This is a genomic window from Bacteroides sp. FSHCM14E1 (assembly GCF_019633785.1).
In the GTDB taxonomy this organism is placed as follows: Bacteria; Bacteroidota; Bacteroidia; order Bacteroidales; family Bacteroidaceae; genus Bacteroides; species Bacteroides hominis.
Window position 1 is genome coordinate 1 of sequence record NZ_JADKYL010000010.1, and the last position, 115,343, is coordinate 115,343.

Genomic DNA, 115,343 nt, shown 5'->3' on the forward strand with positions numbered 1-115,343 from the left:
GGGAAGGAGGAAGAAAGGAAGGAGGATTCCGCTTCTCTTCCGATACCGGGATACGCCTTCAATACGATGACACACAATTATCCGGGACTGATGGACACGCTGAAGAGATTGAGCATTACCGACACCGAGGAAGTAAACTCCATACTCAGGCTGTCGGACTATGGAAGGAAGGGAACGACGGTGTGGCGGCTGATTGCCAACACTTGCTGGAGTGACATAGGGGCTAAAGGAAGATATCTGATAGCGGCGCTAAATAAGGCAAAAAGGAAATAAACGGATAGTGCAAATCCCCCGTGTATAGTTGACAAAAAAGCAAGTATATCGGTTTTAGTCTACAGAGATCTTCAGTGAGCCTAAGAAGTAAAGATCAAACTAAATAAGCTGAAATACAAACTATTAAAAGTTCAAAACATCTGTCAGTAAAAGCTTTGTTTTAACACAAAGTTAAAGTTTATTCTTTGGATGCAAATAACAAGTGTTTTAAATGCAAAAGACTTGTTATTTGCACACAAGAATAAAAATGGCCGAGAAAGGGTGTTAACAATGTTAATAATAAGGATAACAAACTGTATTTACGTACTACTATATAAGAATACTTTCTTGTATCAGAGAGACCACTCTATTTTAACGAAATCTTCCAATCTATATAGTAAAGCGCATAAAGGTTTATTCCATGGTTCAACACAAGTAGAGAATCTAGCCTGAAATCATTAAAAGCTAAAACGGATACTGGAATTCCAAACCCATTCCCAACGCTTATAAACAACGTTGTACTGATACTCTACCCCTGTTTTTAACTGTAATTTCTTATTAAGGCTATAAGAAAAACCTGTGCCCACATAATATGGAGTAGCTGTAGTTGGCAATATTACTGTTCGGTTCTTATCAATAGTATAGCCACCATAAACACGATACGCCAAATGGTCTGTAAACTTGAACTGTATATCAGTTTTCCTCTTTATCAATACTCGGGGATCCCCTGTGTCTAACTGGGATTTTATAAATAACTGTTTATTGCCCAACATGTAGACCTTCATGAAGAGTGAATCTTGCCAGATATTCAACTCATTAACTTTAAAAGTGGATATATGGTATTTACTAAAGACGTTAGGTCTGTAGAATAGGAAATCTTTGATTGGTAAAATGGCAGAACGAGATTGAAATTTAAATAAGCGTCGTGGAGAAGAAAAAACTCTGTCAAGTTCTCTTAATACCTTCTGGTTAATTCGGATTTCAGCTTGTCCTGCCAATACTTTCTTTAACTTCAAAGAGTCATTTTGTGTCCACACATTTTGTTCTTGTCCTTGCATGACCAAAGGCAAACATAAAGAAAATATGATAAATAAAATGAATCTCATCAACACTTTGCCATTAATTAAGAATAATCAATAATGTATTGCATTTCCTTACTTTCATACAATGGATAAACAAGTAACCATATATTATAATTAAGAACGTGAAACTTCGATTTGCCCCTACGCACCCCCATAATATTTAATATCATTAAGCATTACTTCACAAGTGTATGGAATACAGAATTAAAAGCAACCATTTTTAGTCTTGACTATCATTTTCACATATAATAATGCAGAATCACTGCATAGCCTATAAGTGCATATTTCCAAATTACATCCTAAATCATCTATAAATTAACATTATAGCTTTTATAAGCTATTGTTCTTGACAGCGACAGATAAAATTATTATTTTTGCACTTGAAACAAAAAGCAAAAAATATGTATGCAACCATTTCTGCAGATATAGTGTCTTCCACTTCATTATCAGCATCTAAAGCCATTGAACTGAAGCAAAGAAACTATGCCACTTGCTTCAAAATAAATTCCAAAAAATACAAACAATTGGTTATTACTAAGGATACCGCTAAAACCGAATATGTTCTTGCAGGGACCTTCTTAAATTTTGGAATAGCACTGCTTTACGAATTATTGGCTGCAAAATGAGATGGAAAATCTTCAGGAGAAATACGATGCTCTAATTAAAGAGGTATAATACCCTATTGGATGAAAACGAAGAGTTGAAATCAATTCTTCTACAACACGGCATTGTATATCCTGCCAAGAATATTACGAACGAGTCGACATTCTCTTCCATCACGTTCCCTCCCATCAAGCTCTCTCTCGATGAAAAAGTTGCCTTGTTTCGCAGTTTCTTCAAAGGTCGTGAAGATGTCTTTGCACGAAGATGGTTTAGCAAGGCCGCTGAAAAAGGTGGCTATCAACCGGTCTGTATCAACGAATGGTACAGAGGTGTCTGTGACAAAAAACGAAACAAGTGCACAGAATGCCGGAACCGAAACTTTGCTCCTTTGGCAAACCAAGACATCTATCGCCATTTGGAGGGAAAAGATGAAAATGGATGTGACGTAATTGGGCTATATGCTATCACCCTCGACAATAAATGCTCTTTTCTATGTGCCGATTTTGACGACAAGAATTGCACTCACGGATACAAAGAGGATGTATTGGCTTTCATTGCAGTTTGCAGGAGCCGGGAAATTCCATACAGCATAGAACGCTCACGCTCCGGTAACGGGGCGCACGTATGGACTTTCTTTAAAGAACCTATACCTTCCTACAAAGCAAGGAAATTAGGTAACACCATCCTGACAGAAGCCATGAAACTAAACGGGCGTATTACATTTGATTCATACGACCGCTTCTTCCCCAATCAAGACAGGCTACCAGAAGGTGGTTTCGGAAATCTGATAGCCTTGCCATTGCAAGGCAGAGCAAGAAAAGCAGGCAACAGTGTTTTTGTAGATGAAGAATTTCTACCTTTCAAAGACCAATGGGCTTATTTATACGGTATAAAGAAGATAGATGAAAGTGTTGTGGATGGATTACTGGCTCAATACCGGCAGGAAGATTTTGGAGCATTGGCAACATCTTCAGAGACAAAACCGTGGGAGTCCCCTATTATTCAGAATATTACACGGAATGATTTCGATGGGAGGCTGAAAATCAACAAGTCGGATAAGATATACATTCCGCTGCACTCCATTTCCGATACGGTAGTCAATCATCTTAAACGTATCGCAGCATTCAAGAATCCTGAGTTCTACAGTAAACAGGCTATGCGAATCTCCACTTACAATGTTCCTCGCATTATTTGTCGTGCCGATTTCACAGATGAATATATTGTAATGCCTCGTGGTTGCGAAGACGCAATAACAGCAATGCTATCATCTCTTGGCGTCACTTATGAAATAGTAGATAGAACTAATCAAGGCAAACATATTGCCGTAGCATTTAAAGGCAAGGAACGTGAAGAGCAATTAAATGCCATCAATACCCTCATGGCTCACACCAATGGGGTACTATCAGCAACAACCGCTTTTGGAAAAACCGTAACGGCAGCAGCATTGATTGCCCGAAAAAAGGTAAACACGCTCATACTGATTCACTCAAAAGCATTGCTTTTGCAATGGCACGAACGCCTTTCCGAATTTCTTGACATTGATTTCACAGAACCAGATATTCCCAAGAAGCGTGGTAGAAAGAATGCTTTCTCGCCCATCGGCTGTTTAGATTCAACCTCAAACACACTACATGGAGTTATCGATATTGCACTTATGCAATCATGCTTTGAAAATGGTGAAGTCAAGCCTTTCGTTCAAGAATACGGAATGGTCATTGTGGATGAATGTCATCACGTGTCTTCCGTAACATTCGAAAATGTACTTAAAAACATCACATCGCATTTTGTTTACGGGCTTACGGCTACGCCAATCCGTAAGGATGGTTTGCAACCCATCATCTTTATGCAATGCGGACCGATTCGATACTCGTCTGATGCTAAAGCGCAAATAGAAAAACAATCGTTTCGGCGTTATCTTGTGCCCAGATTCACATCTTATCGTCCAATAACTGATGACAAACAGTCGTTTACGGCATTATCGCAATCGCTTTCTGAGTCTGAAATCCGAAACACACTTATTGTAGAAGACGTGCTGCATAATGTAGCGGAAAGTCGCACTCCTATTATATTGACAAACAGAACATCTCATGTGAAATTGCTTGCCGAGATGCTGGAACCACATATCGCCAATGTAATCCAACTGACAGGAGAAGGGTCAACCAGGAACAAGCGAGAAGCCTTTCAAAGACTGTATGACATACCGCAAGATGCCCCTCTTGTGATAGTAGCTACAGGAAAATACATTGGCGAAGGATTTGATTATCCACGATTGGATACGCTATTTCTTGCTCTTCCTATATCATGGAAAGGGCTGGTTGCCCAATATGCAGGTCGTTTACACCGGGAGAGAGAAGGTAAAACAGATGTGCGTGTCTATGATTATGTTGATATACACGAACCTGTTTGTGAAAATATGTACCGAAAACGGCTCAAGGGATATGCTGCTATTGGTTATAGTGTATTGTCCAAAGACAACCCTACCTTGTTTAACAATATCGATAGTTTACAATCATCTTCGTATGAAGGACAGATTTTCAATGGAAGCACATTCCGTCAGTCATTTACAAAAGCATTGAAAAGTTCAAAACAATCCATTGTAGTATCTTCTCCAAAACTCTATCACACAGAACGAAATGCATTTGTCAAAATCCTAAAAGAACTTCAAACAAACGGCATTGAAGTAGCGATTATTACATCCGCTTCAAACGAACAAACAGAGTATCTAAAAAATCAAGGATTATTCGTAAGGGTTGTACCCAATTTGTCATTATGTTCATGTGTCATAGATAAATCTATAATTTGGTATGGTAGCATTAATCTCCTTGGTTATCCGACAGAAGAAGATAGTATCATAAAATGTCCAGGTTTCAAACTTGCAACCGAACTTTTGGATATCATTTTCTGTAGCGACAAACAACACGACATCACGACACAATGATTAAAATGTAATGACAATGGGACGAACAAGTAAAGGCAAAAAAGAAAATAAAGGAAAAATAGATTACCTGTTCCAGTTTCTCAAACTCAGTATCTAAAGAACTATCATTGTGTAGTTTATATCCAACAAGATCATAATCTTAACTAAGGCATCATCAGATAAAACAATCGACATAGAAAACACAAACTTTCTTAAAGTTACAATTGGTCTGATTTCAGTAACTGTAATGGTTTTCTTCCATTTATTCCACCGATAACTCCACTCGTTCTTCTTCCTTTGAACAACGGGAACATTTTTTACTCCTGAATGCCTTGTTTATTATTATCCAATTAAGAAACGGTACAAAAAAAGCCCCATACCGGGAAGCTGTCTTTTATATTAATTTATTTTATTTCTTTGGGAAAATGTTTCTTTATATGGAACCATTTGCTTATTTTTGCATCAAAATAAAAGTAATGGAAGTAAAAGCTAAATTCAAGGTTGTATATTCAAAGGAGGCAGACGATTTTCTGAATCACTTACCCTCAAAGATCAAAGACAAGATCATCTACAACATTGCCAAAGCGAAGTTTGTGATTGACCCCGAACTCTTTAAAAAATTAGATGATACGGACATTTGGAAGTTCAGGATATTCTATAAGAAAGTAAAATACAGGCTGCTGGCCTTTTGGGACAAAGATAGCGGCGCAGACACGTTGGTGATTGCCACGCATGGATTTATCAAGAAGACTCAAAAGACACCGCCCAAAGAAACAGCCAAAGCCGAAGAGATCAGAAAAGCATATTTTAACTCAAAAAAATAAAGCGTATGGAAACAATGAAGTTTTATACAGAAGAAGAAATATTAGATAGGCACATAGGAGAAAAAGACACTCCCAAGAGAGATAAGTTTGAAGCGGACCTGCATTCGTTTCTGATTGGCGAAGCGATCAAACAAGCCCGGCAATCAAAGAATCTGACCCAAGAAGAATTAGGTAACTTGATCGGGGTGCAAAGAGCGCAGATCTCCCGGATCGAGAACGGGAAGAACCTGACTTTTTCTACTATTTCCAGAGTTTTCAAGGCTATGGGAATAAGCGCTAAACTTGAAATTGGCAATTTAGGAAAAGTCGCTTTGTGGTAACCCGGATATAAAAAAGAATAGTCTATATAAACCGTATAGGCTATTTTTGTATAATCAGTTCCTTCTTGCTTGCTTCTAACACCTCTTCTCTTTCCGGTCTCTCGCCATCAAATGATACCATTTCTCTAAATCCGAAACTCCTGCAGTTCCTAATGAAACGCACCACGGAAACAGGTGTGTAATTTATCTGGAAACAGGTAAATTTACCGCTGAATATTACCGGGAAACAGGCTTTTTATTAAAATCGAGGTAATGTTGCCTCAATTTACCCTCCACTTGCGGGCCACTCCTCAGGCAATCACTATTGCCATAAATTACAGGCACTAAATCCCACATACTTGATATGTTGTATGAAATTGTATACCAAGTGCCAACTTACGAATTCATCAACTAAAAATCCCTCAATAAGCCCCTATTCCGGGCTGCGAGGTGATAAATTACAATAAACTGGCAATAAATTCTTATCTTTATCACAGCATAAAGAGAGATTTTGAACTATCTTTGTGGTAGAATAGATTAGCAAACAAGCAGATCTATATAGTAAATCATATATTAACTACTTAAAAATCAAAAGAGAATATGTCAATGCATACTTGGTTTGAGTGTAAGATCCGTTACGAGAAATTGATGGAAAACGGAATGAACAAGAAAGTTACTGAACCTTATCTCGTGGATGCACTCAGCTTTACAGAAGCAGAAGCACGCATTATTGAGGAGATGACTCCGTTCATTACAGGAGAATTTACCGTATCGGATATCAAACGAGCCAACTATAGTGAACTTTTCCCCAGCGAAGAAGAGGCTGCTGACCGCTGGTTTAAGTGTAAACTGATTTTTATCACACTGGACGAAAAAAGCGGTGCCGAAAAGAAAACATCGACTCAAGTTTTGGTACAGGCCGCCGATCTGCGCGATGCTGTAAAGAAGCTGGATGAAGGCATGAAAGGTACAATGGCTGATTATCAGATCGGTTCTGTTGCTGAAACAGCAATTATGGATGTATATCCGTATAGTTCTGAGCCTAATGATAAACCGGAAGTATAATATTCGATCAGAAATGAATACGATTCACCACAGAGTACACGGAGGACACAGAGTTTTAATCTCTTGTTTATTAAGATGTTTAAGAGAAAGATATTCTCTGTGTTCTCTGTGTTCTCTGTGTCCTCTGTGGTGAATAAAACTCAAAACCAATACAAAATGAATGTTACTGATAACTTAAAGCAGGTCCTGGCCGAATTGCCATCCGGCGTTCGACTGGTTGCGGTTTCGAAATTCCACCCGAACGAAGCTATTGAAGAAGCTTATCGTGCAGGACAAAGAATTTTCGGAGAAAGCAAAGTGCAGGAGATGACAGGCAAGTATGAAAGCCTGCCCAAGGACATTGAGTGGCATTTTATCGGGCACTTGCAGACAAACAAAATCAAATATATGGCTCCGTATGTGTCCATGATTCATGGAATCGACTCGTACAAGTTGTTAGCGGAAGTAAATAAACAAGCTATCAAAGCAGGAAGAGTCATTCGCTGTTTGCTGCAAATACATATTGCCCAGGAAGAAACCAAATTTGGTTTCAGTTTTGACGAATGCAAGGAGATGTTGAATGCCGACGAATGGAAAGCACTGGCAAACATACAGATATGCGGACTGATGGGAATGGCTACCAACACAGATTCGAAAGAACAAATCGAACGGGAATTCCGTTCTTTAAATTGTTTTTTCCACGAAGTGAAAAAACAATATTTTGCTGACGAACCGACTTTTTGCGAACTCTCAATGGGTATGTCCCACGATTATCGCCTCGCCATTGCAGAAGGCAGCACGCTGGTAAGAGTAGGAAGTAAAATTTTCGGGGAAAGAGTTTATTAATAATTGAAACAATGAAGCAGAAAATTCATTGAAAAACCATTAACAATAATTACCATGGCCGACTTAAAAACAACCTTTGCGGGATTGACTTTAAAAAATCCTGTTATCATCAGTAGTTCGGGACTCACTAACAGCGCTGCTAAAAACGCTAAGCTGGAAGCAGCCGGTGCAGGAGCTCTTGTCCTGAAATCACTGTTCGAAGAGCAAATTATGCTGGAAGCTGACCGCTTGAGAAACCCGTCTTATTATCCGGAAGGAAGTGACTATCTGGCTGAATATATCCGCAATCACAAACTGGCTGAATATCTGGAACTGATTAAAGAAAGCAAAAAGGCCTGCACCATTCCCGTCATTGCAAGTATAAACTGCTATACTGACTCAGAATGGATAGACTTTGCCAAGCAAATAGAAGAAGCCGGTGCAGATGCGCTGGAAATCAACATTCTTGCTTTGCAATCGGACATCCAATATAAATATGGTTCATTTGAACAGCGTCACATCGATATCTTAAGCCATATAAAGAAAACGATTCGTATTCCGGTTATTATGAAGTTGGGCAGTAACTTTACGAATCCGGTAGCCCTGATCGATCAACTATACGCCAACGGTGCAGCGGCAGTTGTTCTCTTCAACCGTTTCTACCAACCGGATATTGATGTAGAGAAGATGGAGCATACTTCAGGAGACGTGTTCAGCAACGCGTCCGACCTTTCGGCAACCCTGCGTTGGATAGGTATTTCTTCATCATTGGTTACTAAAATAGATTATGCCGCTTCGGGAGGTATTCATAAACCGGACGCAATCGTAAAAGCCATTTTAGCCGGAGCATCTGCCATAGAGGTATGCAGTGCCATTTATCAGAACACCAACTTGTTTATAGGAGAAATGAACCGTTTTCTGGGTGCATGGATGGAAAGAAAAGGCTTCAAACACATCTCGCAATTCAAAGGTAAATTGAACGCCAAAGATGTAGAAGGTATCAATATGTTTGAACGTACCCAATTCCTGAAATATTTTTCTGAGAAATAAAGATAATAACGATGAACGGTGAACAAGCTTCACAGCTTGCTCACCGCTCTTTTTAATCCATAGTTCTTTTTAAATTCAAATTTCATTGAGACACTTCAGGTCTGTAATTGGCCTACAAAAATTTCTGGTAAGCTTTTGCTAATTTTTCATCATAACGATTCTCCTTATAAGCAGGACCATTGTAACGTCTGGCAAACTCTGCCCAGTCTTTGGCTTGCAAAGCGGGAAGCATTCCGGATTGTTTGATAAATCGGGCAGACAATATTAACTGGCTGCATTCACTCGCACACATAGCTTTTACAAAACTGTCGACACTCTTCTCTCCGCAGGCCGCATAGTTAAAACCCATAATCTGGAACATCCCCCAACTGGCAGAAGCATCCGCTGCTTCATGATTGATTTTGCGGGCTTGTTCCAAACGATCGTATTCACCCATACCGCCTTTATAATGTCCTTTCTCCCATTTGGGATAGAGAATGTTTTCATTCCCTTTCACATGCGATTCAGGATTGATATTCCGCTTTTTCAACTGATTCCAGAAAATATGACCTTCGAAAAGGATAGCGGGCTTACCGGGAGAAAAGAATCCTCCTTTTCCGCCTGTCTCCACTTGCTGTACGGCTTTTAAAGCAGCCACTTCCACATCGAGCAATCGGGCAACAAGAACAAAATCTTCTTCTGTCAAACGTTCAGTAGTGGGACGTCCTGTAAAAAACAGGGATTCCCAGGTACGGTACCCCACGATCCCATCAGCATCCAGTTGGCTTTTCCGTTGAAAATCAACAACCGATTCTTTCATTTCCTGTGTGAAAATCCGGCTTTCATTCACTGAATAGCCATTGCGTTTCAGCCCCTGACACAACAAGAGAGCTTCTTCGCCTTCATAATCCAATTTAATCGTTTTCATATTCCAATTAGTTTTTATTTATCATCTCATCTGTCCTGCCTTTTCCAGCTCGTAAAGCGACTTATAGGCACGATATATAAACTGGAAGAATTCATAACCGGTAAAATAACCGTCTGTACCAATACCGCTATTTCCTGATGAAGTACCACTAAAGAATTTTCCGTCCGGCAGAATGTCCGTCTGGACAAGTTTGGGATAATAAACTTCTTTCCATAATTTCATGTCTTCACCTGAGAATGAAGCACATCCCTTTTCTGCCGGAAATCTGTTCACGTACTTTTCCAGCATTGCCGCACACTCCATCAGGAGTTTTTTTTGTTCATTGGCGTTTGCGCCCATTTTATTTAATATAGGATTCATACTCTTTTATTTTTTAATGTTTAATTCAAATCTTATTTCACTAATCCTGGGTTTAAGACCCATATAGTCAATCTTTAAGACCGCAACTGTATTTTCCTTGTTACGACAAGTCACCTTGTTAGTAAAATACAAATTCCCACTTTCGTCCGGAAAAACAGCAGTGCAATGCAAGTGCTCTCCTGTCTGGCGATAAGTCAGCAAACGCTGATCGCACATACGCAAGAAAAACAAAAAGGCATTTACAAAACTATCGACATGGATAATCCGTATTTCGGGATGATAACTACTGAGAGGCTTACCGACCAGTTTGTTATCTTTCAACAGAAAATAGCGTGCCTGTTCCGCACATTTGTCTGCCGACATCGCAACGGAAGGTTCATTTATCGTTATTTCAGCTGCATTATCCACTTCCGGCTGAGGAACAGCTTCCGAAACTACAACAGTTTCCGTATTTTCCTTTCGGAACGGATGGCGGATCTTCTCCCCCACCCGTTTGAAAAAAGTTAATTTCATAATCCGTGCACTTAGCCGTTGAATTTGCTCTTTCTCTCCAGATTCTCTTGTGCATTCTGCACTTTCCGTAATGCGTCAAAAGCCGGTTTTGATTTCATACGGTCTATGTTCAGACGCAAGTGACAGGATGGACATTGCAAGGCATTGGATGTCAACAACTCAAAAATCGATGTTTCAATAAACGTTCCGCATTGCGGACACTTCATCCCGGCTTTCTGTTCACGGGCATGTTCTGCTACATTATTCATTTCTTTCCTCCTTCCGTTATTTCTTCAGTTTCAGTCTCTTCTACTTGCATATTGCTTGCCGTCAGATGTAGTAAGTTGGACAATCCGGCAGGCACATCTGCCTGACGCATCTTCACCTTTACTTTCATATTCGCCGACAAGCTCTGCTGCACATTTGAGGTGCTGCTGCCCTCTCCCTGTTTGGGAGCCAGCGAAGCCCGGAGTTTAAATCCTCCCCCACTTTGCGGTTCACTCACGCTTTTGCCTTCTTCCAGCGAGAATTTCTCTTCTGCTGTCTCCGATAAAGCATCCAGGATTTTAATATCAAAATCGAAATCCGCCTCCTGCACTTGTAACAGTGGCAAAGGTACCAGCGTAAGTATCGGGATACTCACACTTTGTTTTCTTCCTCCACCGGCATCCTGACTCTGATAGTTGAACGTAAGCATACGTATCTTACCGGTCCGTCCTGTTGCAGGATCATAAGATTCAAATGCTATTTTCATCAAATAATCCAGATACCTTTGCGAAGATAATGAATCTGCTTCAATTGTTGCGATCAAAGGACCGGCAATTAATTGCTGAAGTTCCATTACCTGACTACTAACGCTCCTAACTTTCTTTTTATCCATATTGTACCAATTGATTAGGATTGATTATCGCATCACAAAATCTTCCAGTAACGAATCATCGTCCGTTTGACTGACTGAATAATTGCGAGGACTGAACTTGATCTTAAAACTGTGTATCGCTTCTTCAGGCATATTCATCAGTTCATCAGCCGTGATGGCCACATCCAGTTGTGGAAATGAATGAAGACTTTTGAAGTTAGCGTCTACCGAGAGCTTTTTCACAATAGCTTCCATCGCTTTTATAATGTTCTTTTCAGCGGTATCACGAAGTTTTTCTCCATCTTCTCCGGCAAAAAGATCATCGAGGTCCGTATCATAAAGAAACTTTTTACGCACGACATCCGTCAGCCTGCTGATCACAACATCGTTGTTCACAGAACCATTGCTGCTGTCTACGGCATCATAGAGGTTATTTCGGAAAGAGTTTCTCATATTACGGCTCAGAAAAGTGCAGAATTCCTGATGAAGTTTGTTTTCTTTTTTAAGCCGTTCAAAGAAGTGTTTCTCTCCTTCATTTCTCTCTATATCCGAGGTCATCACTGTAGTGGCGGCACTGCTGATAGCTACCCTCGCAACCTGTTCGCACAGTTCCTTGAGGAATTGACGGAACTTATCATATTTGATATTAAACTGTTGCTGACTTTCCGATGCACTTTTCACACCATATTTTAAATCCAGTTCCATATCGCTGACCATGACATTAGGCAGTTGAAAATCTTTCGCCTTTCCGTCTTTCCCGTAAGAGTCGCCAAGCGACAATGAATAAAGGTTGGCCTCGTGCTGTGCCGAAACAATATCACGCAATATAGAGCCGATTACTGAACTTAACTGAGCCATATTATGAGTTCTTAAGTTTTAATTAATGTTATGCCGGTGTCCCAGTCTGAGGAGCTGCCGTATCTTTCTTCACTTCGATAATAACTTCCTTCTTGCTTCCCTCTGCTTTGACAGTGTATTTACCTTCCGGCAAATCGATAATTTTACTGTCACCACTTACCTTAAAGTCAGCAGCGTTGGCACCGGTTCCGGAAATAGTCAGTTTTTCAGGAGCCAGCAGACCATTAGGATCCTTATAGGTAGCAATCAGCTGTACTTTCTCTTTGCCATCTTCAATCAGCAGCAAGTTGCTGTTCACTTCCAATGTACCGGTTGGATCGGAAACATCCAATGAATTACCCAGCAATTCCAGGATTTTAGAAAGACCTGCCGGCATACTGTCTTGTCCGGCTTTTACAGCCACGTCCATAGTATACTCTACACTGTACTTAGAATCGGAAGTCGCTTTAGAGTCCTTTTTCGATGAATAGCTTGCATTCATATTGGCATTCATCTTGAAGCATCCCAATCCCAAACTGGCCGAAGCCTTCAGGGCCGCATCTTTGGATACTGACTCGTTTGTTTCTGCTGCCGATGAAGAAGAAGCACTGATATTAGCCTTAAAATTGATGTCCACTTCACGGATTGCAATATAAGGAATAGGAACGATAGTCAGCAACGGAATATTCAACTGAACCAGGCGTCCGCCCTGAATGAATGAGAACGAAACGTTAACCGCTGTTTTCTCACCGGTTTCCGGATTCACATTAATACCCACGTTCTGAATAAACTCCCAAGTGGTTTTAGCGGCTAAAGCCTGCGCTTCCACACATGCCTTCAACGGGCCACCAATAATAGAACCAAACGGAATCGACTGCAACGCACTGGTTGCAACTTGCGACGGTGTTTTGTCAACTGCCATAATAATTGTTTTTTAAATTTGTTACTTAATTGTTTTTTCTCTTTTGTAAGCTTACGATGCAAAGGTAGTGCACGTTCTTTGCGTAGTAAATTTTTAATTTTAGACGGAGCCGGATTTCTTCCCACTCCCTTTCGTCACTTTCCCAATGCCCGTTTTGAATAAATCTTATGGAAACAGGCTTGAAAGTCCTTTTTGTGAGATTCACTCACCGGCAACATCTTTTTCCCGATGTGTACGTAGTTACCGGCAAACCCGGTCACTTTAAAAAGATTGATAGCATACGACCGGTGGATCCTTTTAAATTTGCTACAAGGCAGATCATTGTTGAAAACACGATCCAAAGGATAGCTCACTGTTATCTCGGCACCATCCTCCATATAAATGACACAATAACTTCCGGATGCTTCCACCCATAAGATTTCATCCAGAAGCACCCTTCTGTACTCATCACTGAAGTACACAAAAATAGCATTATCAACCAATGAGTTTTCCGACTCACCACAATAACAATACGGTTTGATCAAGTTCTCTTTCATAATTATTTTATTGTTAGTTAACTGAAGTACGTCCATGCGATTATTTAGCATAATCTCCTCCGGGAGAAAAGTACAAAGTATGTTTCAGGCTGTCATAATAAAACAGAATACAACCCTCTGCCCGGATATACCCTTTTGTGGGTGAACTAAGATGAAGCGGATAGCGGACCGGACAGACTCGTCCGTCATTAATACGATGATGAACAATAGCAAAATATCCTATGCTGTCTGTCCCTAATGTTATGTCCGGACGGTCTGTGGATGATTTCCATCTTCCATACATACCGTCCGGCATTTCTACCGGACTATGTCGGCAGCTTAAAAACACAGGCATGATAAAGACAAAATACAAAAACAGCCTGTATAGACCTCTATTTTTGCTCATAACTTAACTTATTAAATTTCATTTAGTGCAAAAATAGGATTTTATTAACTTATAGAAATTTTACGTTCCGTATAGTGTGCTTTTTTTTCCGAATACCAGATTATTTTTTCCGAAAGTATTCTCTTATAAAAGACATATAAAGTTTAAAACACTCTTTTATCAATAGAAAAACAAATATAAATTCACTTTTAATACTGAAATAAAAAAATACCATTTTATATTAATATCTGTCAATGTGTTTCTCCCACAGGTTTATACAGAATGGCATTGATACGCTGTTCTTCATAAATAATTAATTGATGGGTAACCTCTGCAAGATCAGACTTCATGTGATATAGATAAGTACGCCCGGTTAATCTTTCTTCCATAATCCGTTCCAACTCCTTACCTATATTATCAGAAGGATCGATCTCCATAACACGTGGTATGACGGCTCCGGAAACAGCAGATTCTCCTTCCTGCCCCTGCAAATAATCGTATTGGGACAGCGTATAGTCCATCAACTGTTCATAGTTCAGTTTTTTCCGGGAAGCCATCGTCTCCGCCAAAGGAATATAGTAAAGAATATCTTTGATAAAAGAACTGTATTCAGTCTGTATCCGACGCACCAATTGCATATATTTTTGCTCTTCCGGCGAAAGGCGGGAGGAGGTGAAAGAAAAGGATGCAGCAACCATCTGATATTCGAGGTTTTTATTGATCTCGCTCAAGACCTCTTTGGCATATGCATAATTCTTCATGGATATGGATGAAACGATGGTATTCAACACATATAGATCAATGGATTTCAGATTTTCAGCCAATTCTTGTTTAAAACCGGTAAACCAATCTTGTTGCTGAGTATAGATGATGGTATCCAACTGCAAAAGTTTCAGGTCATGGTGGAGTACACCGGTTTGACGAAGTGTCTTGTTTAAAATCAAGATTGAAATGACTCCGCCAATGATTCCTCCGATGTAACTACCTCCGAAACCAATCCAGGTGGGCACATCGTCCGCACCCGGCATCAGGGTCAACGGATTCAGTCTGATCAATGCCCAGTTGATCGGAAAAGGAAGTACAAGAGTCAGCCCAAGCAAAATAAGAAGATCCTTCTTACCCAAAGTGAAATTGTCTGTCTGCATAGATACTTACTTAAAAAAAACAGTGATCAGTTGTTCCAGTGATTCGCCTTCCAGAAAGTGCCAATGATCTGTCGGTAATCGCAGGACAGAAGCATTCGGATAATATTTGTTCCACAATCTTTCGCAATTGTCATATTCAGTCCGGAATATACGGTAGTTTTCCTCTGTCCATGCCTCTTCGGGAGACAATCCGGCCTGTTGATGGAATAATCCGGATAACAACACAATCACCTCTCCCTGATAAATCAGGTTGGGAGTCGTACTGAAATAAATATCAATGATTTCGTTCCGTTCACGTATCATCTCGTCAGTATCTCCGGGGAATATCAGTAAAGGATAATTCCGGCACAAAGCGGGATTCTGCCAGGCCTGTCCGTCGAGTGCGAAAACCTTCGGTGTTATCCCCATAGAACGGCGTAACAACTCGGCCAGGCCGATTGCCAGTTCGGCACCCATGCAGAAACCGGTAAGCGCGTAAACAGTACGTTCCCGGATCATTGGTTGTACCGCCCGGGCATAATATTCCAGCAATCCCGTAACATCCGCGGCCACTTTCCAGAAGTGATCGTAAACAGCATCTATCACAAGAATATCATATTTTTCGTATAAGCGGTCGGCAAAGTGAAAATACCAATGATTGAAATAAGCAGACCCGCAAACCAGAATGATAACCGGCTTCTTGAGATTTTGCTGCTTATACCAATAAACGGGTTCTTGCCGGGGAACCACCAACAGCCGGCGCAGAGTATCGGTAGCATAAACGGCAGATACACTAATCGGGCATCCTCTTTTATTTGCCTCGGTAACCAGCCTCAGTATATCCAACGAAGTCATTCCGAGGTCATCAATCAAACCGGCCTCAACACTGACCCGGGGTAAATTCAGCATTTCCTTCAAAATATCACATAAAATGATTTCTCCCGGATGCACCGGAGGGACATACTCCAACTCCACCGGAGCAAAAGGCGGGAGTGAACGAGTATCGATCTTATCATTCATTGTACGCTGAAAACGATCTACCACCTGCCATAAATTAGGTATCATGTAATAAGGAAGTTCCGACCGTAAACGTTCTTTTACATCTTCCGGATGAAAACAGCCGGGCACTGATGGTTGCAAGTAAGCACCCAATAATTGCCGTCCATTTTGCTCCACTACCACTACGTGAGCTTTCTCAACCTCCGGATCCTTATTCAGGCATTCCGTTATCTCCCTCAGTTCAATACGGAATCCCCGTATCTTGACTTGTGTGTCCTTTCGTCCGATAAAACGTATAGAGCCGTCAGGCTGTTGCCGAACCAAATCGCCCGTCCTGTACAACCGTTCCCCATGATAGAAGATAAATGATTTTTCATTCAACTCTTTATTCCCGATATATCCGGGTGAAACCTGTGGACCACTCAAATAAAGCTCTCCTGTTGCTCCACCAACCACCTGTTGAAGATCTTCGGACAAGATATGGCAGGTGGTTCCTTCCAGCGGATAACCGATATTGTCGTACGAAGTCTCATCATTTACAATCCGTATGGTGCTGAGTACCGTATTCTCTGTCGGACCATAGACATTCATCAACCGGTATGGCTGTTGTTTCAACCTATTAAACAACTTTTCACTGATAGCCTCAGCACCAAACAGCAAAGTCTTCATGAACGGAAAGTCAAGATTGGCAAACATGCCCAATAATGAAGGAGCGAAAAAGGCCACATTCACTTGCTCACGCCTGATCAGTCCGTCCAGCAAAGAAATGTCCCTGCGTTCCTCCTCCCCCGCCAAAACCAAAGTCCCCCCAATCGGCACACACATCATTAATTCTAATATGGAGGCATCAAAACTGATACTGGCAAAGGCGAGATACCTGTCCGAGGGGTTGGCTAAATGATAAAGTTCCGTATTCATCAGGTTCTTTGTAAATGTCCCCAGATTGGAATAACTGATCTGTACCCCCTTGGGATTTCCTGTCGTCCCGGAAGTATATATGATGTAGGCGCAATCATCGGGGAAGACCTCGGCATATCCGTCAATGGAGGGGCCGGAGAGTGCTGACAAGTCCAGATGAAGCTGGCAGACTTCCGGAATTCCACTGACTTCATCCGGTGAATCGGTCAATAACAAAACCATACCTGCATTTTCGGCCATGTATCGTTTACGGTTATCCGGCAAAGCAGGATCTATGGGCAGATAAGTCGCCCCCAATCGAAAGATGGCCATAATAGCAGGAACCAGAGTTTTATTCCGTCCCATACAAACTCCGATACAGACATTGCGGAAGCCGGATGCATGAGTCACCGGAAAATGTTGACGGACAATTTGCGCTATTTTCCCGGAATAACGTTCCAGTTCCTGATAAGAGACAGTACCGTCTTTCGCAATGACGGCCGTTTGGTCACCCCAAGTAGAGAATGACTGAAAAAAAGTTTCTTGAATATTTGTTTTCATTATTGTTTTTTGATTTAGAAATTATACAATATACTGCCGGAAATCCACCGTCCTTTCTGCCGGATGGGAATATTTGCTCCTCCGCATTCATATCGGTTATTAAAGAGATTCTCAACTCCCAGACTGCCTTCTATCTGTTTGTACCTGCATCTGGTAGTGAAAGAGAAAACAGTATAGCCCGGCAGACGGACAGTATAATTGGTGGCATCTCCGTTGAGTCCGTTTTCCAATACGCTGACCTGTGTATAGCAACGGCTATTACAATTCATTTTTACATGGGCAGACCAGTTCCATATTTTCTTCTTTACCAGGAAATAGCCGGCTACAAGGTTCACGGAAAAATCCGGCACATTGTTAACCGACCCGTCGGTAACAAAGAAATTGGTATAACCCAATACTCTCTGATAGCACAAGTTTGCATCCAGATTTAATCGGTTTGCCCGGTAACGCGCGGTTACCTCGATACCTCCCATATCCAGCAGACCGGCATTTTCGTAAATACGGGTTTCCGGTTGGGTAAACAGAAAATGGGAAGCCCGGTTGTAGAAAAGGTTGCATTCAACATCTATATGAAAGGGGCGATAATGATAGGCACAAGTCAACTGGTACGAACTCAGATATTCAGCCTGCAGATTCTCGCCACCGGAGTAAGTATCCATATCGTTGTTTCTGTAATAATAGGGTGCATCGACAAACGACCTGGAATAACTGGCTTTCAGATTCAGTCCGTCCCGAAGATAAATAAGCGATACACGGGGAGAAAAGGCCTGCATTATCCGGTTATTTCTCCGTTTCTTATAGTCGTATCTGATTCCGGCATTTACAATCCAGTTTTTATGCAGATTATGTTTGAATTGAAGAAATACGTTTGCGTTCATTTCGTGACCAGTGTAAAGCCGCTTGTCGGTCCATGTCCTGACTATTTCTCTGAAATTCATACCTTCCAGGTATTCAGAATCATAAAGTGCATACCGATTCCACTCCACGCCGCCAAGCATATTACCTTTTCCGTATCTTCCCCAATCGTAAGTATAGCTCACACGAGTGTTAAAGCCAACATTGAAGTCCATCCAGCGGATGTATTGAAAAACTCCACGATCCGGAAAAATGAGTTTGGTGCTGTCATTGGGATTGAGGTAAATAGGGTAATCCTGCAATGTATCTCCTGCGGTTTCATAACGTACATTTTTGTTCCAGTCGGTGTAGAACGTCGTACTGAAACTCACATTTTGCCACGTACGACTGTAAACCGCCTGCTCTCTGGCCGACCATCTGGAATATCCCGGACCGGCACCATCAAAAGTGCGGAACTTCTTATAAGAGTAGGGTGAAGCAAAAAGCCACATGCTATAAGGCTGCCTTTTTTTAGCATAGTTCATACTAAAACTGAAAAGTAAGTTTCCCCGTTGCAGTTTAATGCCGCCATCCAGAGCGGGCAGTTCGGAATAACCGTCCAGATAAATAAATCCGTCTCTCGGATAAAGGGCATATTGTTTGCCGGCAGGGACAAAAACCGACTCTCCCGTTGCACGATACAAGGAAAACCATGCCATAAAATCCATGTTCATGTCGTGTTTGCCCAATAACAAGTCAGCAGCCAGCTGCCCCCGGTCTCCGGCACCGACAGATACGGCACCATTACGAATGTCCACCCCGTCCTTAGTGACAATGTTAATCACGGCTGTCAGCGCCACGCTACCGTAAAGCGAAGAAGCCGGTCCGCGAAGCACTTCTATCTGTTTGACTTTAGCCAGGCTAATACCATAATCCGGCGAAACAGCATTCGTGATGTAACTGTTCAGGCGCTGCCCATCCTGCATAACCAGTATGTTTTCCTGTCCGGACGAATAGACTCCCCTCATAGCCAGATTCATCTCTTCATTGGAAGACAAACCGGATATGCCGGGAACATAAGCAATCAATACGTCACGCAGGCATCGGGCATGAATAGCCCGAATCATCTCCTCTGTAATCAGAGTGACAGGTACAGGAGCTTCTTCCGGAGTCTCCACCTGTTGCGAAGCCGTGACCAAGGTTACTTTAGTCTCCCTGTGCTTCCTAACCATGTCCGCAAAACGTTCCGGATCCTGTAACGAGATATAATAATAGGGTTCGTCCTTCAACAACAATGAGACATATTGTTCCGCTTCTGCAAAACGGTCCAAAGCCAGAAGACATAAAGCAGTCAGGCGGCATGCCTCGGTGCGCATCGTCCCCCGAAAAGACGGCAGATTCTCCTCCAATATACGGCAGGCTTGATCAATATCTCCAGTTTTATAAAGCGCTTCTGCCCTTACAAATGAATTTCGGACACTGTCTGCCGATTGTGCTGTCAGTTGCACGGCAAAAAAACAGGAGAAGATATATAACAACAGGTAGCGTTTCATGTGACCGGGATGATAAAACGAAAACAAGTATATTCATGTTGAACCGAATCAAACAGCACCTTTCCGTGATGTTTGTTTTCTATAATATCGCGGACGATCGACATTCCGAGCCCTGTCCCCTGCCCGACCGGTTTAGTCGTAAAAAAAGAGTCGAACAATCTTTGCTTGACTTCCGGACTCATACCTTCTCCATTATCACGGATGGTAAGCACGATTCTTTTATCCAGCTTTTCCAGACTCACCGTTACCTCAGGAGAATATCCTTCGGGAGTATCCTGCCATTTTCTCCATACCGCATAGCAGGCGTTGTTCATCACATTCAGCACTGCCCTGCTGAAATCCTGCGGAATCAGCCGGACCGGAGGAATGTCTTTGGCATAGTCTTCATGAATGGCAATATTAAAATTCTTGTAGTTGGCACGCATCGCATGATAAGCCAGCCACACATATTCTTTTGTCAACTTCTGTATCTGTGAAGGCATAAACTCATCATCCTTACCCCTGGAATAGAGTAGAATGCCACGGATAATACTAATAGCCCGGTCACCATGTTCTCTGATCTTGTCCATGTTCTCACGTAATCCGGAAAGTATATCTTTAATATCTTCCAGCGATTCTTCCGAAATACGGTTCCCGGTTTCATCAACAATGGTATCCAGATCGGACAACAACTGCCCGGACAATTTACTGAAATTAATGACAAAGTTCAGTGGGTTCTGTATTTCGTGGGCTATACCGGCACTCAACAATCCCAATGACCCCAACTTTTCCTGTTCTCTGAGCCGTGCTTCCAGCTCTTCAATTCGTTTTTCTTGTGAAATGTTTCTTTCCATAATCAATCTTTTTAAGTACTATATCATTATTAGCTTGTATAATCCGACGGGATACTACGCTGTTAATCAAAACAGTGCATTTACCGACTTATTACACCGGCAGGTAAATGCTTTTACGCCGGCATGTAAATGCTTTTACGTCGGCAGGTAAATGCCTTTACGCCGGTATGTAAAAGCATTTACATATGCTTGTAAAAAGCAGGATGAACGGATGTTCCGTCCGGAAGGTACAGATCATCCTGTCCCGTCCTCCCATAGAGGCAAAGTAATGGCAAACTCCGTATATTCATCTTTCTCTGAGCGTACTGCTATCTTTCCACGATGATTGAGTATGATTTCCTTGCTCAGATACAATCCGATACCTGCCGCCTCACCGGTTGTCTTCGTCGTAAAGAACGGATCGAAGATTTTCTCAAGAATACTTTGTTCAATGCCCACCCCATTGTCGTATAAGCAGATGACTGCCTGTCCGTTTCGGCTTTCCAATGACAGACCAATCTCAGCCGGATATATATTCTTGCCATACTTCTTGATTATGGCATACATGCCGTTGTTAAGAAGACTCATAATGGTTTTCCCCAGTTGCTCGGCATTTCCGTTAATGAACAATGGTGTATCGGGAAGAGAAGTCCGGACCGAAATGTGCATTTCACTGATTTCCTTCCGGTAATAACTCTCCAGCAGTTCCATGTCTTTCCGGCACAAACCCGTCAATTCTATCTTCTCCAGTTGCTTGTTACGGTCTTTCAAAACCTCCTCCATAGCCTTCAGCACACGAGTAGTATTGCTTCCGTGTTCTTCTATTTTTGCCAGGTTATCTTTCATCATGGCTATGACATCTACCGAATCCAGATAAGTGTCTTCATCCAAAAGCTTTTGTGCACTTTCCAGGTTCTGATATAAATCCTGCAATAACCCCGAAGTCAGGTGAGAAAAATTATTAATGTAATTCAACGGATTCAGGATACGGTCGATCAGCCCTTGTGTCAGTTTACCGACAGTGGCCATTTTCTCTTGTCGCACCAGATCATCTTGTGCCTGCCTCAGCTCTTTCAATGCCTCTTCCAGCTTCAGGGACTTTTCCTCTATTTCATTTTTTTGCCGCACCAACTGTCCGGTACGTTGGCCTACAAGATTCTCTAACCTTTCCTTCTCTTTCAGCAAGTTGTGCATCCGCCATTTAAACAGCAGGAACAGTATCCCTCCCAAAGTGACAGCATACAAAACGAGACTATACCACTGTAAGTAAAAAGGAGGTGACAGCGAAAAACGGAATTGTTTTATTTCGCTTATCGTACCGTAAATATCACGTGCCTGCACGCAAAACGTATATGTACCCGAAGGAAGATTGGCATATTCCTTCTCTGTCCGGTAATCCCACGAACTCCATTCCGGATCGTAACCGACCAGACGGGATCTATATTCATTGGAACCCGTGAAACAGGCCGCATCCGTGGCAAACGAGAAACGAATGGCGCGGACATCATCTCCAAAACGGGATATATCGTCGATACGTTGGTTTGCTGCCTCCGGATTTATCGGTAAATCCCCTCCCCGGTATATGGAATCGCGGTTCAGACAAACCTCACGAAGATAAATACGAGGAACAAACGGAGTAAACGCCTGTGCTTTGCCAAGATCCATCCGGATCAAACCAAAATCACCCCCAAACCAGGCTGCATTCCTTTCTTCTATATAAATTACCCGCACAACATAGTTTCGAATTGCATGCAGGCATTGGTTTAATTTCCCGGTATTGTCCTGCGAATGCGTCACTTGCAACTCTTTACCCTTCAGATTCGTTTGCCAATTGTATCCGCGGCTGTCCGTATATCCGGTCATCACTTCTTCGTTTCCCCTTGGCTGAAGGACGAAAGAAGTTCCATCTCCTTTCTGCAGATAGATTTCTCCATACATGGTTTTTGCCCATACAGAATGATCTTTTTTCACTTCCAAATGTACCACCTTCTCAATTCCGGAAACTCTCCCGACCTTCCTTGTCCGGGTAGAATACCGATAAATCCCGTCCATAGCTCCCATTAAAATATCGGTGCCATCCGCGAATGCCAACGAATAGGCTGCAACCTCTGTAAGTTTTCTCAAACGGTCATAATCCCCGACAACATATATCCCATCACTGGTAGCCGCATATAACTCTCCTTCCGGAGAAAGCACAAGTTGCCAACAAGCTTGCGTAATCCCCCTGACAGGTACAAAGACATTGTGCCTCCATACATATAACCCCTGTAAGGTGCCGGCATACAGCATCCCCTTGTAGTGGATGACTGACACGACCTCTCCTTTCAAACCTTCATAGGAAGTAAAGCGGCTGAATAAAGAAGGAGTGAATACATGAAATACCCCATTATCAGTGGCCCCCCAAAGGTTCCCCCGCCCATCGGTAGCAACAGAAGATACGGAATTGCTGCACAGACCGTTATTCTCGGTTATAGAAAGTAGTTCTTTCCCTTCACTGTCGTTCACCGACAATCCACGGCCGATATCCTCCAATGTCGTTTGCTTCTGCCACTTCTCCTGCAACTGAACCGGAAGTATCTGTGTGGGAAACAGGAGGGTATCTTCCTGAACCGTATAACATCGGCCCGATGTCGTTTTCAGGTAAATAAGTCCGTCAACTTCCGCCATATCATCCAATTCACCGAAAGAAGAAGGGTCCAGATCGGACACAATGGTTCTCAACACGACACATCCGCGTTCATCATGCTCTATCCTTCCGAATACATTATATCCTCCTGCCCATATCCTATCCCCCGAATCGCGGAACAGACGGGTGACGCGGGAAAATCCGGGCGTATAGATTGTTTCCCAACGATTGTAATCATAATGAAGAATACCCTCGAAATTGGCAAAATAAACATTCCCGCAGCTGTCACACACAACGTCGAAATTACGATTGTGCGCCTGATACACAGAAGACGGATAGTTCACAAAGAATGGAACTCCTTCTTGTGAATCCGCACATATCGGGCAAAGGCACAACATCAATAAGAGTATCTTTTTCATGGCTGGTACGTTTTTAAATAATAAGATTCAAATGGTATTTGCTTACCGACATAGTACTCCCATTCTTCCTGTGTGAAGTCGCGTCGCAATCCCTGACGGACAACAGTAGCCATATGATCGGGCGAAACGGGTATCCGGTATAACCGGCCCTGTTCGTCTCCCATAAAAATGGATGTACCATCCGGATGAAGGCAGAAAGTGTGAATCCATCCACTGCTTGTCATAATTACAGCAGATTCCGTCTTCCCTTTATGAAGATCCCATAAACGAAGCGTACAGTCATAACTGCTTGAAAACAGTTTATTCCCTTTCCGGAAAATGGCGGTGACGGCGGCCTGGTGTCCGATCAGCTTTTGCAGGACATTCCCATCTTTGTCACATATTAAAATGGTTCCTTCCCTACACCCCACGGCATACCTTTCATCAGAAAGAGAGCAAAAAGAGGTAATCCTCCCCCCTTGCGACCACCCCTCTATAAACCGGACAAATTGACCGGCAGATGAAAGCAAGGCTACTGTTCCATTCTTTAAAAAGACATAGAGGTTATCTCCTGACTTCCCGACACAAGTGACCGGATACTCCGGCTGAAAACAAAGCTGTATCTGATGGCTGATACAGTCAAAAGCATAAATACCCGTTGCAGAAATAGCTAAAAGCCGGTCGGAAGCAGCCGGAATCAATTGCCGGTATTTACCTTCAGGCAAAAGGTAAGCAGCCATACCGGCAGAGTTCACGGAGACGAGGCATCCGTCATAGGACAGGGCATACACCAGAGAATCCGAATGGATCAGCACATCCCGAAAATCATAACGGGAATCACTCAACAGAAATCCGGATGTGTACGTTTGTCCATCTCCCGACTTCCAACATATCATTTCACCGTACTTACTGACAGTGACCAATCCCGGCAGAGAATCCCGGCAAGTCTGCGGGTTTCCAATTGTTTCGTGCAACAACCTGATGCCGGTGATAGCCCCCTTGTGTCTAAACCAAAGTTGATCTTGCCTGCAAGATAAGGACAAAGCGTTGAAGACAGCCGGATGATACACATCACCATCATAGTGTTTTGTGAACTGCCAGGAAGTATATGCCAGCAACGAGGCCAGTTCCATGTTGCCGGACCGGTATTGGGTGACAGAAAGCGTACCCAATGAACGTCCCAAGGCCAGAAAAGCCAACGTATCGGCCACTCTCTTCGATTGTTCAGCCTGTAGTTGTCGTTCCATTGCCAGATTCTTCTGTTCATCCGCCAACCGATAGGCTTTCTCAGCCTCCCATTGTGCAGTAAATGCCTTTTCACGAGCTATTTCCGCCTGCTGCTGCATTTGATTAGCTTTCCGGGTCTGCGCGACAGCTTCCTGTCTTCTCTTTTCGGAAATGTCTTTTTGCTGATAGGCAATCTCCTCCATTTGCTGACTGACACGTTGGATAAGAACCGACTGCCTTTCTTTGTCCTGAAACTCCTCCAAAGACAAAGTCAGACGGTCTCTCTCCAATTCCGAATAACGATAGGCCCGGTATAAAACCAGACAAACGGTCAACAGTACACAAGGGACTGCTATGATCCAACGGATTATATTTTGGCTTAACTTGATCATCATACAGGTTCATCTTCCGATTGCGGATACTTCTTTTTAATGGTTAACCGATTCTCTTTATTGACGTAGGCATACGCCACATCATCCATCATTTCACGTACCAGAAAAATCCCCAATCCCCCTATCTCACGCTGTTCCGGCGGTAATGAAATGTCCGGATCGGCTTTAGCCAGAGGATTGAACGGAACACCTCCATCTATGAATTCCAGGACAATCTCTCCACCTTCATCCCATAAACACAGAGTCAGGTAACCGTCCGTTTCCTGCGGATAAGCATAATTGATAATATTGACTATTATCTCCTCACTTACCAAACGGAGGGCATAAGACAGGGAGGGATGTGAAGTAACTTCACGGCTATGCATCAGCATATCGAGAATTTCATCCAACCTCCCGACGACAGGGCGAAACTGAAGTAACGTCATTGCTCAGGTATTTTTTAAGATTGTGATAATTCGTCAAGGGTCTGATAGAAACGAAAAAACTTATCGAATCCGGTCATGTGCATTACGTCCTTAATCTCTTGCGACACACCGACAAGACATACATTCCTGCCTTTAGCCTTTGCCAGTTTAAAGGCGTAGAGCATAACGCGTAATCCGGCACTGGATACGTAGGAACAATTGCTGAGGTCCAACGCCACAGAATGCCCTTGCTCAATAAGAGCTACAATTTTAGTTTGTTCGTCAGCGCTTGTATTTGAATCCAAAACGGCACCAACTGGATGAATTTCATACTTTTCCATAGTTTTCTTATTTTTTAGTATTATCTGATTCGTTGAAGAGACAGTAAAGTGATATCATCGGACTGAGGATAATCTCCGGAGAAAGCCCTGACAGAGTGAAGCACCTGCGTAACGACCTCTTTCGCTGAAGTATCTTCTTGCAAAGCACCCAGAACTTCCTGCAGTTTGCCTTCCGAGAATTGTTCGCGTTTATCATTGAAGGCTTCCGTTACCCCATCGGTATACAGAAGTAGAGTATCTCCGACTCCAAACTCCAATGTATTACTTTCAAATTCAATGTCATCGAACACTCCGACCACAAAATTGGAAGCGACGGGCAAGTACGCTGCCGATCGGTTTCTCCGAAGAATAGATGGAGGGTTATGTCCGGCATTGGTATAATCCATTACACCGGTCCTACAGTTATAGATCCCATAAAAAACCGTCACAAACATAGAGTCCATACTTTCTTTGCACAGCAGCTTGTTGGCATAAGTGAGGCATTCAGCCGATGATACTCCCCGGAGAGCGGTTGCCCGAAGCAGTGTCCGGCTAACGGCCATGAACAAGGATGCGGGTACACCTTTCCCGGATACGTCGGCAATCACCAGACCTATGCGCTCGTCGTCAATCTGGAAAAAGTCGTAAAAGTCACCACCTACATCTTTGGCCGGGGTCATGGAGGCATAGATATCGACCATTCCCGCCAATTCAGGAAAAGGCGGAAAAGAACGGGGAAGAATGGTTTGCTGGATTTCTCCTGCAATGGCCAGGTCATTCTTGATAGACTCCAGTTGATTGTGTTCCTGCTGTGACTCCCGGATATAACGGACTTGTTCGATTGCTTTTTCAATAGTCCGCGACAAGTCTTCCAGATCTATCGGCTTGGTAGCAAAGTCGAATGCCCCCTTATTCATGGCAGAACGTATGTTGTCCATATCTCCATAAGCAGAGACCATAATACATTTCATCGCTGGATTTTTCAATTCATTGATCTTGGCCAGCAAGGTCAATCCATCCATCTCGGGCATATTAATATCACTCAGGATAATATCGAAATCAGGAGTTTCCAGAAGTTTCTGTAAAGCCTCCAACCCATTATGGGCAAAGGCAAACTCGTATTCACCTTTTCGTATCTGTCGCCTGAAGTACTGGGTAAGCAATACCTCTAAATCGAGTTCATCATCTACACTTAATATTTTTGCAGCCATATCTGTGATTATTTATAAATTTCAATTTTCTATTCAGACTTTTATGACGGCAAAAATAGAGAGTGCCCGACCCGGTTACAATTTTATATTTTAAACCGGAAGAATGTTTTTCCGAATGAATGCTATTGTCTTATAAGCATACAGGGCCGCGTGTCCTTGTCCCTCAAGGAAAGCAATCAAAAGACCGATCCCTCCTTTTAAAAGGAACTATAGCTTATTCGGAATTTATATTTTCAGGATAGGGCTTTTCTTTTCACTTTTGCTGTCGTAAGCTTACAAAGAATAAATAAAAACGGGCGGAACCGAAAAGCCGGAAATAGAGTAGGAAGAAAGTTCTCTTCAATACAGGAGAATAAAATATTTCTCAAGAAGAATTATGATTAAAGTAAATTTCTCGAAACCGCTGCTGATTCAATCAGTAGCTTTCAAAGATGTATTCCTTCGGATGGATGGAAATGGAATTACCCAAGCCAATGGTGCAGGTGCAGGAAAAGTAAGTTGCCAGAAAAATATGTCTCCTACCGGAGCATTTAAAGTACAAGAACAGAAAAATGGTACGTTTACCATTGAATCAGTAAAGTATCCCGGGGTATTTCTCCGCATGGACGGAAGTGGCATTCGTGGCTTTGCAGGATCGGGTGCAGGACATGTAAACTGTCAGTTTGGAGCGAGTGACTGGGAACACTTCAAGCTGCACGAACAGAACGACGGTTCATATACCATTGAATCAGTTGCCTTCCCGAATGTATTCCTCCGCATGGACGGAAATAACCGGTCGGGTAAAGAAGAAGATTTCGGTACAGTAAACTGCCAATACGGAGCAAGTACCTGTGAAAAGTTCTATTTATTGAATATGCCTGAAACAGGCAAAGTAAAAGATATGTTTAACAAATTTGCGAAATAGCAGAAGGTATTAATACATAAAAAAATCAGAAGTTATAGTTAAACCTATAGCTTCTGATTATATAATTAAGATCAAGATATTCCGGCAGGTTCTGAAGATTAGTCTTTCTTATCCAATGCCTCAAAACAAGAGTTTTTGCTCACAAACTCCGGAACAATATCTTTCATGGCAGCTACGATCTTCATCTGATCATAGGTGTAACTTACATCGATTAATTTCTGAATTCTCTCTTTCACTTCGTCATAATCATACTCACGCACAGTGGCAATCATAATCTTTTCGTGGTAAGTGGGCTTGGTCAGCTCTTTCACGTTGAGCAACTCTTCGTACAGCTTCTCACCATGGCGCAAACCGGTAAATTCAATCTTCACGTCCGTACGTCCCGAAAGGCTGATCATTCGCTTAGCCAGATCGACAATCTTCACGGGTTTACCCATATCGAAGATGTAGATTTCTCCGCCATTACCCATACTACCGGCTTCCAATACCAGACGACAAGCTTCGGGTATAGTCATGAAATAACGGATAATCTCAGGGTGAGTAACAGTTACAGGACCTCCACGCTGAATCTGATCGCGGAAACGGGGAATAACCGAACCGTTAGAGCCTAATACATTACCGAAACGAGTGGTAATGAACTGCACCGAACGAGTGCCTTCCTTCTGTAATTTTTTCGCTAATGACTGTACATAGATTTCACAGATACGCTTTGAACATCCCATTACATTGGTCGGATTGACAGCCTTATCCGTAGAAATCATCACAAATTTCTCCGAACCGAATTTAACGGCAAGATCGGCAAGCGTACGTGTACCCGACACATTAATCTGAATAGACTCCGACACGTTGTCTTCCATCATCGGCACATGCTTGTACGCGGCTGCATGAAATATGTATTGAGGCTTGTATTCACGGAAAATAGCTTCCATGCGGGTAGCGTTCGATATATCAGCAACAATCGTCTCAGCATCGATATCACGCCAACGATCTTGTAATTCCAGACGAATGTCATGTAACGGAGTCTCAGCCTGATCAATCAGGATCAACTTATATGGGTTGAAAGATGCAACCTGACGCATAATCTCACTACCAATAGAACCGGCAGCACCGGTAATCATCACTCGTTTACCTTCCAAATGGGAAGCAATCTTATGAATATCTACCTCGATAGGTTCGCGTTGCAAGAGATCTTCAATCTGTATTTCCTTCAGTTGGGTTTTATTGAGTGATTGTCCGCCCCATTCGCTCAGAGGAGGAGCGGTCAGCAACTTCACGTTATTGGAGAGCAGCGTATCAATCATGTCGGACTTTTTCAGTTTCTCCATCTTAACCGGAGAAACGATGATGGTATGCACATCACGGTCGTTCATGTTTTCAATTAGTAGTTCGTCGTTTGGAAATACCTTAGCTCCCATCATAACTTTACCAATCAACTCCGGCTCGTCGGCTATAAAACCACGAAGACGATAATGATTACGCAAATTTACACGCAGAGACTTGGCTATGTTCACTCCGGCCTCTTTGGCACCATAAATAAATACGTTAGTGGTATGACTACCATCGAAGTTGAGCACTTCAAAAAACATCTTAACTACTATACGCGAACAAGCCATCATGGCAAAATTGATCACGTACGCCATAAACAGCACGCTGATGGCACCAATCCGGACACCCAGATAAGCGTCCAGCAGAACACTCAGAATCATCAGTACTCCATAAGAGACCGTAAGCGACACAAAAATGCGCATAATGTCCACAAACGAAGAAAAGCGAAGCACATTTGAATAGGTACGGAATACCCGGAAGAAAATCAAATTAGCCACTACTGTCCAAAGAATGGTCTTATCTATCGTAGACGAATCCAGAAAAATGCTGCGAAAATCGTAACGAAGCGAATAGGCAAGCAAACAGGATGCGACAATAATAAATATGTCAATCAATAGGATAGTCCAAATGGGCAGTACCTTCGCGGAAAGATACCGATGGAAAAAATTCTGTTTCATTTGTTTTACAGTTTTTGTTTTAGGCGGTGCAAAGATACACTATTTTCACTAACCCGTGCGTTTTTATTTGACAAAATAAAGTTTTTAACACAATAAAAGTGGAATAATAGTGTAAAAAAGGGACGGAATTCTCTTCTTCCGTCCCTTTAAAATATGGATATTACATTAAGTTACTTGCCAATTCACTCAATTCGCTGCGTTCACCTTTCACCAGATTGACATGTGCAAACAGGTTCTGATCTTTCATGCGATCGATCATATACACCAGACCATTAGACTGACTGTCCAGATAAGGTTGGTCAATCTGTTGGATATCTCCGGTAAACACCATCTTGGTTCCCTCTCCGGCACGGGTGATAATAGTTTTAATTTCGTGTGGGGTCAGATTCTGTGCTTCGTCAATTATGCAGTAGGTTTCGCTAAGGCTTCGTCCGCGAATGAATGCCAAAGCCTCGATCACCAATTGCTCGCTCTTCTGCATATCTTCCAACCGCTTCACTTCGGTAGAGTTTGAGGCAAACTGACGTTTTATTACATTCAGGTTATCGAACAGGGGTTGCATATAGGGTGCTACCTTTTCGGTCGCATCTCCCGGAAGGAATCCCAAATCTTTATTGGAAAGGGCTACAATAGGACGTGCCAGCAGAATTTGTTTATATTCAGTAAGTTTTCCCAAAGCTGCGGCCAGGGCAAGCAATGTTTTACCGGTTCCGGCCTTACCTGTCAAAGCCACCAGTTTTATATCGGGATCATTCAGAATTTCGAAAGCGAAACTCTGTTCCGCATTACGCGGTTCGATTCCATAATTTTTCGTTTTATTTACCCGGCAGACCATGTGTGTAAAGGGATTGTAACGGGCAAGCACACTGCTGCGATCACTCTTAAGAATGAAACATTCGTTGGGACGAAGAATGTCCTTAAAATCAAATTCATTGATATCCAGCCCTTCTCTGGACGAGTAAATACGGTCGATCAACTCCGGTTCTATGTTTTCGAATACCTCGTTCGATTTTTCGAAAATATCGACATTCACAACCTTATCGGTGATATAGTCCTCGCAAAGTATCCCTATGGAACGGGCTTTCATCCGTAAGTTGACATCCTTAGTCACCAGGATATTTTTCATTTTCGGATACTTCCGTGCCAGAAACTCGGCTACAGCCAATATCTGATGATCCGGTTTACGGGCAGGAAACGATTCATGTACTTTAGGAGCTTCCGAATCACCTGTTATAATAAACAACTTGCCCAGTCCTTCGCCCAAAGGGGCGCCATGGGTGAACAGGCTATCGTCGGTTATTAAATCAAGTTCGCGCACAAACTCACGCGCATTGTAATTGATTTGTTCGTTACCTTTCTTGAATTTATCCAATTCTTCCAAAACAACAATCGGAAGATAAATATCATTCTCCTGAAAATTCTTCAGGCAATTGTAGTCGTGGAGAATAACATTCGTGTCGAGCACAAAATTTTTCTTTGTTCCCATGATTCTTAGATTTAAATGTTGATATTTGCAATCAAAAAGACAATCGACACCTCTGTGTTGAATTGTTGCAACTAAGATAACAAATAAAAAGGCAAACAAAAGAAGTTGCCCGTTAAATATTATAAAACATGAATTATCAGGAAACTTTAGACTACCTATACAACAGCGTTCCCATGTTCCAGCAGGTAGGAAGCAGTGCATACAAAGAGGGACTGGAAAACACCCATGCATTAGACGAATATTTGGGACATCCTCACACCACGTTTCAAAGTATCCACATCGCCGGGACTAATGGAAAAGGCTCTTGCTCACACACATTGGCAGCAATTTTGCAGTCGGCCGGATATAAAGTCGGGCTCTATACTTCGCCCCATTTAGTCGACTTCCGCGAACGTATCCGCATCAATGGCGAGACCATTTCACAAGAATACGTGATCCGTTTTGTGGAAAGCCACCGTTCTTTTTTTGAACCATTGCATCCTTCGTTCTTCGAGCTGACTACAGCCATGGCATTCCGATACTTTGCCGACCGGCATATCGACGTAGCTGTAATCGAAGTTGGACTGGGAGGACGCCTGGATTGCACCAACATCATTCATCCGGATTTGAGTATTATCACCAATATCAGTTTCGACCACATGCAGTTTCTGGGCAATACACTGGCAAAAATAGCGACAGAAAAAGCAGGTATCATAAAAAAAGGTGTACCGGTTGTCATTGGTGAAACAACCGAAGAGACTAAGCCCGTATTTTTGCAGAAAGCTCAGGAAGTGGAAGCTCCTATCATCTTCGCAGAAGAAGAACAAAGACTAAAAGGAGCAACAAAATTCAAAACTTGTACGAACAGAAAATGGACAGAATGTCCGGAAAAACACTCCAGTGCTGTACAAGCAGAAGAAGCAGAAGCTGTTTCCGGCTGGATCTACGAAAACGAGACATATCCCGAACTGGAAGGAGTATTGGGAGGTTCATATCAACTAAAAAACACAAATACACTCCTGTCTGCTCTTCCCATCCTGAGGAAGTCAGGTTATAAGATCAGTGACAATGACGTAAGAAACGGTTTCCGGCAAGTAGACCAAATGACCGGACTACAAGGACGCTGGCAAAAATTGAGAAACTCTCCCACCATCATTTGTGACACGGGACACAATGTAGCAGGTATCTCTTATATCGTAGAGCAACTAAAGCAAATGAAATATGAACGTCTCCACATGGTCATCGGTATGGTGAATGACAAAGACGTCAGTGGAGTACTGGCCTTACTGCCTAAAAATGCAGTCTACTATTTCACCAAAGCGAGCGTCAAAAGAGCTCTGTCAGAGACTCTGTTACAGCAAATCGGAGCCTCTGCCGGACTGCAGGGTAAAACTTATCCTGATGTTCAATCGGCCGTAAAGGCCGCACAAGAAAAAAGCCTCCCGGAAGACTTGATCTTCGTAGGAGGCAGTAGCTTTATTGTAGCCGACTTATTATCGTGCCGCGATACACTCGATCTCGACTAAAGCATCTTTAGGCAAGGCTTTCACGGCAACAGCCGAACGGGCGGGAAATGCGCCTTCAAAATAAGTTGCATATACCCCATTCATTCCGGCAAACAAAGACATATCCTGGAGGAAAACTGTCGTTTTTACAATATCTGACATGGTCAGACCGGCAGCCTCAAGGATATGTTTTATGTTTTCAAGAGACTGGCGGGCTTGTGCTTCCACACCGTCGGGCATCAGTCCCGTAGCTGCATCGATAGGAAGCTGACCGGAAACAAATACCATTCCATTCGCTTCAATAGCTTGACTGTAAGGACCGATAGCTCCCGGTGCCTTATCACTGCAAATTACTTTTTTCATTTTACTTGGTTTATTAATGATTGACATTTATGGTAAAGTTGATATCCTGAAGATGATAAAAAACTCCTATCAGGAAAGTTCTTATGAAAACAAAGATAAGAAAAAAATATAAGAGCTATGCAGTATTTGGCAAACAAACGTATTTATATATATGAATACACAAAAGAATCAGAATAACTTTAACCGAATAAGACCTAAACTTTAACAAAATGGAGATGTTAGAAATGGATCTCCCCCATAAAGAAAGAGGTTATCGCAATGACGATAACCTCTTCTCTTTTATATTTCCGGCACTTTATTTACAATGCTTCTTAATCAGTTCATCCACATTAGGATCGCCAAGTTCTTTTGCTTTGGCAAAACTTGCACAAGCCTCTTTTTCTTGCTTCAACTGAATCTGGCAAATTCCTAACAAACGATATGCTTCGGCATATTTCGGATCAACAGTCAATGCATCTTTCAATGCTTTCTCGGCCTCCGCATAGCGTCCCACACGCAGGTTGACCACTGCCAACTCTGCCCGATAAGTGAGATCTTCCGGATTCAGCTCGATTGCCTTTGTGATATCATCCAAAGCACGCTGGAATTGTTTGGCTTTGAAGGCAGCCTGTTCCCGATAATAATAAAACAAATCGTTAACACTGCCATTCACTGCATTGAAATATGCATCATAATCGGCCAGAGCCGGACGATACTTTTCTACATTCATATACATCTGGGCACGTTCCAACAGATAGGGAGCCAAATCTGCTGTAATGGGCGTCGGACAATGGGCAATACAACTATCCAGCAAAGCAACGACCTCTTCGGGAGCAGCTTTACTCAATTCCTTTGCCTTGGCAGCACTGAAGAAGGAAGCCGGAGATGCCAATTCGGTTCCGTTCACTTTGTCATAGCTGGTAAATGCACCGGCATAATCCTGCTTGGCAAAAAGAATATCTCCTTCAAGTTGACGGTATACAGGCAAATCCTGAACAGCTATCGCACTACGCACATCCGCCAGAGCCTTATCATACGTCCAATCCTTATAAGTGGTTTCGGGTTTACTCAATTGGTAGTTGTATACCAACTTGGCTATGTTATAATAAACATCATCCTTTTTCTGTGCAACCTTCAGGGCATGCTCCAAATCGGCAGCCGCTTTGTCCATATCCTTACCTGCAAACACATAGTTCCCTGCACGGCGAAGATAGCCATCCGCACTGTTCGGGAAAGTTTTGATAAAATCATCAAGGGCAACGGCATAAGCCTCAGGAGTAGTTTGCGTAGAAGCGATAAACAGGTAAACCAAAGCCTGATCTTCATCTTCAGGTAAGCCTTTCTTTATACCGATTGCATTCAGTGCGGCATCGCTCAGTGCAAGAGCATTGATATTCTGTGACATGGCAAAAGCTGCACCTGCTGCATAACTAATAGAGGTAGTATCCTGTCCGGAAGCTTTTTGTGCCACTCCGAACACTTTACCGTCCGCTGTCGTTACCGGACAACTCACCATCTTATCTTTCAATACCATATCCAGTGTATAATAATGATATTTATCACCACCGATATTATCCACCTTTTTCACTTTGCCGCTGGTCACGTTTCCACCTTTCTGAGTGGAATAAGGTAACAGATAGACTTCGGCACCTACAGCCGGAGCTATAGTGGACACCTGTAATGCCGGTACCTTCTTTACTGTAATGCCGACACGGAACTTTATGATATCATACATATCATTGGCTCCCAGAATACATTCAACCGGCATTTTCTCTCCTTCGGAATTAATGATAACAGCACGCTGAGCTCCTTTAAACAAAGAATAGTCAGACAGAGCCACTCCGTCTTCGGTCACAAAAAATCCGTTGCCGGTATTCTGAATTTTGTCGTCTTTATCATACGTAACGATGGAAAACACCGATCGTTTCGCCTTCTCTACCCATTTGGGGGCTTGCGCTACACTCCATTGTGACAGGAGACAAAGCACAAATGTGAATAATATGCTCTTTTTCATGTATTTGAATGTTGTTTTAATTTGTACGTTGTTTCACGCCTTCATAAATCAGGATACCAGCGGCTACCGACACATTGAGTGACTCAATACTGCCCAACATCGGAATCTTGACCCATTCGTCGCATAACGCAAGGTTATCGTACGAAACACCGGTGTCCTCGGCGCCCATAATGATGCACATCGGACCGGTATAGTCGGCCTTCGTATAATCATAATCACCCTTTTCGGTAGCAGCCACAATGCGGAATCCACTATCTTTCAGATATTGTAAAGTTGTCTTTAAGTTCTGTTCACGACAGACAGGCAAAGTATGCAGAGCTCCGGCTGAAGTCTTCATCGCATCCGCATTGACCGTAACACTTCCTTTCGCAGGAATAATGACAGCATCCACTCCGGCACATTCGCAAGTACGGGCTATGGCACCAAAATTACGCACATCCGTAATCCCGTCGAGCATAACAAAGAACGGACTCTTACCTTCCTCAAAGAGGAAAGGTACCAGATCTTCGGTCTTCTGATACGTCACCGAAGATATGAATGCCACTACACCCTGATGATTTTTACGGGTGATGCGGTTGATACGTTCCACCGGGACGCGCTGAACAGGAATCAGCGTACCTTTCAGAGCAGCAAACAGCTCCTTGGACAAGTCACTCTGAATGTCTTTCTTCACCAAAATCTTGTCTATCTCTTTACCAGCCTGAATGGCTTCAATCACGGCACGGACGCCGAAAATCATTTCGCTTTTATCAATCATGTAATTGTCTGCATTTTTAGAGTATGCAACTCGCCAATGTTCATTGCACGCCACTATATACTTATTTTATTATTTTTCTCTCTTTCAAAGAAGGTTCCAGCAATGCCCTTGCATTGCTTAGTGCAGCCTCGGTCAAAGTGGCACCACTCAGCATATGTGCCAACTCTTCTACCCGTTCTTCGTCAGTCAGACGACGAATATGGCTATTCGTTTCCGTATCATTATCCCGCTTGTATACCTTATAATGGGCACGTCCACGGGCAGCAATCTGAGGCAAGTGGGTGATACTGATCACCTGCCTGTTTTGTTCACCCATCTCTTGCATGATGTCCGCCATGCGATCTGCAATCTCACCGGATACTCCGGTATCGATTTCATCGAACACAATAGTGGGCAATTTTACGGCTCCTGCTATCATTGCCTTGATAGACAGCATAACACGAGCTATTTCACCACCGGACGCAACTGAAGATATACTCTGCAGCGCTCCGTTCTTATTGGCAGAGAATAAGAAGTTCACCGTATCTTCTCCTTGGGGACCCAATTCTTTTTTCAGCCCCATTTCCACCTGGAAGCGGACATTGGGCATTCCCAAAGGAATCAGACGAGCTGCCATCTGCTTTTCCACTTCACAGGCAATCTCCGTACGGGCCTTCGTCAGGACAAACGCCTGTTTCTTTACCTTATTATATTGCGCATCTCTCTGTTCCGTCAATTGAGCTATCCGATCATCATACGAAGTAATGGCAGCAAGTTTCGTTGCATATTGCTCTGAAAGGACGATCAACTCTTCTACTGTCTGAACACGGTGTTTTTGTTCCAAAGAATAGATCAGGTTCAACCGGTCATTCACTTCTTCCAGCCGGGATGGATTGAACTCGACACTCTCTCCCTGATCCGATATTTCCTGAGCTATATCTTTCAGTTCTATATAAGTGCTCTCCATCCGTTCAGCCAATTCTCCGGCAGACTGGTATACCCGCTGCAATCCATTCAGAGTACCCAAACTCTCTTTCAAAGCAGGCAACAGTCCTCCTTCGTCTGAGGCAAGAGTTTGCTCTACCCGATATAATCCGGCTTTGATATCTTCGGCATGTGCCAATGTTTCGGCCTCCTGTTCCAATTCTTCCTGCTCTCCGGCAGAAAGATGTGCCTCCTCCAATTGTTCTAACTGGAAACGGATATAATCTTCATCCGTTTTGCTCTGTTCGGCCAGTACAATCAGTTCGTCAAGTTCTTTACTGAGCTTTTTCCATTCCTGATATAAATGATGATATACATCCAAAGCCTCTTCGTTGTGGGAAAGTATATCAAGTACATTGAGCTGAAAACCTTCTTTGTTAAGCAACAGATTCTGGTGCTGCGAATGTACATCGATCAATTGCTCGCCCAATTCTTTCATTTGTGTGAGCGATGCAGGCGTATCGTTAATAAATGCTCTGCTTTTGCCGGAAGACTGTACCTCACGGCGAAGTATACATTCGGGCTCATACTCCAGCTCGTTCTCTTCGAAAAAAGCTTCCATATGATAAGCTGATATATCGAACCTGGCCTCAATAATACATTTCGAAGCACCTTGCCGAATAGCCTTCACATCAGCACGCTGTCCGAGTAAAAGTCCGATTGCGCCCAGAATAATGGATTTCCCGGCACCGGTTTCACCGGTAATCACAGAAAATCCGGTTTCGAAACGGATATCAAGTTTCTCAATCAGAGCATAATTCTGGATGTATAATGAACGTAACATAAATCACAATTCTTTTATCATTCGATCAATAATATCTCTGGCTACTTCAGTCTTGGATTTTAACGGATAATCGGTTCTGCCTCTACAACTGAGAATACTGATTTTATTTGTATCGTAACGGAAACCCGCACCTGCATCATTCAATGAATTCAGCACAATAAAATCGAAGTTCTTCCGGATCAGTTTTCCTTCGGCATTACGCTGTTCATCATTCGTTTCAAGAGCAAAACCGATTAATTTCTGCCCCGATGTCTTCAGTTTACCCAATGCAGCGGCAATATCGTGGGTGGGCTTGAGATGTAACATCAAATCATCTCCCTCCCGTTTTATCTTCTTATCGACTACAACATCCGGAGTAAAATCTGCTACTGCAGCACATAATATTCCGGCATCCACCAATGGGTATTGCGCCATAGCAGCCTCATACATTTCCTGAGCAGACTCCACATCAATACGGGTAATGTGTGAATGATATACCTTCTGTTGCACCGGTCCGGCTATCAGCACTACCTCCGCTCCGCGACGGGCACACTCCTCTGCCAATGCAAATCCCATTTTACCGGAAGAATAATTACCAATGAAACGTACCGGATCAATCTTTTCATAAGTCGGTCCGGCTGTAATCAGCACTTTCTTTCCAGCCAGCTCGCCCGTAGAGGAAAAGAACTCATCAAGTACCCGGATAATATTCTCCGGTTCTTCCATGCGCCCCTTACCTACCAAATGGCTTGCCAATTCTCCCGAAGCCGGTTCAATGATATGATTACCGTATGAACGCAGCGTATCCAGATTCTTCTGGGTACTGGGATGCGCAAACATATCCAAGTCCATGGCCGGAGCGATAAACACCGGTGCCTTCGCTGACAGATAAGTCGTGATCAGCATATTGTCTGCTATGCCATTTGCCATTTTACCAATGGTAGAAGCCGTCGCAGGCGCTATCAGCATAGCATCTGCCCAAAGCCCCAAGTCTACGTGGCTGTTCCACGTTCCGTCCCGCTGGGCAAAAAACTCACTGATAACAGGCTTACTGGTCAAAGCGGACAAAGTTATCGGAGTAATAAACTCCTTTCCGGCAGGAGTAATTACGACCTGTACCTCCGCTCCCTGTTTAATCAAGCCGCGTATAATGTAGCAAGCCTTATAAGCAGCAATGCTACCGGTAATGCCAAGTATAATTTTCTTTCCGTTCAGCATAGTTATTTTCCCGTTAACTCACGCAGGCGAATCTTCGTCAACATGGCTTTTGTATTCAGCGTAAAGTCACTATTGAGAATCCAACTGTAATATCCGGGATCTTTTTTCAGCACTTCACTCACCGACTGGCCTTTGTATTTGCCAAAATTAAAAACCTCCACTCCATTGTCATCATACACCATACGTCCGGCAAAATCCACATTCTTGTTATAGCTTGAGTAATCGGCCAGGAAAGACATATCGTTTTGCAAATCTTCCGGATAGCGGTCAAGTTGAGCCATCAGAACCTCGTACGTGGCGCGGGTATCGGCTTCCGCTGTATGTGCATCTTCCAAATTACGGCCACAATAGAATTTATAAGCAGCCGAAAGAGTACGTTGTTCCATCTTATGGAAAATTACCTGTACATCAACAAATTTGCGCTTACTCATATCAATATCAACCCCGGCACGAAGAAACTCTTCCGCCAACACAGGAATGTCAAAACGGTTGGAGTTGAAACCAGCCAGATCACAACCTTCAATGTCATTCGCAATGCTTTTTGCTACTTCTTTAAAAGTAGGACAATCAGCTACGTCAGCATCAAAAATACCATGAACGGCAGATGATTCGGCAGGAATAGGCATTTCGGGATTAATACGGAGAGTTTTCGACTCTTCATTCCCGTTCGGATATACTTTAAGATAACAGATTTCTACAATTCGGTCTGAGTTGATGTTAGTCCCAGTCGTTTCCAGGTCGAAAAAGACAATAGGGTTCTTTAGGTTGAGTTTCATTATTTATACGGTTTTGTTTAAATTCACCACAGAGGACACCGAGTACACAGAGCTTCAATTCCAAAGAATGATGTCTCTGTGATCTTTGTGTCCTCTGTAATGAATCCGATTCTATTTCTGTTCCGCAGTTAGTCGTTCAGCATCATCGGCATCAGCAGCATCAACAAATCTTCGTTTTCTTCCTGTTCTACCGGAATAATGACACCTGCTCTTGACGGATCAGCCAATTCGATGATCACTTCCTCTGCCGAGATATTATTCAGAATATCGATCAGGAAAGTAGATTTAAAGCCAATACTCATTGCTGCACCGGCATATTGGCACACCTGTGTTTCCTCTGCAGAAGTAGAGAAATCAATATCCTGAGCCGAAACCACTATCTGGTTTTCCTGCATACGGAGTTTGATAAGACTGCTTGCCTGTGAAGAGAAAATGGATACACGACGCAAAGCACCTATCAGCTGCATACGGTCTACCGTCACTTTGTGCGGATTGTTTTGTGGAATCACTGAATTATAATTGGGGTAGCGTCCTTCAATCAGACGGCAAACCATACGATAACTTTCGAGCGTGAAAACAGCATTGCGTTCATCAAACTCGATCACCACCATACCCGATTCCTTAGGCAACAGGTTCTTCAACAAAGTTGCCGGTTTTTTGGGCAAAATAAATGCAGCACGTTCATTTCCGCGTGCAGCCAATGTTTTACAACGTACCAACTTGTGTCCGTCCGAAGCTACCATTGTAATGTCTTCAGTCGTAATGTCAAAGTAGATACCATTCATCACCGGACGGAGTTCGTCATCGGCAGTAGCAAATACCGAACGGTTAATGCCTCCCAGCAATATCTGTGCTTCCATCTCCACACGAACCGCATTATCACCGAGTGTAGCCGATTGCGGAAACTCGTCGGCATTCTGCCCCATCAGGCTATATTTACCATTTTGGTACTGTACCGTAATTTCATAGGTATCCGGCTTTATTTCGAATGTCAACGGTTGTTCCGGAATCTCTTTCAATGCATCGAGCAACGTTTTTGCAGCGACGGCAAACTTTCCGTTAGAATCACTCTCGTTCACCTCAACCGAGGTTACCATCGTAGTTTCACTATCAGAAACAGTCACAGACAGTGTTCCGTCCTCCAACTGAAAGAGAAAACAATCTAAAATAGGCAGCGCATTTTTTGAGTTTATCACACGGCTAACAGCCTGTAAATGGCTGGAAAGTGCAGTACTTGAAACGATAAATTTCATATAATCTGTGATTTTAAATTTTATATTTTTGCAAAGCACAAAGTTACAAAAAAGATCGAGGCAGCACAATAAAAGAGAAGAAAAAACAGGAGAATATTCGTCGGATATCCCTAAAAAATTGTAACTTCGCCGCACAATTTAAAATTATCGCAATGGAATTTACAGGAAAAATTATCGCTATACTCCAGCCCAGAGGTGGAGTTTCTAAGACAAGCGGCAACGAATGGAAGGCTCAGGAGTATGTAATCGAAAATCATGATCAATATCCAAAGAAAATGTGTTTCGACATCTTCGGAGCAGACAAAATAGAACAATTCAACATCCAGATGGGTGAAGAGTTGACCGTATCATTCGATATCGATGCACGTCAATGGCAGGATCGTTGGTTCAACAGTATCCGTGCATGGAAAGTAGAGCGTGTAGGCGCAGGCGCACCCATGACTCCGGGAGCTCCGGTTCCTCCTCCGGCACCATCTTCAGCACCGGAATTCATTGCCGGTGATGCAAAAGACGACTTGCCTTTCTAAGCAAACATGCCTTAGTATAAGACACAAAACCCCGAAAGCTATCCAATTTCTTTCGGGGTTTTGTGTCTCTTACCGTAGTCAGGAAACATCGTCAGAATCACCTTTATAAATCAAAACCACATTAGGATAGACAACTCCGTCAGTACAGGTAAACTGTGCAGAAAGAATAAAATGACGAAAGAACTCCTGATTGCGAAAGAAAAATGCAGGTATCAACCTGACGTAGTTCTCCGGCTGGGAAAAAGTTTCTCCCAAGTCAGCCACCATCATAAAGTTATATGACGGAGAAAGATTTACTACCGCTTCCTCGTATCCGGGAGTATCGTTCAGAATTTCTTTTTTATCCAGGCAACGGACATATGTGGCAAGACTCTCCGCATCCGGAGCCAAAATCAGTCTCTCTCCATAGAAACAAGCATAGACATATAAGGCAGATTCCGTAATTCCGGTCAATTGCGTAAACAATGTATTACGTGGCAACACATAAAGCGTATAAGCTCTTGAAGGCGTTTTACAGAAAGTAGTACGTGGCTTCGGAGGGCCGTCCACTTCTTTCGGAGCACTCCGGAGTACTCCTTGCAACACCCGCTCAGCCTGCTGGACATCCTTCAAGGGAATAGTCATCACCGCACAAGGATTCGCAAGAGTGTCCGCCGAATGGAACAGGCAGGTCACAAGTTCGCCTCCGGCATTATCCTTGAGGAATGCAAGCAGTTCTCCGTCCCGGTCCCTGATATAGTCTGAATAGGTTGATGTTGTATATTCCTGCCGGGCAGTAAAATCAAGCATCGCCTGCATATCCGTCACCGACCGTTTATTGAAAAAGAAAGTAGAAGCCGGCAGGATGTCTCCCGGAAAGTCTTCTACAGGTTGTTGTTGCCGAAGCACGTTCATAAAAGTCATACAGGTATCAGTATCATGACTGACTCCAGAAAAGTAAATGGCATCCCCGTTCATTTTCATATCAAATTCGGTCCATCCCCCCAATTGTGTACACGAACGAATCCCATCGGTAACCTTGCCCATACTCAAGGGTTGCATACGGGCATAAATAGTAGCCGCTACACGGGCACGCTTGTCTTCATGCACTTTTACAAAAGAGCTGTCGGTCAGCAAAGACTTTTTCGACAAACGTGCGTCGATCACTTGTTCTATCAGCTTCTTCTGATAGCTCACCGCCAAAAAATCGGAAGTGAAGTAGCAAGCTAAAAAGCTATCATCCGGCATCGGATAGATGCGTATCTCCTCCCCTTTATAATCAAACAGTTTTGATGGGAAACTGCTTGAACAGTATTTACGTATAAATTTCTCCACTAACTCATAATCACCATTTCCCAAACTGCAATACAACACCTGGTTGCGGTCATTATCCGGCTCATGAAAGCTCAACAACACCTTATTCATCTGTTTACTCAACCCGTGAGGCGTATCTTCCAACAATGTATAAAGATGGAGTTTCAAATAAGAAAATAATTTGGAAATATAAAGGAAATGCTGATCTTTGCTACAACTCAGTTCATTGATACTCTGTATCATCCCGGCAAGATCATCCGTTTCGAGAACCACAGTGGCCGAGCGCGGAACAAGCGTATAAAGATTAAAGTCTTTACGCCCCTCAACCGCCGATAATCTGAAAAAAGAAAACATAGCAAAGCCTGTACACAGTAGTACAACAGACGAGATTACGGCTATTTTCACTATCGTACGGAGTTTCATGGCATTCGTTGTTTATCGGCTCACTGCAAAAATAATAAATTCTCCAAATAAAACAAAATATACTTAAAGAAAGAATTATTAAGCATTAATCACTAACATTCTATTTCAAGCCCGTCGAATGCAAAATGCACATGCGGAGGAAGTAGTTTTTCCACATCTGCCTGAAGTCCGATATGATGACTCATGTGAATAAACCAGGTTTCCTTTGCCCCAATGCGTTTCACAGCCTCCAGCGCTTCAGAAAGGCTTTGATGGGTGTTGTGTGGTGCTACACGCAATGCATTCATCACCAGCACATCTACCCCTTGTAACTGCTCAAACGATTCATCGGGCATGGTCAGCATATCAGTAATATATCCGAGCTTTCCGATCCGATATCCCAGAATGGGCAGTTTGCCGTGCATTACCCTCAAGGGTAACACTTCGGTATGATTAACAAGAAACGGACGATTGGGTTCAATCTCACGCAAAGGAATATTCGGAACTCCCGGATAAGTATGTTCCACAAAGCAATAAGGCATCCGGCTACGCAAACGCTCAGCCGTATACGTTTCGGCATAAATAGGTACCTCTCCGAAACGACAGAAAGGACGTAAGTCATCCAAACCTCCCACATGGTCATAATGTTCGTGGGAAATCAATACGGCATCAATTTTACCAAACGGGACATGTAACATCTGTTCCCTGAAATCCGGACCGCAGTCCAGCAATAAAGTAGCATCCCCGGTCTGCACCAACGCCGAGGTACGAAGACGATGATCTCTCGGATCTTTTGAAGTGCAAACCGCACAAGTGCATCCAATCTCGGGCACTCCGGTAGAAGTCCCGCTACCAAGTATTCTTATTTTCATTTCAGATAAAATTCACCTCCGGATGAATATCTATTCCAAACTTCTCTCTAACCGAAGCGCGTACTGCATCCGAAAGTGCTATAACATCCGCGCCTCTGGCTCCTCCGCGATTCACCAGTACCAGCGCTTGCTTATCATGTACCGCTGCCGGCCCCAAAGCTTTACCTTTCCAGCCACACTGATCAATCATCCAACCGGCAGGAATCTTTATCCGGTCGGCATCTATTTCGTAAAAAGGCATATGTGGATATTCTTCTTGCAACGCTTCAAATTTGATGCGGGACACAATCGGATTCATAAAGAAACTTCCCGCATTACCCATCACCCGGGGATCCGGCAATTTCTCCTCACGGATGGCGATAATCACCCGGCGCACGGTCTCCAATGTCACCGTAGGATACTTCTCCAATTCCCGGCGGATAGTACCGTAATCCAACGTATAATATTCCTTCTTACTTAACTTAAAGCTGACATAAGTGACAAAAACACTCTTATTTGCAGGACGCTTAAAGATACTGTCCCGATAGGAATATCCACACTCCGAAATATCATAAACACGTTCTTTCCCCTCAATGTTCAAGGTTTCCACCCGCACAATCAGATCTTTTACCTCAACCCCATAAGCCCCGATATTCTGCACCGCACTGGCTCCCACTTCTCCGGGAATCAGGGAGAGGTTTTCCGCACCGTACCAATTATGCTTCACGCAATAATCCACAAAGTCGTCCCAGACTACACCTGCACCTACACGAACGACAATTTCATCATCCGTTTCGTCCGCCACCTCTACTCCTTCGATACGCGAGTGTAAAACAGTACCTTCGTAATCTTTAGTAAACAGCAGGTTACTGCCCCCCCCAATGTGCAAATAAGGAGAAGTCACTTGTCCTGAATCAATCAACCGATGCAATTCATCCACTGAAGCGTACTCCAAAAAACGAGCTGCGGACACATCGATGCCAAAAGTGTTATGTGATAAAAGAGAGTATTTTTGTTCCATAATCATAAAAAGCAATCACTAAATACTTGTATCCTCAAACTTATACAGTTCCCATCCGCTGTCTTTGCGCTGGAAATAGAGGATATTGGAGAACCCGTTGCCAATACCTTTCAATGCCAATATCTTGCGTGAAGTATTGTCATCATTCTGCTGTCCGTAATTAATATTCGAAAGCTTATCAGTAGGCAATACCGGCTTAAAGGCAAACCACTGGTTCAAGTCAAGTGTAGTTTCGAGTATTGAGAAATCGTCATCCGGATCAGTGGTAACAAACGCAAGCGGCTGCCGGATTCGGTGACTCTGGAAGATACTGTCTGTTGCAAAGTGCCCATAAAATTCGACGAAATCCTCGTTCTCGCTTTTCTCAATCGGACGCAGATTGATTGCTTCAAGCATCCACGCCCCTTTAATTCTTTCAAAATAATATTTCTTCACCATTCGTTTCTTGATGAAAATCCATTCCACCTGAACGGAAGTGAGTGAAGTATCCCCTACCATGTCCATGTCCTCTTCCCGGTCGAAGAGCAAGGTATAATAACTCTGTTTAGTAAACAAGTCATCGTGCTTCCAGTACTTCTTATCAATTTTTGAAGCTCGTTCTCCGTTGTAGTAGGGCAACGGAAACACTACGCGCTGCCTTTGCAGAGCGTCATCAGAAGCAAAGTTATAGATAAAGTCGTCAAACGATTCGTCAGCTTCAATCGGTTTAGGTTCGTCCGAAGCCTTCTCTTTATCAATGGAGTCGGCTTTGTTCACCATAGCCGAATCTACCAGATGTGTAATAGATGCAAAGGGGTCAGCGTCAGTCTTTTTGTTGTTTCCACATGCGGCAAACAACACCAGGACGGTGACTCCCGCCATTATTGTTTTCATTTTAATAGTTAGCAATGTGTCGATATTCCCATGTGCCAACCGGTTTTCAAAACCATTTCATTATTCCGGCGGGCACATGGGCCTATATCATCACATTATTTTAATTTAGCTCTTAGTTTTTCAAGCATATCTACTGTCATACTCTCCAAATCGTAAGCCGGTTTCCAGCCCCACTCTTCGCGGGCACAAGAATCATCCATACTGTCAGGCCAGCTGTTGGCGATGCGCTGTTTCAGCGGGTCTACCTTATATTCCATTTCAAAGTCAGGAACATGTTTCTTGATGGCAGCATAAATTGTTTCGGGTGCAAAGCTCATAGAAGCGATGTTGAAAGCATTACGGTGTACCAGTTTCGTCGGATCAGCTTCCATCAGCGAGATAGCTGCGTTCAGCGCATCCGGCATATACATCATATCCATCAGTGTTCCTTCCGGAATCGGACAGATAAACTTCTCTCCTTTTACGGCAGAGTAGTAGATGTCTACTGCGTAGTCAGTCGTACCACCTCCCGGAGGTGTCACATTCGAAATGATTCCCGGGAAACGCACGGCACGTGTATCTACGCCATACTTATTAAAATAATAGTCGCTCAGCAACTCCGTGGTTACCTTGCTGATACCATACATAGTGCGCGGACGCTGAATGGTATCCTGCGGTGTCTGCACGTGAGGTGTGCTTTCGCCAAACGAACCGATCGAACTCGGAGTAAACACGGCGCATTTGTTTTCGCGGGCCACTTCGAGTACATTCCATAATCCGTCGATACCGATTTTCCAAGCCAGTTTGGGCTTCGATTCGGCCACAACAGACAGCAGGGCTGCCAGGTTGTAGATTGTGTCGATATTATACTCCTTCACTACAGAGGCGATCATCTCCTGATCTGTTACATCGACTACCGCCGACGGACCGGATTCTTTCAATTCCCCTTTGGGCTCTGCCCCGTGAATATAACCTGCTACTACATGTGTGTTTCCGTAGCGTTTACGTAGTTCCATCGTGAGCTCCGAACCAATCTGGCCGGTTGCTCCAATTACCAAAATATTTTTCATTATCTTTACTAATAAGGTGTATTAAGCTAAATGGTGCGCAAAGTAAGCACTTTTTTTTCATTTTTATACCAAATATATGTTGTTTATTCCAAGAAAAATTGTGTCCTTTGCAAAAGAAACTAAAACCCCAAACACTATGTACGGTAAAATGAAAGAACACCTCAGCAACACGATTGCTGAAATTAAAGAAGCAGGCCTCTACAAAGAGGAACGCTTAATCGAAAGTGCACAACAAGCTGCTATCACTGTTAAAGGCAAGGAAGTACTGAATTTCTGTGCCAACAACTACCTTGGATTGTCTAACCATCCCCGCCTGATCGAAGGTGCAAAGAAGATGATGGACCGTCGTGGATACGGTATGTCTTCTGTACGTTTCATCTGCGGAACTCAAGATATACATAAGGAGCTGGAAGCCGCAATTTCAGACTATTTCAAAACCGAAGACACTATTTTGTACGCAGCTTGCTTTGATGCCAACGGCGGTGTGTTCGAACCGTTGTTCACCGACGAAGATGCCATCATCTCCGACTCACTGAACCACGCTTCTATCATCGACGGAGTACGTCTTTGCAAGGCAAAACGCTATCGTTATGCCAATGCAGACATGGCCGATCTGGAACGTTGCCTGCAGGAAGCACAAGCCCAGCGTTTCCGCATTATCGTTACCGACGGCGTATTCTCAATGGACGGTAATGTAGCTCCAATGGACAAAATCTGTGATCTGGCCGAGAAGTACGATGCCCTGGTGATGGTAGACGAATCTCACTCTGCCGGTGTAGTTGGTGCAACCGGTCATGGAGTAAGCGAACAGTACAACACTTACGGACGTGTAGATATCTACACCGGAACTCTGGGTAAAGCCTTTGGTGGTGCTTTGGGCGGATTCACAACCGGCCGCAAAGAGATCATCGACCTGCTTCGCCAGCGCAGCCGTCCGTACCTGTTCTCAAACTCACTTGCTCCGGGTATTATCGGTGCCAGCCTCGAAGTATTCAAGATGCTGAAAGAAAGCAACGAAATCCATGACAAACTGGTAGAAAACGTAAACTACTTCCGCGACAAGATGACCGCAGCCGGATTTGACATCAAACCGACTCAGAGTGCTATCTGTGCCGTGATGCTGTACGATGCCAAACTGTCACAGGTTTATGCAGCCCGCATGCAGGAAGAAGGTATTTATGTAACAGGTTTCTACTATCCGGTAGTTCCGAAAGACCAGGCACGTATCCGTGTACAGATTTCAGCCGGTCACGAGAAAGAACACCTCGATAAATGTATCGCTGCATTCATCAAAGTAGGTAAAGAATTAGGTGTACTGAAGTAAACCTTTATTTCTCTTCCATTGTTATTGTATATAAAAGTATGATAACAATGGAAGAACTTACACTCACGACACCCGCGCTGCTATTTTCAGCCGTTTCACTTATTCTTTTGGCATACACCAACCGTTTTCTCTCGTATGCCCAATTGGTACGCACTCTTCGCGACCGTTATATGGAAGATCCCTCTGATATCAATGTAGCTCAAATTGAGAATCTGCGCAAACGCCTCAACCTGACCCGCATGATGCAGGTGTTCGGCATTGCCAGCCTATTCTTCTGCGTAGTTACCATGTTTCTTATCTACATCGGGTTGTTCCTGCTTTCCATCTATATTTTCGGACTCGCACTGCTTCTGTTAATCGCCTCTTTAGGCGTTTCTCTCCGTGAGATACAGATATCGACTCGTGCCTTGGACATCTACCTGAGCACAATGGAAGGAAAACTAAAACATTAAAAATTACTTTTCCACACCACGCCCATAGGAGCCACATAAATAAAGTTCCGCTCCTCCCCACCGGAAGCAAGCGGAACTTTCACAAACAAAACAACAGATCGTTTATAACTTTATCAATCCATACCGGTCAGTCAGCCCGCTCCTGAATGCAACGTAGGGGAATCGCTTCACGTTCATGTCCTGTAAGAACAATACTTGCTTTTGTCGAAGCAGTTTTTCCTATTTTAAAATAACTCACTGTTTCCCCTCCCGAAGCAGTACCTAACTTATTTCCGCACCAAATTAAAGCAGATTCTCCAATATACGCAAACTGACTATCCAAATAATAATAACCGGTGAGCCGAACATAAGTCGTTAGTTTTTTATTTGTATCATATGCCATAACCATTCCTCCATGTGCACCAACACTATCCGAATTCATCACATTAGCACCATTGTCTGATGCTTTGACTGCTTGATTCACATTGCTAAACAGTGAAAGATAGTTCTCAATCAGTGCTACACGCCATCCTGCCGGACACGGATCATGAACTGTCTTCTGAATATTCCAAGCATTCAGATATGTATTATTCCGATCACTGTCCGCTATCCATTTATGTACATTTGTCTTTTTATATATATTCAACGGATTCTGGTAAGCCGTCCGATAAGTCGCCTGAGCATTTACAGCCGGATCAAAAGGCAGGAAAGTGACTCCATCCGGCTTATATAAGCTTAATATTCCCACAATCGGTTTAGTCATCGGAGTAGGAAGATTCACTATCGTGATCGGCTTATTCGAATAACTGCTCGGATATGGATCTTTCCTTCCCCATTGATAATGGAATCCATGTGTCTTAAACTTCTCCACATCCGACGGCGGCACGCCGGCATATCCGGCCATAGCCCCCAGATTACGATCCATCATCGGTAACTGGTTTCCATGATTGCCATATGTAAATTTCAGTTTTCTTTTAGTCAACGGCTCTTGCACATCCGCATCACCTGTCGCGTCCGGGCGGTAGTCCGTCACCCACACATGCCAGCTCCAGAGTATCTTACCATCCGCACCATAAGCGGCAATCACCCCGCTACCACCGGTAGTTCCCGGAGCCACACGGCAATAAACACGGGCTTCCCCTTTATTCTTCACCGGATACAACGTCGGATCGGTTCCATCTGTCCGTTTCAAATCCACGATGTTCGTATGGTCATCCTCCGAAGTTACGATTCCCATTACCGGCTCACCGATGTCTCCATCCTCTTTGGTTTGCCAGAGCAGTTTCATCGTAGTGATTCCTCCGGAAGCCTCACACCAACCTTTCAATACATCGTTCGTTTTATCCGGATCTCCATTCTGTTGGTATGCCAGCGGATCAAAGCAGAAGCCGCCTCCGGCGGATACCATAAAGCAATTGGCCGTAGGCACAAAGTTTTCATTATTTTCCGAAGCGGGTACAGGGTTGATATAGGTCACCCGTTTATCACTTGTCGGGATACCGCTATGTGCAAAGTTCACCGTATAATCATAATTTGCATTACTCTTAATGTCGAAATTCGTCGACTGCCTCCCGCCGATATAAACACGATAGTCCAGTTTAACTTTTGCATCCTGATCGCTCACCGCGACAAAGTTAAAGAAAGAACTTCCTTTAGGAGCATTCTCTTTTGTCCGTTGGGTTTCAGAGTTCGCTGCCGGTTTCTCTCCGCGCATATTGGCCGGTACCCAGCAAGAGTAACTTCCGCTTTGTGCCACATTTTTTATCTGCAAAGTAGTAAACTGATCCAGGATAGAAGGATAATTTCCCTCACTATCGGGGGTAGGGATAACCGCATAGTTCAACGGGACACTTTGGAGCAACAGTTGTTTCAAAGTATATCCGCTCACAGCATATGTCCACTCCACGGTGAGCCGGGCAGCCAGGCGCTTCAGCAACAGGCGGGTATCATAGCTCCCCTCCGGACTCTGAATCACAGCCTTACCGTCGGTGCCCGTCACCACATTCACATGCTCCAGATGGAGCACATAAGGCATCTTCTTCATATCTTCACTATTCGAAGGATTAATCGCATTGATCACAGACGAGTTTACGTCCATCGCCTGCACCTTCTCCAAAGAGTTACTACCCAAGGCAGCTATCGCCCCCCCGTTGCCACGCGCCACAATCAGCAACTGGCAGTCCGTCAGTGCGCTTAAAGTGACCTCCAGATGTTTCCCAAGCGCTACATTGCCATAGTCCTTCCCGTTTTTATAAGTTCCATTCGAGTCATACTGACGTATCTCCAGGTTATATAACTGATCCGGAACGCTTGTCCCGCCACGAGTCATCGTTCCTGACGAAAGGTTCACATCAAAAGCAGCTTTGCTGCTTTCAACGGCGAGCCGTTGAGGCGAGCCGTTGAGGCGAGCCGTTGAGGCGAGCCGTTGAGGCGAGCCGTTGAGGCGAGCCGTTGAGGCGAGCCGTTGAGGCGAGCCGTTGAGGATCATTATCACTTGAATCTTCGGCAAAGCCGAAGACCATCGATACCGTCACCTCTTCACCATCCGCCGGAGGAACCACCGCCTCTTCCGTCCGGTCCTCACATCCACTCAACCCTCCCAAAAGGATCACTCCTCCCAAGAGCATTAACCATTTATTCTTCCAAGTCTGTTTCATATCATTATTATTCTTGTACACATCGAAACGGATAAGGCTCACCGATAACTCCCCAACCATTAGCCGGAGTAGTCAATTCTCCTGCCGCTATTTTTGTATAATATATCCGATAGTTATTGCCAGTCTTTGCTATCGTATTCGTTCCTTCGTATCCGGCGGCACCTCCATTAAACATCAAATTTCCATTGGCAAAAGACCGGTATGCCGTGACCGGGAACCAAGCTGCATTATCTTCCGTACGAGGAGAGGGCACACCACTTCCACCGGATACATTATACAGACGTCCACCCCGCTCGTGTGCACTACCATTTTGCACAAACGCTCCATTCGCATTAAACCAATACCCCTGCCCCGTGTTCCAGCCCTTGTACACTGTTTGATAGGGAGTCTTCCATCCTGCCGGACAAGGGTCATAAAGAGTTTTAGAGTTATTATACAAATACTGATACTCCGTAGTAGTTTCATTCAAACTATACCAAGAGCACCTGCTATTGTTCTGATCGCTGCCCGAACCTGTTATAATATGATCAGGATGCTCAATCACATATTGCAACGTATTGCTATTTACTAAAGGAATCTTAGAATAAGCGACCTTTCCCAGTTTTACCCCTCGTCCTTCTCCGTCATAAATAACGTTGAGTTCATTCGCCGTTCCGTCTATCGACCCCAAGAACGGATCCTTGCGCCCCCAATAGTACAGATAGCCTATCCGCTTTGCAAATTCCAGCAATGAAGCATTCTCACCGGGAAATCCTCCGGCAGTCGCGCACAGATTCCGGTCCATAATCACTTTCCCGACATGCGCTCCTCCATCTTTGAAAGCATCAGTAGCATACTGATGTACACTCCCGTTCTGAGTCAACTGCTGTGCCTGGGCATAAGTGACAGAGGAAGTAATCCCCTGCGGCACATAATCGGTTATCCAAAAGTGCCAGCTCCATACAATCGTACTGCCGGAATAGGCAGCAATCAAGGCATTCCCCCCTTTGCTCACCGGCACTTTAACGTGGATACGGGATTTTTGCAGATCACCTCCGTCGGTGATACGCGCCAGATTTGAATGATCGTCTCTACTGATGGCATACCCCATCACCAAATCGCCCGACGTAGCATCATCCTTGGTTTGCCAGATCAACTTAACATCCGTTATTTTTTTGTTATCGGCCAGCGTCTCACCATCCGTCAGATGTGTATTCCAACCACTCAACGGAACATTGTAACCATTCATCCCCGCTTCGTGCTTATACGGATTAAAACAGATATTCGTACCGGGCTTCATCATGAAGCAGTTGGAGGTCTCCACCAGGTTGGTGCTTAGCACCGGACTCTGATCTAACAGTTGGATGCGTCTGTCGGCCTGATAATTAGTCGATGTGATATGCACATCCCAGTTATAATCCTTATTCTCGTAAAGGTTGAAGTCCGTTGACTCCCGTCCGCCCAGATAAGCACGGTAGTAGAGGCGCTCCTTCTTCTCTACGTTGTCCACCACTAACTCCATGTACGAAGCGGCGGTAGGCGCATTCTCTTTCGTACGATAATAGGCAGAGGTAGCCTTGGCCGAAGCGCCCCGCACATTGGCGGGTATCCATACGGTTTTCTCTCCCGCCGCCAGATCAGCGGCATTCGTCAGGCGATAATAATCGACATACTCCACCATTTCGTCCGGATAGGTTTTCCCCCACTTCGTGTCTGTCTTCGCAGGAAGCAGACGGAAGGCAACCGGCACCTGACAGAGTTTTACCTCTTTCAGCACATACCCCTTTTGGGTGAGGTTTTTATCATCCACCGTCCAGGTCACTTTCAGCCTGGCAACCAGCCGTTTGAGCAGCAAGCGGGTATCATAGTTGCCATCCGGACTCTGAAGTTTGCCGTCGGCCGTCACGTTGACGTGAAGCAGATGAAGTATATAGGGCATTTTGTTGATATCGGCTTGCGTAAGTCCGCCGGCCGGAATGGTATGTTTGAAGAGTGTAGTATCCATCATCTGTTTCTGCACATTGGCAAGGTTACCGCTAATGGCAGGTGTCGTATTCCCTTGCCCGCGGACTATCACCACCAACTGGCAATCCGTGGCTTGCTGCAAGGTGAGGGAAGTGGGAACGGTAGAGAAATTCGCTCCGATAGGGACCGTCTCCTTATATTGCACGCTCCCTATCAGATTGCCGCTCCGGTCATACTGCATCAGGTGGAACTGGTAAAGCGCGTCCGGACGGGTGACTTCCCCGGTCCGGGTCTTCGCCGCAGGCAGCAGGCGTGCGCTGAACGCTCCGCCCTCTCCATCCTCTCCGGCACGCGAATCGGCGGGCACCGAAAGCGCGTATCCATCCTCCTCGTCGGCAAAACCGAAAGAAAGAGAAACTTCTACCGGATTTCCTTCACCGGCTGCCGGAACAGACTCACTGAACCGCTCCTCACAAGACGTCACCCCCATCAACAGGGCCGTTACCGTGAGCATACATCCTAACCTATTCATACAACTGCTGTATTTCATCTTACCTCCTTCGTATTATCTAAAATTCACTTCATTCGGGATGATTTCCACTTCATCGAACATGATCACGTTACCATCTGTGATGGTCACCCTTACGTCCGCACTATTGGCTCCGCTGATGTTGACGGTCAAATCATAAAGATAGCCCCGCTGGATATTATAGTCATTCATTAAGTTACCTCCCAAATAAATACGGTATTTCATGCCGATTGCATCCGTCGCACCAGGATAAGTATAAGTTCCCTCCAAATCCAGATACGTGCATCCCGTCAACGCTCCACCGTCTCCCGGTCCTTTTCCTGTCAGGTTCTTTTCAGCGAAACTCCCCCCTGTACCTGTACCCCGAAGATTCTCAGCCATGTGGAAACTGCGAGGTGTGTTCACCGGAAAAACACTTGTGCCATCCGTAGATTTAATTTCCACAACTGAACCGCTAACCGACGACAGATCGGGATACCGAGCTGTCAATGCTCCACCCCCACGTGCATAAAGCGCACTCTTCTCAGGCAAGTTATATACTTTTAAAGCAGTGATTGCCGCCTTTGCGCCATAGTTTGCTCCCTCCGTTGAAGTTATATCGGACGAAAGCCTCCATGTCACGTTTACCTTGGCGAATGCACGAAGCAACGGAGCCACCACCACCAGTTTACCCTCGGCACTGGCCGATGTCAACGGGCCGGAAGACAGCAAAGTAGGATTGCTACTCTGAAAATCAACAGTGACCGCTTTCAGTTTCGATTCTTTTTCAATTCCGCTGCCATCTGCAACCGTCTGTTCCGTAAACAAGTCGGAACCAGCATTGGCTATCACGTAAAACCGGCTTGCCGCTGTCGAGAAGTCCGAAGTAGCAACTTCAATGGTCATGTTCTCCTTCGGAATGCTCAGCTTTGAATTATCAAAATACTGGGCTTTCAGAAATGTTCCATCCACCAACTGCGTTCCGCCGTCACCAGTCGTACTGTATTGCACTACCCATACATTATCAATCATCACCTCGTTCAGCGTTCCTCCTCCCCGTGTGTTCACCTCCAACACTCCCGGCAAACTCAGCCGGAAGACCATGTTTCGCGATCCGGCGGAAGTCTCTTCCTCAGTGCAGCCTCCCATCGACGACAATAGAACCAATGCCATTGCCACTTGTCCCCAGAGATTCCTGAATCCTATTTTTACTCCATCCATATTGCTATTATAACTTTGTCTGTTTCTTCAAAACGATGATCCGGAAAAGCGTATCTATCCCTTTCCCAAATCATCGGTATTCAGCGTAATTGTATTATATTCTTTCACGGCCAGCGTCAGATCGGTTGGTTTCAGAATACCATAAAACGTCAACGTAAAGTCGAACTGATAAGTCATTCCCGGCAACAACACTTTCTGTATCTCGGCAGGGAACGAACTGACATAAGGGGTATCCGCATAATAATCCACTGTCAGATCTACATCGAACTTTATCAACGTCGAACCATCAACGGGAAGCAATACCTCTTTGCTGCTTTCACGCCATGCTATCGGATTTCCACCAGCCGGTTCCTGAAACGATTCAAAAGCGAATGAAGATTCATAGCCGGACGCTGTCCCCCATGCCGGTTGTCCCAGCGTATAAGCCAGCGAAGGCGGCAGTCCTGTTATGGTCACCCTATTGGCTTTCAATTTTTCGACACGTACCGGCGAGCCGTCTTTGGCTCTTACCCTCACCTGCACCTGTGCCCCCATTCTCTTAAACGGATTGGGCAGCGTCACGCTCATGTGGGTCTCTCCCATCTGGTTGGGTTGTACCACGATTCCTTTCAGCGTAGTATACATAAAGTCTTTGCCGTTCCCGACCGGAATCGTACCGTCCGTCTTTAGTTCCGGTACTTCGGTCGAGGAGTTATACGACACCAGATAAAGATCGTACGTCCCGCGGTATAAATAGAGTTCACCCGTGGCCACTCCATTCTTCACCGTATAGGTCTTACCGTCCAGCGGTTGGGTCTTTGTTGTGGAAGCATTGGCCGGAAAAGCGTAAACCTGGAATGTCTTTCCGTCTGCCATATCCGCCGGATCACCGTCCACACGCGTCGACGCCTCTCCTTCCACCAAGCGGCAGAGCCGGAAACTGAGCGCCACCGGCTCTCCTTCATCTCCGCCAGAACCGGACGCCCCGGGCATATCATCCCCCGAACATCCTGCCAGCCCAAGACTCCCCAAGCAGCAAAGGCCACAACCTATCCAATATTTCAGTCTCTTATTCATCATCGTTCTATTTTTGTCACCACAGATTACACAGAATTCTCACGGATTAATAATTTATCCTGGTTGATATTGAAGAGTAAATAATCTGTGTTAATCCGTGTAATCTGTGGTAAAACTTAAATTCCAATACTCGTATTCTGGTTCGCGTCACTCTTCCAGTCATCTATCTTCACCGAACTCAAGCTGCCCCCCATCTTGTCCACCGTGATCTGATAGACGTAGTGGGAACCGGCTTTCCATTCGGCACTTACCGATTTCGTTTCAAACGCATGGGCGTTTTCTGCCGACTCACCATTGATGCGAACCTTCAGGCGGAACGAAAGCACAGTTTCCTTTCCCGTCATCGGGGCTGTCAGGCAGCTCACATTCGGTGTAGCCTGCTGCTCTTTCAGCATGACCGGACTTGCCGCATCGGCAAGCGTCAGCAGGGAGGTGGACGACAGGCCATTGAGGACACCGGTCTTCAGGTTCATTGTGCCCGTACCCGACTGCAAACGGTTGGTTCCGCTCTGTATCTCTATCTGCACCAACTCCAGCTTATCCTTATTCGCCGAAGCCGACTTCACAATCCGGAAACTGACCTTTGCCAAAGCGTGTTTCATCTTGAAGCTGACCGCCCGGGCATCCGAAGTGGCCGTGACCGGCGCCAGCCCCGAAGCGGCGGATACTCCATAGAGATAGTCCGGCTGATCCGTCGCCAGAAAATCGGCTGCACCGGCGGTAGTCATCACCGATACGGGTACGGTGTGTTCGCCGTCGGCCTGATGGGTCACTCCCGCCACCGGAGGATGACAGGCATACAGAAGGGCATTGGCGGTAATCACCGGAGCAGCATCCGCACTCCAAGAGTTGTTCTGCAGCCGATACTCCGAAAACGGATTGCTGCCATAAGCCGCGTGAGCCTCAGTAGTGGCATATACACTGATCGCCTCGACGGCGGTGACGGCCGCACGGGTGGCGGCACTTCCCTCTCCGGTTTCCACTTCCACCCCGGTCAACCACAGAGGGCCGCCCGCAGGCAACGGATCGTCCGCCCCGCACGAGGTGAATAAGGCTGCGAGTAGCAGTACGGCTCCCATCGTGCCCTTATGGGCTTTCCTATTCTTCATCGGTCTATATTCTTTCTGTTTCATCTCTCTTCTTTTCTCAGGTTGCGCTTCCCACATTTTCTTCCGGTTCATCGCTGAAAGGCACCACGGTGACACCCGTCAGAATCAGTTCGTTGGTGGCGGTGAAGTTATATTGGTAGTTATATCCCGCCTGTAGCGTAAACGGCGACGCGTCGGTATAAGTCTTTTCCAGTTCCGTCGTCGTTTTCAGCTTGATGGTGAACTGCCGCAAGCCGGGACAGACTATCGCCACATAGGTATGGCGGACGGAAGTCGTCGTGCTTCCCGAGGCGCAATACGGAGTTATGGTTTCCGAGGCACCGGCATCGGTACGAATCCCCGTCCCGGACAGAGAGGCGCTCTCAGGTGTCTGCGACGACTGATAAGTCACCACCACAGTCACCTTCGCCGCTGCCGGCGCAAAGGTAAAGCTGCATTTATTTCCGTTCAATACTCCTGCCGCCGTCAACTGGTTACTTTTCCAGAAATTGGTTGGCGTGCTTTGATCGGCAAGGATACCGCTGAATTCCTCCGGAAAGGAAGCCGCAAAGGACTCTGATCCGGTAGTGGTCAACGCTGTTTGTCCGTCGGCCAGTCCCCAGCCGCCCTCCGCTTTGCGCTGATAGAGTGCACTTTCGGCAGTAACGGATTTCGATATTTCTATCCGGTCGCCGGTGGCGAACGTCCGTTTGTCATAGTCAGTCGCGTACGCGTCCCCCCCGGCACGGGTCACTCCTTGTCCTATTTCCGCCGATACTTCCAACGGAACAGGCAACGGATCCCCTTGGGCGCACGCTGCCAGGGCCAGCGCAATCCATACTCCTCCTATCCAATTCGTTCTCTTACCGTTCATTGTTCATCGTTTAATTCACCACAGAGTGACACAGAGTCACACGGAGGTTATTCGTTCATAATTCATCGTTACGTGAGACTTCCCGTATGCGACTCTCCGTTCTCCCATCCTTTGATCTCTTCTCCTACGGGCATCAGGATGTTGTTTTGCAACGTAAGGGTGTAGCTGTAATGGCTGCCCGCCTTCCGCTCGCAAGTCAGGCTGGCGGTATAGCTCACTCCGTTGTAGTCGGTCACCGTGACGGTGACCCGCTGCTGCTGCTCCGTAGGTGATTCGGCTGTCAGCGGTGACAGGATGCCGTGCCAGGTGTATTTCGTCTCGTCCGGACGATACAGGTAGATATCTTCATCAGCGGTTCCGCCGCTATAAAGCCCCTGGCCTTGCACGGTCATATACGCGAAGGGTTGTGTCAACGCATTCTTACCCTCAAATGTCAAGGTCAACTTGGTGTTGCGGTGCACAAAGGCATTCTCGTCTCCCGTGAAGGAGAGCACCCCGGTTGCACCGGAAGTCACCCCGGCACTGGTACGGAGCAAGTTACTGTTGCGGTAGTTCTCACCGTCCACACCTCCCGTTTTGTTTCGTTGATCGGCATAAATGCCGGAGTAATCGGCGGGATACATAGCCTGATAGGTAGCTCCCGACTCAAAAAGCAATTCCGAGCCCGCTGCCGAAGGGGTCCACTCTCCTGTGGCGGAAAGCGTATAATCCACCGGAGCGGACGAACTTCCGCTGCGAGTACGGGTGATACGGATGCGGTCGGCAGTAACGAAAGTGCTGCGGTCATAACCATTGTCGGTGGCAACGGCACGGGTGGGCGCCACCGTCCGCGCCGCATCCGGCACACTTATTTCGGCGGTCACCGTCAGCGGAGTTCCCTCCGGTACGGAGGGCAACGCCGTGTCATCGGCACATCCGGCCAGCACCGGCAGCAGACACACGATATAGAATTGAATTGCTTTCATACACATCATTTAAAAAATTATCATCCTATCGGCTTCATATCCTGGTCCACCGGAGTCTCAGCATTCCAAGGCAGAATGGCCGCGTCCTGCAAGGTCAGTCCCCGCTTACCCAGCGTCAACGTATATATGTATTGGTTTCCCCGATCCCATGCCTGATTGAAAACATCGGTCGTAAGGGTCAGTTCACGTTCGGTGGCGGTGTTACCCAAACCGGCTTCGCCCAGCCGCAAAGTCAAAGTGACCCGTACAGACGATGCCGCCGCCGTTTTCGGCGCCACCAGTCCATAGGCCACGGTAACAGCTCCGGTGGTTCCTATCTTCTGCGGGTTTGCCGAAGGGGTGAAGGTTAGCTTACCACTTGCAGACAATCCGGACAACGTCCCATCCGATAAAGCCATCGCACCCGAAGTGCCCGCAAGAAAGGGTGTAGCGCCTCCCTCAGCGGTCAGGTGGACGCTTTTTACATAATCATACACCGCATCCGCAGGCCGGTCAGTCGCATTCTGGATGCGAAACACCAGTTGTGCCAACGCATGTTGCAAGTAAATGGCAGGAGTGGCACTTTGGCTGTTGGCAGTGATGGGCTCAGCCGATCCCTGAGTGGAAATGGCGGAGCCGTATAGATAGTCATGGACGGAACAACCGTAGTCATTGGCTCCGTTAAAGGTCTGCCCCTCAGGCAGAGTTACCGGAAGTGTGGGCAGAGTGGTTCCGCTACCGGCCGTCAACGTCACGGTGGCAGGCGACCAGGCATGGAGCCTTGCCGTCCGGAGACTGACATAGGTAGGCGGGGTGCTGCTCCAACTGTTGCCGGAACCTTTGGTAAAGGTGGCTCCCGTGGCACTGCTACCGGGATAGAGACTACCGTCCGGAACTGCGAGGTAGATGCCGATGCTATTGATCCGGTCTGCACCCGTACCGATGCCATTAACAAGGGTACGGCTGGAGACGAGGGTAGCACCGGCATGAATACCGGGACGCAAGGGAACGCGGTCTCCGTCGGTGGCGGAAGAGTCTTCGCCGGAACAGGCACCGAAAAACAGGGCTACGCTCCAAAGGAGTAAAAAGGTAAATGGTCGGGTCATCTATTATTTGGTTTAATTCACCACAGAGGGACACTGAGTCTCACAGAGTTTTACTGTTCTAAACTGTTCATCATTGATCATTGATCGCTGGTCGTTCATCATTGCTCGTTCCGTCCTCTGTGGTGAATGTATTTCATAACTATTACCTATTGTATTTCTAAAGAACCTCCGGTTTTTCCACTCCACTGGGCTACGGTCACGCTGGTGATAGAGAGTTCTTTACCGCTGAGCTTGACGGTGTAGAGGTAATTCTCGCCGGCTTTCCAGGCATTCGTCGCAGCATTACCGAGACTGACCGCATAATCCTGACCGTCAATCTTGAGGGTGACCTCTACATTCGTTTTGTCCTGCGTCGATTCGGGCAGCACCAAGATACTTACTTTTTTCGAAGCGTCCTGGGCTGTGGTTCTGGCCTGCTGAGTGTCAGCCGAGGCTTTCTGCAAAGTATAATTCGAGATACCTCGTGTATAGGTCGCTGCCGCAGGACTGCTTCCCGGGGTTATCGTACCGTCCGAAATCTTCATTGTAGGAGTGGTACCGCCATCATTTAGTATAGTGCCGCTTTTGTTAGCAAGCACCAACTTGGTTAACGCACCGGTATTCTTATAAGTATGATCCGCGTATACCCGGAAGCTGACCATGGCAAGGGCATGCTTCATGGAGAGAGTGACCGTTCCCTCTTTACCGGATACGCCTTTTTTATAGCTGGCTTTCGGAGTACTTGTTTGGTCGGCATACATATAGTCCACTTCTCCCGAAGCTGTAAGAAGCTCTGTACTGCTACCGCTATTATCTGTTGAAGCATCAATCGCAGCAGATTCTGTCCCCGGAAATACAGAGATATTCACGGTAGAATTAGCAGTCACCTGCCCGCTTCCGTTCACCTTCAAAGCGGTACCGGTTGTCGCAAGCGCCCCGCCTGCCCCCGGTTTATAGGCCGGATAATGCGCATAGATGTTCGCCTCTTCCGCTGAGAGATAAATCTTATCCGTACCGCTATTACTCCAATTGCTGCCACTATAGGTATAAAGCCCATAATTATTCGTCGTATTATTGGTCGTCGTGTTGCTTGCGTATACCGCGATGCTTCCCATCGCAGTTCCGTCCGCAGACGCATCTGTGCCTTGTATCGCGCTGCGTGTCAGTGCCACCTGCGGCGACACCTGCAATTCTACTCTTTCCTCTTCGTCCGGACCTTCTCCGGGCAATGCGCTCTCACTGCACCCGACGGCAAGAAGCAACGCCGGAAGAGCGATCAGCCAATGTATTTTCATATTATGATTCATCATGTTTCGTTTTTCCTTTGATATATAATTCGTTTTTCTTTTGAGTTCACCACGGAGGACACAGAGGACACAGAGTTTTTTTTAGTCTTTCTATCTAATACCTCTTGAATAAATCCCCTCTGTGTACTCTGCGTACTCTGTGGTGAAATTACTCTGTGGTGAAATTATTCCGCCTCCAGGTCACCGTCCACCGTCACCGTAGTCCACGGTTGCGCGGTCACGGAGGTGATTCCTAATTCATGGTCATTGATGGTCAGCGTCACGGTGTGGGACATGCCTGCCTGCAACAGATTCTCTCCGGCGACGTAGTTCACCGTTAAACCGCTGAACGTGCCTATGGAAGTTTCTACAGTCAGTGTATAGGTGTCGCCCGCCTGTAAAGGGGGCACCTGTATCGTTCCTATTTCCACGGGAGCGGTACCGGTCACCTCGGTTCCCGGTCCGGCAAGGCTCAGTGAGAGTCCGGCGGGATGTTCCTCCGTAGCGCTGAACACCGGCACTCCCGTAGCCAACGTCAAGGCAGCGCAAGGCAGCGCCCCGTTCACCGTAATCCGGCGGATGCTTACAGCCACTCCGTCCGTCAGGCCCTTGCAGGCTTTGAAGCAGAGCTGTGTGAGCAGGTGGTTGAACTCCAGCGGACGGTCCGCCTTCAAGCGGTTGCCGGCAAAGCGCTCACCTTCCCACTTGTTGCCGCGAAGCTCGGCGGCATAAAGCAGGTCGGTCTGTCCCGTAAGCACGAAAGACGCCACGCCGCTTACCGGAACGGCCGCCGGAGCGAAAGCAGTCAGGTAGAGCCAGTCGCCCGAAGGGGGGAATACAGGCTCGGCTTCCGCCGCCGCTTTCCACTCCATAGCGCCGTCAGTCCGGACCGTGGCGTCCCAAGCGCCTTCGTATGCCTCCGATAAAGAAGCGTAGTCACCCTTCACAGTAGAAAGTGCCACCGTAGCTTCGAACTCCTGTTCCGGCAGATTGCCGGCAGCGGCATCCCTCGACAGCGCTCCGTCCCGTGCGCAGAGCTGCACCGGGACCCTCTCTTCCATCAAGAGAGAGTCGCCGGCGGCCGTACAGCCGGAAACCCATGCGCCCAGCAGGGCGAAGAGGCTTATCTGTGTAAAAGAGTGTTTCGTCAACATGGGCTACAGGGAAATTTATTCTAATGTCGCGCTGCCGTCAGCACCGGCCTTCCATGGAGTCACGGTAGCGGTAGCCGTCACTTTGGTAGCATTCGCACCCTTCGGCTCTTTCACTGTCAAGGTGATCAGGTGGGCTTCGCCTTTCACTGTAGCCAGATCATCTCCGCTCGCAGCCTTAACGGGCACATTGTGGAAAGGAATATCTGTGCCGCCTACATTGATAATGGCGCAAACCGTCAGTTTAGCCGCAGGACGGATCATGACCGGTGTACCCACTTTCACGGCTTCCGCCGACAGCACATTGTTAGAAATGCCCGGGACAGGAAGAGTACCACCATTGATATTGTCCCACGTCACATCGCCATTGGTGGCGTTCACCATGGTAGGACGATAAGCCTCCTGCACCTCAATGCTTTTCAGGCTGACCGTTTTACCTGCCCACTCTCCTTTGCTCTCGGCAATCGGTTCCAGTTTCATCGCAAAATTAAGCTGAGTGGTGAGGTGATCAAAAACCAGAGCGGCTGTTTGCGAGACCCCGCTGTTGCCGGCCTCTACTTCCTTCGCATACATCACGTCCTGCTGTCCGTCTGTCTGAAGGATCTTTACTGTAGTCGCACTCACCTCGCCTGCGGGAGAGACTGCCGCCAGGAAAGAATTGGTCTCCGCACTTGTCGCATGATGGTAAAGAGTGGGATTCAGCCCTAAAGTGGCGGCAGAACTGCCGCCTACCGTGAAAGTGGTGTTCGACACAGTGGCACGTGCATTCAGCGTTCCGTCATCGGCAACATCGTTCTTGGTGACCGGAGTAAACTCCGTCCAATCTCCCGATGTTCCGTCGTGCATCAGCACGGTAGCTGTCACCTCGGCTCCTTCGGCAGCCACAGCACGGCTGGTGGCCAGACCCTGTACGCTCTGCGACACCCGGATAGGGGTTGCGTTCACCGGACCCTCGGGCAGACTGTCCGTGTCATTGCTTGAGCAGCCCGCCAATAGGAGTGCCATGGCCGCTACACTTAATTTCGTTTTCATCATTTTTTTTAAGTTTATAGTTAATAATATAGTTGTTATTTCAAGGATTCACCGCTTACCTTGCCTCCATCCAGTTCGCCGCTTCCCGGTTTCCCCGCCTGCCACTCTCCTACTGTGGCCACGGCGCTTATCTCTACAGGATCGGGTGCGGAAGGTGAGGGTAACTCCACCTTCACCGTATAAGAGATGCCTCCCTCGCCCGTCCCGCCTCCTTCGAAACGGATGGGAAGTTCCCGGTAGACCCGGTCGTGTGTACGGTCATCGTCCACGGCCAGCGTCAGGTCGAGGGTGAACGTAGCCGAAGGTTGCACCAACACATAGCCCGGAAGAGAAAGTTTGCCATCGGTAAACCCTAATCCGTCCCCTCCTTCCTCAACGGTATAGATGGGCACCGAAACCGTTTCATCCGCAGCGGTAAGCAGTTCCGTAGCAAGCGAAAGGCTGACCTCGCCCGCCAGGCCATTGAGGTGGAGCTCACGGACGCGAAGCCCTTCGGTGTCTTCCGCCTCGATGGTGAGGGCAAAACTGAGTCGGGTCAGCAGATGGCGATACATCAGCGATTGTTCTTCCGCCGGACCGAAAAGTGACGACAGCGAACCGGACTGTTCCCCGGTCAGCATCAGGTCTTCTTCGCCCGTGAGCCGGTAAGTCAGGCTGCCATCCACCGCCAGGGGAGCCGGGGGATAATATCCCCTCAGAAAGAGTGCCGAACCGTCAGCGGGATAATAGCGTTCGGGGGTGAGGCGGATCTCGTTGTCCGTAGCCACCCCGTCCCAGGCACCGTTGTACTCTCCCGTGCGGCTTCCATAGGCAATGCCCACGGAAGTTTCGCCAAAGACGCTGACCAACGCACGGGTGCGGATGCCTGTGTAAAGCCGGATGGGGACAGGCTCTACCTCGGGACGCGGCTCAAGGGTGCGCTCGGTGCAGGAGCAGAAGCAGAAGCCAATAAGAGCGACCGCTTTTATCATATATTTCGGCTTGAATATCATATTCCCAATCTTCTTGTTTTAGTTCACCACTATTATTAAAACCTATACCCCACGCCCACGTTGATCCCCGTCAGCCCCCAACGGACGGACGAGGCACCGTGATGATAGTATGCATGGGGCGGCTCGTTGTCGTAGGCCTTCGCCGAGGCATTGCGATAGCCTCCACGTATCCCGGCTTCTATCCCCCAATGGCGTGACAGGGGCAGATAGACACCGAAAGAAAGTCCGGTATGCCAGTAGCGTCCTGTGCGGCTGGCTCCTGTAGCGTCCGCATCTCCCGAAGGTGAGGGCTGATAGTCGAAGTCGCCCAGTTGCCCGTAAACTCCCAGATAGAACCGGCGGTAACGCCCGTCTCCCCTAAGCCACAGGCGGGATTCGAGGCTAATGCCCGAAACACCCCAGAAACGGTGCTCCTTCCCCCCTTTCCAACCGGAATATGCCGCCGAGGCCACCACTGACCAACGACGGGCAAAGCACAGTTCGGCAGCCAGGTTGGGACGGAAAGCCGCCAAACGACCCTCCGGCGTCAGACCCGCCCAGTCGGACAGATTGGTTTTCAGGGAGAAGATGACCCGCGAGGGCCCGACCTGCGCAGGGTATGTGTGCTCCGCCGCGAGCGGGCGGGACTGTTCGTGAAGAGCAGGTGCCGGGCACGTTCCGCCTTCCGGCAACGAAGGAGCCCGTGCGGGCAAAAGCGGATAACGGGAGGCATACCCGGCATAGCGGGAAGGGCTCAGGGTATCAGCCGCCAACGGTTCGCGCAGGCATACCACCACCACATCGCGCTCCTCGTCGGGACACGGCACGGCATGGTTGTGTGTCACAAACCAGGCTTCTTTCATCCCCTTGCGGGTGATAAGTTCGGATTTCACACGGCTGCTGCGTACATAACCCAGTCGGAGATTATCGCGCACACTGCTCCCCGACGTACAGTAACCGTCTACGTAGATGCGCATCTTTCCATCCACGATGGAGGAACGGAAAGCGGTGACTGCCGCAAAAAGCCGTTTCAGTTCGTGGTCGTTGCCACGATAGTCGGCATACAGCACATCACGCCCCTGTACAAAACGGAATGTATGCAGCGAATCGCACCGCCGGGCAGGGCAAACGCCGCCCTCTTGTCCCAAGGCAGGGGCGGAAAGCAGAAAGACATATAGGAGCAGAAGTAAAATCCGGTTCATGGCAGACAATCTCTAAAAATCAAATTACAAACACAATTCCGTCAAATGAATCTCACCGAAGATGCTGCGCATCATCTGGTTGACCACACCCATACGGGAAGCGACTACTCCATAGCGTCCGTAGACACGCTGTTCGTCCACGTCGGGAGAAACCGGGTGTACACCCTCGTTCAGTATCAGCAAAAGGGATAAAAGGTTGACAGACTCCAAAGGCTTACAGAGTTCGTACGACTCCGGCTTATCCGGAGCCTCCCGACAGACACAACGAACCAAGCCTCCGCCCTCTAATTGAAGCAGAAGTACGGAAGCATCTTCAAAAATACAGTCAGCAGGATGGTAAGGACAGCCGCAGGATGTGTCCCGATAATAGATATAACGCAAAAGCCTGATGGCTTCCTGAGTAATTGCTGTAAGCATATTTTCTTGTTTTGTTGTGTGATGGCCGTTACTTTGTAGGTAACGGCACATGACAGACCGAAGTGTCAGCGGGCGTCTTACTCTCTAAACATCAGAAATAAAAACATTTATACGTTTAGCAACCGGCATAAAATGTCAATATCGCATTTAAACATTTAAATGTGAAAGCCACTCACATGCGGTTTTTCTTCATAAAAAGATAAAAAGGCAGGTAAAAAAGACAGTATGGAAGATTATTTGGAGATTTAAACGAAATTATTTACGGTTTTATTTGGATATTTGCTTTGTTTTGTTCACTTTTGTGCAATTATATTCGTGCCGTTACCTACAAATTAACGGCTGATTATCAGCCAGATACTACTACACAGCAGCATTCATCTGTCCCATAGTGTACTTTATGATTCCTTCGTTGACACGGTTCAACTCTTCCTCTTCAAAAGGTTTCAGGTACGTCTCCGTCACTTTAACGGACGAGTGCCCCATAGCATTGGCAATCAAGCCTATCGGTACTTTTTGATGGAAGGCGGTTGTTGCCCATGTATGGCGGATGGTATACGAACTGATGCGGACACCCAGCCCCAACACCTTGGAAAGCCTGTCCAGGCGATGGTTGAACTTGCGGAGTTCCCGTTGATACGTTTTATATCCCGCCTCGCTCCCCCATTCGCAGGTCCCCAGGATGGGGAAAAGATAGTCCGATCCCTCCTGAGAGTTTGCATCGAGATCGATCAGAGCCTGCGTCTCCGCCGAAACAAGGGCAGTCAGCGCACGCCCCGTCTTCTTACGCTTGTACGTCAGCCGCTTCTTGGGCTGCAAGCCCTCGGCAGGCAGATAGGCATAGTCGGCAAAAGACATCCCACGGAAACGATACATCAGGCTGGCGCGTACGCATGCCGTACGAAGCGACTTGGGAAGTGCGGAAAGGTCGGCATTGAGTATCCTGCTCATGACATCGGGTTCGATGGCACGCTTGATACCGGCACGCGTACCGGTGCCGACGTCGCTGAACAGCATAGGGTCATAGTCCTCTACTATCTTCTCGCGAACTGCCCTGCGATAAGCGGCTTTGAGCATACGGAGGTAGGTGGAAACCGTATTCTCCCTCTTACCCGCTCCCCTCAAATGATTTTCGTACCGTTTCAGACATTCGGGCGTGAGCACACCGAACGGAACAGCCTTATTTCCGCAAAAAGCGGAGAACGACTTCATGGCACAATCGTACACGTGGGCAGTGCCGTAACGCCCGCCCGACTTCATCTTTTTGACCAGAGAAGCTAAATAAAATGTTAAACTTTGTTTTTTCATATTTTATCAATTTAATTACAAATAACACCTCTCGCGCGTTCCGGTTCATTGCGGGCGCACGCGATGAAACATCAGGACAAATGACCAAATGCCCGATAAACAGAGGGATCGGGGGAAAAGAACTATTCAAAAAATTCATATATCTTTGCGCCCCAAAATGTAAATTAACTGCTTTTCGGCAGAAATTATAAACATTTAAATGATTTAAAAACATGAACAATCAACACCCAAACTGGCTACTCGAAGGATTCCATCCGATATCCACCGTAGCCGTCGCTTATTTTCCGGACTTACAGGCCAACAGTTCAGCAATCCGCCGCTTCCGCAGCGAAATACAGAAGCACCCCCGACTTGCCCGGGAACTGGCGGAAGCGGAATACCACCCGCACACCCTGATGCTTTCTCCCAGACAAATCAGTATCATCATCCGGCATTGGGGCATGCCGGACGAAGCAGGATTATTGATCACCCGAAACCCGGAATTGAGGGAGACTCTGCTCAATCGTGACCGGAAATTCGACTGATATATTCATATATCTTTTTTTGTTAGTATTTATTATATGGCCCACCTGATATTTTTGAGGGGTGACAAGACACCGCATAAACATCTGTGAACCAAACGATAAGAGACAGAGAAAAGGTGGCTCCGGCACTGGCCCACCTATGGAGGACGAAACGGGGAGGAAACGGAGCCTCAAACGCAGGCAAACAGAGCCTCCGTCACAGGCCGACAGAGGCTCTGCCGGAGAGAAACGGAGCCTCTGTAGCCGCCCTCCCCAGCCTATCCCCCCCGAAAAACAAACAGGAAGCAACAGAGAGTGACTTGTTCCAACCAATCAGAACCCGTTTTTTGGAGAGAGGGCGAAGGGAGGGTACTTTTGCGGAGAGTTCACCACAGAGTAGCACAGAGCGACACAAAGTTTTTGTTTCTTTTTGATAACCGGTACACTTGAAAAAATATTTTCTCTATGTTACTCTGTGGTGAGAAATCAGATTAGAAATCCATTAAAAACAAAACTGCCATGAAAACACCAACTGTCGAAATGCTGAAAAAAGGCTATATCGTCATCCCAAAATCTCTGTTAGAAAACTATTTCGCCACTCACGGACAAACAGAGGGACGATTCGAAGCCCTGATACGGGTATTGATGAACGTCAACTACTCGGATACGGAGTGCGACTCGTGCGGACAGCACTTCATCTGCCACCGCGGAGAATCACCCCACAGCCTGCTCCACTGGGCGAGCCTGCTGGGCTGGAAACGCACGCAAACCCGGCACTTCTTCAATGCAATGATCAAAGAAGGCATCATCGAGCGGCTACCCTCTCCCAACGGAATGATGCGGATACGAGTCAACAACTACGACTTATGGACGGGGAAGCTGAAAGCGTATGAAACGGGAAACAGTTCGTCGGACCGGAGTTTCCACCTCTTCTGGGAAAAGTATCACGAGATGACGCAAACAGCCAAAGTAAACATCGGACGTGCAAGGCGCGAATGGAAAAAGCTGAGCGAACCCGAACGACAGGCAGCCATCGAAAGCGTGGAGGAATACTATTGTCACTTGAATGACACACGGTTCTGCAAACAAGCAGCGATGTATCTGGCGGATAAAGCGTTTCTGAATGAATATGAAATGTAAGGTACACGCGCGCGTACATTATATATAAACGAATCAGGGTTCACCACAGATTTCACAGATTAACACAGATTTAAAATTAAAAGGGGAACACCGAAAAATAGAACCGGAACTATGAGAGAAATCAATCGCTCACCACAGATTACACGGATTAACACAGATTTATCTATTTCTCAATCTGTGTTAATCCGTGTAATCTGTGGTGAAAAACATTAAAACTCTGTGTACTCCGTGTACTCTGTGGTGAACAACCTTATCGCTGACCGAGCTGAGAGTCGATAAAGAAAATACCGGAATCACCGGCTCTCTTAATCTTATCGATAATGCCCTGTGCAGTAGCTTCTTCTTCTACCTGTTCGCGAACGAATCCCCAAAGGAAATCCTGAGTCGCTTTATCTTTTTCGGCTGCGGCCATGTCGACCAATGCATCCACTAATTTCGATACATGGCGTTCGTGCTCAAAGACGTGTTCAAACACTTCGAGGGGAGTACCCCAACCGGTAGGAACAACATCTACCTTATCTACTTTGGCCGTACCGCCACGTTTAATAATATATTCGGCCATGGCATAAGCATGCCCCATCTCTTCTTGAGATTGCTTCTTCATCCAATGTGCAAAACCGCTAAAACCTTCTCTTTCAAAATAGAAAGACATAGACAAATACAGATTAGAAGACCACATCTCGGCTGTAATCTGTTCGTTAATTGCATTCTGTAATTTCTCTGAAATCATAATCGTATTCATTTTAAGTTATTAAAATCACTACAAAAATAACAATTTTAAAAGATAGATTGTTCGGAGATTACACTAATTCCTCCGAAGTATAGCCCTTCGGTAATTCACGGCAGTTATAGCCGGAAGCCATAATCTCGCCATAAGCACCGGCGGAACGAAGGGCAATCAAGTCGCCACGCTTCACCTTATTCAGATCGACGGCTTTGCCAAAAACGTCGGACGACTCACAGATGGGACCTACCACGTCGTAGGTTTCAACTGTCGTATCCTCGGAAGTCAGGTTCTCCATCTTGTGATGGGCCTGATAGAGTGCCGGACGAATCAGGTCGGTCATACCGGCATCGAGAATGGCGAACTGCTTGTTGGTGCCTTGCTTGACATAAAGCACCTTGGAGATCAGCGAACCGCATTGTCCCGTGATGGCACGCCCCAGTTCGAAATGTAAAGTCTGGTGCGGACGAAGTTTCAGATGTTCATCGTACGTACGGAAGTAGTCGGCAAAGTCCGGAATGGCCTGACGATTGGGGTGATCGTAATCAATGCCCAGTCCGCCGCCTACGTTGATATGTTCCACGAGGATGTGACGGGCTTCGAGCTTATCCTGCAACTCGTTGACACGGTTGCAAAGCGCAATGAAATCCCCCATATCGAGAATCTGCGAACCGATGTGGAAATGAAGGCCGATAAACTTCACGTTCTTCATGCCCAAAGCCACGTCGATCACCTTATCCATATCGTGCATGCTGATGCCGAATTTGTTTTCGGCCAGCCCGGTAGTGATATTGGCATGGGTATGCGCACCGACATTGGGGTTGATGCGGAAAGCAACGTTGGCTACTTTGCCCTTGGCAGCGGCCAGTTCGTTGATGATTTCCAATTCAGGAACCGACTCGACGTTGAAACAGAAAATATCGTAATCGAGTCCCAGGTTGATCTCCCAATCAGCTTTGCCTACACCGGCAAAGACGATCTTCCCGGCAGGAAAACCGGCTTTGATGGCAGCACGGATTTCACCTCCGCTGACACAGTCGGCACCCAGTCCGCTTTCGCGGATGATGGTCAGTACCTTGGAATTGGCATTGGCCTTGACGGCATAGTGTACACTGAAGTTGTCGTAACGTGCCACCTCACGGTTGACGCACGCCAGCGTGTCGCGAAGCACCTTTGTATCATAATAATAAAAAGGGGTCTGCAACTCGCGGAATTTATGAATGGGGAATACAGTTTTCATTTTGAAAAATTACTAATCAGTTTTGAATTCACCACAGATTACACGGATTTTCACAGATTAATAATTTATCTCGTTGATATTTTAAGATTAAAAGTTCTGTGTTAATCTGTGCAATCTGTGGTAAACCTAATTCATTTCTATTTGCCGTTGAACAGCATATCGCTGAGCGACTGCAAAGCAACCTTCTTGTCGCACTCACGAATCAGGAAGGAAATATTATAGTTGCTACCGCCAAACGAAATCATACGCACAGGAATGTCGCGCATAGCATCGAGCGCTTTAGCTTCGAAACCTACGTTCTCCCACTCCAGGTCGCCTACGACGCAGATGATACACATGTCTTTGTCGACTGTAACGGTACCGTATTTCTTCAGGTCGTCCAGAATTTCGTTGAGGTGCTTGGTATTGTCGACAGATACGGAAACTCCTACCTCCGACGTACAGATCATATCGATGGAAGTCTGGTAGCTCTCAAAGATCTCGAACACCTTGCGGAGGAAACCGTGAGCAAGCAGCATACGGCTCGACTTGATCTTGATAGCAGTAATATTGTCTTTGGCAGCTACTGCTTTGATCTTACCTTTTTCCGTATCGTTGGAGATCAGTGTGCCCGGCGCAAGAGGGTCCATGGTGTTCAGCAGGCGGACCGGAATGTTGGCATATTTGGCAGGCTGAATACAGGTGGGGTGCAGAATCTTGGCACCGAAGTAGGCCAACTCGGCAGCTTCTTCAAAATGCAGCTGGCGCACCGGTGCTGTTTTGTCGACAATGCGCGGGTCATTGTTGTGCATACCGTCGATATCGGTCCAGATCTGGATTTCGGAAGCATGGATAGCGGCACCGATCAGTGAAGCGGTATAGTCGCTTCCACCACGCTGCAAGTTGTCAATCTCGCCATAAGCATTGCGGCAGATGAAGCCTTGGGTGATGTAAATTTCAGCATCCGGATAGAGTTCCAGTTGTGCCTGAAGTTTATCTTTAATATAGATAGGATCGGGTTCCGCATTCTTATCTGTACGCATATACTCCAAAGCCGGAAGCAATACGGATTTCACGCCACACTCCTGCAAGTAATAGTTGACCATAGCGGTAGAGATCAGCTCGCCCTGTGCCAGCACCACTTTCTCTTCGAACAGGGTGAAGAGGTCTTTGGTGTACGAACGGATATAGTCGAAATGAGATTTTATGATCTCCAACCCTTTCTGTTTATACTCCTCAGTAGCGTAAAGCTCGTCAACATGCTGTTTATATTTAGCCTCCAGCTTATTGATAATCTCGTTGGCACCTTCCGGATTCTTCTTGTACAGATAGTCGGAAATCTCCACCAATGTGTTTGTTGTGCCCGACATAGCCGAGAGGACAACAATCTTTCTTTCACCATCGGTAATCAATTTGGCCACTTCCTTCATCCGCTGTGCAGAGCCTACGGAAGTTCCTCCAAACTTTAAAACTTTCATTTTCGTTACTGTGTTAAAATTAGTATGTATATTAATTATTTTCTCTTTTCACAAATTCGTCCGTCACATTGACAATGCGGTGTTCGGCACACCGGTATACCTGTCCGGGATATTCGGTAACCAACTGGAGATTATGGGTGGTCATCACTACCAATGATCCCGCCTGACAGATGTTGTGCAGCAGTTCGACAATGGCCTTTCCAGTCTCCACATCGAGGTTCCCGGTAGGCTCGTCCGCTAAGATAATCTCCGGCGAGTTGAGCATGGCACGCGCTATCACGATGCGCTGTTGCTCGCCACCCGAAAGTTCATTAGGCAGTTTATAGCCCTTATTCTCCATCCCGACAAGGTTGAGCACCTCAGCGATGCGCTCCCTGATCTCTTGTTTATTCTTCCACCCGGTAGCGCGAAGCACGAATTCAAGGTTGTCGTTCACTGTACGGTCAGTGAGGAGTTGAAAATCCTGAAAGACAATGCCCAGCTTGCGCCGCAACTGCGGAATGTGCTTGCGTTTGATGGATGTCATCCGGTAACCAAGCACTTCGGCTTCGCCAGAAGCCACATCAAGCTCACCATAGAAGGTCTTGAGCAGACTGGTCTTGCCGGAGCCTACTTTACCCACCAGGTAAACGAACTCACCTTTGTGCAGTTGCAGATTGACATCGCTCAGCACACAGAGTTCCTGCTGATGTATCTCTACGTCGGTATAGTGAATCAGTGTTTCGTCCATGAGTCGCTATGTCTTATCTGCAATTCGCGTGCCAGATCTTCGATGCGGTATCCTTTGGAAGTCAACAATACAATCAGGTGATAGATCAGATCGGAACCTTCGTAGATCAGACGGTCGTCTGTGCCGTTGGTGGCTTCGATAACAGTTTCCACCGCCTCTTCACCTACCTTCTGGGCAATCTTGTTGATACCGGAATCGAACAGACTGGTGGTATAGGACTTCTCGGGCATCTCTTCGTGACGTCTGTCAATGAAATCCTGCAGCAACTTGAGGAACATGACAGGTTCTTCGTTCTTCTCTCCCCAACAAGTATCAGTTCCGGTATGGCATACCGGACCGACCGGATTTACCTGAATCAGCAGAGTGTCTTTGTCACAATCTTCTTTGATAGACACGACATTCAGGAAGTTACCGCTCTCTTCACCTTTAGTCCACAAACGGTTCTTGGTACGGCTGAAAAAGGTTACTTTCCCGGTTTCAACAGTTTTCTCGTAAGCCTCCTTGTTCATGAAGCCAAGCATCAGCACCTTGCGGGTGTCGTTGTCTTGTATGATAGCCGGAACGAGTCCGTTCATTTTATCAAAATCTAAATCCATGGTTCTTATGTTTTCGGGTTCACCACAGATTACACGGATTTTCACTGATTAATCTTTGATCTCTCTGATTATCTACGATTAAAAGTTCTGTGTTAATCTGTGTAATCTGTGGTGAACTCTTATTTAATTCATTTCTATATCGTCTTTTATCTTCAGGCTAAGATTTGCTCGCGCTTTCTACCTGACGGTAATTCCCTGGCCGCAAAGATACGATTTTAATTCGGGAATTTTAATTTCTCCGAAGTGAAAAACACTGGCTGCCAGTGCGGCATCTGCTTTACCAAGTGTAAAAGCATCGCGGAAGTGCTCCATCCGGCCTGCTCCGCCCGATGCGATAACGGGTATGGAGAGTTGGGAGGCCAGCTCCGCCAGGGCTTCATTGGCGTATCCGGTCTTCACTCCATCGTGGTTCATACTGGTAAACAGCACTTCGCCGGCTCCGCGCTCCTGAGCTTCTTTGGTCCACGTCATCAGTTCTTTGTCAGTCTCGATACGCCCACCGTTGAGATAACATTTCCATCCGTTTCCGGTCTGTCTGGCATCTACCGCGAGCACACATACCTGTGACCCGAAATGCTTGGCAATATCGTCTATCAGCTGCGGGTTGCGAATGGCGGAAGAGTTAATGGAAATTTTGTCGGCACCGGCATTGAGCAGGCGGTCTACGTCACTCAGTTCGTTGATCCCTCCCCCAACGGTAAAAGGAATACTGATATTGGCAGCAATCCGCCGGACCAGTTCGGCAAAAGTCTTACGCCCTTCATGACTGGCGGTAATATCAAGAAACACCAGTTCGTCGGCTCCCTGCTCGCTATAGGCACGCCCCAATTCTACCGGATCACCGGCCTGGCGGAGGTTTACGAAATTCGTCCCTTTCACGGTCTGCCCGTCTTTGATATCGAGACAAGGTATAATTCTTTTTGCTAACACGATTCTATATTTACGATTTTACGTTTGATTAATGGTTGACCACAAAATTACACAGAACTCCAAAGAGTGCAACGATTAGAGAAAACAGAACTCTGTAAAACTCCGCATTACCCTGTGGTTAAATAAATGCCTGAAGCTCTTTAAGAGTGATACGCCCCTCGTAAAGAGCCTTGCCGAAAATGACGGCAGGCACCCCGGCTTCGTGCAACGCTTCAATGTCGGCCACACTGCTCACTCCACCACTGGCTATCAGGTAAAGGGTGGGATGCTCTGTCAGTATCTCCTTATACAGTTCCAGGGAAGGTCCGGCCAGCATACCGTCACAACTGATGTCGGTACAGATCACCTTTTCAACGCCCTTTTTCGTATAATCTTTTAGAAAAGGGAAAAGTTCACAGTCACTTTCGTCCTTCCAACCGTTGACAGCTATCTTATGATCTTTGACATCGGCGCCCAGAATGATTTTTTCACTGCCGTAACGGTCTATCCAACGACAAAACATATCAGGGTTCCTGACAGCTATACTGCCGCCGGTAACCATCTGCGCCCCGTTCTCAAAAGCGATTATCAGGTCTTCGTCGCTCTTCAGCCCACCGCCGAAATCGATAATCAGCGAAGTGCGGCTGGCTATCAGGTCGAGTGTCCGGTAGTTGACCACATGATGTGAAGCAGCACCATCCAGATCCACAACGTGCAGACGCCGGATGCCATTGGCCTCAAACTCCTTGGCAACCTCCACCGGGTTTTCATTATATACCTTTTTGCTATCATAATCTCCCTGGGAAAGGCGTACACACTTCCCGTCGATAATATCAATGGCCGGAATTAATTCTATCATCTGTCTGTTCTCAATTAACGGTTTAAACTTCCGGGGGAATCAGAGCTCCAGGAAGTTCTTTATAATTCTCTCACCCGCCACCCCACTTTTTTCGGGATGAAACTGGGTGGCATAGAAGTTATCTTTATGCAAAGCGGCACTGAAAGGGTGGATATAATCGGTCTCGGCAGCCGTAAACTCACTGACGGGTACATAATAACTATGTACGAAATAAACAAATTCATCACGGGTGAATCCTTTGAACAAGTCACTCTTCAACTGACCGATGGTATTCCATCCCATGTGGGGTACCTTATCCTCGTGTTTCCGGGGCACAAAACGTTTCACGTCGGTATCGAAAATCCCAAGGCAACCGACGTTCCCCTCTTCGGAGAAACGACACATCAGCTGCATGCCCAGACAAATGCCCAATACCGGCTGGCGGAGTTCTTTAATGAAACGGTCCATACCACTCTCTTTGAGATGAAGCATAGTAGTCTCAGCCTCCCCCACCCCGGGAAAGATCACTTTATCAGCGGCTTTCAACACCTCTTTGTCAGAGGTAATCACCGCTTCCACTCCCAGGCGTTTCAATGCATAGTCCACAGAACGGATGTTACCTGCATTATATTTGATAACTGCTACTTTCATTTTAATGTACTACATTTAGTCCGCAAAAATAACGAATTATTGCAAAACCACGAAAAATCGGAGCAAGAAGTTTGAATTAAAAGATAGATTTATAACAGATAGAAAGATTTTCGGCATATAATAACGAATAAGTATTATCCGAAAGGGAAAACAGAAGGAAAACAGGGGACCAATTACACTATTATTTTTTCACACTTTTTTTTCAAACTAAATGACTTAAAAATGAGGAACTAAGCCAAAATCGCTTCATTTTTTTCAAAAAACTTTTCGTTCAGCTATTGCAGGTTTCGGAAAAATGCCTACCTTTGCAACCGCAATCGAGAGAGATAGCGATTAAGAAATGAAATACTGGTGCGTTAGTTCAGTTGGTTAGAATACATGCCTGTCACGCATGGGGTCACGGGTTCGAGTCCCGTACGCACCGCATCTCAAATCTTAATAAAAAAAATAAAATTGGTGCGTTAGTTCAGTTGGTTAGAATACATGCCTGTCACGCATGGGGTCACGGGTTCGAGTCCCGTACGCACCGCAAATATTAATAATAATTTTATATGATCCTCTGTTTTATCAAAGAAAACAGAGGATTTTTAGTATATCCATCAAAATACAGAATTAAAAGCAACAAAGCCTTCCTTATTGCATTCAAAAACCGACACGACTAATACAAAAGCAAACCACCTATCCGGAAATTAAAAAATAACTTTTGCCCAACATATTTAAATACATGCCGAACAAAAGTCATTCATAGCAGACTACATCACGCACAAAAACAATCAGTTCGCTTCCATTTGCTTATCAAACGCTTGTTGAATCAACTCCATGATATCATCCAATTCATTCATATTCGAAATACCGACTTCTACATCGCCATTGCCCCATCGTCCCAAGTTGGATACATCTTTGCACAAACCTTTTGGATCAAGTATATCTGCAAATGCTACATTTAGAGAAAGACGCAACCGGGATTTCTGAGGCACGACATCCACAAAATTAGTATAAGCCTTAAAGGCAATATACAACTTCTTGAGTTCCTCCTTTACGGAAGGATCTATATTCATGATCCTTCTGCGCAAGGCCTGAAACAGAGTAAGTATGTCCCCCTTCAGATATTCATAGTGCTCCAACGTATACTCTGCAGAATCTCTCTCCGCAGATCTATAAACTTCGAGTGTCTCCGGCGATAATAACGGAAATCTCCATATTTCTTTAGCTTTCTCAGCCAATTGCCCCGCACGCACAAGTATCTGCTCTTCATTCCACGAACTGATTTTCCTCAGATATGAATTGAGGCGAATAGGAGAATCGTCGAAACCTCCCTCCATACTCTTCTTTTCTTGGAACGGACGATCACTCAATTCCGAATTATAACCAGTCAGAGTCAGATTACCAAGTGTGTGTAAATATTTACCCTGGACTTCTACCCAACCTTCCCCTAACATTTCTTGCCACTCGTGTGATAGATTAGGATTTTGGGGCATAACATGCTCGATGGTATAATCAGAAATATTCACCATCTCCTTACGCTGAAAATTTTCCAACCGATTTAAAAGGTAGTTCCTGTTACGGAAATTATAAACATCTTTGGTTTGTAGGAAAGTAGTGAACTCCGTATCGTTCGGAAAGCGCTTATAACTATCCAGCAATAGGAATGCAGCTTTCAGGCCATCCATATAATTCGCTTTATCGAATGACTTATAGAGAGTAGCGAACGTCTTATTCAGGCTATTTGTCGGTATGCCGCAAATGGCGCGTCTGAACACATAATTCTCAACCAGACAAAGAGCTTCGTAGAACTCGTCCCTACTGATAACTTCGTTGACATAATCGTTGTACAACGGTAATAAAAACGGGTAACTAACGTCAACCCTCAACTGGCTGATGCGTTTGAAAGCCCCGCAAAGCTGCTTATCCGGCTCTTTGTGAAGCACCATGTTGACGTAATATCCGGAATAAGTATAAATGTCTTTGACTACTTCGCTGATCGTATCGGGAGCTTTACCCCCTATCACATAGGCCTTGAAAGCATCGTACACCATATCGATACGAGGAATGGTGCCTGTCTTCACTGATAAGTAATCGCGCATGAAGCTATTAAACAGCGCCGCATATTCACTACCATATCCTTGTTCCATAGGATACCAATAAGATTCATAAAGTGAGGTCTGCAAGTGAACTTCTTGTCCCATCAGCACGTAATTGCGAATCAAGTCGGCTTGTGATAAATCAAGTCCCGTACTGTTCATACTTTCAAATATCAATTGTGGGTTGTCCTTCTCCTTTTCAAGAGCCACATCCACAACAAACAGTCGCTGTACCCCGCTATAAATAGCTACCACATTCTCCTTGTTTATCTTACTTTTAAAGAAGTCATAGTTTTCAATGATGCGTTGTGACATCCCCTCGGACTGAGGAATCCCCTTCAATAAATTTATATAGGTATCTTTATCTCTGCGGGTCAGCAGAAGTTTATACCGCAATTCATTATCTTCTTCCGGGTTAATCAGATAATAGTTCTGAAGTTTAGTGAAGCTGGTATCTATCTCTACTGCATTCTCTTTTATAAAATCGGCAATAGCCGCTATCAGCAAAGAGACGGTGGTCAAGCGCTGCTGTCCATCAATAACCAGAAGTTTAGGCACATCGGACACTGTATGTATACTCTCCTGAAAATAAACGATAGAACCGATAAAGTGCCCCTGGACGGCAGAATCGTTGCTAATACGCAAAATATCATTCAACAATTGATTGCATTGAACCAGTTGCCAACTGTATGTACGCTGATAAATGGGAATCACAAACTGTCGTGGTCCCTTTATGATGCTTAAAAGATTATTGGAAGATGCTTTCATAGATTATGCTTATTTTACGATAACAAAAGTATTCTTTTTCCCGATTATAAGAGAATAAAATAGGAAAATTATCAATAGCTTCCTGTTTTTGTCCGTTCATTGACCAATAATATTTCTCACTACCTTTGATTGAACATAATAGAGACAGAGCTTAATGATTGTCCACAATTTAACAAGGGAGTTAGTTTCCATGATAAAACTACAAAATTTAAAAAGGAACTTAAAACTCTGATTAAAACACGGGACAAGTGCACGAAGGACTTGAGAATCTTCTTGTTCGTAGACGATATTAATCGATACTCTGAGAAGAAAATCATCCAATCGATCGATTCTTAACTCAGAATATTCTATTACCGATATTTAATAGCAAAGAATTTACTAATCAATCAGTATAATAAGATACATCGAGAGAATATCTGGATCAGCAGCAAATATTTACGTCACTTAATCGAATTGTTAGTACTGGTCAGTAAAACTAAGGATGTATCTTTTGTCATCAGGCAAAAAGAGGAAACACAGGGAAATACGGTTGAAACATATTCCATCACTTTACTAAAAGATATCCATGTGAACCGAACAAACTACGCGATTCTATTGAATGTGCCCGATACACGGTTATAGCCTATTGAGAGCCGGCCATAGACTTGGGAAAATACATATAACTCGAAAAAAATACATTTTTTTTTGCTCACTCCTGAACAAAATTGATTTCTTCTGCGTTTATAATTATGCAAATCGGCCTGAAGCGCTTTATGCCTATGGGAATATCCATAATAGTCGCACCGTATGCCTCCCCGGCATAGACAGGTAAGATTGCATAGTAGTTTTGTCGTGTTTTATTTTGTGTTTGTGTTGTGACGGTGCTGCGATGTGAATCGAAGTACCGTTTTTTTGTACCTACCTCTCAGAAGCTAAAAGATTTACCATAAAAGAAGCAGAATACAGAGTAACGGGTTAAATGTTCCGATGGACGAATTGTCCGTCGATCCAGAACGTGGCATGCTCAGAACGGAACTTCAGTAAAACGTATTCCGGATCAGTCGGTCCCTTTGGAAAATGGGCGATAAACCAGTCTTGCCAATACTTCTGTTTGAGTCCGGCATCTGTCACTACCTCCACTTCACCCGTCAGGGCAACGCTATTCCCTTGTTCGTAGAAACAAAGACCCGCTTTCGGGTTGCTCCGGAAATCTTTCGTTTTCACAGAATGTTCTCCGGTTGCCATCCAAATCTCAGAAATACCTTCCGAAGCAATCTTGCTCAAAGGAACAGGACGGGGATATCCCTCTTGATTGACCGAACTGAGTATTACCGTTTCACAACCTTGCAGCAAATCTACTGCTCTTTCGTTTAATGATTTCATTGTATATGATATTTAGATTGATAATCCCTGCAAATATAAGCTTGCCCACCTACCCCGGCGTTGTAAAAAAACGACTTTTACAGAATAAGAAGCAGACTAAATTTCTTACAGACATAGTTTATTTTACGCTCGCGATACAATGCCTGTACCCGAAACCAAATCCGAAACGCTTTTCTAAAGGAGATTTCCTTTATCACCCAACCGATATTTTATTTCTTAATATACGTCAGCAGCCCCTCTTGCGGTAAGGTCGGAGAGAGGAATGATTCTGCAGTACCGCCGGACAGTGTCTTGACCTCTTTCAGGAAGTGCGAAACATCGTAATATCCGGCATTCACCGCTACCGAGAGCAGGTTATTTGCCTCCGTCGTACTTTTCAGCAGATCGATCGCCTGCCTGAACTTCACAATCCGACTGTATTCTTTAGGGGTAAATCCGGTAAACAGCTTGAACCGCCGTTCCAGATGCCGTTGACACAAACAGGCATCTTCTGCCAGCAAACGGATCTCCCGCTGACCGTGGTACAAATGAATGTGGTTTACTGCAAAAACAATCTGTTTGTCCACTACATCGTGCTTGTACATCGACCGCACCAATACTGCCTCAATACACTGAATCCTGCTCCGCAAATCCGGAAGCTCGTAGAGTCGCTCCGTAAACGAATCATCGAACAGCTTGATCCCCAAGTCGGCACTGCCGATTCGCTGACCGCCCAACTCCTGCACGGGCAAGTCCATGAATCGGAATAATCCGCAAGGATGAAAACGAATACCAACCATGTGAACCGTTTCGGTATACGCAACCAACTCCGAATAACGTTTCATCGGTCCCACGAAAAACGAACGGCAAGACGGCATGATCCGCCCTTCGCTGCCTACCGGCTGTGTTATCCCGCCCAAAGCGAAAATCAAATCGGTACACCCGTCCGGCAGGACGTTGATACGCATCCCATACTCAGGACTTCCTTTGAACTCCCAAATTTTATCGACGTAAGGAGCCAGCAGTCCACAAGGTTGATATTCTCTATACATACTTCAATTTCGGGCAAATATAGTGAGAATCACTCACACCTGCTATTTATCCGAATACAAACCGATATGGTTTCCTTCGCTATCGGCAAAAACAGCGAAATGTCCCCTGCCTTCAGCGTCAATCTTCGTCTCGGGGATAATGACTTTCCCGCCTTTCTGCAAGACACGTTCCAGCGACTTGCCGATCTCTTCGCAATAGAAGTGAATCAATGTTCCTCGCTCCGAAGGCAGGAAATCGGGTGCCCACGACACCGCTCCCACCGCTTCGCCCTGCTCCATGAAGCAGGCCATCTTCTCCTCTTCATACTCCGAGACCGCCAATTTGATGTCCAACACTGTTTCATAAAATCCTACCGCCCGGTGGAAATCTGCCGCCGGAATCTCAAAAAACGCAATAAACTTTTCCATTTTCTTTCTATTAATAAGATGAATACTGTATGCCGGAAGTCACGTCTCCCAAGCACACCGCAAAAGTAGGGCAAAGCACCCGCCCCAGATAGTAGAAAACAGACATCATTCCTCCACGGAGAAATAATCGGAATAAGGAGCGCAAACAGCTAAGTATTCCGCCGGAGTATATCCCGAAAAGAGTTTGAACTCCTTAATCATGTGTGATTGGTCGAAGAAACCACATTCGCAGGCCAGTTGCGCAAACGAAATGCCCGGCTGGCATTGCAAAGTGTACAACGCCCGCTGCATCCGCACAATGCGCAGAAACTCCTTGGGAGTAGCGCCTACGTACTCCGCAAACACCCGCCCAAACTGCCTATTGCTCAGGCAGGCTACGTCCGCCAGTTGTGTCGTACGGATGTGCGGATGGAGGGTCACCGCCTCCAAAGCGGTCGAAACCCGCTTCAGGTTGTATTCGGGAAAAGCGTATAGACGGCTTAGCAGAAACTCTTCTATCAGGCGGATGCACGCCGCCTGATCCGGCATATCGGCTACCCGCCTGCCCAGATCAGCCAACTGAGGATCGTCCGTCTCTTCGGTATTTACATTCATCCCACGAAACTCACTGACAGGCATGTGGAGGAAAGCTTTTGCAGCAAAGGGCTGAAAAACGACTACGATCATCTCCAACATCCCCGTAGACTCGACATCGGAATAGCCGAACGCCTGCCCGCTGATGAAAGAAGAGGGTTGCAACCGGCCTTCGGTCAGCGAAAGCAGTTGCCTCCCCCGGTGAAAAACCATCTGGACGCACCCCACGGGCAGCGTCCGTTCGGATACCGGCGCAAGCGCATCGTCGCTCAATACCCAGTAATGCCGGACATAAGGGACGAGTGACGCAGCAGGTTTTATGATTCTGAATGATTGCATAGGTTACAAATATATTGTTTTTTAGATCATCGCGGCAAAGATAAGGGACGGGAAAAAGAAGGGATAGGAAAAAAGAGACAAAGAAAAGCAAGAATGGACAAACGCAACTGATATTTAGAACGTACTTTTGTCCACCAAAATAAACAGGCATGAATATACAAGAAAGAAGCAGGATAGAATATCATTCCAGGATTAACAGGGTGATGGATTTCATCGACCGGAACCTGGAGCAACCGATCGAACTGAAAGACATCGCTGCCGTTGCCAACTTTTCACCCTTTCATTTCCACCGGATATTTGCCTTTCTGATAGGTGAAACACCGACCGACTACATCCAGCGTCTCAGGGTGGAGAAGGCAGCATGGAAATTACAGAAAGATCCCTTCCCGTCCATCACCGAGATTGCTTACAGCTGCGGTTTCGGCAGTACATCCCTGTTCTGCCGGACCTTCAAAAAGTATTTCGGCATCACCCCTACCCAGTTCAGCCGAACGGATAAGCCGGTCTATGTATTCGAAGGAAACCTATTTAGCAAGAACGGGCAAGCGATCCGCAAGAATATAACACACAGTGCAGTGGCAAATTTCGACCTTTGCGGTGTAAAACTAAAACAACTATATTTTATGGAATCAATTGTAGAAGTAAAAGAAATGCCGGAAATGAAGGCGATCTATTGCCGCCACATCGGCCCGTTCCACCTGATTGGCCAGGCTTACGCAAAATTGGGACAATGGGCAACACCCAGGGGATTGTACACGCCTAATGTTACTAAAACCGCTACCGTCACACACGACGATCCTTCGATCACCGATGAAGACAAAATCAGGCAAAGTGCCTGCATCATTGTCGACAAAGAGGTGAAGGTAGAAGGCGAAATCGGTAAAATGACGATTCCGGGCGGTCAGTATGCAGTCGGGCATTTCGAACTTGGAATGGACGAGTTTCAGAAGGCATGGAACACCATGTGCCATTGGTTCACCGAAAGCGGCTACCAGCAAGGAGATGGATGTGCGTATGAATTGTACCACAACGACTACACCACCCATCCGCAAAAGAAACACATTGTTGACATCTGCATACCGGTAAAACCATTATAGATCAAAAGAAAGGTATGGAAGACTACCTTAAAGTAGAATTTAAGAATCTTATAGATTGAAGCCTTTTTAAGGATAATTCCCTTGTTTAAATATTAATATATTAAGTACCAATGCATATTTAGTTATCAATATTAATTTGAGTATAATATTAAAGACCAATAAATTATACTTCTAATAGATTCAGCTAATCTTGATTAACTACTTAATAATATTAGATGCAAGCAAGGGAATTAGTATGTTTCGACTTACAGCGTTATAAGTAACGCTGCCTTATTTTCCTATTATATTCTCTTTTTTTTAAAAGAATCGTATCTTTGTGCATCTATAAACCTTTTAATCCTTTCGCCCATGATAGAAGCTCCCGAAGCTCGCCTGCTGTGCGAGCAACTGAACAAAACCGTATGCGGCAAACGAATCACGGATATATTCGCCCAATATACACCACATAAATTTGCTTGGTTTTATGGTAAACCGGAAGAGTGTGCCGAACGCCTGGTTGGCAAGACCATTGACAAAGCCTGCCCACAAGGCGGAATGGTCGAACTAACGGCTGGAGACACGATGTTGGTTTTGACAGACGGGGTCAATCTTCGTTATTTCGAACCGGGAGCGAAGTTACCCTCCAAACATCAACTGCTGGTGGCATTCGATGACGAAAGTTGCCTGTTAGCATCTGTACGGATGTACGGAGCACTGTTGTGCTTTACCCGAGGGCATTTTGACGCACCATTGGCCGCCTATTACGAAACGGCCAGAACAAAGCCACAAGTGATGTCGGACGCCTTTGACAAGGAGTACTTTCTTGGATTGGTAAATGCGCCGGATGCACAGAAGAAATCGGCAAAAGCTTTTCTGGCCACGGAACAGACAATTCCCGGACTGGGCAACGGAGTATTGCAAGACATCCTGTACCATGCGCATATCCATCCAAAAACAAAGATCGACAAACTGGGCGCAGAGGAAAAGGAGAAAATGTACGAACAAGTGAAAGAGACACTACAAGATATCTACCGCCTGGGCGGACGAAGCACCGAAACTGATTTGTTTGGAGTTCCCGGGCAATATGTAGCCTCCCTGTCAAAAAATACAGCGGGACATGCGTGCCCCAAATGTGGTGAAACCATTGTGAAAGAGAACTATCTGGGAGGAAGCATTTATTATTGCAGGGGATGCCAGGTAATGAAATAAGCCCCTCACAGTCACTATTCAATTATAAAAACAAAAAAAAACAATGAAACAAGAAGTATTATTTATCATTCTCAACGAGTATGCCGATTGGGAAAGTGCTTTCGTAGCAGCGTCCCTTCATTCCGGACTAATGCCGGGCAGTGAAATCAAGTACGTAGTCAAAACAGTAGCCCCCACTTTGGATCCGGTCTGCTCTTTGGGTGGTTTCCGTACTCTGCCGGACTACAGTTTCGACAACCTTCCTTCCGATTATGCTGCCTTGGTCCTAATTGGTGGTATGCAATGGCAATCTCCTGAAGCAGAACGTGTATTCCCCATCGTGCAAAATGCTTTTGAAAAAGGGAAAGTGATTGGCGGTATCTGCAACGCTGCTTCATTTCTGTGCGCCCATGGCTTCCTAAACAATGTTAAGCATACCGGAAACACCCTTGCCGTGCTCAAACAGTGGGGCGGAGAACGATATACCAACGAAGATGGTTACCTGGAAAAGCAAGCTGTCGGTGATAAGAACATAGTTACGGCAAACGGTACCGGTTATCTGGAATTCACCCGTGAGTTGCTATTAGCATTGAAAGCCGATACGGAGGAAAAGATCGAAGCATTTTATGATTTCAGTAAGAATGGACTTGTGAGATAGCAACATGTTCATCAAGCATACGGGACAACATGAAAAAAGGATTCACCATACTGCTTCTTTTACTCTCATTGGCAGAAGTGTACGCACAAACAGAATTCACAACCAGCCTGTTTGATTCAAGACGTAACCGGATAGTGCCGGTAGCTGTTTACCGGCCAAAAAAAGAAAGCGCCAGGACCGGAGTCATTATATTCAACCATGGATATGACGGAAACAAGAACGATAAATCGAACCAGAGTTATTCATATCTGACTCGTTTTTTGGCAGAAAAAGGATATTATGTGATAAGTATCCAACATGAATTGTCCGATGATCCTCTTTTGGCTATGGAAGGAAATTTTATGGAAACCCGTATGCCTAACTGGAAAAGAGGAGAAGAAAATATTCTCTTTACAATCCGGGAGTTTAAGAAGCTAAAACCGAACCTGCAATGGGAGAAACTTTGTGTGATAGGTCATTCAAACGGAGGTGATATAACCATGCTCACCGCAACAAATCATCCGGAACTGATAATGAAAGCTATCTCAATGGACCACCGGAGAATGATAATCCCAAGAACACAAAAGCCACGGATATACACGTTGAGAGGGTGCGATTATGATGCTGATCCGGGCGTACTCCCAACCAGCGAGGAGCAACAGAAATTTCGAATAGAAGTTGTGCGACTGGATGGAGTTACACACAGTAACATGGGAGAAAACGGATCGGCAGAACAACACGATCTTATTAACCGACACATATATATGTTCTTAAATAACTAATTAATTTTCATGATATTATATAATACACCATGACGTACCATGATACAATAAAACCCATAATCATAAGAAATCAGATCTATGAAGCAACAAGAAACTAATCCAGACAGCCTAATTGAGAACTATCTTCCGGCAGATTATTATGACTCCTTTTCAAAAGAGTTGCATAATAAGAATGCAATCTCCACTGACGAGTTTGCAGATATAGCTTTTAACCAACTACCCTCCTGGATTATCCGGCTTCTAAAAGTAAGAAATAGTATAGTCAAGCCTTTCGGGCTCAATACAAACAGACGAATCACGGATATGGAGTGTGAAAGAAATCAACACGAAATAATCTTTGGTATGTCCGATAAACACTTGACTTTCTACGTATCCCTTTGGTGTAAGGTTTCCGAAGCCAACAGCCAAACTTTACGAATCACCACGATAGTCAAATACCACAACCGTTTGGGAAAACTCTACTTTTTCGTGGTTCGTCCTTTCCATAAAGTTATTATTCGATCATTATTGGAGAGAGTAGAAAAAAGGTATAAACTTATATCTCTGGAGAGAGAAGCATCTTGATATCACGTAATTAAACATATTTTTTTATTGTTCCGAAATCTTTTTTACTACCGGTTTATCCGCTTCCGCCCAGTCCAATGTTACCATCTCTCCAGGAAAGAGCCACTGTGCAGCAATATGTTCTTTCAATACATATTGCTCTCCGATAGGATGACATAGAAAAGCGTGCATCGTAATTTCGAAATCAGGATAGATGTGATGGACTGTCAAAAGCTTCTCTCCCACTTCAATAGTATAATCCATTTCTTCCATAATTTCTCTTTGAAGTGCTTCCTGCAAAGATTCACCTTTCTCCACTTTTCCACCTGGAAATTCGTACCTGAAAGAAGTATATGAAAATTTAGTCCGTCCCCGTTGTACACAAAGATATTTTCCTCCAGATCTGATAACGGCTGCTACGACTTCTATACTTTTCATAATGACTGCGGTATTGGGTTTCGAAGATAATGGATGCAAAAGTAATAAAAGAATGTGGGAAAGGAGGAAATTAAAAGTAATAAAGACTAATCTTAAATATTTTCCCTACCTTTGTTAATCACCGGAATGTAAGTCCCATAACGATAAGACAATTAACAATTAATACATTGAAAAACAATTATCAGCATATAAAATGAACACCACTCCCCAACTCTACCAATCAGGTAACAGTGCACTCATGTCGAAGAAGAAAATTGCTTTCTTATGTTCCCGGCAAGTACCTGAAAATAAAACAGCATCTATTTATCGCTGGGCAAATCAATTATTACCGGAAAGAGATTGCATCCTTTGCGGAAATCATTCAAAAATGGAACAAGAGGTCTTTAATATACTATTGGAGAAGAAAATACCAGTCATTCTGGTACTGGCTGAAAGCATGAAAGAAGAATGGAGTAATCATATTAAGTTGGCACTCAAAGAGAAGAGGCTATTGATAGTAACTGCCTGTAATAGCCAGGTACACAGAATTAATCATCAATCAGCCTATGACCGGAATGAAATAATACTTTCATTTGCGGACCATGTTATAATCGGTTATTGTAAACCAGGAGGAAATATCGACAGACAAATTAGCGGAAAAACAAACATTACATTTTTACACAATTCGAATTACCTGCCGACAGAACCTACCCTTATGGAGAGAGCGGCAGACAGTGATGTTATAACCTATAGGACATCCACAAAAGGAGGAGAACTCTTTTTAGATATTAAACAGGACTTAAGCGGACAAGAATATCTAAAAATTACCCAAAGTAAACATCAAGGAAATAAGGGTTTCCACAGAGAAACGATTTTCATCAACAAGGATGAAATACTCCAGTTCAAACAAGAATTAGACCGAGCTATTGAATATTGGGGATTGAACCCTATAAAGCAAAAACAGACTCTTAGTTTCAAAAGAGAAGAGTATGGCAACGCCTATTTGCCATGGGAAAAGAGTGCAGATGATTATCTTCTCCGGTTGTATGCGGAAGGCAAAACCATTAACGAACTGACAGAGATATTCGAACGGAATGACGGAGCGATACGTTCCAGATTACAAAAACTGGGAATTAAATTAAGATAATGATATTATCTGGTTTTAAAACGACATCTCTTATTAAATACGGGTAGAGAGAAAAGGGTTTTACAAATGTGACACTGTAAAAAATGATAGAAAAAGTAGTCAGCAATTCCAAAGGCATAGAAGAGAATCGAGTGGAAAAACACAGTAAAGGACATTGCAAATGTATTTAGAATCACTCTTAAAAGACATTCGTCCCTATATGAATTCTGACAAGAAATAATATACCGCCATCCCCACCTGCAATACCCCAATTACCGGTATACCATACTTAAATTTAAGATGCCGTGTCTTATGCCGAAACGTATACATCCCTGCCCATGCACCTAACGACCCTCCCGCTACGGCTATTCCCAGCAGGTGGACTTCGGGAGTACGCCATCGTTTTCGGGATGCGTTCCGTTTATCGATACCGTACATAACAAAAGAAACGGTATTCACGATTATCAGATATAAGAAAAGTAACTTCAACGGTTGGCTCTTTTTTAATTCGCCGGCAAAGATACGCATTTTTAGTCAAGCCCGATTTGTCGGCCGAAAGATTCTCTGTATCTTTGCCCGCATGGCAGAGAGAAACGAATTACATAAAAGGAACAAGCATAACGGACAGTACGATTTTTCAAGACTGATGGAAGAGTATCCCCCGTTGAAGAAGTTCGTCGCACCGAACGCATACGGGACGACAAGTATCGATTTCTTTAATCCGCAGGCGGTGAAGGCACTCAACAAAGCCTTGTTGATAAGCTGTTACGGCATACGATACTGGGATATTCCTAAGAATTACCTGTGTCCGCCCATTCCGGGAAGAGCAGACTATATCCATTACATAGCGGATTTGATTCAACCCGAAAACCCGATACAGACAGAAGCAGCAACAAAAGCCACTCACCCATGCAGGTGTCTTGATATCGGTGTAGGTGCCAACTGTATCTACCCCATTATCGGACAAACAGAATATGGATGGACTTTCGTCGGTTCCGATATTGATCCTATCTCCATTGATAATGCACGAAAGATTGTAACTTGCAATCCGGCACTGGCCCATAAGATAGAACTCCGGCTGCAACGGGATAGCCGAAAGATATTTGAAGGGATCATTGCTCCGGATGAATACTTCGATGTAACCATCTGTAATCCTCCTTTCCACAGTTCCAGAGAAGAAGCTGAAGACGGGACGCTGCGTAAACTCAGTAGCCTAAAGGGGAGAAAAATAACCAAAGCCCGGCTCAACTTCGGAGGCAATGCCAACGAACTCTGGTGCGAAGGTGGAGAACTTCGCTTTCTGCTGACCATGATCGAAGAGAGCCGGAACTACCGAAAGAATTGCGAATGGTTCACCAGTCTGGTATCGAAAGAAAAGAACCTGAGTAAACTGACCGCCAAACTCAAATCAGTCGGTATATCTGAACATAAGATTATCGAGATGCACCAAGGTAGTAAAACCAGCCGGATTTTGGCATGGAGATTCTGAGAAAGATATAGTTACTAAATTAGCAAGTATCTATTCAAATCTTTCAAGGAGGCGGCCTTAATAAAAGATCATCCGCAATGCAGAGATATCATTGAGGTTAAACAGTTTATCACTCCAAACAAACCAATTCCGGAAAACGTGTTTTAACACTGTATTAAAACTTGTTTTCTACAAACAAAAGACTTGTCCTTTAACTGTGCAAAAGAAGTCCTTTGTTTGCAAACAATCAGAATCATTCATTCCGAGTTAACACTGTTAATTGGAAAACTATACATTATTATGAACATATTAATCCTCAGCAATGCTGACAGTTGCCGCAGCCGGATCGCACAGGCTCTTCTTTCCTCGTTTGGAAAAGGTATGAAAATATATTCTGCAGGAACAGCACCCGCAGCAGAGGTTCATCCGCTTGTCCTGAAACTAATAAAAGAGACAGGTATCGAACCTGACACACGACCTCCCCATTCCATCTACGAATATACCAACAAAAGCTGGGATACTATCATCGTCCTTTCCGAGACAACCGATGAAATCCGTAACCACTTCTCCAAAGAGGTAAAACACTGGTATTATCTTCCTTTCGATGAACTGTTCCCTACCATATCGGCAAACGGAACGGACCTATGGGAAGGCTTGCTCCGCCTGAAAGAAGAGATCGGCAAGAAAATATACGAACTGTATCGTGACGAACTGAAGGAGCAGTTGCTCCCGCGATGTACTTGCGGAGCCAACGACTTTTGCAGATGTGAGTGAGGGAAATTACTCCCTCACCTCTTGCTTTATCAGCCGTGTCACGCTTGTAATATTTCGCTTGTCTTTATTCAGGATATAAGTATATTTGTAATCGCTTGCCCGGTAAGAAGTAGGCGAGCTATTCACCAAGATAATATTCCGGTTATTGGCAAAGTCCAAAATACCTTTAATATTATTGGGATGCAGTTTTCCGATCTCGTCCATCATGCAGTGCAGCTTGAAATCGTTGAACTGGTGCGATGCCTTTTCCTTGAACACATTCAGCAACATGATGTTAATCATGGCCTTCACCAGAATATCCGTTCCGTCGGAACCTACATTTGCCAGTTTCTCCACCCATCCGCTGTCATTATCGTTCTCCACAATGCGAAACTGAAGTTCGAAAGTATCAGAAAGCGTCAGTTCCTTTTCCTTGTTCAGTGCCAGTTCTTTCACCAGCGACTGCAATAAACTTACCGCCTGCCGATTCTGTTCCACAAGCTCCTCCTGACCGAACAGGCTAAACATGCCCAGAGCACCCGGTTGATTCCGGTCGCAAAACTCTTTGATGGTAACAAAATGTTGCATGATACGATTGCCACTGGGCACAATCTGTAAGGCAATGCTTTTGATGACCCCGGCGAAATTGCGTTCCACAAAGTCACTATTGATGTCGTTGATAGTTTTGCGAATCAACCCTTCTTTTGAAAGCATATCCGCCGTCTCTTTCCCGATCCGGTGAATCAAGTCGGTATATGCTTCATTCGAACGACGTTCAAAGTCAATGATCTTATCATTATCAATGAACTCTTTGAGATCGGCAGCAAAGGTCATAAACTCGTCGCGCTTTGTAAGACGTGTACGGAAGTTGAACGTATTCTGTTCGGAGAAGTTACCCGTAAAGCGGCCGACCGCTTCCCGGAAGTCCTTTTCTTGTTCAATCTGCCGATAATGATTCTGTGTCAGCTCCTCTATCACTTTCTTGCAGCGCTTCACACTCTCTGCTTCCACTCCCGTTTGCAGTACAGGCGGACAAATATTGAGTGTTTTGAAGTTCTCTGTCTCCCGGATATCCTCTTCTAAATGCTTCAGGCGGGTATTTGTCTCAGCCAGTTGCTTGTTCAGTCCCGTTACCTTCTGATTCAGTTCTTCTTCCTTCAAGCGGAACTTCTCTTTCTCACCGTCCAGTTCTTTCTCGGCCAACTGCTTTCCATTTCTGAATTCGTCCATACGGTCGAAGAATTCCCGCTTATCCTTTTCGTAATCGTAAACCAGACGGCGGTGCTGCTCGATAAACGCTAACTCCTGTTCCGTGCGGGCCACTTCATTACGCAGGGCAGTGATACGTTCCGTATCCACCCCTTTTCCGGAAAGTTCATGCAACAGGTCCTTATCCATTGTCTCCAGCAGTTCATCGGTTTTCTTCTTTTCAGAAGCAATGGACTGATGGATCTCTTCCTGCTTATTACGGATCAGAGTGTCTTCTTCCTGCATTCTCTGGTTACGTTCCTTCTCTTTCTGACGGATTCGGGTTTCAAGTAAGTGATTGAACTGTTCCAGTTCCGCCGCTGACTCCTGCAAACTGTGTGTAGCCTCAGCCAACTGTTTTTCCAACTGTTCCAGCAATATACGTTTCTCCTCGCCTGCCTTCTGCTCCAGCATGATTTCATCTGCTTTCAGAACCTGAATACGCTTGTCATTCTGTTCCATACAGTAAGCGGACTGAGCCATCTCTTCCTTATAAGTATTAAGTACAGTCTGGTGTTTCTTCCGGATGGCAGCCAGCTCTTTCTCTTTTTCCTCTATCGACTTCTCAAGATTCTGCTGCCATTCATGTATCTCCTTACGGATTGCTTCCTGCTCTGCGGCATACTCCTGCACACTTTTCACTTCTTTCCGGATAGCCGAAAGATCGAGTTTGATGCCATAGAAAGAGTCTTGTCCGGTATCCGGAACAGATTGGGGATTGAGTTCCTTACTGAATAAAACAAGTTTTTCGTCTACCACCTTACCAATGGTATTCTCCCATCCCGGACTATTTCGGCTCAACCATTCATAAAGTGATCCCTGACAGTTATCAAGTAACCGGTCTATCTCCGCCACTTTTTCTCTACCAACCGCAATCTGCTGCTCTATTTCCTTCTGACGGACGCCCGACTGTTGCTCACAGGCAGCCTGATCCAGTTCCCATTGCCGACGTTCCAGCCCCATTTGTTGTTCTGCCTCTTTCAGCTTCAACCGGTATTCGTGATTCTCCTTTTCCAATGCAACGCGTTCCGTCCGGCAGGCCTGTAACTCTTCTTCATGGAAAGTCCGGTGCAGGCACTTCTCCCGTTCCATCTTCAACTGATAGATGCCCTCTTTTTTCTTTTCTGTCTGTTCTCGCAGGAGGGTCAACTTCCCTACTTCCTGCTCACGCACCTCTTTCAATATTTTATCGTACTCCTTTCGTACAGCCTCCTTACGTTCGATAGCACGTAAATGGAGCGTATTCAGCTCAGCATTTTTACCGTTACGGAAACGTTCAAAGGCACTGGAAGCCTGTTCCTTCAGTAGCTTATACTGGCTGTTGATGTCGTCAAAGCGGGCAGTCAACATGGTCAGCTGCTCCTCCAACATCTGTTTGTGGAGTATGGCTTCGGGCTCCGCATTCACCCGGTCGCACACATTATAAATATCCTGCGACTCATACCGTTCCTTTCGTTCACGCGCAGTTTTCAAGTTCTCGTTCTGTACCCTGACAAGCCCCAGCAAACGGTCGCGCTCACTCTGGAATTTCCCGGAAAGTTCCTCAAGCTGATGTTTCTCTTTTGCCAACTCTTTCAACAGTTCCTCTTTCTTCTGTTGCAGTGAAGGGAGCAGTTCCTGTGCCATCCGGAAAGTATAATTCAGTTCCCCGGCCAGCGTACGCGCCTGTTGCTCCAGATAATGCATTTCCCTATAAAGCTCAATTACCCGGTCAGCCTGCCGGCGAACAGTAACCTCGCCGTTCTTGTTCTTCCTGAACCACTTGCTGATATCAGTCACCTCTTCATCGAACCGTCGCAGATGATGGGCATATTGCCCCAGATCGATACGCACATCTTCTTCGTTCAGTGACATGATGATGGTTTGCTTGATGAACTCAGCATCGAGCTTTGAATTCAGGAAAACATTCTGAATGGTACGCGGTATATTCTGGTACTGACGGCTCTCAGTAATGGCAAACTTCCGTAACTCCGGAGGAAGCCCCCGGTTGTTGCCGAAAATGATGTCACGATACTCCTCATACGTCTCTACGCGACGGCTCTTATAGACAAAGCTGCCAAGGGCATCGCGTATCTGATCCCACTCTTCGTAAGCCTTTCCTTCGGGAGAAATAAAATATTCTTTTTTGTAACCCGTTCCCAGAAAACGGAAACAAACTCTCCCCTGGGAGCGAAAAGCCAACACACAATACGATGCATCGTCTACGGTCACTTCATAAATAATATATGAATTGAGGTACGGAAAGTAATATTCGTCAAAGCTCTTTTTCTCTTTTGATATGCCCAGCTTCGTCTTGTCGGCATTGTAAAAGAAAAGCAGCGCACGTAACGCCGTACTCTTCCCCACCCCCTGTGTACCGATAAAGTGGACATTGCCGTCTATCTGTATTTCGGCATATTGTATACGGGCACTATTGATGAAAACAATTTTATTCAGGTATCTCATTCTGTATTTCTTCTGATATGTTAATACAAGCGACCAACTCTTCCAGATAGCCGAAAGCCGCTACTACTTTATAGGTGGAAGTGATCTCGTTCTCCAATTCAATGAAGCCGTCACGTTTCAAGTCATTCACTATTTTATCGATCATCTCTTCGTGCTTCTCCCGTCCGACAAGTTTCTTCAATCCGGCGAGTTTCTCTTTCAGTTCCAGGTCGGTACCTACTTTTACGACCATATCGGCCGGCTGGAAACGGAATCCGGATGAAAAAGCCGCATCGTAGGTTTTAATGAAATCAAGCACATCAATCCAGCGGGTGGCAATCTCTAACTTACGCTCCAGATCGACTTTATTTTCCCGACGGGAGAAATAATAATATTCATTCCCGCTCTCAAGGATAAAGTTGATGGCGGCAAAGAAATCGTACAACTCCGACTGATTATCTTCGATCACCGTATAGAGTTGGCGGATATTGGGATTGGTACTGTCGGAAGAGATGAATCCTCCTTTACTCAGTATTTCAAATATTTCAGCAGTTTGTTTAATCATTACTATAATGGCTTTGAGTTCACCACAGATTGCACAGATTAACACAGATCTTTTAATTTAACTCTCAATAAAATAAATTATTAATCTGTGAGAATCCGTGTAATCTGTGGTGAGTTGTATTCGTTTCTAAACTATTTCGCCTGTCCTTTCCGAATAAATCAGTGCATATTCCACCCCACCCATTCTGCCATAATCACCGGTGATACGGAGTTCTTCGTAAAACTGGGATACAATCTGGCAGTAGAACGTTATCCGCTCATCAAAAGAAACCTCTTGTGCGAAAGGATAGGCAGCCACAAACGAAAACAAATCTTCTTCAGCCTGCATAAACCGCTTCTTCACTTCTTCCAGATTGATATAAGCCTCTTCCGATATATGGGTCTCAAGAGAGTCTTCGGCAATGCTGCCGGCCACATTCCGGGTCAGGATGGCACGCTTGCCGATCATGGTTATCACTTTACGGATGCTCTCCAACACTTCATCATCATTACGAAGATATTCTACGGAGAGACGTAACGGATAAGCCGGTGCAGGTTCGAACCAGACACTGTCTTTCTGCATCAACACCTCGCAGATATTGGTTCGTTCCTCCAGTTCGAACTGATCTTTCAGGTATTTCAGCTGCCGGATCTTAACCCGGATCTTGTTCTGATACTCTATTTTGTTCAGATAGCTGATAATCTGCTTTTGTATCTCGATCAGGTTGTGGAAACATTCATTGAGCTGTATCCGTACGTTTGCCACCACAATCCCCAGTTCCTCGTCCGGTATCCGCCGGAAGAAGCGGTCTTCTTCATTGGCAAGAAGCTCCTCGCTAACTTTTATCAATGCCTCGATATCCCGCCGTTTCTCGTCCAGGCGAACCAGTTTTTTCTTCTTGATCTGATAGTTCGGCTCATTCTTGAAAGTGCTGTCGATGTTACGCTTCAGGTCGATCACATTGCGCAAGGTAGTCAGGGCGATATTACGTAATATCCGCTTGATGGTACGCAGATAGGTAGTTTTCCGTTTCTCGTGGTTTTCTTGCTGATAATAGGAGATAGTATCTTTGAGATAACTGATATGCTCGTTGACAAACGAAGTGTTGATCTCTTCATTCACTTCGAGTACCTGCTCGAAGAAATGCAGATAAATATCCTCCATCTCAAGAAACGAACCATTCTCACGAAGCACTCCGTGATCGATCAGGCTCTGTATACGTTGTAGTTTATATTCTGTCAGTTCCAGTGCATATTCCCGCCGGAAGGATTGCTGTTTCCGCTTGCTGAACATCTGTTTCAGCAGGAGCTGTTCTCGGCTCATCATCTTCAGCAACTCGTCGATAGAGTGAAATGTAGTCATGTATAACGGCTATAAGCTTTTCAGGATTCCTTATCTTATCAGTTTTTTCTTCATTCCCCGGGCTAACTCTTCCTTGATAAAAGTCATCAATGGCTTACCCACTACAATAAACATGACCGCTACCAGAATCATCAGAATGCCAAGCATTAATCTGGGAGTCAGCCGTTCGCCAAAAATCATCACCCCGAAGAAAAGTGCCGTCACCGGCTCCAATGCTCCCAGAATGGCAGTAGGCGTAGAGCCGATGCTATGAATGGAAACAGCCGTACATACCAATGATATGACGGTAGGCAAGAAAGCCATGGCAAGAATATTGCCCCAGGCAGGAAACGAAGGAACAGCCTGAAGATCCGCGCAGAAATTCAGGCGGACTATATAAATGGAAAGACCGAACAACAGCGCGTAAAAAGTCAGCTTGGCCGTAGACATCAACTTCAGCGTGGAATGGTTGACACCGACTATATAGACAGCATAAGACAGTGAGGAAAGGATAACGAGCAACATGCCGACCAGACTCAGCGTTTCGCCTCCCTCCCCTTTGTAAAGCAGTCCGATGCCGGAAAGGGCAAGCAGAATGCAAAAGACGGTCAGCAACGACACTTTTTCGTGGAAAAACAGGAACATGATAAGCGCCACCATCACCGGATAGACAAATAAGATGGTGGAAGCAATGCCTGCATCCATGTGCTTATAGCTCAGAAACAACAGCAGTGAAGAGGCAGAAAAAAGCAGTCCGCCTGCAACCAGAGGCAATATCTCGTTCCTTTTCAGGGCAAACGACTGTCCCTGCACTTTCATCAGAATCCCCAAAATAAGTACGGCAAACCCGTAACGATAGAACAATACAGAGTCCACCGACATCCCTTCTTTATAGAGCGGCAGTGTAAACAACGGATTCATGCCGTAAGTAGCAGCAGCCACAGCTCCGCAAACAAATCCTTTAGCCTTACTATTAATATTCATTATTATATTCAATTTTCGGGGTGCAAAGATACAGTTTTTTGGAGATGTTGGTTACTTTTGCGTCAATTCTAACAGAGATTAAAATTGAGCAAAAACCGTATTGATCAGGAAAAGAGAGTGGTAGAGCTGATGATCCGTCTTTACTGCCGTAAAAAAGAAAAGAATGTCACGCTTTGCCCCCAATGCGAAGAGTTGCTTCGCTATGCGCATGCCCGGCTGGACCGCTGCCCTTTTGGGGAGAAAAAGAAAGCATGCAAGCAATGCAGCGTACACTGCTACAAACCTGCCATGCGGGAACGGATGAAACAAGTAATGCGTTTCTCCGGTCCCCGAATGCTGATTTATGCACCTTGGGAAGCAATCAGGCATCTGTTTGGATAAGCAGGCACAGAGAAGAATATTATTATTATAATTGCATTATTACTTTATAATAATTATCTTTGCTTATTAAAGTAACGAACCATGACTATCATCAGAAACCCCTTTATAACCAGTGGATATGTATCTTCCGATTATTTCTGCGACCGGGAGAAAGAGAGCGAAACCCTGATCCGGGAAGTAAGCAACGGAAACAATCTCGCCCTGATCTCTACCCGGAGAATGGGGAAAACCGGATTGATTCAGCATTGCTTCCGCGAAAGGAAAATCCGGAAGGACTACTATACCTTTTTTATAGATATATATGCCACCAAATCACTTCGTGACTTTGTATTCGCACTGAGCAAAGAGATTCTGGAAGAATTAAAACCTTCCGGCAAGAAAGCTTTGCAACTCTTCTGGAAAAGCGTCAAATCATTGCATACAAGCGTATCTTTCGACATTAACGGCACTCCTTCACTGAGTCTGGGACTGGGAGACATACAAGCTCCGGCAACAACGCTGGACGAAATTTTCCATTACCTGAACCATGCCGATAAGCCCTGCCTGGTAGCCATCGACGAGTTTCAGCAGATAGCCGGATATGCGGAGGATAATGTAGAAGCAACCTTGCGCACCTATGTCCAGCATTGCAGCAATGCCCATTTTATCTTTGCCGGAAGCCAGCGCCACATCATGGGAAATATGTTCCTCACCCCCTCGCGCCCATTCTATCAGAGTGTTTCCATGATGCATCTTGAAAGTATTCCTTTGGCAAAATACACTGCTTTCGCGCAACTGCACTTCGCCCAAGCAGGAAAAAGCATCACCGATGAAACGGTTGAAACCATCTACCGACGATTTGACGGCATCACCTGGTACATGCAGAAAGTGCTCCACACACTTTACGACATGACTCCCGCACAGGGAACCTGTGAAGTGAAGATGGTGGAGGAGGCCATCCGCCAAATCATCGACTCGTTCAAGTTCACCTATTCCGAAATACTGTTCCGCATACCGGAAAAACAGAAAGAGTTACTAATCGCCATCACAAAAGAGGGAAAAGCGAAGGCCATTACTTCGGCAGCTTTTATCAAGAAGTACAAGCTATCCTCTTCCAGCTCCGTACAATCGGCTCTGAAAGGTCTGCTCGAAAAAGATTTCATCACTCAGGAGTTGGGAATATACCAGATATACGATCAATTTTTAGGTATCTGGCTAAAAGAGAACTATTAAGTCCTTCAAAAGCCAAACACTCCAAGAAAGAATTTCCAATAGATTTCTTTCAAAAAGACAGTAAAACCCCTTATCTGCCGACAGCCTCCATTTACAAAAAGAGACAAATAGAGAGATGGAGCAACAGATAATGAAAAAACATGCAAGGACAAGCCTTTATTCTCTCATAAAAATGCAATAAAAAGCAGATATATGCAGTCCCCCACTCTATCAGAGCCTTTGTTGACAGCAAAGAAAGGGTGCGTTAGTCCCAAACGGACGGTGCATTGGCTTCAAAGAGACGGTGCGTTCCTCTACGAGCAACGCCGCACGGGTAAAAAAGAAGAGTAAGATGGGCTGTTTACGAACTATCAGAGCCACCGTGCCGCACGAATCAAATCTACTAAAAGAAAGTAATCACACACAAAAAAGATCATTTACTAAGATCATAAAAACATATATCACACAATTTTCCAACAATACCCCAAATTCTCCATCATATTGCTTTACCTTAATCCTCCTACAAGCGTTTTTTCAGTCGCCACATCCTCCGGGCATGAAACCAAGACTGCCTGAGAGTGATAGAATATACAAAATGACATTTTATCGCCGCTACAATTTCCCCTCCTTTATTCTGCCAACCTTATAAAAACAGCATTTTAAAACGGAAGGTCGCATTTTAGAAAGATTTAATTATCTTTGTTGCTGCAAACCCAGTTATATTTCACCTTTTCGTAAGGAAATGATATACACAGCATCCTCCGCCGCCGACCAAACCGCCTGCTGGATTACAGGCATTGTTATTGCTGCCCTGATCTTTCTTTTTGTGAAGTTCGCGGCAAAAGGCAGCAAACCATTGGAGAAGATAATGCTGGCATCGGGCTGCGTAATCGTACTGCTGACTACACTCATCGTCAAGGTGCCGGCACCCGACAGCTTCAACCCGGAAACCGGATTTTCGGAGAAAGAAAGAAGAAAAGACAGACGGATACTCATACGAATATTCTCGTCCATCGGGCTGACAGCCCTGTGGTTCATACCGATACGGAACACTGAATGGTTCGAAGCCCTGATTGAAAAACATATCTGGGTGACTCCCGCAATGCTGGCAGTGTTCCTACTCGCAGGATGGATCCTTACCGGACAACTGACCCGATGGTACACAAAAGAGCGCCGGACGGATAAACACACCGGACGGAAAAAACGTTCTTCTCAAAGAAACAGAACACCATAAAAGTAAATTCAAATATGAAACGAGCCGTTATCATAGGAGCTACTTCAGGCATTGGACGTGAAGTAGCCAAACAACTTCTCCTACAGGGCTGGCACCTCGGTATTGCAGGGCGCCGGCTTCCGTCACTCGAAGCTTTGCAGAGCAGCGCACCGGACCGCGTAGAAGTCGCCGCACTGGACGTCACCCAACCGGATGCAGCCCCCAAATTGAGTAACCTGATCAGGCGAGTCGGAGGTATGGATCTGTTTCTGCTGAGCTCCGGCATCGGTTATCAGAACATAGGGCTGAATCCGGACATCGAACTGGAAACTACCCGTACCAATGTGGAAGGGTTCACCCGTATGGTGGACACTGCTTTCAATTACTTCCGTGAGCACGGCAGCGGACAACTGGCTGTGATCAGTTCCGTTGCGGGGACAAAGGGATTGGGAGTGGCACCTGCCTACTCTGCCACAAAGCGTTTTCAGAACACCTATATCGACGCACTGGAACAGTTGGCATGTATGCAAAAACTGAACATCTGTTTTACGGACATCCGCCCGGGCTTTGTGTCTACCGACCTGCTGAACGACGGAAAACGCTATCCGCTATTGATGCAACCGGAAAAGGTAGCCCGGCAGATTGTACGGGCATTGCACCACCGGAAACGAGTGGCAGTGATCGACTGGCGCTATGCTGTCATTGTCTTTTTCTGGCGGATGATTCCGCGCTGGATATGGAAACGGCTGCCGATACGGACAGGAAAGACTATGTGACAAGAATATATATCCCTATTGAATAATTCATTAAAAACAAAGAAAGAATGGAACAGAAATTTTGCCAGAGCTGCGGTATGCCGCTTAGCCCGGAAGTATTGGGAACAGAAAAAGATGGCAGCAAGAACGAAGAATACTGCACCTATTGTTATGCCGACGGACATTTCACCGTGGATTGCACGATGGACGAAATGATCAACCATTGCGCACAGTTCGTTGACGAATTTAACAAGGATTCGGAAGTGAAAATGACGAAGGAAGAGGCCATTATGAACATGAAGCAATTCTTCCCGATGCTGAAGAGATGGAAACAGTGAAACATAACTCAAACAGACATCTGTGACGCATAAACAAAGGAGAGTGTGTCAAAACTCACCACAGAGGGCACAGAGTAACACAGAGTGAATTTTAAGTCATCGATGATTAATATTCTAATCTGTGGCAATCTGTGTAATCCTCTGGTGAAAAGGCGTTTGACACATCTCCTGCTGTATCGGAAGAGGTACCGTTTATTCCACCGGATGCCGCTTCAGCCAGGCTACAGCATACGAACATGTCGCTTTCGGTTTCAGACCTTGTCCGGCAGCATATTTGTAGGTTGCTTCTACCAGAGCTGCCGCAATCCCCTTTCCTTCCAGAGGGGGAGGAACGATGGTATGCATAATGTCCAGCGTTCCATCTTCTACTTCATACTCCACAAAAGCAGTCATTCCATTCTTTTCCAGTTCAAAACGATTCCGCTCCGGGCGGTGAGTTACTTCATATTCTTCCATTTTCCAATCTCCTTTTTGTTTAGGTTAATATAGATTATTTTAAATTCTTCTCCCTCTGCTCCACCCAGATCAACTTATCCACATCATACCCCCTGCGGATGGCAGCATCCAGTAATTTCTTCTTTATCTCTTCCGGCAGAATAGGCGTACGGCTCAATATCCACAGATACTTGTCCGAACTGCTGCCGATCAGTACATAATTATACTCCTCCTGATCCAATTCCAAAACATAATAGTCTGAATAAAAGGACAGAAAAAAGGATACCTTCAGTTTGCCCGGTTGCGACGAATCGGGAACCTTTGCCCGTCCTTCCGCTGTTTTACAGACATCATACGGCTTTTTATGCTTACATCCCCGGTTCTCTACGCGAACGGTTCCGTCGGGCAGCAATGTGTAAGTTGCCGTCACCTCCGACAGTCCCCGCTCAAAGCGGTGGTCGAAACGGGCTATCTCGTACCATGTACCCATATAACGTTGCAGATCCAGTTCGTCCACCGTACTGTGGTCCGTGCCCTCAAAAAAGGCTTCGATAGTCGGTTTATCAAAGCGGAAACCTGCCTCGAGCAAGCGTGTGGGACGCACATTCTGTCCCGACGTTAAAAAGGAAGCCGCTTCACCATATTGCATTCGAAAAAACCAACGTGGTATCACCACCTTCATCCAGGCATGATAGCGCGCTGCCATCGCCCGGGTAAACGCATATTGTGAAACCTGTTGCGGAACCACCAGATTGAACACTCCGCTTAATACTTCGTGGTTGATGATGAACTCCATCGCACGGCAAAGATCCTGGATTCCAATCCAGGGAAAAGGCTGTGTGCCCGGAGCAATCACACCGGCTACCCGTGTTATCCGAAGCGGACGCAACATCTGCTCCATTGCCCCGCCATCGGGTGAGAGCACTATGCCAAAACGGGTGATAGCCAGCCTTGTCTGTGAAGGGCAACGGCGAGCCTCTTTCTCCCAGGCGTAGCAAAGTTCCGCCAGGAAACCGGTGCCCCGAGTATTGGTATATTCGTCAAACGTTCCATCTTCCGGATAATATCCTACGGCAGAGGCGGAAATCATTAACCGCGGCTTTGTCTTTACCGCATCCATGGCCCGGATGATGCGATGCGTCACCTTGATACGGCTGTCATAAAGCTCTTTCTTATACTCCGGCGTCCAGCGTTTACTGATGGGTGCTCCTGCCAGATTGATGACTACATCGCAATGCGACAAGGCCTGAATTAAATGTCCCGATGTACCTTCACGAAACATGGGTCTCCCCAGAGGGACTATCCGGTGCCCCCTTTCCGTAAGGTACTCTGTAAGATGCTTGCCTATGAAACCGGAGGCCCCGCTAATTGCTATATTCATCTGAATCTCCTTTTTTTAGGAATATAACGCAGGCAAAGCGGGTAAAGTTCACCTCATAGTCATCTTACGCAACTCTTCGAGCGAACCGTTAAATACATTCAAATCTACATCATGGTGAATACCGGGCACACTTCCGATATCTGTATGCTGCCAGAAATGCCATTTTCCCTGATACTTCACCGAGTCGACATAGTAATGGGCAATCCAATAGGGATAGGCATTGAAAAGCGAATCGTCCAGATAGTGGGTTTTGAATTTATATGAAGTATAGAGGATAGGCTTCACACCATAATGCGCTTCCACCCGGTCGAGCCATTTCTTGATGCTCTGCTGCAACTCCTTCTTAGATTTCTTGCCTGACAGCTCCACATCGAGCACCGGGGGAAGATCGCCACTATCGAGCTTTACGGTACGGATAAAAAAGTCAGCCTGCTTCAAGGCATCCGTACGGGGAGTAAAGAAATGGTAGGCCCCACGGATAAAGCCATGCTGGCGTGCCTGTTCAAAGTTTTGCTTGAAGGTATCATCGCCATGGTCGCCTCCTTCGGTGGCCTTCATAAAAATAAAGTGAAGCGGGAAATCAGTCTCCTTGTTCTGTTTCAGTTCCTCCCAGTCGATGTTTCCCTGATAATGGGAAATATCGATACCATGCACTTCGTAACCACAAGGAATGCAAACGCCATACTCTTTCCGCCCGTAGCATTCTTTCCAGCGATAGGAATAAGGACGGATAACGAAATAGTAAAAAGCAACAGAAAACAGACCGACAACAACGAGCGCAAGGGTATTGCGCAACCAAACAGGCATGATACGGGAGGCTTTCTTTTTCGCTTTTCTCTTCCGTACCGACGTATGGCGACGGGGAGCGGGTTTATTAGAAACAGAAGTGGTTCGTGAAGACTTCATTGATTGTATTCTTATTTTGAGTTGGATTCATTTCTAAATAGTGCCATCAGCTTCCGCCCTGACCCATTCCAGATAAATGCCCGGATTAGCCTCTGCTGGAGGAGCGATAAAGTGAACATAACTAATTCCGTTTTGCGACTTGTTTCTGAGTGGAAGACGCAGGGACCGAAGCCGTCCGTCTACCCGGACACGTGCCTGCGGACGTTTCTGAGACAAATCCCATTCCAAAGAAACTTCATGCCAACGGTCATCTTTCACTCCCAGTTGCTTGCGGGTCAGAGGAAGTTCGTACATCGATTCATAGCGGGCCACGGTGTCCGAAGGATTCATCCAGCGGTCATTCAGTAACAATGAAACCGAATGGCTTCCCTCTGGAATACGCAGGCTGACAGTGAACGTCCCTTTCTTCATTGCCGGGAAGTTCCACACTGCCCCACGTGTATCTGCTACCAGCGAGGCATCCGGCTGATAAGACAAATGGAGCACCTGACAACCCTCTTTCTCGGGATGGGATTCGAGCCGGCACCCCTGTATGCGGTTATAGGCACAATGACCTTTAATGCCGTCGATATAATTGAATGTGCTCCATTGCGAAAGAGAATCGCTGAAATTATTAAAACGGCTTTTCTCGTACAGCCAATTCACGTCGAACATCATCATGGCACGATGAAGGGGATGTTGACCGATGGACGCCAGCACCTTGCCCGGAGCTACTTCTACAAACTGCGCCTGATGGACACCACGGTCGATTCCACCGCCATTGACAGCATAATCGGAGTCATTGCGCATGGGGTCCATATAAAGTTCACGAAAACCTGTCCACGTCTTGCCGTCATCATCGGACACAGCTACGTGAGTCACGTCGCGGTTGGTGAAAACATCATCCCAGACACCATTCGTCCCTTCTTTTTCAGGCAGAGGAGTAGTATTGCACCAGAAAAGTAACAGTCTACCGTCGGCCAACCTGCCAAGGGTGGGCATCGTGATAGTACCGTAAAAAGGCGAAGGTTCCGATTCACTCCATGTCAGACCACCATCTTGCGAGAAAGCCTGGTAATGGCGGTCCTGTGAAGTACGCATCAGCATCCAGAGTGTTCCGTCTTTCAGTTCAACCACAGTAGGCTCCACAGCACCGTGATTCCAACGAATACCTTTGTGGAAGCCTCCTCCCCGATGGTCGGGCGAAGTGACTGTATTCGAGCACTTCCAAGTCAGTCCGTCATCATCGGAAACGTAAGTATAACAGCCTTTCGGTGTCACGCCTCCATGGGCAGCCACCACAATACGCTTGCCGTTCTTGATAAAAACGGGTGGTTTAATCATGATGGAACTGCGATCGGCCACTTTCGTAAGGGTACGTCCGCCTGCCAGTCCACCGGAAGTACGAATGCAATAAACACCCATCGCCCCCATATCTACCAAACGGATATACTCTTTGCTCACAGGGCTTTGACGGTCTGCAAAAGGCATCTCTTTAGCCCGGTTTACCCGTTTCCAGGTCAGACCGTGATCGGTACTCGACAGATAAACGGCTCCTGCCACTGCCTGTTCTCCATAGTTGTAGTGTCTTACTTCACCATTGTCAAGAAGCGACAGACCGATATAAGCATCGGAAGGCGGAGTAGCTACTTTCAAGGGAGCACAGACCGAATCGAGCACTAACGGACGGGCTTGTTGCGCCTGCCCCGAAAGGAAAAAACCTGCCGCCAGCAGGCATAGAGTAGAAAGTCGTTTCATCATATAAATAAGGATATTCAAATGAACTAAAAACCCACCGAAGGGAATTGAATCAATCCGCCCCGATGGGTTTCTGTTATTGTAATGCGGAGAACAGCTTACTTAGCCTGTTCCAGCTGCAATGTCTTAGTCGGCTGGTCGCAAACTTCTGTCGGACCGAAGTACTGGATCGGACCCGGATAAACGTAGTCTGTAGTCAGCGCCCACTGATCGCGTTTGGCAGCAAATGTCAGGAACGGTTTGCCATCCAGTTTCACCAATGCTTTCTGGATTACCGGCTTCATTTCACCGTGACGACGTTCCATGTTCATCATCATCGTGATAGGCACACCGCCTGCGATCCATTCGGCAGCAGGAGCAGTTGTGTTGCGTACAGATGACATGTAACCGGTCTTACCGTTGGCAATCAGCATAGAAGCTGTATAACCCAGTGAATAGCAATAGTCGGCATCGTAGTTTGACGGAGCAGCGCAACGTCCTTCATAACCGAAGAAGTGGTGCTGTGCAGCAAACTTGCCTACATATTTGCCTTCTTCTTTCCACTGAGCCAGTTTCGTACCAACCATTTCAGACAGCAATTTTTCTGTTTCAATCAGTGATACCTGTACGTTTCCGTGCGGGTCGCGGTCCAGAGAAAGCTGACGTGCCACACCTTCGGGAAGGCTTGCATAGATGTCAGCATTTTCTTTTGACAGCTTGCTGATGATATATTCACGTTGACGAGAACGTTTGATGTTGGCGAACTCAACTGCGTTAGCAGCCAGGAAATCGTTCAACTCAGCGATCAGACGTTTCATAGCCGGGATAAATTCAACCAGACCTTCAGGAATCAGCACAGTACCGAAGTTGTTTCCCTGAGCAGCACGGTCAGCCACGATCTTGGCAATGTAAGTCACTACATCATCCAATGACATGTCTTTTGCTTCTACTTCTTCAGAAATGATACATACATTAGGCTGAACCTGCAAAGCACATTCCAGTGCGATGTGAGAAGCCGAACGTCCCATCAGTTTGATGAAGTGCCAGTATTTACGTGCTGAGTTACAGTCGCGCTGGATGTTACCGATCACTTCCGAGTATACTTTACATGCAGTATCAAAACCGAACGAAGTTTCAATCATGTCGTTTTTCAAGTCACCGTCAATAGTTTTCGGGCAACCGATCACTTGTACACCGGCATTCTTTGCAGCATAATATTCAGCCAGAACACAGGCATTTGTATTGGAGTCGTCACCACCAATGATCACCAGTGCTTTGATACCCAGCTTATTGATGATTTCCAGACCCTTCTCGAATTGTTCCGGAGTTTCCAGTTTGGTACGTCCTGAGCCGATGATATCGAAACCACCAGTGTTGCGGTATTCGTCAATAATATCGGCAGTCAGCTCCATATAGTTATGGTCAACCAATCCGCCGGGACCCAGGATAAAGCCGTACAGCTTATTGTCTTTGTTCAGTGTTTTGATACCGTCGAACAGACCAGAGATTACGTTATGTCCGCCCGGAGCCTGTCCTCCTGAAAGGATAACACCTACATTCATGGCAGGAAGCTGGATAGCTTCACCTTCTTCGAATTTAATCAACGGCATTCCGTAAGTGTTCGGGAACAGTTTCTGGATAGCTTCCTGGTCGGCTACAGATTGTGTAGCTGCGCCTTCAACTGCTTTTACTGAGCCTTTCAGCGCTTTCGGAAGTTTGGGCTGGTAAGCAGCCCTGGCAATTTGCAATGCACTTTTAGTCATTTTCTTTATCTTATATTTAAAGGTGTTAGTAATTCGAACTTAAAAGCGTCGCAAATTTCGTGTTTTTTTCCGAATTATGAAAGAAAATGGTGATTTTGTTCTCTGCGGGTATACCACAGAGCAAACGAAGGGCACAGAGCTAAAATCAACGATCTGAACTCTGTGCCCTTCCCGGCTACTTAAAGGTATATCTTACTTCCTCTTTAAAACGTCACCACTGTCTTGTCGCCTGTAGCAGAGACGGCATACACTTTAAAGCCGTCCTTCCAGGCTGTTTTCATGGTAAACGTGGCAGTATTTGAGGGTGCTAATACTCCATCGGAGATACAAACCTTTTTACCCGTTTCATCCACTACTTCATAAGCTACCACATTTTTCCAATTGGTCATGGTAAATGTCGAACCGCTTCGCATAGCTGTTCCGGATATTATTCCGGGTTTGGTTTTATAGAGTTCTACCGAATTATCAGTTATATACTCTAAGGCAACATCCGGTTTCGGATATCCCAAAGCCTCTACACGCTTCTTTATCTCGTCGATACGGGACTGAGTGACAGTAAGTTTTCCAACTCCATAATCGTCCAGAGTGACATCTATCGGAGTCAGGAATCCCCATTTCGTGAAGAAATCCAGCAAATTGGCTTTAGCTATCAAACTACAGATATACACAAACTCAGTCTGTTGCTCTCCGGCAGTCTTCAGGTTATCGTGCGTACGTATATATTCGTATACATCCGGATAGAATCCTCCTTTATCAGCCTGCTGAAGCGGTGTCTGCCCAAGCACTTTGCCGAAATAAAGCTCCAGTTGCCAGAAAGGAACGAGTTTGCAGAAAACATCACTGTCACTGCCAAAGTTTCCGTGAGGAGCACCTGCCGCGATGATCTGGGTCCAGGCTTTGGAATATCGGTTCCGGCTACCATCTCCCATATTTTCTGTCTGCAGGCGTGAAGGCTGCCCGAAAATCGTAGTCTGAATATACTCCGACATAATGTTATTCGTCACTTCCGTAGTTCCCAGCCATTTCAATCCGGGACGTGTCTGGTTGCAATGCCCTATTTCATGTGCAGGCCCCCAGCATGAAGAAGTTTTCAGTTTATCCACATTACAAAGTTCCGCCAGTGTACCGTCATTGTACGCGGTGTGATAACTGGTGGCATACATATAGCTGGTATACATCACATGCAGATACATGCGGTTTTTAAACAATTTATTATACTTATATAGCCCCATCAGTTCCATCTCCGAATTCACGATCTGATCATAAGCATCGATCAATGCTTTTCCGTCCGGAGTGTGAGCACGGAAGCGCTCGGTAGGAAATGTGAGATGTGCATAATGTCCCACCACATCAAAATATTTATCGACCGCATTGTTCAACAATTTATTCCAATCGGAAGCCTGATGTTTGGCTACATCGAAATACCCGTTCACCTGTCCGGAAGCAATGTGTATCTTTACAGGTTGAGCTGTTTCATAGTCAGGGGTGTGATACAAAATATACATCAATCCTTTATTCCGGGCCGTAATCTTGTTGGCTCCTTCAGACAACGGATAGAAGGTACCTCCGAAACCGTCACCACCAGGGACGTCAAGGTTCTGAATCACTGCACTGATAATTTGCCCGTGCGTATCGCCGACCAAGACCATCAACTGTTCCCCGTCTTTTACCGAAATTCCCGTAGGATTGTCGCGCAGGCTGTAGGGACTGGTCTTATGTGTTTTCGACTGATCATCCGGATTGGGCCACGCTTTATAATCTTGAATACGGAACTCTGTCGGATACTTGCCTTGCTTCATATAGTAAGCTATGTTCTTGTAGAATGAATAAGGACAGTTTTCTATCTCTTCATCGGTAAGTCCGGGCTTCAGCTCAGAACAAGTTACATCAGTGAAAAGAGTCAACGGGTCAAATGCTCCCGGATTCTTTTTATAAAATTCCATTTCGGCACAGGCCGCAAATCCCTGTCCGTCTCCCGAACCTGATTTTACGATAAACTGAACGGATGTGACGCCGATTTGTGCCTTCGGAAAATTAATACGGACTGCGGCATTGGTACCTCCAAAGTTCTTAGTCATTATAGTATTCCATTCATCGGCCCCTCTGGTATTCGCATTTGACTTCACACGGATCTCTACTTCCTTGAAGTTACCATTCGGTCCCGAAGTACGGGGATAATATATAAAATAATCCATATCCGAACCCGCAGGGAAATTATAAGTCAACGTGATAGGAAAATAATGCTCTCCTGCGTTATTCCAATTAGAGTGGTAAATAGTACTCATATCTCCATCGAATGATTTATCAATATTTGAGCCTCCCTGGAAAGAACTTGCCTCGCCCGATTCTACCGGAACCTTAATATCGTCTTTAATACCTTCCATATCTCCGGATTCATATTCTCCCAGTCCTTTTTGAGTAACAGATACCAGAGCCTCAAGCTCTCCACCTACCTCTTTTACAGTAATATTGCCAGTGCGTTCACCGTCTTCAGGATTGGCCGAGACAATATATCTATGTGTCGTAGTCACCATTTCGGATGCACGCGTATCCGCCGGTTTTTCTTTGACCCATTCCGGCAATGTAATCGTCACCGGCACGTTTGTAGTTACATCGAACGCAATATCACTTCCGCTGGCCTCAACAGTAAATGTCTGTTGGGATATCAGAATAGCAGGATCTGATCCCAATTGGCGTACGTTAACAGTTTCCGTCAATGCATCGGCAGTCACTTTGATCACTGCCTCTCTGGTCTCTTTCCCGTCATATCCGGATACATTCACCGTCAATGTACTTCCGTTGACAGCAACCGAACACCAGTCCTTATCAGACCGTGCTGTCCAATTATCCGCATCGGTGACAATAGCAATGTCACGGGTCCCTGCGTCACTTTTAAAGTCAATTGCAGACTGCGCCACCTCAAGGGTGGTCGATGTTACCGTTTTCTCTTCTTCGGCAGAACAAGCATACAGCAACAAAGGTACGATTGCTGCAAAAATCATTGAAATTAGATGTTTCTTCATGTTATTAGGATAAATTAAACATAAGATAAATAAAACAAAGGAAATACAAATTTTGTTCTGGTAAAAAATGTCATTTGTATTTCCTTTTTGATAATTATTTGATTCTTCTATTTAGCATCAAGCCGACAGCCACCGGTTGCGCAGACTCATGCTACTTTATTTAGTCCCTATTGAATCCTGTTTTATTCAATGGTAGTCTCTCCGGTTTCCGGATCATAGGTTTTCACAATTACTTTAGAAAGGGCGAGTTCGGCCAGCGCAATCCAATTGGAACCGCTTGTAGACGATTTCACCTTAAACCAGAGATAACGGTAAGACGCGCCCGCTTTTATAATATCCGACTCGTAAGATGCAGCCTTGGTATTGGGCAAATCACTTAAAGACGCCAACAGGGTTGTCTGGCTTTCATCGTAATTCTTTCCATCAAAAGTATTGCTTCCCAGAATATCCATCTCTTTGGGATTATCCTTATTGCTATTATCACGACAAACATAAGAGAACAGGAAAGTAGACAAAGCATTCTCCTCACCCAAGTCGACCACAATGTAATGTGAGAAAGGTGTGGGACTGCTCCATGACATGTGAAAATAAGTGTCGTTCTTTCCATCTATCAGATTGGCGATAGGACCTTCACTGCTTTCCTGATCATCTGTATACAACTGTTTAGCGGATAAAGTCACATCACTCCGGTCTGTTTTAATCTGCTTCGGCGCAGGCAAGGCCCGTGCTGTTATACTGCAACTCTGTGATCCTTCCCCCGCACGGTTGCATGGTTGCAGTGTAAAGTCAATGTCGCCATAGCGGTGCAACAAGTTATCCACCAGCATGGTATCGCTCTTCACACTCGCAAGTCTCAGGCATTTCTTTCCGTCTTCCGGCAACGTATAAGTCACTTTCACATAATAATAATTGGAATCAGCCGGCACTGTCCATTTCAGTTTTATAGCCCCGGCTTTGGCTTCAGCCGACAGTGAATTCTGGTCTATAGTGGTCGGCATGGGGTACTTCTCGTCACTGGAGCACCCTGTCATATTTATCAGGCCCAGTATCGCGCATAGGCCAAGCAGTATTTTTTTCATCTTCAATTCTCTTTATAAAGATTAATAACCCGGATTGTTTACTAATTTTTCATTTCTATTAATGTCGTCAGAAGGTATCGGCAGCAGATATTGAGTCGGTGCCTCAAACTTACGTTCAAAGTCAATCGTCTTAATTGCCGCAAAATCTTCAATAGTGGTGGCGGCGATATTCAATCCCTTGGCTTTAGTTCCAAAATATTGCTCTGCCAGCAACCAGCGACGCATATCCCAGAAATTCTGATTCTCAAGATAGAGTTCGTTCATTCTCTCCTGACGAACAATCTGACGGAGCTTTGTCTGATCCAATGCAGCAACGCCACTCCATGCATTTTCTACCGTGGGGATACCGGCACGCTCTCTTACTTTATTCAAGTATTGTTTGGCAGTTTCCAGATCGTTAGTTTCCACACACGCTTCGGCATATGCCAGATAAAGGTCTGCAAGACGGATAATAGGCCAGGGATATGTATTCAGGTTGGTCGAATTGGTAGATACAACCGTACTGGGGTCGACTCCTTTTTTATTCAGATAACCACTTGGAGTATAATTTCCGGGACGTTGTACGGTCGCAGTACCACGGCTACAGTTTCCTCCCAAAACAAAATCACATATTAATCTGCTGTCCGAATTGTCTTTTTTTCCGTTACTCATCACATAAGCGGGATTAGTCGACCCGTTCATTACTTCGTAATATCCTCCCTGAAAAGCTACCCAAGCATAAAAACGAGGTTCACGTTCCAGATTGAACAGAAGCGTTTTACTACCTTCATGGGCCTCATCAGCATGGTCAGCATCCACATTTACAATCTTCAATTTGTCTTTATCTTTATACTCCGGATCTTCATCCCAAGGCAAACCGTTCTTGGTATAGAAACGATTCAACATAGTCCATGTCGGACCGATACCATTCCATGCCCAGCCATCAGTCACAAACGGCAATGACTTATTCTGTATACCGTATGAACCTTCGCTGCGGGTTTCTGCAAGCAGTACTTCCGGATTACGAGAGTCCCAATCGACCAAACTGGTACGTAGACATCTTACGGGGCCGGCTGCCGGATAAGGGTTCGCATCCTCATTACCTATCTTATAGTCTTGCTTCGTATACAAAGCATGCCCATTCTGCTCGGCAAGGTCAATCGCCTCTTTTATGGCTGTTCTCGCTTTTACCCATTTGTTGGGGTCGTAAGTAACAGGCATTAACATATTGCCCGATTTGTCCGCAAAGTTACTGTAGAATGCCGAGTTTCCGTTGAACAACGGAGAAGCTGCATACAACAACATCTTAGCTTTCACCGCTTTTGCTCCCACACTGGTTGCCAGTCCGTAATCTTCTTTATTGGTACGTATGGCAGGCAATGAAGCTGCGGCTTCATCTAACAGATTACATATCCACTCTACACATTCGTCATAGGGAGTCCGAGGCAAATATTCTGCCTGCGAAGCATTTACATTCGGCAGTTCTTTAATCAAGATAATAGGTCCGTAGCAACGTGCCAATTGATAATGATAATAAGCAATCAGGAATTTAACCTGTGCAATATAATCAGCCTTCACACTTTCAGTCAGATCGGGTACCTTGTCGACATTCTCTAAAAACAGGTAACATTGGCGCAATCCCTGAAAGAATGTGTTCCAATAAGAAATCACCGGCGACGAAGCCGTATAGTTTCCTTTCGGAAAACTGGCAAACGTTTCATGTTCAAAAGCTGTAATCACTTCATCTCCCGTCAGCAAATCAAGACTTGCCGACGCTACATTGCTCTGAGGCAGATAACCATAACAAGAATAAACAAAATTCTTTGCTGCATTCCGATCTTTAAATGCATCTTCCTCGGTCGTTATTTCATCAGGAACGATATTCAGGAAATCACATGAACTATATCCCAGCATCAGGAAAAGCAGGAACAGGAGTTTATATATTATCTTCATAAGTATTTATTATTTAAAAGTTAATTGAATACCAACATTATATGTACGCTGTGTCGGATATTTCATACCGGCACCTCCACCCATTTCAGGATCCCACAACTTAAATGGAGAAAAGGTCAGCAGGTTACTTCCATTCACATAGATTCTTGCCCATTTGAAACGATAGCCAATTTCCGCATTCCGCAATTTCAGGAATGAAGCATCGCGCAGCCAATAGGAAGATGATGCAGTATTGTTGTTATTATTATATTGTGTCAACCTTGGATACTTTGCATTCGGATTCTGGTTATCTTTGCTCCAATGGTCATCAGCAATCCACTTCAGGACATTACTTTTACTCTGTGTTCCAAACGGTTCGAAACCACTCATCATTAGTGACACATGGGTTTGTCCCTGGAAGAAGAAAGAGAAGTCCCAATTCTTCCACGTAACAGAAGGGCCGAATCCGTATATTATCTCCGGAATTGTGGGATACCCCAATACCACTCTGTCATCCGATGTTATTTTCCCATCATAATTTCCGTTAGCATCCGGCTGGTCCACATATTTCACATCTCCCGGCGCAATGGCAATATTGCCGATAGTCGACTGAGGATTATTGGCAATATCAGCCTGATCAATATACAGCCCGTCTGCTACATATCCCCAAATCGAGTTCAAGCTCTTTCCAACCTGCGACAATGCCGGACGAAGTCCTGCCGCTTCATCGTATTTCAAAACTTCATTGTGCGCATAGGTGAATGTTCCTTTCATCTGGATAGAGAGGTCCCGGTTCACCTGTTTTCCGTAGTCCAAAGCAAGATCAAATCCCGTATTCTTCACTTTAGCAAAGTTACCGTAGATTTTAGTATTGGCAGTCCCCAAGTAATTCGGTATCGAATTTTTCTGTTGGAAAATGTTATCCCTGATCTCCCTGAATCCGTCGACAGTAATATTTAATGAATTGAAAAACTGCAAATCGGCACCCACATTCAGTTTATGTCCCACTTCCCATGTAAGTTCGTTATTCTGGAAACGATTATAGGTAGGACCCGATAATGAAGTTGTACTCCCGCCATATCCGGTTGTATAAGACGGGCTGCTGTTCAGATTCACAATTGCCAGATAAGCAAAACGATCGCTACCAATCTGGTCATTACCTACCAAGCCATACGAACCACGGACTTTGAAATTGGAAATAACCGGTTTAATAGATTTCCAGAATTTCTCTTCACTGATATTCCATCCCAACGATATGGATGGAAACAATCCCCAACGATGTCCTTTGGCAAAACTTTCGGAACCATTGTATCCGGCATTTACTTCAAGCATATAACGGTGATCGTAATCATATGACAAACGTG

The 115,343-nt window shown here is 45.4% G+C and carries 105 protein-coding genes, 2 tRNA genes and 2 pseudogenes (1 of these 109 running past the window's edge); 32 read left to right on the forward strand and 77 right to left on the reverse strand.

The window, feature by feature from the left end; translation table 11 throughout:
• Positions 1 to 273: pseudogene (locus ISX59_RS14925) on the forward strand (hypothetical protein); the annotation flags it as partial.
• A gap of 437 nt (positions 274 to 710) precedes the next feature.
• On the opposite strand, the gene ISX59_RS14930 reads toward ISX59_RS14925, so the two are convergent.
• Positions 711 to 1,358, reverse strand: a complete 648-nt coding sequence (locus ISX59_RS14930; protein WP_220576023.1) for a DUF4858 domain-containing protein — start codon at positions 1,356 to 1,358, stop codon at positions 711 to 713.
• Positions 1,359 to 1,735: 377 nt separating this feature from the next.
• On the opposite strand from ISX59_RS14930, the gene ISX59_RS21270 reads away from it, so the two are divergent.
• The 7 genes and pseudogenes from ISX59_RS21270 (at position 1,736) to ISX59_RS14970 (ending at position 8,896) form a co-directional block, all read left to right on the forward strand.
• On the forward strand, positions 1,736 to 1,960 hold the full coding sequence (locus ISX59_RS21270; protein ID WP_255580221.1) for a hypothetical protein: 225 nt from the start codon (positions 1,736 to 1,738) through the stop codon (positions 1,958 to 1,960).
• A 1-nt stretch (position 1,961) separates the two neighbouring features.
• Positions 1,962 to 4,875: pseudogene (locus ISX59_RS14945) on the forward strand (DEAD/DEAH box helicase family protein).
• Between the two features lie 416 nt (positions 4,876 to 5,291).
• On the forward strand, positions 5,292 to 5,678 hold the full coding sequence (locus ISX59_RS14950) for a type II toxin-antitoxin system RelE/ParE family toxin (RefSeq protein ID WP_255580224.1): 387 nt from the start codon (positions 5,292 to 5,294) through the stop codon (positions 5,676 to 5,678).
• 5 nt (positions 5,679 to 5,683) lie between these two features.
• A complete protein-coding gene (locus tag ISX59_RS14955; protein WP_005820814.1) occupies positions 5,684 to 5,998 on the forward strand; it encodes a helix-turn-helix domain-containing protein in 315 nt (104 codons plus the stop codon).
• Between the two features lie 579 nt (positions 5,999 to 6,577).
• Positions 6,578 to 7,042 carry a DUF4494 domain-containing protein gene (locus ISX59_RS14960; protein ID WP_005788684.1) on the forward strand — a complete coding sequence of 155 codons (465 nt, stop codon included), beginning with the start codon at positions 6,578 to 6,580 and terminating at the stop codon, positions 7,040 to 7,042.
• A 156-nt stretch (positions 7,043 to 7,198) separates the two neighbouring features.
• The gene (locus ISX59_RS14965) at positions 7,199 to 7,867 is read left to right on the forward strand and encodes a YggS family pyridoxal phosphate-dependent enzyme (protein ID WP_005806912.1); all 669 of its coding nucleotides are present in this window, start codon (positions 7,199 to 7,201) and stop codon (positions 7,865 to 7,867) included.
• 54 nt (positions 7,868 to 7,921) lie between these two features.
• Complete coding sequence (locus ISX59_RS14970) at positions 7,922 to 8,896, forward strand: dihydroorotate dehydrogenase-like protein (RefSeq protein ID WP_220576025.1); 975 nt, start codon at positions 7,922 to 7,924, stop codon at positions 8,894 to 8,896.
• Positions 8,897 to 9,008: 112 nt separating this feature from the next.
• Here the strand turns inward: ISX59_RS14970 and ISX59_RS14975 are convergent, their stop codons facing one another.
• The 18 genes from ISX59_RS14975 to ISX59_RS15060 form a co-directional block, all read right to left on the reverse strand.
• Positions 9,009 to 9,803, reverse strand: coding sequence for an N-acetylmuramidase family protein (locus tag ISX59_RS14975; RefSeq protein ID WP_044301813.1), 795 nt, complete (start codon positions 9,801 to 9,803; stop codon positions 9,009 to 9,011).
• Between the two features lie 21 nt (positions 9,804 to 9,824).
• Entirely contained in the window at positions 9,825 to 10,163 is a 339-nt protein-coding gene (locus ISX59_RS14980) for a hypothetical protein (protein ID WP_005779958.1), read from the reverse strand.
• A gap of 6 nt (positions 10,164 to 10,169) precedes the next feature.
• Positions 10,170 to 10,676 carry a hypothetical protein gene (locus tag ISX59_RS14985; RefSeq protein ID WP_005779960.1) on the reverse strand — a complete coding sequence of 169 codons (507 nt, stop codon included), beginning with the start codon at positions 10,674 to 10,676 and terminating at the stop codon, positions 10,170 to 10,172.
• An 11-nt stretch (positions 10,677 to 10,687) separates the two neighbouring features.
• A complete protein-coding gene (locus ISX59_RS14990) occupies positions 10,688 to 10,924 on the reverse strand; it encodes a hypothetical protein (RefSeq protein ID WP_005779961.1) in 237 nt (78 codons plus the stop codon).
• A complete protein-coding gene (locus ISX59_RS14995; protein WP_005779963.1) occupies positions 10,921 to 11,535 on the reverse strand; it encodes a DUF2589 domain-containing protein in 615 nt (204 codons plus the stop codon). The genes ISX59_RS14990 and ISX59_RS14995 overlap by 4 nt, the downstream gene beginning before the upstream one ends.
• 24 nt (positions 11,536 to 11,559) lie before the next feature.
• Positions 11,560 to 12,372, reverse strand: a complete 813-nt coding sequence (locus ISX59_RS15000; protein ID WP_005779965.1) for a hypothetical protein — start codon at positions 12,370 to 12,372, stop codon at positions 11,560 to 11,562.
• 28 nt (positions 12,373 to 12,400) lie between these two features.
• On the reverse strand, positions 12,401 to 13,273 hold the full coding sequence (locus ISX59_RS15005) for a DUF2589 domain-containing protein (protein ID WP_005779967.1): 873 nt from the start codon (positions 13,271 to 13,273) through the stop codon (positions 12,401 to 12,403).
• Positions 13,274 to 13,407: 134 nt separating this feature from the next.
• Positions 13,408 to 13,809 (reverse strand): LytTR family DNA-binding domain-containing protein, encoded by a 402-nt coding sequence (locus ISX59_RS15010; protein ID WP_032535999.1) that lies wholly within the window; start codon positions 13,807 to 13,809, stop codon positions 13,408 to 13,410.
• A gap of 40 nt (positions 13,810 to 13,849) precedes the next feature.
• Entirely contained in the window at positions 13,850 to 14,194 is a 345-nt protein-coding gene (locus ISX59_RS15015; RefSeq protein WP_005779973.1) for a DUF3876 domain-containing protein, read from the reverse strand.
• A gap of 230 nt (positions 14,195 to 14,424) precedes the next feature.
• Positions 14,425 to 15,318: a hypothetical protein gene (locus ISX59_RS15020; RefSeq protein WP_005779975.1), complete on the reverse strand. Its 894-nt coding sequence runs from the start codon at positions 15,316 to 15,318 to the stop codon at positions 14,425 to 14,427.
• 6 nt (positions 15,319 to 15,324) lie between these two features.
• On the reverse strand, positions 15,325 to 17,754 hold the full coding sequence (locus ISX59_RS15025) for an amino acid adenylation domain-containing protein (RefSeq protein WP_220576026.1): 2,430 nt from the start codon (positions 17,752 to 17,754) through the stop codon (positions 15,325 to 15,327).
• Positions 17,755 to 17,768: 14 nt separating this feature from the next.
• Complete coding sequence (locus tag ISX59_RS15030; RefSeq protein WP_005806930.1) at positions 17,769 to 20,141, reverse strand: TonB-dependent receptor plug domain-containing protein; 2,373 nt, start codon at positions 20,139 to 20,141, stop codon at positions 17,769 to 17,771.
• Positions 20,138 to 20,974 carry a sensor histidine kinase gene (locus tag ISX59_RS15035; RefSeq protein ID WP_220576027.1) on the reverse strand — a complete coding sequence of 279 codons (837 nt, stop codon included), beginning with the start codon at positions 20,972 to 20,974 and terminating at the stop codon, positions 20,138 to 20,140. Before ISX59_RS15035 ends, ISX59_RS15030 begins: the two co-directional genes overlap by 4 nt.
• Positions 20,975 to 21,208: 234 nt before the next feature.
• Positions 21,209 to 23,998: an ATP-binding protein gene (locus ISX59_RS15040; protein ID WP_220576028.1), complete on the reverse strand. Its 2,790-nt coding sequence runs from the start codon at positions 23,996 to 23,998 to the stop codon at positions 21,209 to 21,211.
• Positions 23,995 to 25,596, reverse strand: a complete 1,602-nt coding sequence (locus ISX59_RS15045) for a WD40 repeat domain-containing protein (protein WP_188520579.1) — start codon at positions 25,594 to 25,596, stop codon at positions 23,995 to 23,997. The genes ISX59_RS15040 and ISX59_RS15045 overlap by 4 nt, the downstream gene beginning before the upstream one ends.
• On the reverse strand, positions 25,596 to 26,021 hold the full coding sequence (locus ISX59_RS15050; RefSeq protein WP_005779989.1) for an ATP-binding protein: 426 nt from the start codon (positions 26,019 to 26,021) through the stop codon (positions 25,596 to 25,598). The genes ISX59_RS15045 and ISX59_RS15050 overlap by 1 nt, the downstream gene beginning before the upstream one ends.
• A gap of 14 nt (positions 26,022 to 26,035) precedes the next feature.
• Complete coding sequence (locus ISX59_RS15055; RefSeq protein WP_005779990.1) at positions 26,036 to 26,341, reverse strand: STAS domain-containing protein; 306 nt, start codon at positions 26,339 to 26,341, stop codon at positions 26,036 to 26,038.
• Between the two features lie 20 nt (positions 26,342 to 26,361).
• Entirely contained in the window at positions 26,362 to 27,531 is a 1,170-nt protein-coding gene (locus ISX59_RS15060) for a PP2C family protein-serine/threonine phosphatase (RefSeq protein ID WP_005779991.1), read from the reverse strand.
• Between the two features lie 376 nt (positions 27,532 to 27,907).
• On the opposite strand from ISX59_RS15060, the gene ISX59_RS15065 reads away from it, so the two are divergent.
• The gene (locus ISX59_RS15065; RefSeq protein ID WP_005806944.1) at positions 27,908 to 28,435 is read left to right on the forward strand and encodes a hypothetical protein; all 528 of its coding nucleotides are present in this window, start codon (positions 27,908 to 27,910) and stop codon (positions 28,433 to 28,435) included.
• Positions 28,436 to 28,533: 98 nt separating this feature from the next.
• On the opposite strand, the gene ISX59_RS15070 is transcribed toward ISX59_RS15065, so the two are convergent.
• On the reverse strand, positions 28,534 to 30,438 hold the full coding sequence (locus ISX59_RS15070) for a nucleoside-diphosphate sugar epimerase/dehydratase (protein WP_005806946.1): 1,905 nt from the start codon (positions 30,436 to 30,438) through the stop codon (positions 28,534 to 28,536).
• Positions 30,439 to 30,598: 160 nt separating this feature from the next.
• Positions 30,599 to 31,924, reverse strand: coding sequence for a PhoH family protein (locus ISX59_RS15075; protein WP_005779995.1), 1,326 nt, complete (start codon positions 31,922 to 31,924; stop codon positions 30,599 to 30,601).
• 128 nt (positions 31,925 to 32,052) lie between these two features.
• Here ISX59_RS15075 and ISX59_RS15080 point away from each other — a divergent pair, with 128 nt between their 5' ends.
• The gene (locus tag ISX59_RS15080; protein WP_186992751.1) at positions 32,053 to 33,429 is read left to right on the forward strand and encodes a folylpolyglutamate synthase/dihydrofolate synthase family protein; all 1,377 of its coding nucleotides are present in this window, start codon (positions 32,053 to 32,055) and stop codon (positions 33,427 to 33,429) included.
• On the opposite strand, the gene ISX59_RS15085 is transcribed toward ISX59_RS15080, so the two are convergent.
• From ISX59_RS15085 to dnaN, 7 genes are all read right to left on the reverse strand, one after another.
• Positions 33,397 to 33,771 (reverse strand): RidA family protein, encoded by a 375-nt coding sequence (locus tag ISX59_RS15085; protein WP_005806951.1) that lies wholly within the window; start codon positions 33,769 to 33,771, stop codon positions 33,397 to 33,399. The genes ISX59_RS15080 and ISX59_RS15085 overlap by 33 nt on opposite strands.
• 295 nt (positions 33,772 to 34,066) lie before the next feature.
• Complete coding sequence (locus tag ISX59_RS15090) at positions 34,067 to 35,764, reverse strand: serine protease (protein ID WP_220576029.1); 1,698 nt, start codon at positions 35,762 to 35,764, stop codon at positions 34,067 to 34,069.
• A gap of 16 nt (positions 35,765 to 35,780) precedes the next feature.
• The gene (rlmB, locus tag ISX59_RS15095; RefSeq protein WP_005779999.1) at positions 35,781 to 36,521 is read right to left on the reverse strand and encodes a 23S rRNA (guanosine(2251)-2'-O)-methyltransferase RlmB; all 741 of its coding nucleotides are present in this window, start codon (positions 36,519 to 36,521) and stop codon (positions 35,781 to 35,783) included.
• 61 nt (positions 36,522 to 36,582) lie between these two features.
• The gene (gene recN, locus ISX59_RS15100) at positions 36,583 to 38,268 is read right to left on the reverse strand and encodes a DNA repair protein RecN (protein ID WP_186992753.1); all 1,686 of its coding nucleotides are present in this window, start codon (positions 38,266 to 38,268) and stop codon (positions 36,583 to 36,585) included.
• 3 nt (positions 38,269 to 38,271) lie between these two features.
• Complete coding sequence (gene coaBC, locus ISX59_RS15105; protein WP_005806957.1) at positions 38,272 to 39,465, reverse strand: bifunctional phosphopantothenoylcysteine decarboxylase/phosphopantothenate--cysteine ligase CoaBC; 1,194 nt, start codon at positions 39,463 to 39,465, stop codon at positions 38,272 to 38,274.
• A 2-nt stretch (positions 39,466 to 39,467) separates the two neighbouring features.
• A complete protein-coding gene (locus tag ISX59_RS15110) occupies positions 39,468 to 40,241 on the reverse strand; it encodes a 3'-5' exonuclease (RefSeq protein WP_022011889.1) in 774 nt (257 codons plus the stop codon).
• Positions 40,242 to 40,369: 128 nt separating this feature from the next.
• Positions 40,370 to 41,494 carry a DNA polymerase III subunit beta gene (dnaN, locus tag ISX59_RS15115; RefSeq protein WP_005806961.1) on the reverse strand — a complete coding sequence of 375 codons (1,125 nt, stop codon included), beginning with the start codon at positions 41,492 to 41,494 and terminating at the stop codon, positions 40,370 to 40,372.
• Positions 41,495 to 41,646: 152 nt separating this feature from the next.
• Between dnaN and ISX59_RS15120 the strand changes: the two genes are divergently transcribed.
• Positions 41,647 to 42,021 (forward strand): DUF3127 domain-containing protein, encoded by a 375-nt coding sequence (locus ISX59_RS15120; protein ID WP_005780004.1) that lies wholly within the window; start codon positions 41,647 to 41,649, stop codon positions 42,019 to 42,021.
• Positions 42,022 to 42,099: 78 nt separating this feature from the next.
• On the opposite strand, the gene ISX59_RS15125 is transcribed toward ISX59_RS15120, so the two are convergent.
• The 5 genes from ISX59_RS15125 to ISX59_RS15145 form a co-directional block, all read right to left on the reverse strand.
• A complete protein-coding gene (locus ISX59_RS15125) occupies positions 42,100 to 43,737 on the reverse strand; it encodes a DUF3352 domain-containing protein (RefSeq protein WP_220576030.1) in 1,638 nt (545 codons plus the stop codon).
• A 92-nt stretch (positions 43,738 to 43,829) separates the two neighbouring features.
• Entirely contained in the window at positions 43,830 to 44,588 is a 759-nt protein-coding gene (locus ISX59_RS15130) for an MBL fold metallo-hydrolase (RefSeq protein ID WP_022011891.1), read from the reverse strand.
• A gap of 1 nt (position 44,589) precedes the next feature.
• Positions 44,590 to 45,588, reverse strand: a complete 999-nt coding sequence (gene murB, locus ISX59_RS15135; RefSeq protein ID WP_032530492.1) for a UDP-N-acetylmuramate dehydrogenase — start codon at positions 45,586 to 45,588, stop codon at positions 44,590 to 44,592.
• An 18-nt stretch (positions 45,589 to 45,606) separates the two neighbouring features.
• Entirely contained in the window at positions 45,607 to 46,461 is an 855-nt protein-coding gene (locus ISX59_RS15140) for a DUF4348 domain-containing protein (RefSeq protein ID WP_005780011.1), read from the reverse strand.
• A gap of 95 nt (positions 46,462 to 46,556) precedes the next feature.
• The gene (locus ISX59_RS15145; protein WP_005780013.1) at positions 46,557 to 47,510 is read right to left on the reverse strand and encodes an NAD-dependent epimerase/dehydratase family protein; all 954 of its coding nucleotides are present in this window, start codon (positions 47,508 to 47,510) and stop codon (positions 46,557 to 46,559) included.
• Positions 47,511 to 47,646: 136 nt separating this feature from the next.
• On the opposite strand from ISX59_RS15145, the gene kbl reads away from it, so the two are divergent.
• Positions 47,647 to 48,834, forward strand: coding sequence for a glycine C-acetyltransferase (gene kbl / locus ISX59_RS15150; protein WP_005806971.1), 1,188 nt, complete (start codon positions 47,647 to 47,649; stop codon positions 48,832 to 48,834).
• Positions 48,835 to 48,881: 47 nt separating this feature from the next.
• Positions 48,882 to 49,286 carry a DUF2721 domain-containing protein gene (locus ISX59_RS15155; RefSeq protein WP_005806973.1) on the forward strand — a complete coding sequence of 135 codons (405 nt, stop codon included), beginning with the start codon at positions 48,882 to 48,884 and terminating at the stop codon, positions 49,284 to 49,286.
• Positions 49,287 to 49,413: 127 nt separating this feature from the next.
• Here ISX59_RS15155 and ISX59_RS15160 read toward each other — a convergent pair whose 3' ends face one another.
• The 16 genes from ISX59_RS15160 to ISX59_RS15235 form a co-directional block, all read right to left on the reverse strand.
• The gene (locus ISX59_RS15160; protein WP_255580226.1) at positions 49,414 to 51,753 is read right to left on the reverse strand and encodes a DUF4906 domain-containing protein; all 2,340 of its coding nucleotides are present in this window, start codon (positions 51,751 to 51,753) and stop codon (positions 49,414 to 49,416) included.
• Positions 51,638 to 51,922 carry a hypothetical protein gene (locus ISX59_RS15165; protein ID WP_220576031.1) on the reverse strand — a complete coding sequence of 95 codons (285 nt, stop codon included), beginning with the start codon at positions 51,920 to 51,922 and terminating at the stop codon, positions 51,638 to 51,640. The genes ISX59_RS15160 and ISX59_RS15165 overlap by 116 nt, the downstream gene beginning before the upstream one ends.
• A 7-nt stretch (positions 51,923 to 51,929) precedes the next feature.
• Positions 51,930 to 54,398: a DUF4906 domain-containing protein gene (locus tag ISX59_RS15170; RefSeq protein ID WP_255580227.1), complete on the reverse strand. Its 2,469-nt coding sequence runs from the start codon at positions 54,396 to 54,398 to the stop codon at positions 51,930 to 51,932.
• Between the two features lie 33 nt (positions 54,399 to 54,431).
• Positions 54,432 to 55,595 carry a DUF4906 domain-containing protein gene (locus ISX59_RS15175; RefSeq protein WP_220576033.1) on the reverse strand — a complete coding sequence of 388 codons (1,164 nt, stop codon included), beginning with the start codon at positions 55,593 to 55,595 and terminating at the stop codon, positions 54,432 to 54,434.
• A gap of 54 nt (positions 55,596 to 55,649) precedes the next feature.
• Positions 55,650 to 56,651 (reverse strand): fimbrillin family protein, encoded by a 1,002-nt coding sequence (locus ISX59_RS15180; protein ID WP_220576054.1) that lies wholly within the window; start codon positions 56,649 to 56,651, stop codon positions 55,650 to 55,652.
• A 116-nt stretch (positions 56,652 to 56,767) separates the two neighbouring features.
• Positions 56,768 to 57,784: a fimbrillin family protein gene (locus ISX59_RS15185; protein WP_255580229.1), complete on the reverse strand. Its 1,017-nt coding sequence runs from the start codon at positions 57,782 to 57,784 to the stop codon at positions 56,768 to 56,770.
• A 13-nt stretch (positions 57,785 to 57,797) separates the two neighbouring features.
• The gene (locus ISX59_RS15190; RefSeq protein WP_220576034.1) at positions 57,798 to 58,613 is read right to left on the reverse strand and encodes a fimbrillin family protein; all 816 of its coding nucleotides are present in this window, start codon (positions 58,611 to 58,613) and stop codon (positions 57,798 to 57,800) included.
• A gap of 68 nt (positions 58,614 to 58,681) precedes the next feature.
• Positions 58,682 to 59,587, reverse strand: a complete 906-nt coding sequence (locus tag ISX59_RS15195; RefSeq protein ID WP_220576035.1) for a fimbrillin family protein — start codon at positions 59,585 to 59,587, stop codon at positions 58,682 to 58,684.
• Between the two features lie 11 nt (positions 59,588 to 59,598).
• Entirely contained in the window at positions 59,599 to 60,663 is a 1,065-nt protein-coding gene (locus ISX59_RS15200) for a fimbrillin family protein (protein WP_220576036.1), read from the reverse strand.
• Positions 60,664 to 60,809: 146 nt separating this feature from the next.
• Entirely contained in the window at positions 60,810 to 61,952 is a 1,143-nt protein-coding gene (locus ISX59_RS15205) for a fimbrillin family protein (RefSeq protein WP_220576037.1), read from the reverse strand.
• A gap of 161 nt (positions 61,953 to 62,113) precedes the next feature.
• Complete coding sequence (locus tag ISX59_RS15210; RefSeq protein ID WP_188520552.1) at positions 62,114 to 63,082, reverse strand: fimbrillin family protein; 969 nt, start codon at positions 63,080 to 63,082, stop codon at positions 62,114 to 62,116.
• Positions 63,083 to 63,097: 15 nt separating this feature from the next.
• On the reverse strand, positions 63,098 to 64,114 hold the full coding sequence (locus ISX59_RS15215) for a fimbrillin family protein (RefSeq protein WP_188520553.1): 1,017 nt from the start codon (positions 64,112 to 64,114) through the stop codon (positions 63,098 to 63,100).
• 32 nt (positions 64,115 to 64,146) lie between these two features.
• Positions 64,147 to 65,082 (reverse strand): fimbrillin family protein, encoded by a 936-nt coding sequence (locus ISX59_RS15220; RefSeq protein ID WP_234185293.1) that lies wholly within the window; start codon positions 65,080 to 65,082, stop codon positions 64,147 to 64,149.
• Positions 65,083 to 65,138: 56 nt separating this feature from the next.
• Positions 65,139 to 66,284, reverse strand: a complete 1,146-nt coding sequence (locus ISX59_RS15225) for a DUF3575 domain-containing protein (RefSeq protein WP_220576038.1) — start codon at positions 66,282 to 66,284, stop codon at positions 65,139 to 65,141.
• 24 nt (positions 66,285 to 66,308) lie between these two features.
• Positions 66,309 to 66,701, reverse strand: a complete 393-nt coding sequence (locus tag ISX59_RS15230) for a hypothetical protein (protein WP_005806999.1) — start codon at positions 66,699 to 66,701, stop codon at positions 66,309 to 66,311.
• Between the two features lie 360 nt (positions 66,702 to 67,061).
• On the reverse strand, positions 67,062 to 68,006 hold the full coding sequence (locus ISX59_RS15235; RefSeq protein WP_044301840.1) for a site-specific integrase: 945 nt from the start codon (positions 68,004 to 68,006) through the stop codon (positions 67,062 to 67,064).
• Positions 68,007 to 68,218: 212 nt separating this feature from the next.
• Between ISX59_RS15235 and ISX59_RS15240 the strand changes: the two genes are divergently transcribed.
• The 3 genes from ISX59_RS15240 (at position 68,219) to ISX59_RS15250 (ending at position 69,649) form a co-directional block, all read left to right on the forward strand.
• Positions 68,219 to 68,530: a DUF4248 domain-containing protein gene (locus ISX59_RS15240; RefSeq protein ID WP_005780047.1), complete on the forward strand. Its 312-nt coding sequence runs from the start codon at positions 68,219 to 68,221 to the stop codon at positions 68,528 to 68,530.
• Positions 68,531 to 68,616: 86 nt separating this feature from the next.
• The gene (locus tag ISX59_RS15245; protein ID WP_220576039.1) at positions 68,617 to 68,943 is read left to right on the forward strand and encodes a hypothetical protein; all 327 of its coding nucleotides are present in this window, start codon (positions 68,617 to 68,619) and stop codon (positions 68,941 to 68,943) included.
• An 85-nt stretch (positions 68,944 to 69,028) separates the two neighbouring features.
• Positions 69,029 to 69,649 (forward strand): hypothetical protein, encoded by a 621-nt coding sequence (locus ISX59_RS15250; protein ID WP_005780050.1) that lies wholly within the window; start codon positions 69,029 to 69,031, stop codon positions 69,647 to 69,649.
• A gap of 250 nt (positions 69,650 to 69,899) precedes the next feature.
• Here ISX59_RS15250 and ISX59_RS15255 read toward each other — a convergent pair whose 3' ends face one another.
• The 8 genes from ISX59_RS15255 to hisH form a co-directional block, all read right to left on the reverse strand.
• On the reverse strand, positions 69,900 to 70,379 hold the full coding sequence (locus tag ISX59_RS15255; RefSeq protein WP_005807003.1) for a ferritin: 480 nt from the start codon (positions 70,377 to 70,379) through the stop codon (positions 69,900 to 69,902).
• Positions 70,380 to 70,449: 70 nt separating this feature from the next.
• The gene (lysA, locus tag ISX59_RS15260; RefSeq protein WP_032530439.1) at positions 70,450 to 71,613 is read right to left on the reverse strand and encodes a diaminopimelate decarboxylase; all 1,164 of its coding nucleotides are present in this window, start codon (positions 71,611 to 71,613) and stop codon (positions 70,450 to 70,452) included.
• Positions 71,614 to 71,750: 137 nt separating this feature from the next.
• Positions 71,751 to 73,070 carry an aspartate kinase gene (locus tag ISX59_RS15265; protein WP_005780056.1) on the reverse strand — a complete coding sequence of 440 codons (1,320 nt, stop codon included), beginning with the start codon at positions 73,068 to 73,070 and terminating at the stop codon, positions 71,751 to 71,753.
• Positions 73,071 to 73,101: 31 nt separating this feature from the next.
• Positions 73,102 to 73,800: a cell division ATP-binding protein FtsE gene (locus tag ISX59_RS15270; RefSeq protein WP_032543839.1), complete on the reverse strand. Its 699-nt coding sequence runs from the start codon at positions 73,798 to 73,800 to the stop codon at positions 73,102 to 73,104.
• Positions 73,785 to 74,396, reverse strand: a complete 612-nt coding sequence (gene hisIE / locus ISX59_RS15275) for a bifunctional phosphoribosyl-AMP cyclohydrolase/phosphoribosyl-ATP diphosphatase HisIE (RefSeq protein WP_188520558.1) — start codon at positions 74,394 to 74,396, stop codon at positions 73,785 to 73,787. Before hisIE ends, ISX59_RS15270 begins: the two co-directional genes overlap by 16 nt.
• 177 nt (positions 74,397 to 74,573) lie before the next feature.
• Positions 74,574 to 75,326, reverse strand: a complete 753-nt coding sequence (gene hisF / locus ISX59_RS15280) for an imidazole glycerol phosphate synthase subunit HisF (protein ID WP_005807011.1) — start codon at positions 75,324 to 75,326, stop codon at positions 74,574 to 74,576.
• A gap of 118 nt (positions 75,327 to 75,444) precedes the next feature.
• Positions 75,445 to 76,164 (reverse strand): 1-(5-phosphoribosyl)-5-[(5-phosphoribosylamino)methylideneamino]imidazole-4-carboxamide isomerase, encoded by a 720-nt coding sequence (gene hisA / locus ISX59_RS15285; protein WP_005807013.1) that lies wholly within the window; start codon positions 76,162 to 76,164, stop codon positions 75,445 to 75,447.
• Between the two features lie 39 nt (positions 76,165 to 76,203).
• The gene (gene hisH, locus ISX59_RS15290; protein ID WP_005780065.1) at positions 76,204 to 76,794 is read right to left on the reverse strand and encodes an imidazole glycerol phosphate synthase subunit HisH; all 591 of its coding nucleotides are present in this window, start codon (positions 76,792 to 76,794) and stop codon (positions 76,204 to 76,206) included.
• Positions 76,795 to 77,144: 350 nt separating this feature from the next.
• Between hisH and ISX59_RS15295 the strand changes: the two genes are divergently transcribed.
• Together ISX59_RS15295 and ISX59_RS15300 are read left to right on the forward strand one after the other, a co-directional pair.
• Positions 77,145 to 77,218 (forward strand) — tRNA-Asp (locus tag ISX59_RS15295).
• Positions 77,219 to 77,249: 31 nt separating this feature from the next.
• Positions 77,250 to 77,323 (forward strand) — tRNA-Asp (locus ISX59_RS15300).
• 244 nt (positions 77,324 to 77,567) lie between these two features.
• On the opposite strand, the gene ISX59_RS15305 is transcribed toward ISX59_RS15300, so the two are convergent.
• The 5 genes from ISX59_RS15305 to ISX59_RS15325 form a co-directional block, all read right to left on the reverse strand.
• A complete protein-coding gene (locus ISX59_RS15305) occupies positions 77,568 to 79,643 on the reverse strand; it encodes a DUF262 and DUF1524 domain-containing protein (protein ID WP_005807282.1) in 2,076 nt (691 codons plus the stop codon).
• A gap of 954 nt (positions 79,644 to 80,597) precedes the next feature.
• Complete coding sequence (locus ISX59_RS15310; RefSeq protein ID WP_005807284.1) at positions 80,598 to 81,005, reverse strand: pyridoxamine 5'-phosphate oxidase family protein; 408 nt, start codon at positions 81,003 to 81,005, stop codon at positions 80,598 to 80,600.
• Positions 81,006 to 81,214: 209 nt separating this feature from the next.
• Positions 81,215 to 82,036 carry a helix-turn-helix domain-containing protein gene (locus tag ISX59_RS15315; RefSeq protein WP_220576040.1) on the reverse strand — a complete coding sequence of 274 codons (822 nt, stop codon included), beginning with the start codon at positions 82,034 to 82,036 and terminating at the stop codon, positions 81,215 to 81,217.
• 42 nt (positions 82,037 to 82,078) lie between these two features.
• Complete coding sequence (locus ISX59_RS15320; protein WP_005780096.1) at positions 82,079 to 82,444, reverse strand: VOC family protein; 366 nt, start codon at positions 82,442 to 82,444, stop codon at positions 82,079 to 82,081.
• 105 nt (positions 82,445 to 82,549) lie between these two features.
• Positions 82,550 to 83,356: a helix-turn-helix domain-containing protein gene (locus ISX59_RS15325; RefSeq protein WP_220576041.1), complete on the reverse strand. Its 807-nt coding sequence runs from the start codon at positions 83,354 to 83,356 to the stop codon at positions 82,550 to 82,552.
• Positions 83,357 to 83,505: 149 nt separating this feature from the next.
• Here ISX59_RS15325 and ISX59_RS15330 point away from each other — a divergent pair, with 149 nt between their 5' ends.
• From ISX59_RS15330 to ISX59_RS15350, 5 genes are all read left to right on the forward strand, one after another.
• A complete protein-coding gene (locus tag ISX59_RS15330) occupies positions 83,506 to 84,453 on the forward strand; it encodes a GyrI-like domain-containing protein (protein ID WP_220576042.1) in 948 nt (315 codons plus the stop codon).
• Positions 84,454 to 84,801: 348 nt separating this feature from the next.
• A complete protein-coding gene (locus ISX59_RS15335) occupies positions 84,802 to 85,641 on the forward strand; it encodes a formamidopyrimidine-DNA glycosylase (RefSeq protein WP_005807300.1) in 840 nt (279 codons plus the stop codon).
• Between the two features lie 43 nt (positions 85,642 to 85,684).
• Positions 85,685 to 86,278 carry a type 1 glutamine amidotransferase family protein gene (locus ISX59_RS15340; protein ID WP_005820903.1) on the forward strand — a complete coding sequence of 198 codons (594 nt, stop codon included), beginning with the start codon at positions 85,685 to 85,687 and terminating at the stop codon, positions 86,276 to 86,278.
• Positions 86,279 to 86,307: 29 nt separating this feature from the next.
• The gene (locus ISX59_RS15345; protein ID WP_005807303.1) at positions 86,308 to 87,039 is read left to right on the forward strand and encodes an alpha/beta hydrolase; all 732 of its coding nucleotides are present in this window, start codon (positions 86,308 to 86,310) and stop codon (positions 87,037 to 87,039) included.
• A gap of 78 nt (positions 87,040 to 87,117) precedes the next feature.
• A complete protein-coding gene (locus ISX59_RS15350; protein WP_005807304.1) occupies positions 87,118 to 87,603 on the forward strand; it encodes a DUF2867 domain-containing protein in 486 nt (161 codons plus the stop codon).
• 24 nt (positions 87,604 to 87,627) lie between these two features.
• Here the strand turns inward: ISX59_RS15350 and ISX59_RS15355 are convergent, their stop codons facing one another.
• Positions 87,628 to 88,020 carry a (deoxy)nucleoside triphosphate pyrophosphohydrolase gene (locus ISX59_RS15355; RefSeq protein WP_005807306.1) on the reverse strand — a complete coding sequence of 131 codons (393 nt, stop codon included), beginning with the start codon at positions 88,018 to 88,020 and terminating at the stop codon, positions 87,628 to 87,630.
• Between the two features lie 193 nt (positions 88,021 to 88,213).
• Here ISX59_RS15355 and ISX59_RS15360 point away from each other — a divergent pair, with 193 nt between their 5' ends.
• On the forward strand, positions 88,214 to 89,146 hold the full coding sequence (locus tag ISX59_RS15360; RefSeq protein ID WP_005807309.1) for a DUF3276 family protein: 933 nt from the start codon (positions 88,214 to 88,216) through the stop codon (positions 89,144 to 89,146).
• Between the two features lie 195 nt (positions 89,147 to 89,341).
• On the opposite strand, the gene ISX59_RS15365 is transcribed toward ISX59_RS15360, so the two are convergent.
• Positions 89,342 to 89,614, reverse strand: a complete 273-nt coding sequence (locus ISX59_RS15365; RefSeq protein WP_032542540.1) for a DUF1294 domain-containing protein — start codon at positions 89,612 to 89,614, stop codon at positions 89,342 to 89,344.
• 91 nt (positions 89,615 to 89,705) lie between these two features.
• On the opposite strand from ISX59_RS15365, the gene rlmF reads away from it, so the two are divergent.
• Both rlmF and ISX59_RS15375 read left to right on the forward strand, forming a co-directional pair.
• Positions 89,706 to 90,614: a 23S rRNA (adenine(1618)-N(6))-methyltransferase RlmF gene (rlmF, locus tag ISX59_RS15370; RefSeq protein WP_005820909.1), complete on the forward strand. Its 909-nt coding sequence runs from the start codon at positions 89,706 to 89,708 to the stop codon at positions 90,612 to 90,614.
• Positions 90,615 to 90,893: 279 nt separating this feature from the next.
• Positions 90,894 to 91,367 carry an arsenate reductase gene (locus ISX59_RS15375; protein WP_032542499.1) on the forward strand — a complete coding sequence of 158 codons (474 nt, stop codon included), beginning with the start codon at positions 90,894 to 90,896 and terminating at the stop codon, positions 91,365 to 91,367.
• A 6-nt stretch (positions 91,368 to 91,373) separates the two neighbouring features.
• Here ISX59_RS15375 and ISX59_RS15380 read toward each other — a convergent pair whose 3' ends face one another.
• From ISX59_RS15380 to ISX59_RS15395, 4 genes are all read right to left on the reverse strand, one after another.
• On the reverse strand, positions 91,374 to 95,039 hold the full coding sequence (locus ISX59_RS15380) for an ATP-binding protein (protein WP_032542500.1): 3,666 nt from the start codon (positions 95,037 to 95,039) through the stop codon (positions 91,374 to 91,376).
• On the reverse strand, positions 95,023 to 95,583 hold the full coding sequence (locus tag ISX59_RS15385; protein WP_005780122.1) for a hypothetical protein: 561 nt from the start codon (positions 95,581 to 95,583) through the stop codon (positions 95,023 to 95,025). The genes ISX59_RS15380 and ISX59_RS15385 overlap by 17 nt, the downstream gene beginning before the upstream one ends.
• A 126-nt stretch (positions 95,584 to 95,709) precedes the next feature.
• A complete protein-coding gene (locus ISX59_RS15390; RefSeq protein ID WP_032530368.1) occupies positions 95,710 to 96,924 on the reverse strand; it encodes a hypothetical protein in 1,215 nt (404 codons plus the stop codon).
• A 30-nt stretch (positions 96,925 to 96,954) separates the two neighbouring features.
• The gene (locus ISX59_RS15395) at positions 96,955 to 97,887 is read right to left on the reverse strand and encodes a DMT family transporter (RefSeq protein ID WP_005807317.1); all 933 of its coding nucleotides are present in this window, start codon (positions 97,885 to 97,887) and stop codon (positions 96,955 to 96,957) included.
• Positions 97,888 to 97,971: 84 nt separating this feature from the next.
• Between ISX59_RS15395 and ISX59_RS15400 the strand changes: the two genes are divergently transcribed.
• The 6 genes from ISX59_RS15400 to ISX59_RS15425 all read left to right on the forward strand — a co-directional run bounded on the left by ISX59_RS15400 (position 97,972) and on the right by ISX59_RS15425 (position 101,765).
• The gene (locus tag ISX59_RS15400; protein WP_005780129.1) at positions 97,972 to 98,268 is read left to right on the forward strand and encodes a nitrous oxide-stimulated promoter family protein; all 297 of its coding nucleotides are present in this window, start codon (positions 97,972 to 97,974) and stop codon (positions 98,266 to 98,268) included.
• An 81-nt stretch (positions 98,269 to 98,349) separates the two neighbouring features.
• Positions 98,350 to 99,480, forward strand: coding sequence for an ATP-binding protein (locus ISX59_RS15405; RefSeq protein WP_005820915.1), 1,131 nt, complete (start codon positions 98,350 to 98,352; stop codon positions 99,478 to 99,480).
• Positions 99,481 to 99,672: 192 nt separating this feature from the next.
• Positions 99,673 to 99,810, forward strand: coding sequence for a hypothetical protein (locus tag ISX59_RS15410; RefSeq protein ID WP_005807324.1), 138 nt, complete (start codon positions 99,673 to 99,675; stop codon positions 99,808 to 99,810).
• A 391-nt stretch (positions 99,811 to 100,201) separates the two neighbouring features.
• On the forward strand, positions 100,202 to 100,693 hold the full coding sequence (locus ISX59_RS15415) for an accessory gene regulator B family protein (protein ID WP_005820917.1): 492 nt from the start codon (positions 100,202 to 100,204) through the stop codon (positions 100,691 to 100,693).
• A 14-nt stretch (positions 100,694 to 100,707) separates the two neighbouring features.
• A complete protein-coding gene (locus ISX59_RS15420) occupies positions 100,708 to 101,448 on the forward strand; it encodes an SDR family oxidoreductase (protein ID WP_032535797.1) in 741 nt (246 codons plus the stop codon).
• Between the two features lie 47 nt (positions 101,449 to 101,495).
• On the forward strand, positions 101,496 to 101,765 hold the full coding sequence (locus tag ISX59_RS15425; protein ID WP_005780137.1) for a zinc ribbon domain-containing protein: 270 nt from the start codon (positions 101,496 to 101,498) through the stop codon (positions 101,763 to 101,765).
• A gap of 192 nt (positions 101,766 to 101,957) precedes the next feature.
• Here the strand turns inward: ISX59_RS15425 and ISX59_RS15430 are convergent, their stop codons facing one another.
• The 9 genes from ISX59_RS15430 to ISX59_RS15470 all read right to left on the reverse strand — a co-directional run.
• The gene (locus tag ISX59_RS15430) at positions 101,958 to 102,221 is read right to left on the reverse strand and encodes a GNAT family N-acetyltransferase (protein WP_005780139.1); all 264 of its coding nucleotides are present in this window, start codon (positions 102,219 to 102,221) and stop codon (positions 101,958 to 101,960) included.
• Positions 102,222 to 102,255: 34 nt separating this feature from the next.
• Complete coding sequence (locus ISX59_RS15435) at positions 102,256 to 103,581, reverse strand: TIGR01777 family oxidoreductase (protein WP_032542503.1); 1,326 nt, start codon at positions 103,579 to 103,581, stop codon at positions 102,256 to 102,258.
• Between the two features lie 48 nt (positions 103,582 to 103,629).
• Entirely contained in the window at positions 103,630 to 104,487 is an 858-nt protein-coding gene (locus ISX59_RS15440; RefSeq protein WP_005820923.1) for a glycoside hydrolase family 25 protein, read from the reverse strand.
• Between the two features lie 33 nt (positions 104,488 to 104,520).
• The gene (locus ISX59_RS15445) at positions 104,521 to 106,224 is read right to left on the reverse strand and encodes a sialidase family protein (protein ID WP_220576056.1); all 1,704 of its coding nucleotides are present in this window, start codon (positions 106,222 to 106,224) and stop codon (positions 104,521 to 104,523) included.
• A 98-nt stretch (positions 106,225 to 106,322) separates the two neighbouring features.
• Positions 106,323 to 107,966: a diphosphate--fructose-6-phosphate 1-phosphotransferase gene (locus ISX59_RS15450; RefSeq protein WP_005780146.1), complete on the reverse strand. Its 1,644-nt coding sequence runs from the start codon at positions 107,964 to 107,966 to the stop codon at positions 106,323 to 106,325.
• Between the two features lie 203 nt (positions 107,967 to 108,169).
• Positions 108,170 to 110,989 (reverse strand): M60 family metallopeptidase, encoded by a 2,820-nt coding sequence (locus tag ISX59_RS15455; protein ID WP_220576043.1) that lies wholly within the window; start codon positions 110,987 to 110,989, stop codon positions 108,170 to 108,172.
• Positions 110,990 to 111,171: 182 nt separating this feature from the next.
• Complete coding sequence (locus ISX59_RS15460; RefSeq protein WP_220576044.1) at positions 111,172 to 112,068, reverse strand: discoidin domain-containing protein; 897 nt, start codon at positions 112,066 to 112,068, stop codon at positions 111,172 to 111,174.
• 21 nt (positions 112,069 to 112,089) lie between these two features.
• Positions 112,090 to 114,000: a RagB/SusD family nutrient uptake outer membrane protein gene (locus tag ISX59_RS15465; RefSeq protein WP_005780152.1), complete on the reverse strand. Its 1,911-nt coding sequence runs from the start codon at positions 113,998 to 114,000 to the stop codon at positions 112,090 to 112,092.
• Between the two features lie 9 nt (positions 114,001 to 114,009).
• On the reverse strand, positions 114,010 to 115,343 hold the 3' end of the coding sequence (locus ISX59_RS15470) for a TonB-dependent receptor (protein ID WP_005780154.1). Its footprint extends 2,044 nt past the window's final position; only the last 1,334 of its 3,378 coding nucleotides appear in the window; the start codon falls outside the window, past its right edge — the gene reads right to left on this strand; the stop codon is at positions 114,010 to 114,012.

Excerpts from the sequence above, each read along its gene's own strand:
- ISX59_RS15225 (WP_220576038.1), bottom strand. The coding sequence starts at position 66,284 with ATGAACCGGATTTTACTTCTGCTCCTATATGTCTTTCTGCTTTCCGCC.
- ISX59_RS15450 (WP_005780146.1), bottom strand. The coding sequence starts at position 107,966 with ATGACTAAAAGTGCATTGCAAATTGCCAGGGCTGCTTACCAGCCCAAA.
- ISX59_RS15380 (WP_032542500.1), bottom strand. The coding sequence starts at position 95,039 with ATGAGATACCTGAATAAAATTGTTTTCATCAATAGTGCCCGTATACAA.
- ISX59_RS15335 (WP_005807300.1), top strand. The coding sequence starts at position 84,802 with ATGATAGAAGCTCCCGAAGCTCGCCTGCTGTGCGAGCAACTGAACAAA.
- ISX59_RS15385 (WP_005780122.1), bottom strand. The coding sequence starts at position 95,583 with ATGATTAAACAAACTGCTGAAATATTTGAAATACTGAGTAAAGGAGGA.
- ISX59_RS15190 (WP_220576034.1), bottom strand. The coding sequence starts at position 58,613 with ATGAACGGTAAGAGAACGAATTGGATAGGAGGAGTATGGATTGCGCTG.
- ISX59_RS15140 (WP_005780011.1), bottom strand. The coding sequence starts at position 46,461 with ATGAAAACAATAATGGCGGGAGTCACCGTCCTGGTGTTGTTTGCCGCA.
- ISX59_RS15210 (WP_188520552.1), bottom strand. The coding sequence starts at position 63,082 with ATGTTGACGAAACACTCTTTTACACAGATAAGCCTCTTCGCCCTGCTG.
- ISX59_RS15090 (WP_220576029.1), bottom strand. The coding sequence starts at position 35,764 with ATGAAAAAGAGCATATTATTCACATTTGTGCTTTGTCTCCTGTCACAA.
- ISX59_RS15220 (WP_234185293.1), bottom strand. The coding sequence starts at position 65,082 with ATGATAAAAGCGGTCGCTCTTATTGGCTTCTGCTTCTGCTCCTGCACC.
- ISX59_RS15395 (WP_005807317.1), bottom strand. The coding sequence starts at position 97,887 with ATGAATATTAATAGTAAGGCTAAAGGATTTGTTTGCGGAGCTGTGGCT.
- ISX59_RS15430 (WP_005780139.1), bottom strand. The coding sequence starts at position 102,221 with ATGGAAGAATATGAAGTAACTCACCGCCCGGAGCGGAATCGTTTTGAA.
- rlmB (WP_005779999.1), bottom strand. The coding sequence starts at position 36,521 with ATGATTGATAAAAGCGAAATGATTTTCGGCGTCCGTGCCGTGATTGAA.
- ISX59_RS15325 (WP_220576041.1), bottom strand. The coding sequence starts at position 83,356 with ATGCAATCATTCAGAATCATAAAACCTGCTGCGTCACTCGTCCCTTAT.
- ISX59_RS15360 (WP_005807309.1), top strand. The coding sequence starts at position 88,214 with ATGAACACCACTCCCCAACTCTACCAATCAGGTAACAGTGCACTCATG.
- ISX59_RS15355 (WP_005807306.1), bottom strand. The coding sequence starts at position 88,020 with ATGAAAAGTATAGAAGTCGTAGCAGCCGTTATCAGATCTGGAGGAAAA.
- ISX59_RS15235 (WP_044301840.1), bottom strand. The coding sequence starts at position 68,006 with ATGAAAAAACAAAGTTTAACATTTTATTTAGCTTCTCTGGTCAAAAAG.
- ISX59_RS15205 (WP_220576037.1), bottom strand. The coding sequence starts at position 61,952 with ATGATGAATCATAATATGAAAATACATTGGCTGATCGCTCTTCCGGCG.
- ISX59_RS15005 (WP_005779967.1), bottom strand. The coding sequence starts at position 13,273 with ATGGCAGTTGACAAAACACCGTCGCAAGTTGCAACCAGTGCGTTGCAG.
- ISX59_RS14970 (WP_220576025.1), top strand. The coding sequence starts at position 7,922 with ATGGCCGACTTAAAAACAACCTTTGCGGGATTGACTTTAAAAAATCCT.
- ISX59_RS14980 (WP_005779958.1), bottom strand. The coding sequence starts at position 10,163 with ATGAATCCTATATTAAATAAAATGGGCGCAAACGCCAATGAACAAAAA.
- ISX59_RS15310 (WP_005807284.1), bottom strand. The coding sequence starts at position 81,005 with ATGAAATCATTAAACGAAAGAGCAGTAGATTTGCTGCAAGGTTGTGAA.
- hisH (WP_005780065.1), bottom strand. The coding sequence starts at position 76,794 with ATGAAAGTAGCAGTTATCAAATATAATGCAGGTAACATCCGTTCTGTG.
- ISX59_RS15075 (WP_005779995.1), bottom strand. The coding sequence starts at position 31,924 with ATGGGAACAAAGAAAAATTTTGTGCTCGACACGAATGTTATTCTCCAC.
- ISX59_RS14995 (WP_005779963.1), bottom strand. The coding sequence starts at position 11,535 with ATGGATAAAAAGAAAGTTAGGAGCGTTAGTAGTCAGGTAATGGAACTT.
- ISX59_RS15015 (WP_005779973.1), bottom strand. The coding sequence starts at position 14,194 with ATGAGCAAAAATAGAGGTCTATACAGGCTGTTTTTGTATTTTGTCTTT.
- ISX59_RS15025 (WP_220576026.1), bottom strand. The coding sequence starts at position 17,754 with ATGAAAACAAATATTCAAGAAACTTTTTTTCAGTCATTCTCTACTTGG.
- ISX59_RS15440 (WP_005820923.1), bottom strand. The coding sequence starts at position 104,487 with ATGAAGTCTTCACGAACCACTTCTGTTTCTAATAAACCCGCTCCCCGT.
- ISX59_RS15060 (WP_005779991.1), bottom strand. The coding sequence starts at position 27,531 with ATGGCTGCAAAAATATTAAGTGTAGATGATGAACTCGATTTAGAGGTA.
- ISX59_RS15055 (WP_005779990.1), bottom strand. The coding sequence starts at position 26,341 with ATGGAAAAGTATGAAATTCATCCAGTTGGTGCCGTTTTGGATTCAAAT.
- ISX59_RS15020 (WP_005779975.1), bottom strand. The coding sequence starts at position 15,318 with ATGCAGACAGACAATTTCACTTTGGGTAAGAAGGATCTTCTTATTTTG.
- hisIE (WP_188520558.1), bottom strand. The coding sequence starts at position 74,396 with ATGGATTTAGATTTTGATAAAATGAACGGACTCGTTCCGGCTATCATA.
- ISX59_RS15455 (WP_220576043.1), bottom strand. The coding sequence starts at position 110,989 with ATGAAGAAACATCTAATTTCAATGATTTTTGCAGCAATCGTACCTTTG.
- ISX59_RS15410 (WP_005807324.1), top strand. The coding sequence starts at position 99,673 with ATGCAGTCCCCCACTCTATCAGAGCCTTTGTTGACAGCAAAGAAAGGG.
- ISX59_RS15195 (WP_220576035.1), bottom strand. The coding sequence starts at position 59,587 with ATGATGTGTATGAAAGCAATTCAATTCTATATCGTGTGTCTGCTGCCG.
- ISX59_RS15460 (WP_220576044.1), bottom strand. The coding sequence starts at position 112,068 with ATGAAAAAAATACTGCTTGGCCTATGCGCGATACTGGGCCTGATAAAT.
- ISX59_RS15330 (WP_220576042.1), top strand. The coding sequence starts at position 83,506 with ATGAATATACAAGAAAGAAGCAGGATAGAATATCATTCCAGGATTAAC.
- ISX59_RS15160 (WP_255580226.1), bottom strand. The coding sequence starts at position 51,753 with ATGATCCTCAACGGCTCGCCTCAACGGCTCGCCTCAACGGCTCGCCTC.
- ISX59_RS15265 (WP_005780056.1), bottom strand. The coding sequence starts at position 73,070 with ATGAAAGTTTTAAAGTTTGGAGGAACTTCCGTAGGCTCTGCACAGCGG.
- ISX59_RS15250 (WP_005780050.1), top strand. The coding sequence starts at position 69,029 with ATGAAAACACCAACTGTCGAAATGCTGAAAAAAGGCTATATCGTCATC.
- ISX59_RS15270 (WP_032543839.1), bottom strand. The coding sequence starts at position 73,800 with ATGGACGAAACACTGATTCACTATACCGACGTAGAGATACATCAGCAG.
- murB (WP_032530492.1), bottom strand. The coding sequence starts at position 45,588 with ATGGAACAAAAATACTCTCTTTTATCACATAACACTTTTGGCATCGAT.
- ISX59_RS15415 (WP_005820917.1), top strand. The coding sequence starts at position 100,202 with ATGATATACACAGCATCCTCCGCCGCCGACCAAACCGCCTGCTGGATT.
- ISX59_RS15040 (WP_220576028.1), bottom strand. The coding sequence starts at position 23,998 with ATGAAAAAGATACTCTTATTGATGTTGTGCCTTTGCCCGATATGTGCG.
- ISX59_RS15145 (WP_005780013.1), bottom strand. The coding sequence starts at position 47,510 with ATGAAAAATATTTTGGTAATTGGAGCAACCGGCCAGATTGGTTCGGAG.
- ISX59_RS15240 (WP_005780047.1), top strand. The coding sequence starts at position 68,219 with ATGAACAATCAACACCCAAACTGGCTACTCGAAGGATTCCATCCGATA.
- ISX59_RS15390 (WP_032530368.1), bottom strand. The coding sequence starts at position 96,924 with ATGACTACATTTCACTCTATCGACGAGTTGCTGAAGATGATGAGCCGA.
- ISX59_RS15165 (WP_220576031.1), bottom strand. The coding sequence starts at position 51,922 with ATGAAACAGACTTGGAAGAATAAATGGTTAATGCTCTTGGGAGGAGTG.
- ISX59_RS15110 (WP_022011889.1), bottom strand. The coding sequence starts at position 40,241 with ATGAAACTCAACCTAAAGAACCCTATTGTCTTTTTCGACCTGGAAACG.
- ISX59_RS21270 (WP_255580221.1), top strand. The coding sequence starts at position 1,736 with ATGTATGCAACCATTTCTGCAGATATAGTGTCTTCCACTTCATTATCA.
- hisA (WP_005807013.1), bottom strand. The coding sequence starts at position 76,164 with ATGATAGAATTAATTCCGGCCATTGATATTATCGACGGGAAGTGTGTA.
- ISX59_RS15375 (WP_032542499.1), top strand. The coding sequence starts at position 90,894 with ATGAACATATTAATCCTCAGCAATGCTGACAGTTGCCGCAGCCGGATC.
- ISX59_RS15030 (WP_005806930.1), bottom strand. The coding sequence starts at position 20,141 with ATGAAACGCTACCTGTTGTTATATATCTTCTCCTGTTTTTTTGCCGTG.
- ISX59_RS15130 (WP_022011891.1), bottom strand. The coding sequence starts at position 44,588 with ATGAAAATAAGAATACTTGGTAGCGGGACTTCTACCGGAGTGCCCGAG.
- ISX59_RS15445 (WP_220576056.1), bottom strand. The coding sequence starts at position 106,224 with ATGAAACGACTTTCTACTCTATGCCTGCTGGCGGCAGGTTTTTTCCTT.
- ISX59_RS15345 (WP_005807303.1), top strand. The coding sequence starts at position 86,308 with ATGAAAAAAGGATTCACCATACTGCTTCTTTTACTCTCATTGGCAGAA.
- coaBC (WP_005806957.1), bottom strand. The coding sequence starts at position 39,465 with ATGCTGAACGGAAAGAAAATTATACTTGGCATTACCGGTAGCATTGCT.
- ISX59_RS14990 (WP_005779961.1), bottom strand. The coding sequence starts at position 10,924 with ATGAATAATGTAGCAGAACATGCCCGTGAACAGAAAGCCGGGATGAAG.
- ISX59_RS15010 (WP_032535999.1), bottom strand. The coding sequence starts at position 13,809 with ATGAAAGAGAACTTGATCAAACCGTATTGTTATTGTGGTGAGTCGGAA.
- ISX59_RS15465 (WP_005780152.1), bottom strand. The coding sequence starts at position 114,000 with ATGAAGATAATATATAAACTCCTGTTCCTGCTTTTCCTGATGCTGGGA.
- ISX59_RS15405 (WP_005820915.1), top strand. The coding sequence starts at position 98,350 with ATGACTATCATCAGAAACCCCTTTATAACCAGTGGATATGTATCTTCC.
- lysA (WP_032530439.1), bottom strand. The coding sequence starts at position 71,613 with ATGAAAACTGTATTCCCCATTCATAAATTCCGCGAGTTGCAGACCCCT.
- ISX59_RS15080 (WP_186992751.1), top strand. The coding sequence starts at position 32,053 with ATGAATTATCAGGAAACTTTAGACTACCTATACAACAGCGTTCCCATG.
- ISX59_RS15120 (WP_005780004.1), top strand. The coding sequence starts at position 41,647 with ATGGAATTTACAGGAAAAATTATCGCTATACTCCAGCCCAGAGGTGGA.
- ISX59_RS15320 (WP_005780096.1), bottom strand. The coding sequence starts at position 82,444 with ATGGAAAAGTTTATTGCGTTTTTTGAGATTCCGGCGGCAGATTTCCAC.
- ISX59_RS15070 (WP_005806946.1), bottom strand. The coding sequence starts at position 30,438 with ATGAAACAGAATTTTTTCCATCGGTATCTTTCCGCGAAGGTACTGCCC.
- ISX59_RS15185 (WP_255580229.1), bottom strand. The coding sequence starts at position 57,784 with ATGAAACAGAAAGAATATAGACCGATGAAGAATAGGAAAGCCCATAAG.
- ISX59_RS15180 (WP_220576054.1), bottom strand. The coding sequence starts at position 56,651 with ATGAATAAGAGACTGAAATATTGGATAGGTTGTGGCCTTTGCTGCTTG.
- ISX59_RS15425 (WP_005780137.1), top strand. The coding sequence starts at position 101,496 with ATGGAACAGAAATTTTGCCAGAGCTGCGGTATGCCGCTTAGCCCGGAA.
- ISX59_RS14960 (WP_005788684.1), top strand. The coding sequence starts at position 6,578 with ATGTCAATGCATACTTGGTTTGAGTGTAAGATCCGTTACGAGAAATTG.
- dnaN (WP_005806961.1), bottom strand. The coding sequence starts at position 41,494 with ATGAAATTTATCGTTTCAAGTACTGCACTTTCCAGCCATTTACAGGCT.
- ISX59_RS14975 (WP_044301813.1), bottom strand. The coding sequence starts at position 9,803 with ATGAAAACGATTAAATTGGATTATGAAGGCGAAGAAGCTCTCTTGTTG.
- ISX59_RS15350 (WP_005807304.1), top strand. The coding sequence starts at position 87,118 with ATGAAGCAACAAGAAACTAATCCAGACAGCCTAATTGAGAACTATCTT.
- ISX59_RS14965 (WP_005806912.1), top strand. The coding sequence starts at position 7,199 with ATGAATGTTACTGATAACTTAAAGCAGGTCCTGGCCGAATTGCCATCC.
- ISX59_RS15065 (WP_005806944.1), top strand. The coding sequence starts at position 27,908 with ATGATTAAAGTAAATTTCTCGAAACCGCTGCTGATTCAATCAGTAGCT.
- ISX59_RS15420 (WP_032535797.1), top strand. The coding sequence starts at position 100,708 with ATGAAACGAGCCGTTATCATAGGAGCTACTTCAGGCATTGGACGTGAA.
- ISX59_RS15050 (WP_005779989.1), bottom strand. The coding sequence starts at position 26,021 with ATGACGTTACTTCAGTTTCGCCCTGTCGTCGGGAGGTTGGATGAAATT.
- ISX59_RS15305 (WP_005807282.1), bottom strand. The coding sequence starts at position 79,643 with ATGAAAGCATCTTCCAATAATCTTTTAAGCATCATAAAGGGACCACGA.
- rlmF (WP_005820909.1), top strand. The coding sequence starts at position 89,706 with ATGGCAGAGAGAAACGAATTACATAAAAGGAACAAGCATAACGGACAG.
- ISX59_RS14955 (WP_005820814.1), top strand. The coding sequence starts at position 5,684 with ATGGAAACAATGAAGTTTTATACAGAAGAAGAAATATTAGATAGGCAC.
- ISX59_RS15315 (WP_220576040.1), bottom strand. The coding sequence starts at position 82,036 with ATGTATAGAGAATATCAACCTTGTGGACTGCTGGCTCCTTACGTCGAT.
- ISX59_RS15255 (WP_005807003.1), bottom strand. The coding sequence starts at position 70,379 with ATGATTTCAGAGAAATTACAGAATGCAATTAACGAACAGATTACAGCC.
- kbl (WP_005806971.1), top strand. The coding sequence starts at position 47,647 with ATGTACGGTAAAATGAAAGAACACCTCAGCAACACGATTGCTGAAATT.
- ISX59_RS15000 (WP_005779965.1), bottom strand. The coding sequence starts at position 12,372 with ATGGCTCAGTTAAGTTCAGTAATCGGCTCTATATTGCGTGATATTGTT.
- ISX59_RS14985 (WP_005779960.1), bottom strand. The coding sequence starts at position 10,676 with ATGAAATTAACTTTTTTCAAACGGGTGGGGGAGAAGATCCGCCATCCG.
- ISX59_RS15045 (WP_188520579.1), bottom strand. The coding sequence starts at position 25,596 with ATGATCAAGTTAAGCCAAAATATAATCCGTTGGATCATAGCAGTCCCT.
- ISX59_RS15170 (WP_255580227.1), bottom strand. The coding sequence starts at position 54,398 with ATGAATAGGTTAGGATGTATGCTCACGGTAACGGCCCTGTTGATGGGG.
- ISX59_RS15175 (WP_220576033.1), bottom strand. The coding sequence starts at position 55,595 with ATGGATGGAGTAAAAATAGGATTCAGGAATCTCTGGGGACAAGTGGCA.
- ISX59_RS15340 (WP_005820903.1), top strand. The coding sequence starts at position 85,685 with ATGAAACAAGAAGTATTATTTATCATTCTCAACGAGTATGCCGATTGG.
- ISX59_RS14930 (WP_220576023.1), bottom strand. The coding sequence starts at position 1,358 with ATGAGATTCATTTTATTTATCATATTTTCTTTATGTTTGCCTTTGGTC.
- ISX59_RS15435 (WP_032542503.1), bottom strand. The coding sequence starts at position 103,581 with ATGAATATAGCAATTAGCGGGGCCTCCGGTTTCATAGGCAAGCATCTT.
- ISX59_RS15035 (WP_220576027.1), bottom strand. The coding sequence starts at position 20,974 with ATGGAAAGAAACATTTCACAAGAAAAACGAATTGAAGAGCTGGAAGCA.
- ISX59_RS15125 (WP_220576030.1), bottom strand. The coding sequence starts at position 43,737 with ATGAAACTCCGTACGATAGTGAAAATAGCCGTAATCTCGTCTGTTGTA.
- ISX59_RS15215 (WP_188520553.1), bottom strand. The coding sequence starts at position 64,114 with ATGATGAAAACGAAATTAAGTGTAGCGGCCATGGCACTCCTATTGGCG.
- ISX59_RS15200 (WP_220576036.1), bottom strand. The coding sequence starts at position 60,663 with ATGACCCGACCATTTACCTTTTTACTCCTTTGGAGCGTAGCCCTGTTT.
- recN (WP_186992753.1), bottom strand. The coding sequence starts at position 38,268 with ATGTTACGTTCATTATACATCCAGAATTATGCTCTGATTGAGAAACTT.
- ISX59_RS15155 (WP_005806973.1), top strand. The coding sequence starts at position 48,882 with ATGGAAGAACTTACACTCACGACACCCGCGCTGCTATTTTCAGCCGTT.
- ISX59_RS15085 (WP_005806951.1), bottom strand. The coding sequence starts at position 33,771 with ATGAAAAAAGTAATTTGCAGTGATAAGGCACCGGGAGCTATCGGTCCT.
- ISX59_RS15230 (WP_005806999.1), bottom strand. The coding sequence starts at position 66,701 with ATGCTTACAGCAATTACTCAGGAAGCCATCAGGCTTTTGCGTTATATC.
- ISX59_RS14950 (WP_255580224.1), top strand. The coding sequence starts at position 5,292 with ATGGAACCATTTGCTTATTTTTGCATCAAAATAAAAGTAATGGAAGTA.